95 protein-coding genes, 1 other RNA gene and 2 pseudogenes (1 of these 98 cut by a window edge) are annotated in these 115343 nt (G+C 67.4%); 62 read left to right on the top strand and 36 right to left on the bottom strand.

Annotated elements, in window-relative coordinates:
• Positions 1-2566: Fe/S-dependent 2-methylisocitrate dehydratase AcnD (gene acnD / locus A7W11_RS06640; RefSeq protein WP_066410230.1), on the bottom strand; the 2566-nt coding region annotated here is incomplete at its 3' end.
• A 115-nt stretch (positions 2567-2681) separates the two neighbouring features.
• On the bottom strand, positions 2682-3911 hold the full coding sequence (gene prpC / locus A7W11_RS06645; protein ID WP_066410231.1) for a bifunctional 2-methylcitrate synthase/citrate synthase: 1230 nt from the start codon (positions 3909-3911) through the stop codon (positions 2682-2684).
• Between the two features lie 232 nt (positions 3912-4143).
• Here prpC and A7W11_RS06650 point away from each other — a divergent pair, with 232 nt between their 5' ends.
• Positions 4144-5613 carry a short-chain fatty acyl-CoA regulator family protein gene (locus A7W11_RS06650; protein ID WP_066410232.1) on the top strand — a complete coding sequence of 490 codons (1470 nt, stop codon included), beginning with the start codon at positions 4144-4146 and terminating at the stop codon, positions 5611-5613.
• Positions 5614-5666: 53 nt separating this feature from the next.
• On the opposite strand, the gene prpB is transcribed toward A7W11_RS06650, so the two are convergent.
• Both prpB and A7W11_RS06660 read right to left on the bottom strand, forming a co-directional pair.
• Positions 5667-6560, bottom strand: coding sequence for a methylisocitrate lyase (prpB, locus tag A7W11_RS06655; protein ID WP_066410233.1), 894 nt, complete (start codon positions 6558-6560; stop codon positions 5667-5669).
• 265 nt (positions 6561-6825) lie between these two features.
• Positions 6826-7815, bottom strand: a complete 990-nt coding sequence (locus A7W11_RS06660) for a malate dehydrogenase (RefSeq protein ID WP_066410406.1) — start codon at positions 7813-7815, stop codon at positions 6826-6828.
• A gap of 256 nt (positions 7816-8071) precedes the next feature.
• Here A7W11_RS06660 and A7W11_RS06665 point away from each other — a divergent pair, with 256 nt between their 5' ends.
• The 7 genes from A7W11_RS06665 to gltA all read left to right on the top strand — a co-directional run bounded on the left by A7W11_RS06665 (position 8072) and on the right by gltA (position 13935).
• Complete coding sequence (locus tag A7W11_RS06665; RefSeq protein WP_066410234.1) at positions 8072-8860, top strand: GntR family transcriptional regulator; 789 nt, start codon at positions 8072-8074, stop codon at positions 8858-8860.
• 141 nt (positions 8861-9001) lie between these two features.
• Complete coding sequence (gene sdhC, locus A7W11_RS06670; RefSeq protein WP_066410235.1) at positions 9002-9415, top strand: succinate dehydrogenase, cytochrome b556 subunit; 414 nt, start codon at positions 9002-9004, stop codon at positions 9413-9415.
• Positions 9416-9796 (top strand): succinate dehydrogenase, hydrophobic membrane anchor protein, encoded by a 381-nt coding sequence (gene sdhD, locus A7W11_RS06675; protein WP_066410236.1) that lies wholly within the window; start codon positions 9416-9418, stop codon positions 9794-9796. It abuts the gene before it with no gap.
• A gap of 3 nt (positions 9797-9799) precedes the next feature.
• Entirely contained in the window at positions 9800-11578 is a 1779-nt protein-coding gene (gene sdhA / locus A7W11_RS06680; protein WP_066410237.1) for a succinate dehydrogenase flavoprotein subunit, read from the top strand.
• 20 nt (positions 11579-11598) lie between these two features.
• Positions 11599-12315: a succinate dehydrogenase iron-sulfur subunit gene (locus A7W11_RS06685; protein ID WP_066410238.1), complete on the top strand. Its 717-nt coding sequence runs from the start codon at positions 11599-11601 to the stop codon at positions 12313-12315.
• Between the two features lie 33 nt (positions 12316-12348).
• Complete coding sequence (locus A7W11_RS06690) at positions 12349-12609, top strand: FAD assembly factor SdhE (RefSeq protein WP_066410239.1); 261 nt, start codon at positions 12349-12351, stop codon at positions 12607-12609.
• Between the two features lie 21 nt (positions 12610-12630).
• Positions 12631-13935, top strand: a complete 1305-nt coding sequence (gene gltA, locus A7W11_RS06695) for a citrate synthase (RefSeq protein WP_066410240.1) — start codon at positions 12631-12633, stop codon at positions 13933-13935.
• A 200-nt stretch (positions 13936-14135) separates the two neighbouring features.
• Here gltA and A7W11_RS06700 read toward each other — a convergent pair whose 3' ends face one another.
• Positions 14136-16229 (bottom strand): TonB-dependent siderophore receptor, encoded by a 2094-nt coding sequence (locus tag A7W11_RS06700; RefSeq protein WP_066410241.1) that lies wholly within the window; start codon positions 16227-16229, stop codon positions 14136-14138.
• 105 nt (positions 16230-16334) lie between these two features.
• The gene (locus tag A7W11_RS06705) at positions 16335-17288 is read right to left on the bottom strand and encodes a helix-turn-helix transcriptional regulator (RefSeq protein WP_066410242.1); all 954 of its coding nucleotides are present in this window, start codon (positions 17286-17288) and stop codon (positions 16335-16337) included.
• A gap of 167 nt (positions 17289-17455) precedes the next feature.
• Here A7W11_RS06705 and A7W11_RS06710 point away from each other — a divergent pair, with 167 nt between their 5' ends.
• Positions 17456-18562 carry a hypothetical protein gene (locus A7W11_RS06710; RefSeq protein WP_066410243.1) on the top strand — a complete coding sequence of 369 codons (1107 nt, stop codon included), beginning with the start codon at positions 17456-17458 and terminating at the stop codon, positions 18560-18562.
• 81 nt (positions 18563-18643) lie between these two features.
• Here the strand turns inward: A7W11_RS06710 and A7W11_RS06715 are convergent, their stop codons facing one another.
• Positions 18644-19096 (bottom strand): DUF2214 family protein, encoded by a 453-nt coding sequence (locus tag A7W11_RS06715; protein WP_066410244.1) that lies wholly within the window; start codon positions 19094-19096, stop codon positions 18644-18646.
• A 140-nt stretch (positions 19097-19236) separates the two neighbouring features.
• Positions 19237-20139, bottom strand: a complete 903-nt coding sequence (locus tag A7W11_RS06720; protein ID WP_066410245.1) for a LysR family transcriptional regulator — start codon at positions 20137-20139, stop codon at positions 19237-19239.
• A 93-nt stretch (positions 20140-20232) separates the two neighbouring features.
• Between A7W11_RS06720 and A7W11_RS06725 the strand changes: the two genes are divergently transcribed.
• The 5 genes and pseudogenes from A7W11_RS06725 to A7W11_RS06735 all read left to right on the top strand — a co-directional run bounded on the left by A7W11_RS06725 (position 20233) and on the right by A7W11_RS06735 (position 23855).
• Positions 20233-21396 carry a DSD1 family PLP-dependent enzyme gene (locus A7W11_RS06725; protein WP_066410246.1) on the top strand — a complete coding sequence of 388 codons (1164 nt, stop codon included), beginning with the start codon at positions 20233-20235 and terminating at the stop codon, positions 21394-21396.
• A gap of 20 nt (positions 21397-21416) precedes the next feature.
• Entirely contained in the window at positions 21417-22403 is a 987-nt protein-coding gene (locus A7W11_RS06730) for an ornithine cyclodeaminase family protein (RefSeq protein ID WP_082887146.1), read from the top strand.
• 183 nt (positions 22404-22586) lie between these two features.
• Positions 22587-23216, top strand: coding sequence for a hypothetical protein (locus A7W11_RS27905; protein WP_156523018.1), 630 nt, complete (start codon positions 22587-22589; stop codon positions 23214-23216).
• Between the two features lie 12 nt (positions 23217-23228).
• Positions 23229-23525 (top strand): annotated as a pseudogene (locus A7W11_RS27910) (RNase A-like domain-containing protein); the annotation flags it as partial.
• Between the two features lie 9 nt (positions 23526-23534).
• Entirely contained in the window at positions 23535-23855 is a 321-nt protein-coding gene (locus tag A7W11_RS06735; protein ID WP_066410248.1) for a contact-dependent growth inhibition system immunity protein, read from the top strand.
• 152 nt (positions 23856-24007) lie between these two features.
• On the opposite strand, the gene yfcF is transcribed toward A7W11_RS06735, so the two are convergent.
• The gene (yfcF, locus tag A7W11_RS06740) at positions 24008-24643 is read right to left on the bottom strand and encodes a glutathione transferase (RefSeq protein WP_066410249.1); all 636 of its coding nucleotides are present in this window, start codon (positions 24641-24643) and stop codon (positions 24008-24010) included.
• A 303-nt stretch (positions 24644-24946) separates the two neighbouring features.
• Complete coding sequence (locus A7W11_RS06750; RefSeq protein WP_066410251.1) at positions 24947-27229, bottom strand: NADP-dependent malic enzyme; 2283 nt, start codon at positions 27227-27229, stop codon at positions 24947-24949.
• A gap of 241 nt (positions 27230-27470) precedes the next feature.
• On the opposite strand from A7W11_RS06750, the gene A7W11_RS06755 reads away from it, so the two are divergent.
• Both A7W11_RS06755 and A7W11_RS06760 read left to right on the top strand, forming a co-directional pair.
• Positions 27471-27749, top strand: coding sequence for a YlcI/YnfO family protein (locus A7W11_RS06755; RefSeq protein WP_066126486.1), 279 nt, complete (start codon positions 27471-27473; stop codon positions 27747-27749).
• Positions 27746-28057: a type II toxin-antitoxin system RelE/ParE family toxin gene (locus A7W11_RS06760; protein ID WP_066410252.1), complete on the top strand. Its 312-nt coding sequence runs from the start codon at positions 27746-27748 to the stop codon at positions 28055-28057. Before A7W11_RS06755 ends, A7W11_RS06760 begins: the two co-directional genes overlap by 4 nt.
• An 11-nt stretch (positions 28058-28068) precedes the next feature.
• Here A7W11_RS06760 and mdeB read toward each other — a convergent pair whose 3' ends face one another.
• Complete coding sequence (gene mdeB / locus A7W11_RS06765; protein WP_066410253.1) at positions 28069-30765, bottom strand: alpha-ketoglutarate dehydrogenase; 2697 nt, start codon at positions 30763-30765, stop codon at positions 28069-28071.
• 135 nt (positions 30766-30900) lie between these two features.
• Between mdeB and A7W11_RS06770 the strand changes: the two genes are divergently transcribed.
• From A7W11_RS06770 to A7W11_RS06820, 11 genes are all read left to right on the top strand, one after another.
• On the top strand, positions 30901-31371 hold the full coding sequence (locus tag A7W11_RS06770) for an Lrp/AsnC family transcriptional regulator (RefSeq protein ID WP_066410254.1): 471 nt from the start codon (positions 30901-30903) through the stop codon (positions 31369-31371).
• Between the two features lie 385 nt (positions 31372-31756).
• Positions 31757-34627 (top strand): 2-oxoglutarate dehydrogenase E1 component, encoded by a 2871-nt coding sequence (locus tag A7W11_RS06775; protein WP_066410255.1) that lies wholly within the window; start codon positions 31757-31759, stop codon positions 34625-34627.
• Positions 34628-34669: 42 nt separating this feature from the next.
• Positions 34670-35896 carry a 2-oxoglutarate dehydrogenase complex dihydrolipoyllysine-residue succinyltransferase gene (gene odhB / locus A7W11_RS06780; protein WP_066410256.1) on the top strand — a complete coding sequence of 409 codons (1227 nt, stop codon included), beginning with the start codon at positions 34670-34672 and terminating at the stop codon, positions 35894-35896.
• A 132-nt stretch (positions 35897-36028) separates the two neighbouring features.
• Positions 36029-37456: a dihydrolipoyl dehydrogenase gene (lpdA, locus tag A7W11_RS06785; RefSeq protein WP_066410257.1), complete on the top strand. Its 1428-nt coding sequence runs from the start codon at positions 36029-36031 to the stop codon at positions 37454-37456.
• Between the two features lie 521 nt (positions 37457-37977).
• Positions 37978-39072 carry a cell division protein ZapE gene (gene zapE / locus A7W11_RS06790; RefSeq protein ID WP_066410258.1) on the top strand — a complete coding sequence of 365 codons (1095 nt, stop codon included), beginning with the start codon at positions 37978-37980 and terminating at the stop codon, positions 39070-39072.
• A 150-nt stretch (positions 39073-39222) separates the two neighbouring features.
• Positions 39223-39504, top strand: coding sequence for a DUF3649 domain-containing protein (locus A7W11_RS06795; RefSeq protein WP_066410407.1), 282 nt, complete (start codon positions 39223-39225; stop codon positions 39502-39504).
• Between the two features lie 164 nt (positions 39505-39668).
• Entirely contained in the window at positions 39669-41300 is a 1632-nt protein-coding gene (locus tag A7W11_RS06800) for a PepSY-associated TM helix domain-containing protein (protein WP_066410408.1), read from the top strand.
• Between the two features lie 4 nt (positions 41301-41304).
• Entirely contained in the window at positions 41305-41631 is a 327-nt protein-coding gene (locus A7W11_RS06805; protein ID WP_066410259.1) for a DUF3325 domain-containing protein, read from the top strand.
• A gap of 66 nt (positions 41632-41697) precedes the next feature.
• Positions 41698-43029 (top strand): tryptophan--tRNA ligase, encoded by a 1332-nt coding sequence (locus A7W11_RS06810; protein WP_066410260.1) that lies wholly within the window; start codon positions 41698-41700, stop codon positions 43027-43029.
• 291 nt (positions 43030-43320) lie between these two features.
• A complete protein-coding gene (locus tag A7W11_RS06815) occupies positions 43321-43983 on the top strand; it encodes a transglutaminase-like cysteine peptidase (protein WP_082887129.1) in 663 nt (220 codons plus the stop codon).
• Positions 43984-44005: 22 nt separating this feature from the next.
• Entirely contained in the window at positions 44006-45967 is a 1962-nt protein-coding gene (locus tag A7W11_RS06820) for a bifunctional diguanylate cyclase/phosphodiesterase (RefSeq protein ID WP_066410262.1), read from the top strand.
• 128 nt (positions 45968-46095) lie between these two features.
• Here A7W11_RS06820 and tex read toward each other — a convergent pair whose 3' ends face one another.
• Entirely contained in the window at positions 46096-48474 is a 2379-nt protein-coding gene (tex, locus tag A7W11_RS06825) for an RNA-binding transcriptional accessory protein Tex (RefSeq protein WP_066410263.1), read from the bottom strand.
• A gap of 415 nt (positions 48475-48889) precedes the next feature.
• Here tex and A7W11_RS06830 point away from each other — a divergent pair, with 415 nt between their 5' ends.
• Complete coding sequence (locus A7W11_RS06830) at positions 48890-51019, top strand: ATP-dependent DNA helicase (protein WP_066410264.1); 2130 nt, start codon at positions 48890-48892, stop codon at positions 51017-51019.
• Between the two features lie 107 nt (positions 51020-51126).
• On the opposite strand, the gene A7W11_RS06835 is transcribed toward A7W11_RS06830, so the two are convergent.
• Entirely contained in the window at positions 51127-51918 is a 792-nt protein-coding gene (locus A7W11_RS06835; RefSeq protein WP_066410409.1) for an outer membrane protein assembly factor BamD, read from the bottom strand.
• Positions 51919-52025: 107 nt separating this feature from the next.
• Between A7W11_RS06835 and A7W11_RS06840 the strand changes: the two genes are divergently transcribed.
• The 11 genes from A7W11_RS06840 to A7W11_RS06890 all read left to right on the top strand — a co-directional run bounded on the left by A7W11_RS06840 (position 52026) and on the right by A7W11_RS06890 (position 63004).
• A complete protein-coding gene (locus A7W11_RS06840) occupies positions 52026-52988 on the top strand; it encodes an RluA family pseudouridine synthase (RefSeq protein ID WP_066410265.1) in 963 nt (320 codons plus the stop codon).
• Positions 52976-53752, top strand: coding sequence for a peptidoglycan editing factor PgeF (gene pgeF, locus A7W11_RS06845; RefSeq protein WP_066410266.1), 777 nt, complete (start codon positions 52976-52978; stop codon positions 53750-53752). The genes A7W11_RS06840 and pgeF overlap by 13 nt, the downstream gene beginning before the upstream one ends.
• Before the next feature lie 204 nt (positions 53753-53956).
• The gene (gene phaC / locus A7W11_RS06850; RefSeq protein ID WP_066410267.1) at positions 53957-55582 is read left to right on the top strand and encodes a class I poly(R)-hydroxyalkanoic acid synthase; all 1626 of its coding nucleotides are present in this window, start codon (positions 53957-53959) and stop codon (positions 55580-55582) included.
• Between the two features lie 66 nt (positions 55583-55648).
• Positions 55649-56386: an acetoacetyl-CoA reductase gene (gene phbB, locus A7W11_RS06855; protein ID WP_066410268.1), complete on the top strand. Its 738-nt coding sequence runs from the start codon at positions 55649-55651 to the stop codon at positions 56384-56386.
• Between the two features lie 116 nt (positions 56387-56502).
• Positions 56503-57066: a polyhydroxyalkanoate synthesis repressor PhaR gene (gene phaR, locus A7W11_RS06860; RefSeq protein ID WP_066410269.1), complete on the top strand. Its 564-nt coding sequence runs from the start codon at positions 56503-56505 to the stop codon at positions 57064-57066.
• 151 nt (positions 57067-57217) lie between these two features.
• Positions 57218-57754, top strand: coding sequence for an iron transporter (locus tag A7W11_RS06865; RefSeq protein ID WP_066410410.1), 537 nt, complete (start codon positions 57218-57220; stop codon positions 57752-57754).
• A complete protein-coding gene (locus tag A7W11_RS06870) occupies positions 57754-58077 on the top strand; it encodes a cupredoxin domain-containing protein (RefSeq protein WP_066410270.1) in 324 nt (107 codons plus the stop codon). The genes A7W11_RS06865 and A7W11_RS06870 overlap by 1 nt, the downstream gene beginning before the upstream one ends.
• A 24-nt stretch (positions 58078-58101) precedes the next feature.
• Positions 58102-58947, top strand: coding sequence for an FTR1 family iron permease (locus A7W11_RS06875; RefSeq protein ID WP_066410271.1), 846 nt, complete (start codon positions 58102-58104; stop codon positions 58945-58947).
• Between the two features lie 47 nt (positions 58948-58994).
• Positions 58995-60374: a 4Fe-4S binding protein gene (locus A7W11_RS06880; protein ID WP_066410272.1), complete on the top strand. Its 1380-nt coding sequence runs from the start codon at positions 58995-58997 to the stop codon at positions 60372-60374.
• A gap of 111 nt (positions 60375-60485) precedes the next feature.
• Positions 60486-61352 carry a PhzF family phenazine biosynthesis protein gene (locus tag A7W11_RS06885; RefSeq protein WP_066410273.1) on the top strand — a complete coding sequence of 289 codons (867 nt, stop codon included), beginning with the start codon at positions 60486-60488 and terminating at the stop codon, positions 61350-61352.
• A 104-nt stretch (positions 61353-61456) separates the two neighbouring features.
• Positions 61457-63004 carry a multicopper oxidase family protein gene (locus A7W11_RS06890; protein ID WP_066410274.1) on the top strand — a complete coding sequence of 516 codons (1548 nt, stop codon included), beginning with the start codon at positions 61457-61459 and terminating at the stop codon, positions 63002-63004.
• A gap of 164 nt (positions 63005-63168) precedes the next feature.
• Here A7W11_RS06890 and A7W11_RS06895 read toward each other — a convergent pair whose 3' ends face one another.
• The 5 genes from A7W11_RS06895 to cphA (A7W11_RS06910) form a co-directional block, all read right to left on the bottom strand.
• A complete protein-coding gene (locus A7W11_RS06895; protein ID WP_066410275.1) occupies positions 63169-63504 on the bottom strand; it encodes a BON domain-containing protein in 336 nt (111 codons plus the stop codon).
• 14 nt (positions 63505-63518) lie between these two features.
• Positions 63519-63680: a DUF1328 domain-containing protein gene (locus tag A7W11_RS27330; protein ID WP_082852992.1), complete on the bottom strand. Its 162-nt coding sequence runs from the start codon at positions 63678-63680 to the stop codon at positions 63519-63521.
• 47 nt (positions 63681-63727) lie between these two features.
• Positions 63728-63928, bottom strand: coding sequence for a CsbD family protein (locus tag A7W11_RS06900; RefSeq protein WP_066126222.1), 201 nt, complete (start codon positions 63926-63928; stop codon positions 63728-63730).
• Between the two features lie 339 nt (positions 63929-64267).
• The gene (gene cphA, locus A7W11_RS06905) at positions 64268-66868 is read right to left on the bottom strand and encodes a cyanophycin synthetase (RefSeq protein ID WP_066410276.1); all 2601 of its coding nucleotides are present in this window, start codon (positions 66866-66868) and stop codon (positions 64268-64270) included.
• An 85-nt stretch (positions 66869-66953) separates the two neighbouring features.
• Positions 66954-69572, bottom strand: a complete 2619-nt coding sequence (gene cphA / locus A7W11_RS06910) for a cyanophycin synthetase (RefSeq protein WP_066410277.1) — start codon at positions 69570-69572, stop codon at positions 66954-66956.
• A 276-nt stretch (positions 69573-69848) separates the two neighbouring features.
• On the opposite strand from cphA (A7W11_RS06910), the gene A7W11_RS06915 reads away from it, so the two are divergent.
• Both A7W11_RS06915 and A7W11_RS06920 read left to right on the top strand, forming a co-directional pair.
• Complete coding sequence (locus tag A7W11_RS06915) at positions 69849-72116, top strand: cyanophycin metabolism-associated ABC transporter (protein ID WP_066410278.1); 2268 nt, start codon at positions 69849-69851, stop codon at positions 72114-72116.
• Positions 72117-72128: 12 nt separating this feature from the next.
• Entirely contained in the window at positions 72129-72596 is a 468-nt protein-coding gene (locus tag A7W11_RS06920) for a cyanophycin metabolism-associated DUF1854 family protein (RefSeq protein ID WP_066410279.1), read from the top strand.
• 11 nt (positions 72597-72607) lie between these two features.
• On the opposite strand, the gene A7W11_RS06925 is transcribed toward A7W11_RS06920, so the two are convergent.
• From A7W11_RS06925 to A7W11_RS06935, 3 genes are all read right to left on the bottom strand, one after another.
• Positions 72608-72949 (bottom strand): type II toxin-antitoxin system HicB family antitoxin, encoded by a 342-nt coding sequence (locus tag A7W11_RS06925; RefSeq protein WP_162270250.1) that lies wholly within the window; start codon positions 72947-72949, stop codon positions 72608-72610.
• A 16-nt stretch (positions 72950-72965) separates the two neighbouring features.
• Positions 72966-73256 carry a hypothetical protein gene (locus A7W11_RS06930; RefSeq protein ID WP_066410280.1) on the bottom strand — a complete coding sequence of 97 codons (291 nt, stop codon included), beginning with the start codon at positions 73254-73256 and terminating at the stop codon, positions 72966-72968.
• Between the two features lie 183 nt (positions 73257-73439).
• Positions 73440-74573 (bottom strand): GNAT family N-acetyltransferase, encoded by a 1134-nt coding sequence (locus A7W11_RS06935; RefSeq protein ID WP_066410281.1) that lies wholly within the window; start codon positions 74571-74573, stop codon positions 73440-73442.
• Positions 74574-74710: 137 nt separating this feature from the next.
• Here A7W11_RS06935 and A7W11_RS06940 point away from each other — a divergent pair, with 137 nt between their 5' ends.
• The 3 genes and pseudogenes from A7W11_RS06940 to A7W11_RS06950 all read left to right on the top strand — a co-directional run bounded on the left by A7W11_RS06940 (position 74711) and on the right by A7W11_RS06950 (position 77431).
• A complete protein-coding gene (locus A7W11_RS06940) occupies positions 74711-75523 on the top strand; it encodes a ferritin-like domain-containing protein (protein ID WP_066410282.1) in 813 nt (270 codons plus the stop codon).
• Between the two features lie 308 nt (positions 75524-75831).
• Positions 75832-76154: pseudogene (locus tag A7W11_RS06945) on the top strand (type VI secretion system amidase immunity protein Tai4).
• A gap of 53 nt (positions 76155-76207) precedes the next feature.
• Complete coding sequence (locus A7W11_RS06950; protein WP_066410283.1) at positions 76208-77431, top strand: lytic murein transglycosylase; 1224 nt, start codon at positions 76208-76210, stop codon at positions 77429-77431.
• Between the two features lie 7 nt (positions 77432-77438).
• Here A7W11_RS06950 and A7W11_RS06955 read toward each other — a convergent pair whose 3' ends face one another.
• Positions 77439-78293 carry a universal stress protein gene (locus tag A7W11_RS06955; protein ID WP_066410284.1) on the bottom strand — a complete coding sequence of 285 codons (855 nt, stop codon included), beginning with the start codon at positions 78291-78293 and terminating at the stop codon, positions 77439-77441.
• A 174-nt stretch (positions 78294-78467) separates the two neighbouring features.
• On the bottom strand, positions 78468-79925 hold the full coding sequence (locus tag A7W11_RS06960) for a GGDEF domain-containing protein (RefSeq protein WP_082887131.1): 1458 nt from the start codon (positions 79923-79925) through the stop codon (positions 78468-78470).
• A gap of 424 nt (positions 79926-80349) precedes the next feature.
• Here A7W11_RS06960 and A7W11_RS06965 point away from each other — a divergent pair, with 424 nt between their 5' ends.
• The gene (locus A7W11_RS06965) at positions 80350-81189 is read left to right on the top strand and encodes an SAM-dependent methyltransferase (protein ID WP_066410285.1); all 840 of its coding nucleotides are present in this window, start codon (positions 80350-80352) and stop codon (positions 81187-81189) included.
• 120 nt (positions 81190-81309) lie between these two features.
• Here the strand turns inward: A7W11_RS06965 and A7W11_RS06970 are convergent, their stop codons facing one another.
• Entirely contained in the window at positions 81310-82362 is a 1053-nt protein-coding gene (locus A7W11_RS06970; protein ID WP_066410286.1) for an aldo/keto reductase, read from the bottom strand.
• Between the two features lie 410 nt (positions 82363-82772).
• Here A7W11_RS06970 and A7W11_RS06975 point away from each other — a divergent pair, with 410 nt between their 5' ends.
• A complete protein-coding gene (locus tag A7W11_RS06975) occupies positions 82773-83342 on the top strand; it encodes an SAM-dependent methyltransferase (RefSeq protein WP_218188577.1) in 570 nt (189 codons plus the stop codon).
• Between the two features lie 86 nt (positions 83343-83428).
• Positions 83429-84409, top strand: a complete 981-nt coding sequence (locus A7W11_RS06980) for an AraC family transcriptional regulator (protein WP_066410288.1) — start codon at positions 83429-83431, stop codon at positions 84407-84409.
• A 50-nt stretch (positions 84410-84459) separates the two neighbouring features.
• Here A7W11_RS06980 and A7W11_RS06985 read toward each other — a convergent pair whose 3' ends face one another.
• From A7W11_RS06985 to modB, 3 genes are read right to left on the bottom strand one after another with little or no spacing between them, the layout of a single operon-like run.
• A complete protein-coding gene (locus A7W11_RS06985; protein ID WP_066410289.1) occupies positions 84460-85236 on the bottom strand; it encodes a sulfate/molybdate ABC transporter ATP-binding protein in 777 nt (258 codons plus the stop codon).
• Positions 85233-85982 carry a molybdate ABC transporter substrate-binding protein gene (gene modA, locus A7W11_RS06990; RefSeq protein ID WP_066410290.1) on the bottom strand — a complete coding sequence of 250 codons (750 nt, stop codon included), beginning with the start codon at positions 85980-85982 and terminating at the stop codon, positions 85233-85235. The genes A7W11_RS06985 and modA overlap by 4 nt, the downstream gene beginning before the upstream one ends.
• 22 nt (positions 85983-86004) lie before the next feature.
• Positions 86005-86682 carry a molybdate ABC transporter permease subunit gene (gene modB / locus A7W11_RS06995; protein ID WP_156523020.1) on the bottom strand — a complete coding sequence of 226 codons (678 nt, stop codon included), beginning with the start codon at positions 86680-86682 and terminating at the stop codon, positions 86005-86007.
• 182 nt (positions 86683-86864) lie between these two features.
• On the opposite strand from modB, the gene A7W11_RS29035 reads away from it, so the two are divergent.
• Together A7W11_RS29035 and A7W11_RS07005 are read left to right on the top strand one after the other, a co-directional pair.
• The gene (locus tag A7W11_RS29035) at positions 86865-87254 is read left to right on the top strand and encodes a hypothetical protein (RefSeq protein WP_156523021.1); all 390 of its coding nucleotides are present in this window, start codon (positions 86865-86867) and stop codon (positions 87252-87254) included.
• 155 nt (positions 87255-87409) lie between these two features.
• Positions 87410-87922, top strand: coding sequence for a hypothetical protein (locus tag A7W11_RS07005; RefSeq protein WP_235816821.1), 513 nt, complete (start codon positions 87410-87412; stop codon positions 87920-87922).
• 30 nt (positions 87923-87952) lie between these two features.
• Here the strand turns inward: A7W11_RS07005 and A7W11_RS07010 are convergent, their stop codons facing one another.
• Entirely contained in the window at positions 87953-88312 is a 360-nt protein-coding gene (locus A7W11_RS07010; protein ID WP_066410293.1) for a winged helix-turn-helix domain-containing protein, read from the bottom strand.
• A gap of 293 nt (positions 88313-88605) precedes the next feature.
• Between A7W11_RS07010 and A7W11_RS07015 the strand changes: the two genes are divergently transcribed.
• Positions 88606-89670 carry an NAD(P)-dependent alcohol dehydrogenase gene (locus A7W11_RS07015; RefSeq protein ID WP_066410294.1) on the top strand — a complete coding sequence of 355 codons (1065 nt, stop codon included), beginning with the start codon at positions 88606-88608 and terminating at the stop codon, positions 89668-89670.
• Positions 89671-89725: 55 nt separating this feature from the next.
• On the opposite strand, the gene A7W11_RS07020 is transcribed toward A7W11_RS07015, so the two are convergent.
• Entirely contained in the window at positions 89726-90634 is a 909-nt protein-coding gene (locus A7W11_RS07020; protein WP_066410295.1) for a D-hexose-6-phosphate mutarotase, read from the bottom strand.
• 161 nt (positions 90635-90795) lie between these two features.
• On the opposite strand from A7W11_RS07020, the gene A7W11_RS07025 reads away from it, so the two are divergent.
• Positions 90796-91221, top strand: a complete 426-nt coding sequence (locus A7W11_RS07025; protein ID WP_066410296.1) for a DUF1810 domain-containing protein — start codon at positions 90796-90798, stop codon at positions 91219-91221.
• Positions 91222-91250: 29 nt separating this feature from the next.
• Here A7W11_RS07025 and soxR read toward each other — a convergent pair whose 3' ends face one another.
• Positions 91251-91727: a redox-sensitive transcriptional activator SoxR gene (gene soxR, locus A7W11_RS07030; protein ID WP_066410297.1), complete on the bottom strand. Its 477-nt coding sequence runs from the start codon at positions 91725-91727 to the stop codon at positions 91251-91253.
• Between the two features lie 250 nt (positions 91728-91977).
• Between soxR and A7W11_RS07035 the strand changes: the two genes are divergently transcribed.
• The 4 genes from A7W11_RS07035 to A7W11_RS07050 all read left to right on the top strand — a co-directional run bounded on the left by A7W11_RS07035 (position 91978) and on the right by A7W11_RS07050 (position 98958).
• Entirely contained in the window at positions 91978-93111 is a 1134-nt protein-coding gene (locus A7W11_RS07035; protein WP_066410298.1) for an efflux RND transporter periplasmic adaptor subunit, read from the top strand.
• Between the two features lie 11 nt (positions 93112-93122).
• Complete coding sequence (locus tag A7W11_RS07040) at positions 93123-96296, top strand: efflux RND transporter permease subunit (RefSeq protein ID WP_066410299.1); 3174 nt, start codon at positions 93123-93125, stop codon at positions 96294-96296.
• On the top strand, positions 96293-97855 hold the full coding sequence (locus A7W11_RS07045; RefSeq protein WP_082887134.1) for an efflux transporter outer membrane subunit: 1563 nt from the start codon (positions 96293-96295) through the stop codon (positions 97853-97855). Before A7W11_RS07040 ends, A7W11_RS07045 begins: the two co-directional genes overlap by 4 nt.
• Before the next feature lie 194 nt (positions 97856-98049).
• Entirely contained in the window at positions 98050-98958 is a 909-nt protein-coding gene (locus tag A7W11_RS07050; RefSeq protein WP_066410300.1) for a formate/nitrite transporter family protein, read from the top strand.
• A 127-nt stretch (positions 98959-99085) separates the two neighbouring features.
• On the opposite strand, the gene aceE is transcribed toward A7W11_RS07050, so the two are convergent.
• Positions 99086-101770 carry a pyruvate dehydrogenase (acetyl-transferring), homodimeric type gene (aceE, locus tag A7W11_RS07055; RefSeq protein WP_066410301.1) on the bottom strand — a complete coding sequence of 895 codons (2685 nt, stop codon included), beginning with the start codon at positions 101768-101770 and terminating at the stop codon, positions 99086-99088.
• Between the two features lie 460 nt (positions 101771-102230).
• Here aceE and A7W11_RS07060 point away from each other — a divergent pair, with 460 nt between their 5' ends.
• Positions 102231-102854, top strand: coding sequence for an FMN-dependent NADH-azoreductase (locus tag A7W11_RS07060; RefSeq protein WP_066410302.1), 624 nt, complete (start codon positions 102231-102233; stop codon positions 102852-102854).
• A gap of 99 nt (positions 102855-102953) precedes the next feature.
• Here the strand turns inward: A7W11_RS07060 and ssrA are convergent.
• From ssrA to ompA, 5 genes are all read right to left on the bottom strand, one after another.
• Positions 102954-103375, bottom strand: a transfer-messenger RNA (tmRNA) gene (ssrA, locus tag A7W11_RS07065).
• 182 nt (positions 103376-103557) lie between these two features.
• On the bottom strand, positions 103558-104751 hold the full coding sequence (locus A7W11_RS07070; protein WP_066410303.1) for an MFS transporter: 1194 nt from the start codon (positions 104749-104751) through the stop codon (positions 103558-103560).
• Positions 104752-104902: 151 nt separating this feature from the next.
• Entirely contained in the window at positions 104903-105604 is a 702-nt protein-coding gene (gene gph / locus A7W11_RS07075; RefSeq protein ID WP_066410304.1) for a phosphoglycolate phosphatase, read from the bottom strand.
• Positions 105605-105618: 14 nt separating this feature from the next.
• On the bottom strand, positions 105619-106338 hold the full coding sequence (gene ubiG / locus A7W11_RS07080; protein ID WP_066410305.1) for a bifunctional 2-polyprenyl-6-hydroxyphenol methylase/3-demethylubiquinol 3-O-methyltransferase UbiG: 720 nt from the start codon (positions 106336-106338) through the stop codon (positions 105619-105621).
• A 160-nt stretch (positions 106339-106498) separates the two neighbouring features.
• Positions 106499-107092 carry an outer membrane protein OmpA gene (ompA, locus tag A7W11_RS07085; RefSeq protein WP_066410306.1) on the bottom strand — a complete coding sequence of 198 codons (594 nt, stop codon included), beginning with the start codon at positions 107090-107092 and terminating at the stop codon, positions 106499-106501.
• Between the two features lie 404 nt (positions 107093-107496).
• On the opposite strand from ompA, the gene gyrA reads away from it, so the two are divergent.
• The 6 genes in view from gyrA to aroA are tightly spaced (at most 30 nt apart) and all read left to right on the top strand, a layout consistent with a single transcriptional unit that may run on beyond the window.
• Positions 107497-110169: a DNA gyrase subunit A gene (gene gyrA, locus A7W11_RS07090; RefSeq protein WP_066410307.1), complete on the top strand. Its 2673-nt coding sequence runs from the start codon at positions 107497-107499 to the stop codon at positions 110167-110169.
• A 6-nt stretch (positions 110170-110175) separates the two neighbouring features.
• The gene (gene serC / locus A7W11_RS07095) at positions 110176-111306 is read left to right on the top strand and encodes a 3-phosphoserine/phosphohydroxythreonine transaminase (protein WP_066410308.1); all 1131 of its coding nucleotides are present in this window, start codon (positions 110176-110178) and stop codon (positions 111304-111306) included.
• Positions 111299-112387 carry a prephenate dehydratase gene (gene pheA, locus A7W11_RS07100; protein ID WP_066410309.1) on the top strand — a complete coding sequence of 363 codons (1089 nt, stop codon included), beginning with the start codon at positions 111299-111301 and terminating at the stop codon, positions 112385-112387. The genes serC and pheA overlap by 8 nt, the downstream gene beginning before the upstream one ends.
• 25 nt (positions 112388-112412) lie before the next feature.
• A complete protein-coding gene (hisC, locus tag A7W11_RS07105; protein ID WP_066410310.1) occupies positions 112413-113537 on the top strand; it encodes a histidinol-phosphate transaminase in 1125 nt (374 codons plus the stop codon).
• Positions 113534-114406, top strand: a complete 873-nt coding sequence (locus tag A7W11_RS07110) for a prephenate dehydrogenase (protein WP_066410311.1) — start codon at positions 113534-113536, stop codon at positions 114404-114406. The genes hisC and A7W11_RS07110 overlap by 4 nt, the downstream gene beginning before the upstream one ends.
• A gap of 30 nt (positions 114407-114436) precedes the next feature.
• Positions 114437-115343, top strand: the 5' portion of a protein-coding gene (aroA, locus tag A7W11_RS07115; protein ID WP_066410312.1) for a 3-phosphoshikimate 1-carboxyvinyltransferase. 416 nt of this gene lie beyond the right edge of the window; only the first 907 of its 1323 coding nucleotides appear in the window; the start codon lies at positions 114437-114439; the stop codon falls past the right edge of the window.

The raw sequence follows: 115343 nt of genomic DNA on the forward strand, positions 1-115343 counted from the left end.
CCTGGGCAAAACGCTGCAGCACGCCGCCAGCCTCGTAGATCGAGACTTCCTCGGCCGTGTCCAGGCGACAGGTGACGGGCACGTGCACGTCCTGCCCGTCGCGGCGGTGGATGACCAGTTCCAGGGTGGCGCGCGGCACGCGTTCGCCGATCACGTCGAAGGTCTCGGTGCCGTCGATGGCCAGCGTCTTGCGGTCGGTGCCGGGCTGGAATTCCAGCGGCAGCACGCCCATGCCGATCAGGTTGGTGCGGTGGATGCGCTCGAAGCCCTCGGCCACGATGGCTTCCACGCCCGCCAGGCGCACGCCCTTGGCCGCCCAGTCGCGCGACGAGCCCTGGCCGTAGTCCGCGCCGGCGATGATGATGAGCGGCTGCTTGCGCTCCATGTAGGTCTCGATGGCTTCCCACATGCGCGTGACCTGGCCGTCGGGCTCCACGCGCGCCAGCGACCCCTGCCTGACCTGGCCGTCGACCACGGCCATTTCGTTGATCAGCTTGGGATTGGCGAAGGTGGCGCGCTGCGCGGTCAGGTGATCGCCGCGGTGCGTGGCGTACGAGTTGAAGTCTTCTTCCGGCAGGCCCATCTTCGCCAGATATTCGCCCGCGGCACTGTCGGCCATGATAGCGTTGGACGGCGACAGGTGGTCGGTGGTGATGTTGTCGCCCAGCACCGCCAGCGCACGCATGGCCGACAGCGTGCGCTCGCCCGCCAGCGCGCCTTCCCAGTAGGGCGGGCGGCGGATGTAGGTGCTCTGCTCGCGCCAGTCGTACAGCGGGCTGATCTTCGTGGTGTTCTCGGTGGCGAAGGTGAACATGGGCTCGTACACCTTGCGGAACTGCTCGGGCTTGACGCTGGCGGCCACCACCGCGTCGATCTCCGCGTCGCTGGGCCAGATGTCCTTCAGCGTGACGGGCTGGCCCGATGCGTCGGTGCCCAGCGCATCGCGTTCGATGTCCACGCGCACGGTGCCGGCGATGGCGTAGGCGATCACCAGCGGGGGCGAAGCCAGGAAGGCCTGCTTGGCGTAGGGATGGATGCGCCCGTCGAAGTTGCGGTTGCCCGACAGCACGGCGGTCGCGTACAGGTTGCGGTCGATGATCTCCTGCTGGATCACGGGATCGAGCGCGCCGCTCATGCCATTGCAGGTGGTGCAGGCGAAGGCCACGATGCCGAAGCCCAGCTTTTCCAGATCGGGCAGCAGGCCGGATTCTTCCAGGTACAGCTGCACGGCCTTGGATCCTGGGGCCAGCGAGGTCTTCACCCAGGGCTTGCGCGAGAGGCCCGCGCGGTTGGCGTTGCGCGCCAGCAGGGCGGCGGCGATGACGTTGCGCGGATTGCTGGTGTTGGTGCAACTGGTGATGGCGGCGATGATGACCGCGCCGTCGGGCATCTGGCCCGGGGTCTCTTCCCAGGGGCCGGCGATGCCGCGCTCGGCCAAATCGGTGGTCGCCACGCGTTTGTGCGGGTTGGACGGGCCGGCCATGTTGCGCACCACGGTGGACAGGTCGAAGCCCAGCATGCGCTCGTACTCGGCGTGCTTCAGGCTGTCGGCCCACAGGCCGGCCTGCTTCGCGTAGGTCTCGACCAGCTTGACCTGCTGGTCGTCGCGGCCGGTCAGGCGCAGGTAGTCGATGGTCTGGCCGTCGATGTAGAACATCGCGGCGGTGGCGCCGAATTCCGGCGTCATGTTCGAGATGGTGGCGCGGTCGCCGATGGTCAGGGCGCTGGCGCCTTCGCCCAGGAATTCGATGTAGGCGCCCACCACTTTCTCGCGGCGCAGGAATTCGGTCAGGGCCAGCACGATGTCCGTGCAGGTGATGCCGGGTTGCGGGCGCCCGGTGAGCTCGACGCCGACGATGTCCGGCAATCGCATCCACGAGGCGCGGCCCAGCATCACGTTCTCGGCCTCCAGGCCGCCCACGCCGACCGCTATCACGCCCAGCGCGTCCACGTGCGGCGTGTGGCTGTCGGTGCCCACACAGGTGTCCGGGAAGGCCACGCCGTCGCGCACCTGCACGACCGGCGACATCTTCTCCAGGTTGATCTGGTGCATGATGCCGTTGCCGGGCGGGATCACGTCGACGTTCCGGAAGGCCAGCTTGGTCCAGTTGATGAAGTGGAAGCGGTCTTCGTTGCGGCGGTCTTCCACGGCGCGGTTCTTCTCGAACGCGTCGCGGTCGAAACCCGGATATTCCACGGCCAGCGAGTGGTCGACGATCAACTGCGTGGGCACCACCGGGTTGATCTGCGCGGGATCGCCGCCGGCGTCCGCGATGGCGTCGCGCAGGCCGGCCAGGTCGACCAGCGCGGTCTGGCCCAGGATGTCGTGGCAGACCACGCGCGCCGGATACCAGGGGAAGTCCATGTCGCGGCGGCGTTCGATCAGTTGGCGCAACGAGTCGGTCAGCGTGGCGGGATCGCAGCGGCGCACCAGGTTCTCGGCCAGCACGCGCGAGGTGTAGGGCAGGGTGGCCCAGGCGCCGGCGTGGATGTCCTCGACGGCCTGGCGGGCATCGAAATAGTCCAGCTGCGTGCCGGGCAACGGTTTGCGGTAGTTCGTGTTCATGACGGGCGTGTCTCCGGGGCCGTCGGCGGGCCGGAATGCATGGGATGCGGGCGTATCGAAGTCACCCGCCGGCAATTCCTGCCGGCGGGTGCTTGCAATCCCCGGCCGCGCGGGATTACGGGCGCTTGCCGATGGGTACGTACTTCAGATCGTCCGGACCGGTGTAATTGGCCGTGGGGCGGATGATCTTGTTGTCGATGCGTTGCTCGATGATGTGGGCGGACCAGCCGGCCGTGCGCGCGATGACGAACAGCGGCGTGAACATCGCGGTGGGCACGCCCATCACGTGGTAGCTGACGGCCGAGAACCAGTCCAGGTTGGGGAACATCTTCTTGATGTCCCACATCACGGTTTCCAGGCGCTCGGCGATGTCGAACAGCTTGGTGCTGCCGGCCTGCTTGGACAGCTTGCGCGACACTTCCTTGATGACCTTGTTGCGCGGGTCCGAGATCGTGTAGACAGGGTGGCCGAAGCCGATGATGACCTCCTTGTTTTCCACCCGGCGGCGGATGTCGGCCTCGGCCTCGTCCGGCGTCTCGTAGCGGCTCTGCACTTCGAACGCCACTTCGTTGGCGCCGCCGTGCTTGGGGCCGCGCAGCGCGCCGATGCCGCCGGTGATGGCCGAATACATGTCCGAGCCCGTGCCAGCGATGACGCGGCTGGTGAACGTGGAGGCGTTGAATTCGTGCTCGGCGTACAGGATCAGCGAGGTGTGCATGGCGCGCACCCAGTCGTCCGACGGCTTCCTGCCGTGCAGCAGGTGCAGGAAGTGGCCGCCGATGCTGTCGTCGTCGGTCTGCACGTCGATGATGCGGCCGTTGTGGCTGTAGTGGTACCAGTACAGCAGGGCAGACCCCAGGTTGGCCATCAGGCGGTCGGCGATGTCGCGTGCGCCGGGCAGGTTGTGGTCGTCTTTCTCGGGCAGCACGCAGCCCAGCACCGAGACGGCGGTGCGCATCACGTCCATGGGGTGGCTGGCGGCGGGCAGGGCTTCCAGCGCGTTCTGCAACTGGGCGGGCAGGCCGCGCAGCGCGCGCAGCTTTTCCTTGTAGGCCTTCAGCTCGGCCTTGTTCGGCAGCTTGCCGTGCACCAGCAGGTGGGCGATTTCCTCGAATTCGGCCACGTCGGCGAAGTCCAGGATGTCGTAGCCGCGGTAGTGCAGGTCGTTGCCGGTGCGGCCGACGGTACACAGCGCGGTGTTGCCCGCGACCACGCCGGACAGCGCCACGGATTTCTTGGGCTTGAAGCCGGCGGGCGCCGCGTCCGTGGCGGCCGCAGCGGCCTCGGATTTCGCGGCGGGCTTTTCTGCTTGCTTGGCCGATGGCTTCTTGGGGGCGGTGCTCATGGTGGTGCAGTCTCCTTGGCGATGATCGGGACACGCGTTGCCCGCCTCGCGCCTGATCGCGGACGACAGGCCGCGGGCGCCGGCATGGGCGGCGAGGTGTCTTCGCAGTCTACGCAACGGTGTAGGGGCTGTCACCCGGAATGCGGTGAAGGTTGGTAAAGGCCGGGTTTTCAGTTTGCAAAGTTTGCGAATAATATGACCGCTTCCCTATGACACATGGCGGCGCCGGGCGATGCGCAAGATTTTCATGGGCGTCCGGCTGCGGCGCCTGCGCGAAGAGCGCAACCTGACGCAGGCGGCGCTGGCCAAGATGCTGGGCCTGTCGGCCAGCTACCTGAACCAGATCGAGCAGAACCAGCGGCCGCTGACCATGCGCGTGTTGCTGCTGATGAGCGAAGTGCTGGGCGTGGATGCCCGCTCGTTCTCCGATGACGAGCAGGCCCGCATGGTGGCCGCGCTGCGCGAAGTGGCCGACACCATGCCGGCCTCGTCGATGGGCGGGCGCGACGAAGCGCGCATCTCGCACGCCGAGATGCAGGAGATCGCGGCCAACATGCCGGCCGTGGGCCGTGCGCTGATCCAGCTGCACCGGCGTCACCGCGAGGCGCTGGAGCGCCTGGAGGCGGCGGCGGAAGTGTCGTATCCCGAGCAGGACAGCCGGTCGCCGCGCAGCGTCGGCATTGCCCTGCCGGCCCAGCCCTACGAAGAGGCGCGCGACTTCTTCTTCACGCATCACAATCACTTCGCCGAGCTCGATATCCGGGCGGAGCAAAGCCACGCCGCGTGGGGCCTGGACGGCGCCGCGCCGGCCGACCTGCCGGGCCTCCTGGCGCGGCGCCTGCACGAGCAGCATGGCGTCACCGTCGAGACGCCCGCCGAGCGCACCGCCTGGCAGCGCCGCTACGATGCCGCCGGCCGGACGCTGAGCCTGTCGCCGCAACTGGAACCCGGCCAGCGGGCCTTCCAGATGGCCGTGCAACTGGCCTTCCTGGAATTGCGTCCCACGCTGGACCGCATGGCCGACGCGCCGCGTTTCTCCGCCGAGGCCGTGCGCAAGCTGGTGCGCATCGGGCTGGCCAACCATTTCGCGGCGGCGCTGATCCTGCCGTACGGCCGGTTCCGCGACGCGGCGGAGACGCTGCGCTACGACATCGAACTGCTGGGGCAGCGCTTCGGCGTCAGCTTCGAGACCGTCTGCCACCGTCTGAGCACCATGCAGCGGCCACAGGACCGCGGCGTGCCGTTCTTCTTCATCCGGGTCGACCGGGCGGGCAACGTGTCGAAGCGGCAGTCGGCCGCGCAGTTCCATTTCTCGCGGGTGGGCGGAACCTGTCCGCTATGGGCCGTCTACGAGGCGTTCTCGCATCCGGGGCGCGTGCGCCGCCAATTGGCGCGCATGCCGGACGGACGGGTCTACCTGTGGGTCGCGCGTACCGTGTCGCGCCAGCCCGCGGGCTTCGGGCAGCCGGGCAAGCACTTTGCCGTGGCGCTGGGCTGCGACGTCGAGCACGCGCACCGGCTGGTGTATGCAAGGGGATTGGACCTGGGCGATCCCGACGTGCCCACGCCGATCGGCATGGGGTGCCGCGTGTGCGAACGACCCGCGTGTCCGCAGCGCGCGTTTCCGTACATCGGCCGGGAATTGGGAACCCGCGAGGACCAGACCGGCTTCGTGCCGTATCCGATGGCGGATCAGGAGTAGGGCCTGGCGCGGTCCGGCGCACGAGGCGTGGGCCGGACCGGTTTCAAGCGGTCTTACTTGGCCTTGCCCTGCTGGAACAGGTTGTCCAGCTGCGACTCGAACGCGTGGTAGCCGATGCGGTCGTACAGCTCGTCGCGCGTCTGCATCAGGTCGACCACGTTCTTCTGGTGGCCGTCGCGGCGGATGGCGGTATAGACCGCTTCGGCCGCCTTGTTCATGGCGCGGAAGGCCGACAGCGGATACAGCACGATGCCCACGCCCACGCTGCCCAGTTCCTCGACCGAGAACAGCGGCGTCTTGCCGAACTCGGTGATGTTGGCCAGCACGGGCACGTTCACTTCCTTCACGAAGCGCTCGTAGGTGGGCAGGTCGTAGGCGGCTTCGGCGAAGATCGCGTCGGCGCCAGCCTCGACGCATGCCAGGGCGCGCTCGATGGCGGCGTCCACCCCGTGCGAGGCGATGGCGTCGGTGCGGGCGATCAGGAAGAAATCGGAATCGGTGCGCGCGTCGGCGGCGGCCTTCACGCGGTCGGCCATCTCTTCGGTGGAGACGATCTCCTTGCCGGGACGATGGCCGCAGCGCTTGGCGCCGACCTGATCCTCGATGTGGCAGGCGGCCGCGCCGAACTTGATGAGGCTCTTGACGGTGCGGGCGATGTTGAACGCCGAGGGGCCGAAGCCGGTGTCGATGTCGACCATCAGGGGCAGGTCGCACACGTCGGTGATGCGGCGCACGTCGGTCAGCACGTCGTCCAGCGTGTTGATGCCCAGGTCGGGCAGGCCCAGCGAGCCCGCGGCCACGCCGCCGCCCGACAGGTAGATGGCGCGGTAGCCGGCGCGCTTGGCCAGCAGCGCGTGGTTGGCGTTGATGGCGCCGATGACCTGCAGGGGCTTTTCTTCGGCAAGCGCGCGGCGGAACAGGGCGCCGGGGGATTCGGGTCTGGACATGCGTGGGTCTCCGCTTGGTGCGCCGCGCGTCGCGGGGAGGGCGCGCGGTCGTCGTGGGCACGGGAAGCATTCCGGTGCCGGCAATAAAGCTGCCTCTTGCAGGGCCCGCGGGGGACGAAGGGGCAGGTTTATTGCCGCCGCGAGAGGCGGCTCGGGCGGTGCGGATCGGGGCATCCGCGCGGTGTGCCGGGACGAGCGCCCCGGTCCACCGGTTGCCGGGCGGGCCCGTGAGGCCTATGCCTTCGGGCCGCCGCGGCGGACTTGCTTACTTCAGCAGGTCCTTGATGCCGTCGCGCTCTTCGAGCAGCTCTTTCAGCGTGAAGTCCATGCGCTCGCGCGAGAAGGCGTCGATTTCCAGGCCCTCGACACGCTTGTACTCGCCGTTTTCGGTGGTGACCGGCACGCCGTAGACGATGCCTTCGGGGATGCCGTAGGAACCATCCGAGGGCACGCCCATGGTGACCCACTTGCCGTTGCTGCCCAGGACCCAGTCACGGACGTGGTCGATGGCGGCGTTGGCGGCCGAGGCGGCCGACGACAGGCCGCGCGCGTCGATGATGGCGGCGCCACGCTTGCCCACGGTGGGGATGAACGTGTCGCGGTTCCATTGCTGGTCGTTGATCAGCTTGTCCAGGTTTTCGCCGGCGATGGTGGCGAAACGGGTGTCCGGGTACATCGTGGGCGAGTGGTTGCCCCACACGATCAGCTTCTCGATGTCGCCGACGGCCTTGCCCGACTTGGCGGCCAGTTGCGACAGCGCGCGGTTGTGGTCCAGGCGCAGCATGGCGGTGAAGTTCTTGGCCGGCAGGTCCGGGGCCGACTTCATGGCGATGTAGGCGTTGGTGTTGGCCGGGTTGCCGACCACCAGCACCTTGACGTCGCGGCTGGCGACTTCGTTCAGGGCGCGGCCCTGGGCGGTGAAGATCTGGGCGTTGACGGTCAGCAGGTCCTTGCGCTCCATGCCGGGGCCGCGGGGGCGGGCGCCCACCAGCAGGGCCACGTCGGCGTCCTTGAACGCGGTGCGCGGATCGCTGTGCGCGGTGACTTCCTGCAGCAGCGGGAAGGCGCAGTCGTCCAGTTCCATGATGACGCCCTTGAGCGCCTTCTGGGCCTTCTCGTCGGGGATCTCGAGCAGTTGCAGGATGACCGGCTGGTCTTTGCCAAGCATCTCGCCGGAGGCGATGCGGAACAGCAGGGCGTAACCAATCTGGCCGGCGGCGCCGGTGACGGCGACTCGCATGGCGGGCTTAGACATGAACATATCTCCGGTAAGGGGGTAGGGCGAAAAATCGCGCCTATGAGTGTAATCCCTGGACCTGTCTGCGCGGGTCGCGCGTGGCCTCTGAATGGACGGCATCCTAGATCGGATTTACGTATGCGTCAATCTATCTTATATCTTATATAAGACATAAGACGTTGGACAGGGGTCCGCTGGCTGTGCGACAATGCGCTGTTTGTTCGGAAGCCAGGTATCCACCCGGCGGATGAACAGGAAATCCACTCGTATATCCATGGCAGACTCCCGGCCCCAACCTCTTTTGCGCGCCGCCAGACCGGCGGCCGAGGGCGCCGCATTCAGTCCGCTTTACCGCCAGATCAAGGCGCTGCTGGTGCAGAGCCTGGATCGCGGCGAATGGAAGCCCGGCGAGCTCATCCCCAGCGAAATCGATCTGGCGGCCCGTTTCCAGGTCAGCCAGGGCACGGTGCGCAAGGCGGTCGATGAACTGGCCGCCGAGCACCTGCTGCTGCGCCGCCAGGGCAAGGGCACCTTCGTCGCCACCCATCACGAAGCGCGCGTGCGCTACCGCTTCCTGCGCCTGGCTCCCGACGAACCCGTTGAAGCAGGCCGCGCGGACGCCCGCCGCGCGGAGAGCCGCGTGCTGGAATGCCGCCGCGTGCGCGCTCCGGCCGAGATCGCCCGCGCCCTGGACGTGCGCGCCGGCGAAACCGTGGTCACCATCCGCCGCCTGCTCTGCATGAACCAGTCGCCCATCCTGGTGGACGACATCTGGGTGCCGGGCGGCGCCTTCCGCGGCCTGACCTTCGAGTTGCTGACGGCCAACAAGGCGCCCCTGTATGGCCTGTTCGAATCCGAGTTCGGCGTGAGCATGGTCCGCGCCGATGAAAAGCTGCGCGCCGTGGCCGCCACCCCCGAAATCGCGGGACTGCTGCAGGTCCAGGCGGGCATGCCGCTGCTGCAGGTCGATCGCATCTCGTACACCTACGGGGATCGCCCCATGGAAGTGCGGCGGGGGTTGTATCTCACCGATCACTATCACTATCGCAATAGCCTTAATTGATGATTATTTTCCGCACCATTTGATACCAAGCCGATCTCTGGGCGAAAATAGCGGGGTTTGCCCTTGACGGGGCGGTCCTTCCCGACCACCACGTTCTTTCGCCGTCACGATTTCCCTAGTTCCGAAACATCGAGGCCGTCAATGTCCGACTCAGCTGCTAAGCCGCGTCCGCAGTTTCGCAATATCAGCGTTCCGCAAATCCTCAGCTACCGCCTGCCCCTGGCTGGCAAGCTGTCCATCCTGCACCGCGTCAGCGGCGCGCTGTTGTTCCTCTGTCTTCCGTTGGTCATCGTGCCGCTGTTCGCGGCCAGCGTGACCTCGGCCGAAAGCTTCGCGCAGGTTGCCCAGTACCTCGACAACGTATTGGTCAAGCTGATCGTGCTGGCGCTGGTGTGGGGCTACCTGCATCACTTCTGTGCCGGCATCCGCTACCTGGCCCTGGACCTGCATATCGGCATCGACAAGCAGTCGGCCAGGAAAAGCGCGGGCGTGGTCTTCGGCGTCAGCCTGGCCCTGACCGCGGTGTTCGCCCTCAAACTGTTCGGAGCGTTCTAAATGGCTGCCAACAATTACGGTCCCAAGCGCCTGGTCGTCGGCGCGCACTACGGCACCATGGACTTCATCGTCCAGCGCATCACCGCGGTCATCATGGCCGTGTACACGCTGGTGCTGATCGTCGGCGCGCTCGCCATGCCGGCCTTCACCTTCGAACACTGGCAGGCCCTGTTCACGTTCCACGTGTTCGCGCTGCCCGTCGGCCAGCTCCTGGCGACGCTCGCTTTCTTTGCGCTGGCCTATCACGCCTGGATCGGCGTGCGGGACATCTGGATGGACTATGTGCAGCCGGTCGGCGTGCGTCTGCTGCTGCAGGTGCTGACCCTTCTGTGGCTGATCGGTTCCGTCGTCTATTTCGCGCAAATCCTCTGGAGAATCTAAGCCGTGGTCGCTGTCACCAAATCCTTGCCGCGCCGCCAGTTTGATGTGGTGGTCGTGGGCGCCGGCGGAGCCGGCATGCGCTGTTCGTTGCAACTGGCCCAGGCCGGCCTGTCCGTCGCCGTCCTGTCCAAAGTGTTCCCCACCCGCTCGCACACCGTCGCGGCGCAGGGCGGCGTGAGCGCCTCGCTGGGCAACATGAGCGAAGACAACTGGTACTGGCACATGTACGACACCGTCAAGGGGTCGGACTGGCTGGGCGACCAGGACGCCATCGAATTCATGTGCCGCGAAGCCCCCAGCGCCGTGTACGAGATGGAACACTTCGGCATGCCGTTCGACCGCAATCCGGACGGCACCATCTACCAACGTCCGTTCGGTGGACACACCGCGAATTTCGGTGAAAAACCGGTGCAACGCGCCTGTGCCGCCGCCGACCGTACCGGCCACGCGCTGCTGCACACGCTCTACCAGCGCAACGTCTCGGCCCGCACCCAGTTCTTCGTCGAATGGATGGCGCTGGACCTGCTGCGCAACGAAGCCGGCGACGTCGTGGGCGTGACCGCCCTCGAAATGGAAACGGGCGAGATCTACATCCTCGAAGCCAAGACCACGGTGATGGCCACCGGCGGCGCGGGCCGTATCTGGGCCGCTTCCACCAACGCCTTCATCAACACCGGTGACGGCCTGGGCATGGCGGCGCGCGCCGGCATCCCGCTGCAGGACATGGAATTCTGGCAATTCCACCCGACCGGCGTGGCCGGCGCGGGCGTGCTGATCACCGAAGGCGTGCGCGGCGAAGGCGGCATCCTGCTGAACAAGGATGGCGAACGCTTCATGGAGCGCTACGCGCCCACGCTGAAGGATCTGGCGCCGCGCGACTTCGTGTCGCGCTCGATGGACCAGGAAATCAAGGAAGGCCGCGGCTGCGGTCCGGACGGCAGCTACGTCGTGCTCAAGCTCGACCACCTGGGCGCCGACGTGATCAACAAGCGCCTGCCGTCGATCCGCGAGATCGCCATCAAGTTCGGCAACGTCGATCCGATCAAGGAACCGATCCCCGTCGTTCCCACCATCCATTACCAGATGGGCGGCATTCCGGCCAACTATCATGGCCAGGTGCTCGAGAACATCAACGGCGAGAACAAGGTCGTCAACGGCCTGTACGCCATCGGCGAATGCGCCGCGGTGTCGGTGCACGGCGCCAACCGCCTGGGCACCAACTCGCTGCTGGACCTGATCGTGTTCGGCCGCGCCACCGGCAACCACATCGTGAGCTCGCACCCCGAGCGCGTGCGTTCGCACCAGCCGGTGCCCAAGGAGTCCCTCGACTTCTCGCTGAACCGCGTCAACGAACTGGAAAGCCGCGCCACGGGTGAAAAGACCCAGGACGTGGCCAACGCCATCCGCTTCTCGATGCAGCGCCACTGCGGCGTGTTCCGCACGCTGGAACTGCTGAACGAAGGCGTGGGCCAGATCGAAGAGCTGGCCGAGCAGGCCAAGCACATCTCCTTCAAGGACAAGTCGAAGGTGTTCAACACCGCCCGCGTCGAGGCGCTGGAACTGGCCAACATGACCGAAGTGGCCCGCGCCACCATCAAGTCGGCCGCCGCCCGCACCGAAAGCCGCGGCGCCCATGCGCTGGACGACCACCCGACTCGCGACGACGAGAACTGGCTCAAGCACACGCTGTGGTATTCGGAAGGCAGCCGCCTCGACTACAAGCCGGTGCAGATGAAGCCGATGACGGTCGAGTCCTTCCCGCCCAAGGCGCGTACCTTCTAAGACCGGATCCGAGCAAAACCATGAGCAACAAGCGTATCGTCAAGTTCGAAATCTACCGCTACGATCCTGACAAGGACGAGCGTCCGTACATGCAGAAGCTGGAAGTCGAACTCCAGCCCACCGACAAGATGCTGCTCGATGCGCTGGTGCGCATCAAGAACGACGTCGATGACAGCCTGGCCCTGCGCCGCTCGTGCCGTGAAGGCGTGTGCGGTTCCGACGCCATGAACATCAACGGCAAGAACGGCCTGGCCTGCACGACCAACCTGCGCGAGCTGAAGGAGCCCATCGTCCTGAAGCCGCTGCCCGGCCTGCCCGTGATCCGCGACCTGATCGTGGACATGACGCACTTCTTCAACCAGTACCACTCGATCCGTCCGTACCTCATCAACGACACGCCGCCGCCCGAACGCGAGCGCCTGCAGTCGCCCGAGGCCCGCGAAGAGCTCGACGGCCTGTACGAGTGCATCCTGTGCGCCTGCTGCTCGACGTCCTGCCCGTCGTTCTGGTGGAATCCGGACAAGTTCGTCGGTCCGGCCGGCCTGCTGCAAGCCTACCGCTTCATCGCCGACAGCCGCGACGAAGCCACCGGCTCGCGTCTGGACAACCTGGAAGACCCGTACCGCCTGTTCCGCTGCCACACCATCATGAACTGCGTCGACGTCTGTCCGAAGGGATTGAATCCGACGAAGGCCATCGGCAAGATCAAGGAACTGATGGTTCGCCGGACGGTCTAGTCCGAGGATGCTTTACAAGGTGAGGAAATTGAAATGAGCGGCCTGACCGAGTTGCAAAGGGCGCGCCTGCGTTGGCGGGCGCGTCGCGGTCTGCTTGAGAACGACCTCATCATTACGCGGTATCTGGATGCCTACGAGGACCAGCTTACCGATCAAGACGTAGCCGAGCTGACGCAGCTCTTCGAGATGGGCGACAACGACCTGCTCGACGTACTGCTGGCGCGCAAAGAACTCGAGGGCGTGTACGACACGCCCGCGTTGCGCGTCATCATTGGCCGGATGCGCGAGCTCTGATCCAACTTGAGGATATTTGTGATGAACCTGTCTGACAAAAAAGCCACCCTGTCCTTCTCGGACGGTAGCCCCTCCGTCGAGTTCCCCGTGTACAAGGGCACTGTCGGTCCCGATGTGGTCGACATCCGCAAGCTGTACGGCCAGACCGGCATGTTCACGTTCGACCCGGGCTTCATGTCGACCGCGGCGTGCGAATCGGGCATCACCTATATCGACGGCGACAAGGGCGAACTGCTGTACCGCGGCTTCCCGATCGAGCAACTGGCCGTCAACTGCGACTTCCTGGACATCTGCTACCTGATCCTGAACGGCGAACTGCCCAACGGCGAGCAGAAGAAGGACTTCGACACGCAGGTCACGCACCACACGCTGGTCAACGAGCAACTGCACTTCTTCCTGCGCGGCTTCCGCCGCGACGCGCACCCGATGGCCGTGCTGACTGGCCTGGTGGGCGCGCTGTCGGCCTTCTATCACGACTCGACCGACATCACGAACCCCGAGCACCGCCACATCTCGGCGATCCGCCTGATCGCCAAGATGCCGACCCTGGTCGCGATGGCGTACAAGTACTCGCAAGGCCAGCCGTTCATCTACCCGCGCAACGACCTGTCGTACACCGGCAACTTCCTGCGCATGATGTTCGCCACGCCGTGCGAAGACTACAAGGTCAACGAAGTGGTCGAGCGCGCGCTGGACCGCATCTTCGTGCTGCACGCCGACCACGAGCAGAACGCCTCCACCTCGACCGTGCGCCTGTGCGGTTCGTCGGGCACCAACCCGTTCGCCGCCATCTCGGCCGGCGTGGCGTGCCTGTGGGGCCCGGCTCACGGCGGCGCCAACGAAGCCTGCCTGCAGATGCTCGAAGAGCTGCAAGCCAACGGCGGCATCGACAAGGTCGGCGAGTTCATGGAGAAGGTCAAGGACAAGAACTCGGGCGTGCGCCTGATGGGCTTCGGCCACCGCGTCTACAAGAACTACGATCCGCGCGCCAAGCTGATGCAGGAAACCTGCAAGGAAGTGCTGGCCGCCCTGGGCCTGGAAAACGACCCGCTGTTCAAGCTGGCCATGGAACTGGAGCGCATCGCCCTGGAAGATCCGTACTTCGTGCAGCGCAAGCTGTACCCGAACGTCGACTTCTACTCGGGTATCGTGCAGCGCGCCATCGGCATCCCCACCTCGCTGTTCACGGCCATCTTCGCGCTGGCCCGCACGGTGGGCTGGATCGCCCAGTGGAACGAAATGCTGTCCGATCCCGACTACAAGATCGGCCGTCCGCGCCAGCTGTTCACCGGCCACGTCACCCGCGACGTGCCCACGCAGCGCTAAGACGCCGCGCTGCCGGAACGGGCTGCTTCAGTCCGGCCCGGCAGCAGCAAAGCCCCCGAATGCCGGACGCCTGTCCGATGTTCGGGGGCTTTTTCTTTCCGGGCGACCCCGCGGACATCAGAACAAAAATGCCCCTTCAGGCCTGGGCCGAAGGGGCATGCATTGCATTCGCGTGCCGCTTGGCGGGCGGCAGCGCGCGATCAGAACTTGTAGTTCATGCTCAGCGTCACCGTGCGTTCGGCGCCGTAATAGCAGAACTCCAGCGAGTTGCACGCGGCCACGTATTTCTTGTCCAGCAGGTTCTGCACGTTCAGGCGGGCGCTCAGGCCCTGCACGCCCAGGGCCTTGAAGTCGTAGCCCACCGCCAGGTCCAGCAGCGTGTACGACGGCAGCACGTGGGTATTGGCGCGGTCCGACACGATGCCGTTGGCGTAGCGCACGCCCAGCGCCGTGTTCAGCCCCTGCAGGGCGCCGGTGTGGTGATAGTTGGCCCACACGCTGGCCAGGTGCTTCGGCGCATACACCGCGCGATTGCCCTGGTTGCCGTCGTCGCTCTTGCTGTAGCGCACATCGTTGTACGTATAGCTGGCCAGCACGTTGAACTGCTTCGTCAGCCAGGTATTGGCTTCCAGTTCCACGCCCTCGGATTCGATCTCGCCCACGGCGCGGTACGGATCGGTGGGTTGCTCTTTGGTCGCCACGTTCTTCTGCTTGATGTTGAACACGGCGATGCCATAGGTGCTGCGGGTGCCTGGCGCCTGGTACTTCACGCCGGCCTCGACCTGCCTGCCTTCCATGGGCTCGAGCAGATTGCCCTGCACGTCCACGAAATTGGTCGGCGTGAAGGCCGTGGAATAGCTGACGTACGGCGCGAAGCCGCTGTCGAAGCGGTAGAGCAGGCCGGCGCGGCTGCTGAACTGCGAGTCGTTCAGCTTGCTGGTCACGCCGGTGTCCAGGTTCTTGCTGCGGATGTCGACCTTGTCGTAGCGGCCGCCCAGCGACAGGCGCCAGTTTTCCCACGCCATGATGTCCTGCGCGTAGAAGCCGGTCTGCTTCAGCTTGTGCGCCTCGCGCGTGGGCGGATACATGGCCGTGGCCGACGCGCCATACGACGGATCGAAGGCATCGATGGCGGGATAGGCGCCCGAGGGCCAACTGACGTCGTTCTCGCGCCACTGGTAGTCCATGCCGGTCAGCAGCGTGTGCGCGACCGGGCCGGTGTTCAGGCGCAGTTCGAACTGGTTGTCCACCGACAGGGCGTTGAGTTTCTCCTTGCTGCCCGAGAAATAGCGGTTCAGCGTGGTGGGCGAGGCCCAGCCATAGGCGTACACCTGGCTGAGTTCGACCTCGGACTCCAGGTACTGCAGGTTCTGCCGGAAGCTCAGGTTGTCGTTGAAGTGATGCTCCAGCCCGTAGCCCACCAGGTTCTGGTTGCGCTTGTACTTTTCCACATCGGGCTCGCCCTCGAAGAACGAACGCGAGAGCTTGCGGCCGTTGTACGGCACGACCGTGCCTTCGTACGGCAGGCCCGAGTGGTAGCCGCCTTCGGGATCGCGATGCAGATAGGCCATCACGTCCAGGGTGGTGTCGGGCGTGATCTTCCAGGTCAGCGAGGGCATCAGCGCGTAGCGCTCTTCCTTGACGTGATCGACCTGCGTGTCGGTGCGGCGAGCCTTGCCGGCCAGGCGGAAAGCCACGTCGCCGCTTTGCAGCGGCTGGTTGATGTCGAAGGCCGCATAGGCCTGGTGCTTGTCGCCGAATCCCAGTTCGATCTCGCGGCTGGCGTCGAAGTCCGCCTTGCGGGTCTGCAGCGCGACGATGCCGCCGGGCGACGACTGGCCATACAGCACCGAGGCCGGACCGCGGATCACTTCCACGCTGTCCAGGAACCAGGGGTCGACCACCAGCGAACTGTGCGAATTGGTGTCGCCCAGGATCTTCAGGCCGTTCAGATAGGTGTTGCCCAGGCTGCCGTCGGAGAAGCCGCGCAGCACGATGTAGTCGAAACGGTTGGAAGCGCCCACCTGGTTGCTGAACACGCCGGCGGTATAGGCCGTGGCGCGCTGCACGCTGGTGGCGCCTTGCGCCTGCATCTGCTCGCGGTCGATCACGGTGACGGCCTGCGGCGTTTCCACCACGGGCGTGAGGGACTTGGTCGCGCCTTGCTGGGCGGTCACCGTGACGGCTTGCAGTGTCTGCGTATCGGCGTTGCCGGTGGCCTGAGCCTGGGCCTGCGCCCAGGAGGTGGCGGCCAGCAGGGAGATCGCCAGGGATAGCTTGGTCTTGCGAAACATCGTCACGCTCTCTGATTGGGAAATAATCGGAATTATTCTTATTTGCGGTTCCGGCGAGCTATGCGGCCCGATCAGTTCCGTATGCGCGGCGTTCAGCGCGGCGGCTCAGCACAGGTCGCGAGGGGGCGAGCCGTAGCGCTTGCGAAAGGCGGTGGCGAAATTGGTGGCGTGGCGATAGCCGCACATGTGCGCGGCCTGCTGCACGGAATAGCCCTGCAGCAGATACTGGCGCGCCAGCGCCAGTCGGAGGTCACGCAGATAGTCGAAGACCGGCGCGCCGACCCACAGCCGGAACTTGCTGCGAAAGCTGCTGGGGCTCATGGCGGCCTGGGCCGCCAGTTGTTCCAGGGTGTAGTCTTGCTGGGGCGCCAGGTCCAGTTGCCGGCGTACGGCTTCGATCCGCTCCCGCTCGCCGGGCGACAGGGGCGCGGCGCGGGCGCCGCCGATTTCGCCTACGCCATGCGCCAGCAGTTGCAGGGCCAGTCCCTCGGTCAGCAGGCGCCGTTGCAGCGGGTTCATGCCAGGCAACTGCTGCAATTGCCGCAGCGATTGGGACAAGGTTGCGGGCAGGCGCCACAGGCGCGGCAGCCCGCCGTGCTGTTCCTGCCAGCCGGCCAGCAGGCCCGACAGCGAGTCGGGGGCGGCTGCGTCCTGCGTGTCCAGGGCCAGGGTGACGGTCTCCAATTGCTGCTGGTGCGCGTGCACGGCATGCAGCACGCTGTCCGGGCCCAGGTCGGCCGCCAGGGCGACGCCCGGCTGCAGGTCGTAGTGCCGGCCCGCGATATCCAGTGAAACCCGGCCCTGCAATACCACCAGCAGGAAGAACGAGGTGGCGCGCGTGGACAGCGACTCGTAGGGCTGCAGCACTTCCAGGCAGGAGTGCGTGAGGTTCAGCGCCGACGGGAACGTCACTTCATGCACGCTGCCGCGCAGCACCTCGCGGCTGCTGGCCGGGCACAATAAAGGAAAGTGGTAGTCGATGCCGAAACGATGGCCGAAACCCAGCAGGTCGCTGACGGACAATTGTCGCAACGGAGCGTGGGATGCCGGGTCGTGCATGAAAGGGGCCTGAAAAGAGAACCGAGACGCATTGTATTTTGTCGGCCTGTTTCACGATGCCGCGTCCGCGATTTTGGCAATAACGCGACACTCGGTGGATCGAAGTCTGTCCTGGTCCGCAAGGCTGGCGCGTTGCGCGAGCCTCGATCGGCGATATCATCGCCGGCATGATTCCGATCGCAGTTCCTTCCGCTGCCAGCATTCTTCTGCTGCTGTTGTCCTTCGTGCTGGGACTGTGGCTGATTTCCTGGCTGGTGCTGCTGGCATTCAGCAAGGGTTCGCGCCAGTGGCTGATGAAGAAACCCCGGCGCAACATCGGCATCCTGGTGGCGCTGGCCGTGCTGTCGGTGCCCGGCTATTCGTTCGAGTACATCCTGATCGCCAGCGGCCGCGAAAGCGCCCGGCGCGAGGCGGCGCTGCGCGTGACCTTGCCGCAGGCGCAGACGTTGGGCGGGGTGGAAATGCCGGCGGGCACGCGCCTGGAGCTGGACCGCGAAGGGCGGCTGGACACGTTCGTGCTGGCCGAGTTCGATGCGCCGGTATCGGCCTACGGTGTGCAGGCCACGCGCATCCGGCGCACGCTGTCCTCCGACTACGACGAGCAGTTCAACGAGATCAACCGTTATCCCGGCAGCGTGACGGTCTGGGGCCAGGGTGCGCAGGACGTGTCCGGCTGGCAATGCGATGCCTCGAAGAAGCTCGATTTCGACGCCCAGGACAAGGGCGCGCGCATCGGCTTCGACAAGTGCCTGCTGGCCGGCGGCAACCGCGTGGGCGACATCGTGTTGCCGGCGGGCGCGGAATTGCACGCTCGCACGGACGCCGCCTACGGCGATACGCAGACAGAGCCCGTGCGCTGGTCGGTCAGTGTGGACGGTCCCGAACCCCTGGCGGTGCAGGGACTGCTGCTGGGCCATCCCGCCTTGCACCTGGACGCCCAGCGGCGCCTGGTGCGCGTGGCGTACGGCGTGCTGGCCTGCCCGACGCGCCTGGGCCCGATGCACTATCCGGCGGAAACCGAGGTGCAGATGCTGCGCTATCCCTTGAGCCGCCGGATGCCGGGCGCCTGGGTCTTCACCCCGTATCTCGGCATGAGTGCTCCGCGCGACGACGGCCCGGCCGTGCGGGCGGGCTCGTCGGTGCTGCAGCGCCTGGACGGCACGGTGCTGGACGTCGTGGCCAACGAGAAGCTCATGATCGAGCTGTATCCCAGGCTGGAAGTGGACGGCGTGGTGACGCCCGGGCCGGTCAACTGCCCGCAAGCGGCCAGGTAGCGAGCCCGGCGTGGGGGCCGCGCGCGTCGGCGTCGGCCAGCAGTTCGTGCTCGGTCATGCGTGTCGCCGTGTGGACAGTGCCTACAGGCCCGCGCCGCGCGCCATCATCACCGCGCACAGCGGCAGCAGCACGAACAGGTGCGATTCGATCATCACCCAGCGGCGTGCGCCGAGTATGTCGCCGCGCGCCGGCACGAAGGCCGGATCCTCTTGCGCGTGCTTGCGCCAGCGCAGGAAGCGCCGCGTGGGCGGGATCGAACAGAGGCCGATCACCACGAACAGGCCCATCTTGGCGTGGAACCACGGATTGGGCGTGTAGAAGGCAATGCCTTTCGCGCCCAGCGTCAGGCGCAGCAGGCCGGTGACCAGCACGGCGACGGCGGAGACGGCGTACAGGCGGTCGTACCGCACCAGGCGCGACACGGTGTCCGGGGACATGCCGGGCCGCAGCAGCACCGCTTCGGCGGTCAGCAGCACCACCAGCACGAACAGGGCAAGGAAGTGAAACCAGGCGAGCAGGGCGTCCAGCAACATGAGAGCTCCAAGCGTATTAGGCGGCCAGCGCGGCACGCCGGGGATTTGTACCACGAGAGGGTATCGACAGCGCAGGCCAGATGGCGCCGATGCACGACGGCACAGCTGCGTGCCTCAAGCGGCATCCGCGTCTGGCCAGCCTATAGCCAGGGCGCGCCGTCGCCCATCTCGTGCAGCAGCTTCAGGAACTGCTCGGTGCGCGCCGAACGCGCCTTGCGCGACGCCACCAGGGCGACGATGTCGGCGTCGGGCAGGCGCCAGCCCGGCAGCAGCGCCACCAGCCGGCCCTGCCGCAGCAGGTCGGCCACGTCCCACTGCGAGCGCACCAGCACGCCCATGCCCGCCTGCGCCCATTGGCGTGCAGTGCTGCCGTCGTTGCACGCCAGCGCGGGCTCGATGCGCAGCGCCGCCGTGCCGCCCTCGTCGTGATGGAAGCGCCAGAGCGTGACGTCCTCGTCGTTCTCGCGCAGGGCGATGCAGTCGTGCTGGCGCAGGTCGTCCGGGTGCCTCGGCGTGCCGCGCCGCTTCAGATAGGACGGCGCGGCGCACAGGATTCGCCGGTTGCGCGCCAGGCGGTGCATGACGAGCGCCGAATCGCGCAGTTCGCCGATGTGGATCATTACGTCCCAGGTGTCGGCGGCCAGGCTGGCTGGCCGGTCCGACAGCAGCAGGGTGGCGGTGATTTCCGGGTGCTGCTTGCGAAAGCGCGCGATGACCGGCGCCACGTGATGCTGCCCGAAGCCCAACGGCGCCACCACTTTCAGGTGGCCCGAGACCTGGCCGCGCCGGCTGGCCAGCATGTCGGCCAGTCCACCGATGTCGCCACAGATGCGGCGCGCGTGCTCGGCCAGCAGCTCGCCTTCGTCGGTCAGCGCCATGCGGCGGCCGGAGCGGTCGATCAGGCCGATGCCCAGGCGTTTTTCGAGGCCGCTGAGCCGCTGGGTGACGGCTGAGGGAGTGACGTCCAGCTTGCGCGCTGCGTCGGCCAAGGTAGAAGCCATTGCCAGGACCAGGAAGAAGCCCAGGTCGTCGCTGTTCAGCATGGTTAGCCTGATCTTAATAAAGGGTGTAGTTTCAATTAAACACCAGGCGGATCGCACCGGGGCATACTCGGTCAGTTGAACTGGAGATAGACCATGACCACCCCCAAGGCGCCCGGCGGCGCCACCCTGGATACCCTGGACACGCCCTGCCTGGTGCTGGACGAGCCGCGCATGACCGCCAACATCGACCGCCTGAAGGCGCGCATGGCGCGGCTGGGCGTGACGCTGCGGCCGCACTTGAAGACGCCGAAGTCCATCGAGGTGGCGCTGCGCGTGATGGCGTCGCCGCAGGGCCCGGCCACCGTTTCCACGCTGCAGGAAGCCGAGCAGTTCGCGGACGCGGGCGTGCGCGACATCCTGTATGCCGTGGGCATCTCGGCCTCCAAGCTGGACCGCGTGCTGGCGCTGCGTGCGCGCGGCACGGACCTGACGGTGGTGGTCGACAGCCTGGCCGGCGCGCAGGCCGTGGCCGAGCGCTCGCGTGCCGAGGGCACGGCCATTCCCGCGCTGATCGAGATCGACTGCGACGGCCACCGCGCCGGCGTGCGTCCCGACCAGACGGAGGCATTGCAGGCCATCGGCCGCGCGCTGCACGAAGGCGGCGCCGAGCTGCGCGGCGTGATGACGCACGCGGGCGAGTCGTACAACGCGGCCGACGTGGACGGCATCCGCGCCATGGCCGAGCAGGAACGCCGCGCCGCCGTGGATGCGGCCGAGACGCTGCGCGCCGCTGGCCTGCCGTGTCCGGTGGTCAGCGTGGGCTCGACGCCCACGGCCATGTATGCCGAGAACCTGGACGGCGTGACGGAAGTGCGCGCGGGCGTGTTCGTGTTCTTCGATCTGGTGATGGCGGGGCTGAACGTGTGCGCGCAGCAGGACGTGGCGCTGTCGGTGCTGACCACCGTGATCGGCCATCAGGCCGAGAAGGGCTGGATCCTGGTGGACGCCGGCTGGATGGCCATGTCGCGCGACCGCGGCACTTCGAAGCAGGCGGTGGACCAGTACTACGGCGTGGTCTGCGACCTGGCCGGCCAGCCGCTGGGCGACCTGGTGCTGAAAGAGACCAACCAGGAGCAGGGCATCATCACGCTGCGTCCGGGCAGCAAGGCGGCGCTGACCGACCTGCCGCTGGGCACGCGCCTGCGCATCCTGCCCAACCACGCCTGCGCCACCGGCGCGCAGCACGACGCCTATCAGGTGGTGCGCGGCGACTCGCCCGAGGTCGTGGCCACCTGGACGCGGTTCCGCGGCTGGTAAGCGAAGAGACTGCCATGACGATGCACAAGCAAGACACGTTGCTGATCCTGGACATGCACGCGGTGGACACGCTGCTGGGCATGGACGAGGTGTCCGAGGCCGTGACCGAGGCCTTCGTGCTGCACAGCCGCGCGCAGGGCCGGGTGTTTCCGGTGATCCGCGAGCCGCTGCATATGGGTGGCGTATTCGGCATCAAGGCGGGCGACGTGGCCAGCCAGGACCTGCTGGGCTACAAGGCCGCCGGCTTCTGGCCCGGCAACCGGCAGCAGGGCGGCGAGCCGCACCAGGCCACGGTGATGCTGTTCGATCCCGCGACGGGCCGGCCGTACTGCCTGCTGGATGGCAACGCCATCACCACGCTGCGCACCGGAGCTGCCGGCGGCCTGGGCCTGGCCCGGCTGGCGCGGCAGGACAGCGCCTCGCTGGCCCTGTTCGGCGCGGGCGTGCAGGCGGCGATCCAGCTGCGCTTTGCGCTGCGCACGCTGCCGCATCTGAAGCGCGTGCGCTACATGACCTTCGACGGCAAGCCGGACGCGGCGTTCGAGCGGCGCTTCGACGGGCAGGTCGATTTGCGGCATGCCGTCGATGGCGATGCCGCGGTGGCCGAAAGCGACGTGGTGATCACCGCCACGCCGGGGGCCAAGGTGTTGTTCCGCGCCGAGTCGGTGCGGCCGGGCACGCACGTCACTGCGGTCGGTTCGGATACCAAGGGCAAGCGTGAGCTGCCCGAAGGACTGCTGCCGCGTGCGCGCGTGTACGTGGATGATGCCGCGCAATCGCGCCAGATCGGCGAGCTGCAATGGGCGCCGGACACGGCGTGCGTCGAGATCGGCGCGGTGCTGGATGGCGCGCAAGCCGGGCGTTCGGAAGACCCCGCGGAGATCACCGTGTTCGACATGACCGGCATCGCGCTGCAGGATTTGACGGTGGCGCGGATGCTTTATCGGCGGGCGTCGCAGGAAGGCGTGGGCGTCGTCATCCCCTGGCCCTGGCGGTCGGTGGGATGAGACTGGGGCGCCGGTTCTGCTTGGAGCCGGATGTCCTCGATCCGGTTTCCGTCAGTGACGGAAGGGTCGTGATCGTATTCCGGCGCTGCAGTGCGATTTTTCCAGGCCTTGCGGTCGGTGGCAGGCGTAACCGGCCATGCGTCTCGGACATTAGTTTCGAGTATTTGGCATAAACGATGGCGCTTGGGTACACAGAGCCGCAATCGTGCATTTTATTACTTAAATAGCCAATCCGATACGTTTGCTGCTGTTTTATTAATGACGTTTGGTGTTATTTTCTGCGACGATCCTGGTGGATTTAAAGGAGCGTTGGTCGAAGAGGATGGCTTAACTATTGTCTTGACGCCGCCGCAATTGGCGATGGTTCTTTCCAATGGCACTTTCGAGGAGCCGACTTTCTCAAATCGTGCCTGGGGATCGGCTGGAGCCATTTTCGGGACGTTGGAAGTGCTTGGCGGTGGAGCGTTGCTCCTGATGCCCGAGCCCACTACGCTGACCAAATTCGGCGGGGGCTTGTTGACTGCTCATGGTACCGACACTTTTCAGGCCGGGGTTCGCCAAGCGTGGACCGGACTCGAAACAAATACGCTGACGAACGATGGCGCTACCGCGCTTGCGGAACTTCTCGGTGTGGATCGAGCCACAGCTGAACGTATCGGACGCGGCGTCGACCTGGTGGTCCCATTGGCCGTTGCTAGCGGCTTGGCGGCGGCAAGGATTGCGACAATACGAGCCGGCAGGATCAGCTTGGCCACACATGAAGCCTATGGAGGCCATACGATCGCACGTCACGTCGGACTTACTGAAGAATAACTCAGGGTTCGGCTTCGCGAGCAACGCCGTTTGCCTGCGGCGTCCAGCTTCGACTCGTTGGCAGATGCAGAAAGGGCCGTGGCATTGGGCTTGAGAGCCAAGCGTTCTGAGATTGCTAAATGGGCCAGGACTGCGACTCCTGGTAAACCACAGCCGTTTGTATGGGATGCGCCGGGCCGTATAGGCATGGGGGTCGTTCGAGAGACGGGAGAATATATACCTATGTCAAAGGTTCGTATCGTTCTGGTGAAAAAATCCATTGATGGCAAGATTTATTATGTTTTGTCGGCATTCCCGGCTATTTTTTGACGCCTGTCCATGAACAATGCCGAATACAAGCTCTTGAATACTTTGATAAACGGCTATTTTCACCCAGACTGGGATGCTGACTATGATACAGAGGCCGAAGTCGTCGACCAATACATTCGGACCACCTGGCGAGATGATGTCGAACGGTCAATCGAGCAGATCGATCGGTATCTGAGCGACCACCCGGCAGGTCTGCTTGCGGCCTTCAATGCAGACTTCGCTCCGATGTTCATCATTGGCCAGAACGACGCCGAAGCCAGAGCGTTCCTGCTCGACGTGCGTGATCAATTCCGCGCCCACATCGACCTCGCACCGCTGCGTCCCGTGTGATTTCGTTTTCTGTTTACTGATGCGGCCTGCCGGGGGCGGCACGCTGCATCAGTACGTATCCTGGGCCGCTCAAAAGGGAGCTTGATCTGCTCGGGCGGTTGGAAGCGGACGGCGAGGCACGCCAGTTTGGACGCAGCGATTGCCTAGGCTAATCAGAGCGCCGGCCGCTTCATCCCCACCCATTCCTGCACGGACGGACGCTGCCATTGGCGATTGGCGTATTCGACCAGCCGCTGCGGCACCGTGTCGCCATTGAGCACCAGACGGTTCAGCATCAACGCCAGATCCGCGTCGGCGATGCTCCACTTCCCAAACAGGTTCGGCTGGCCGTGCGCCAGCAGCGATTCCGCGGCGGCGAACAGCTTCTGCGCGGCGGCCAATGCGGCGCTGGACAGCGGTTTCTTCTCGGGACGATAGAACACGACCACGGTGGTGCGTTCCTCGCGGATCGGCATCAGGTCGCTGCGCAGCCATGCCTGCACCTGGCGGGCGCGGGCCTTCTGCTGTGCGTCCGCGGGGTACACGGGGGTGGCGCCGGGGAAGACGTCTTCCAGGTATTCGGTGATGGCCGAGGACTCGGACAGCGAGAAGCCGCCATGCAGCAGGGTGGGCACGCGGCGCGTGAGCGAGGTGTCCGCATAGTCGGGGTGCAGGTTCTCCTGCTTGCCCAGATCGAGAGTTACGAGATCGAAGGGCAGCGCTTTCTCTTTCAGAGCCACGAAGGCCGACATGGCGTAGGGGCTGGCGTATTGCGCGTCGACGTAGAGCCGTAGTTTGGCGTCCTGCAAAGCATTCTCCTGGTGCTTGGGCCCGTTGGGTGTGGGCAGCGGCTACTTTACCGGAGCGCGAGGTCCGTGGCGCGGCGTGGCGCAACGATGCGCAAGAATAGGCAAGTGCGCGAGCGTCTTGCCGTCATCCCAGCCCGGATCAAGGGCGAGACGCCCGCGCCGGCACGATCCTGCGGCACAAAAAAAGACGGCCCGAGGAACGGATTCCCGGCAGCCGGACGTGGGTCCGAGTGCCGGGGGCCGTTCATCGAGGCCGTCTTGCTCGCCAGGCAGTCCGCGGCCAAGCCGCGGACCATCTCGCCATCATCCCTGCGCGCTTTCCTGTTGCGCGTCGACCACCGCCAGGGCGGTCATGTTGACGATGCGGCGCACGGTGGCGCTGGTGGTGAGGATGTGCACCGGGCGGGCGGCGCCCAGCAGGATCGGGCCCATGGCCACGCCGTTGCTGCCCGTCATCTTCAGCATGTTGTACGTGATGTTGCCGGTGTCCAGGTTCGGCATGACCAGCAGGTTGGCCGGGCCGTTCAGCGTGCTGTCCGGGTAGGCCAGCTTGCGGATCTTCTCGGACAGGGCGGCATCGGCGTGCATTTCGCCGTCGACTTCCAGGGCCGGCACGCGCTTCTGCACGATGTCGCGGGCTTCGGCCATCTTGCGCGACGACGCCGTGGGGCGGCTGCCGAAGTTGGAGTGCGACAGCAGCGCCACCTTCGGGATCACGCCGAAACGCACCATCTCCTCGGCGGCCTGGATGGTGATGTTGGCGATTTCCTCGGCCGACGGGTTTTCGTTGACGTGCGTGTCGGCCACGAACAGGGTCTGCTCGGGCAGCATCAGCACGTTCAGCGCGGCGTACGTCTGGCCTTCCTTGCGGCCGATGACCTGGTCGATATAGGAGAGCTGGTTGTCGTACTTGCTGGCCACGCCGCACAGCAGCGCGTCGGCATCGCCACGGCGCAGCAGCATGGCGGCGATCAGCGTGTTGTGCTTGCGGATCATCGCCTTGGCGATTTCCGGCGTGACGCCCTCGCGGCCGCGCAGTTGGTAGTAGCCGTTCCAGGTTTCGTTGAAGCGGCTGTCGTCCTCGGGATCCACGATCTCGATGTCGCGGCCGGCCACCAGGCGCAGGCCGAACTTCTTGATGCGCATCTCGATGACGGACGGACGACCCACCAGGATGGGCTGAGCCAGGCGCTCGTCGACCACGGTTTGCACGGCGCGCAGCACGCGCTCGTCTTCGCCGTCGGCGTAGATGACGCGCTTGGGCGCCTGCTTGGCCTGGGCGAACAGCGGGCGCATCAGTTGGCCCGAGTGGTAGACGAAGCCCATCAGCTTCTGGCGGTAGGCCTCGATGTCCTCGATGGGACGCAGGGCCACGCCCGAGTCGGCGGCGGCCTGGGCTACGGCCGGGGCGATCTGCACGATCAGGCGCGGATCGAAGGGTTTCGGAATGATGTATTCCGGACCGAAGCTCAGTTCCTGGCCGGCGTAGGCGCGGGCCACTTCGTCGTTCTGCTCGGCTTCGGCCAGCTCGGCGATGGCCTTGACGCAAGCCAGCTTCATCTCTTCGGTGATGCGCGTGGCGCCGGCATCCATGGCGCCGCGGAAGATGAAGGGGAAGCACAGCACGTTGTTGACCTGGTTCGGGTAGTCCGAACGGCCGGTGGCGATGATGCAGTCGGGGCGGGCCGCGCGGGCCTCTTCCGGACGGATCTCGGGATCGGGGTTGGCCAGGGCCAGGATCAGGGGCTGGCGCGCCATGGTCTTGACCATGTCGCCGGTCAGCACGCCGGCGGTGGAGCAACCCAGGAACACGTCGGCGCCATTGACCACGTCGGCCAGCGTGCGCGCGTCGGTGCGCTGCGCATAGCGCTTCTTGTTGGGCTCCATGTTCTCGTCGCGGCCTTCCCAGATGACGCCACGGGAGTCGGTCACGTAGATGTTCTCGCGCTTGACGCCCAGGTGCACCAGCAGGTCCAGGCACGCGATGGCGGCGGCGCCGGCGCCCGAGCACGCCAGCTTGATTTCGCCGATGTTCTTGTTGACGACCTTCAGGCCGTTCAGGATGGCGGCGGACGAGATGATGGCGGTGCCGTGCTGGTCGTCATGGAAGACGGGGATCTTCATGCGCTCGCGCAGCTTCTTCTCGATGTAGAAGCACTCGGGCGCCTTGATGTCTTCCAGGTTGACGCCGCCCAGCGTGGGTTCCAGCGCCGCGATGATGTCGACCAGCTTGTCGGGGTCGTTCTCGGCCAGTTCGATGTCGAACACGTCGATGCCGGCGAACTTCTTGAACAGGCAACCCTTGCCTTCCATGACCGGCTTGGCGGCCAGCGGGCCGATGTTGCCCAGGCCCAGCACGGCCGTGCCGTTGGTGATCACGCCGACCAGATTGCCGCGCGAGGTGTACTTCGACGCGGCATCGGTGCCCTCGGCGTGGATCGCCATGCACGCGTGGGCCACGCCGGGCGAGTAGGCCAGCGACAGGTCGTCCTGGTTGGCCAGCGGCTTGGTGGGCGTGACGGAGATTTTGCCGGGAGTCGGATAGGCGTGGTAATCCAGCGCCAGCTTGGTGAAGTTATCGTCCATGGGGTGCAGGGGAGGGTGACGGAGAAAGTCGGGCGCGCGAACGCGCGAGGGTTCAGCAGGCAGGCGGCGCGCGGAACGCGTCGCGACAACATATGAGGAAGACGTATTTCAACAGAAAGCGGGGCATTGTGCTTGCTGCACCGCAGCGAGACATTCCAGTCCCTGCTTTCCCGCAGGAGTATGCAAAGCTACGCACTTCAGTCAATAATGCATAGCAAATGCAATGCATGGAGCCATGCCGATGAAAACCGCGACGATCCCACCCCTGCGCGTTGAACCCGCTTTACGGGATGCCGCGCAGGACGTGCTGAGGCCGGACGAAAGCCTGTCGAGTTTCGTGGAGTCATCCGTGCGCGAGGCCGTTGAGCGCCGCCAGGCCCAAACCGAATTCCTGGCCCGTGCGCTGGCCTCGCGGGACAGTGCTCGCGCTTCTGGCGACTATGTTTCCGCAGAGGATGTGGTGGATGGGCTGCGCAGACGGCTGGCGGATGCGCGCTCAGGCAAACGGCGCCGGGCGTGAGCTATCGAGTTCGATTCACGCGTCATGCCGAGCGCGATCTGCAACGTCTCTACGATTTCATCATCGATCGCGATTCATCGGATGGGGCCGTGGCTGATCGAGCCTTGGCCGCCATCGAGGACAGTCTGCAGATCCTCCGTATTTCTCCTTTTACCTGCCGCAGAACCACGGGAGGCTCTCCTTTCCTGAGAGAGCTGATCATCCCGTTTGGCAACATGGGCTACCTGGCATTGTTCGAGATCGAGTCGCCTGAGATCGTGACGGTTCTGGCCGTGCGTCATCAGCGAGAAGACGACTATTACCGATAGCCGCGTGTGTGCTACCCCTCCCAGGGCGGCACCCCGCGCGGCGCCACGTTCAGCAGCCGGTCGCGCACGATCGTGCGCGCCGCCGCGTGGCGCGGGTCCTGGTCGGCCAGCAGGTCCAGCGCCTGCAGCACCATCCAGTCGGCGCCCACCTCGAAGAAATCCCGCAGCCTGGCCCGCGTGTCGCTGCGGCCGAAGCCATCGGTGCCCAGCACGCGGCATGGCGCATCGATCCAGGCGCGAATCTGTTCGGGCACGGCGCGCACGTAGTCGCTGGCGGCCACCACGGGCAGGGCCGAATCGCCCAGGCATTGCGTGATCCAGGCCGGTTCCGCGCCGTCCGAGCCCAGCAACCGCGCGCGGTCCGCATAGCGCGCGTCGCGCGCCAGTTCGGAATAGCTGGTGACGCTCCAGACCTCGGCGGCGATCTCGTGGTCGGCCGCCAGCCGCGCGGCCGCCTTCAGGGCTTCGCCGACCATCGGCCCCGCCGCCAGCAGCCGCAGTTGCGCGGCGCCCGCGGGCGCATGCACGCGATGCATGCCGCGCACGATGCCTTGCCGCGCCGCCTCGTCGGGCAGGTCGGGCTGGGGCAGGTTCTCGTTGGTGACGGTCAGGTAATAGAACTCGTCGCGCTGTTCGTGCAGCATGCGCTGCATGCCGTGCTCGACCAGCACCGCCACTTCATAGGCGAAGGCGGGATCGTAGGCGCGGCAGTTCGGCACGGTGGCCGCGGCCAGGTGGCTGGCGCCGTCCTGGTGCTGCAGGCCTTCGCCGCCCAGCGTGGTGCGGCCCGACGTGGCGCCGATCAGGAAGCCGCGCGTGCGCTGGTCGGCCGCGGCCCAGATCAGGTCGCCGATGCGCTGGAAACCGAACATCGAGTAGTAGATGTAGAACGGCAGCATGGGCAGGCCGTTGACCGAATAGCTGGTGCCCGCCGCCGTCCAGGACGAGATGGCGCCGGCCTCGGTGATGCCTTCCTCCAGGATCTGCCCGTCGCGCGCCTCGCGGTAATACAGCACCGAGCCGATGTCCTCGGGCTCGTACAACTGGCCCTGCGCCGAATAGATGCCGATCTGGCGGAACAGGTTGGCCATGCCGAAGGTGCGCGCCTCGTCGGCCACGATGGGCACGATGCGCGGGCCGACCTGGGCGTCCTTCAGCAGCGCGGTCAGCATGCGCACCAGCGCCATGGTGGACGACATTTCCTTGCCGCCCGCGGCCAGCGCGAACTGCGCCCATTGCGCGGCGGGCGGCGCGGCCAGGGCGATGGCGGGGGCGGTGCGGCGCGGCACGTGGCCGCCCAGGGCCGCGCGGCGCGCCTGCAGGTGGCGCATTTCGGCGCTGTCGGCGGCCGGACGATAGAACTTCAACGCCACGCAGTCGGCATCCGAGAGGGGCAGCGCGAAGCGGTCGCGGAAGGCCAGCAGCGCCTCGTCGTCCAGTTTCTTCTGCTGGTGCGTGGTCATCTTGCCCTGGCCGGCCGACCCCATGCCGAAGCCCTTCTTGGTCTGCGCCAGGATGACGGTGGGTTGGCCGCGATGCCGCACCGCGCGGTGGTAGGCCGCGTGGATCTTGGCCATGTCGTGGCCGCCGCGGCGCAGCCGGTCGATGGCCTCGTCCGACCAGTCGGCCACCAGCGCCGCCAGCTCGGGATCGTTGCCGAAGAAGTGTTCGCGGTTGTAGGCGCCGTCGTTGGCGGCGAAGGTCTGGAACTGGCCATCGACCGTCCGCGAGAAGGCGCGGGCCAGCGCGCCGTTGGCGTCGCGGCGCAGCAGAGTGTCCCAGTCGCTGCCCCACACCAGCTTGATCACGTTCCAGCCGGCCCCGGCGTACAGGGTTTCCAGTTCGTCGATGATGCGGCCGTTGCCGCGCACCGGGCCGTCCAGGCGCTGCAGGTTGCAATTGACGACGAAGATCAGGTTGTCCAGCCGTTCGCGCGCGGCCAGCGTCAGCGCGGCGATGGATTCGGGCTCGTCCATCTCGCCGTCGCCGAAGATGCCCCACACCTTGCGGTCGGAAGGCGCGGCCAGCGAGCGGTGCTCCAGGTAGCGCATGAAGCGCGCCTGGTAGATGGCGTTGATCGGCCCCAGGCCCATCGAGCCGGTGGGAAACTGCCAGAAATCGGGCATCAGCCAGGGATGCGGATACGACGACAGCCCGCGCAATCCGCCCGCCTGCGCGGTGATCTCCTGGCGGAACAGCGCCAGTTCGGATTCGTCCAGGAAGCCTTCGAGAAAGGCGCGGGCATATACGCCCGGCGCCGAGTGCGGCTGCATGTAGACCAGGTCGCCGCCTTGCGCGTCGTTGCGCGCGCGGAAGAAGTGGTTGAAGCCGACCTCGAACAGGTCGGCCGCCGAGGCGTAGCTGGCGATGTGGCCGCCCAGCTCGCCGTGCGCCTGGTTGGCGCGCACCACCATGGCCAGCGCGTTCCAGCGGTTGATGGAGGCGATGCGTTCTTCCAGCGCCAGGTTGCCGGGGAAGGGCGGCTCTTCGTCGACCGCAATGGTATTCAGGTAGGCCGTGCGGGTCAGGCCCGGGGGGCGCACGCCCAGTTGCGTGGCATGGGCCAGCAGGTGTTCCAGCACGTACGCCGCGCGCGCCGGGCCGTCTGCCTCGACCAGCGATTGCAGGGCCTCGCGCCATTCCGCCGTCTCGGCGGGATCGCGGTCGGAGGCGGGCAGGTCAGCCGGATGGAAGGGGGCGTCGCGCATGGGTTGTCTCGCTGTTGTCATGGATCTTGTCCTTCCATCCTATCGCCGTTGCCGGCGCATGAGTGATCGAAACCGCGTGCAGAACGCCCATGAAACGGTGCAAAATTCTGCAAAAGACAGAGTGAGGAGCACAACATGCCGAAAGCGTCGCTGGATGCCATCGATTGCCGCATCCTGGAGCAGTTGCAGACCGACTCCAGCCTGACCAACGTCGAACTGGCGCGCCGCGTGAACCTGTCGCCATCGCCCTGCCTGGCGCGGGTGAAGGCGCTGGAGGCCGCTGGCGTGATCCGCGGCTACGTGGCGCTGGCCGACCCGTTGCAACTGGGACTGAGCCTGAACGTGTTCATCCAGGTCAGCCTGGAGAAGCAGATCGAATCCGAGCTGGAGCGCTTCCAGAATGCCATGGCCGAATGCCCCGAGGTGATGGAGTGCTACCTGATGACGGGCGACGCCGACTACCTGTTGCGGGTGGTGGTGCCCGACATGCCGGGGCTGGAGCAGTTCGTGGTCAGCCGGCTGTCGCGCATCTCCGGCGTCAAGAATATCCGCTCGGGCTTTGCCCTGAAACAGGTCAAATACCAGACGGCCTTGCCGCTGGGCTGAAACCCGACTGAAAAAACACCGTTATACGGGGTGTGGTTTTGCAGGAGAGCGGGCGCGCGTACAGCGGATCCCTTATTAGTGCGCTGCAGCAACAAATCCGGCATAAAAATTTTGCAACATCCGATAGGGGCAGTTAGCCGCGTGTAGCCAGCGACATCGCAGCCGTTGCGGCCAAGCTCGCGCCGCCCGCATTTTGTGCAAAGCGCGGTCATCGGTCTGTCGCACGACTTGCCCACACTCATGGCGCTATACTGCCCAGTACGGCTTTCGAGGCTTGTCTGTCATCTGCCTTCTGCCCCTGCTATCCGCCAACCGGGAAGCCCGAGTCGCGGAAGGTTTTCCTGCATCGTATCGAGTGAAGCACTCGTCTAGGTGAAGCGTCATTATGTCTACGGAATCAGAGTCCCTTTCCACCTCCTATCTATTCGGGGGTAATGCCCCGTACGTCGAAGAGCTTTACGAAGCCTATCTCGACAATCCCGGTTCGGTTCCGGACAACTGGCGCGAATACTTCGACCAGCTGCAGCATTCCCCCGCGACCGACGGCCAGGACACCACGCGTGACCAGGCCCATGCCCCCATCGTCCAGTCGTTCGCCGAGCGCGCCCGCGCCAATGCCTTCGTGCATCGGTCGGCCGAGCCCGACCTGTCCGTGGCCAGCAAGCAGGTGTCGGTGCAGACCCTCATCGGTTCGTACCGTTCGCTGGGTTCGCGCTGGGCCGACCTCGACCCGCTCAAGCGCCAGGAGCGCCCGGCGATCCCCGAGCTGGATCCCGCGTTCTACGGCCTGACCGAGTCCGACCTCGACCAGACCTACTCGGCCACCAACACGTACTTCACGACCGCCAGCACCATGACGCTGCGCGACATCCTGAAGGCCCTGCGTGACACGTACTGCCGCTCGATCGGCGCCGAGTACACCCACATCTCCGATCCCGCCGCCAAGCGCTGGATCCAGGAGCGCCTGGAAAGCACGCTGGGCGCGCCGTCGTTCAACAACGACCAGAAGCGCCACATCCTGCAGCAACTGACCGAAGCCGAAGGCCTCGAGCGCTTCCTGCACACCAAGTACGTCGGCCAGAAGCGCTTCTCGCTCGAAGGCGGCGAAAGCTTCATCGCCTCGATGGACGAAACGATCCATCACGCCAGCGAGAACGGCGTCCAGGAAGTCATCGTGGGCATGGCCCACCGCGGCCGCCTGAACCTGCTGGTCAACATCATGGGCAAGATGCCCGGCGACCTGTTCGCCGAGTTCGAAGGCAAGCACGCCGAAGGCCTGACCGACGGCGACGTGAAGTACCACAACGGTTTCTCCAGCGACATCTCGGGCCGTGGCGGTCCGGTGCACCTGTCGCTGGCGTTCAACCCGTCCCACCTCGAAATCGTCAATCCCGTGGTCGAAGGCAGCGTGCGTGCTCGCCAGGAACGCCGCGGCGACCACGAAGGCCGCCAAGTGCTGCCGGTGCTGGTGCACGGCGACGCGGCCTTCGCCGGCCAGGGCGTGGTGATGGAAACCCTGAACCTGGCCCAGACCCGCGGCTACGGCACGGGCGGCACGCTGCACATCGTCATCAACAACCAGATCGGCTTCACCACCTCGGATCCGCGCGACTCGCGTTCGACGCTGTATTGCACCGACGTGGTCAAGATGATCGAAGCCCCGGTGTTCCACGTCAACGGCGACGATCCCGAAGCCGTCGTGTACGCCACCAAGCTGGCGCTGGACTACCGCATGAAGTTCCGCCACGACGTCGTGATCGACATCGTGTGCTTCCGCAAGCTGGGCCACAACGAACAGGACACCCCGTCGCTGACGCAGCCGCTGATGTACAAGCGCATCGGCCACCACGGCGGCACGCGCAAGCTGTACGCCGACAAGCTGGGCACGCAGGGCGTGCTGGGTGAAGGCGAAGCCGATCAGCTGGTGAAGGACTACCGCCAGCTGATGGAAGACGGCCACCGTACCATCGAGCCGGTGCTGACCGACTACAAGAGCAAGTACGCCATCGACTGGTCGCCCTTCCTGGGCGCCAAGTGGACCGACCAGGCCGACACCGCCGTGCCGCTGGCCGAGCTCAAGCGCATCGGCGAGCGCATCACCACCGTGCCGGAAGGCTTCACGGTGCACCCGCTGGTCAACAAGCTGCTGAACGACCGCCGCACCATGGCCAAGGGCGACATGAACCTCGACTGGGGCATGGGCGAGCACCTGGCCTTCGCCTCGCTGGTGGCGTCCGGCTACGCCATCCGCATCACCGGCCAGGATTCTGGCCGCGGCACGTTCACGCACCGCCACGCCGTGCTGCACGACCAGAACCGCGAGCGTTGGAACGACGGCACGTACATCCCGCTGCAGAACGTCTCCGAGGGCCAGGCGCCCTTCACGGTGATCGACTCGGTGCTGTCCGAAGAGGCCGTGCTGGCCTTCGAATACGGCTACTCCAGCGCCGAACCGAACACGCTGACCATCTGGGAAGCCCAGTTCGGCGACTTCGTCAACGGCGCCCAGGTCGTGATCGACCAGTTCATCAGCGCCGGTGAAGCCAAGTGGGGCCGCCAGTCGGGCCTGACCCTGATGCTGCCGCACGGCTACGAAGGCCAAGGCCCCGAGCACTCGTCGGCCCGCATCGAGCGCTTCCTGCAACTGTGCGCCGACAACAACATGCAGGTGGTCCAGCCCACGTCGGCCTCGCAGATCTTCCACCTGCTGCGCCGCCAGATGATCCGCGCCTTCCGCAAGCCGCTGGTGATCCTCACGCCCAAGTCGCTGCTGCGCAACAAGGATGCCGGTTCGCCGCTGTCCGACCTGGCCGGCGGCCGTTTCCAGCCGATCATCGGCGAGGTCGACGAGTCGATCAAGGCCGCTTCGGTCAAGCGCGTGCTGGTGTGCTCGGGCAAGGTCTACTACGACCTGGTCAACGCCCGCAAGGAGCGCGAAGCCAGCAACGTGGCCATCGTCCGCGTCGAGCAGCTCTATCCTTTCGCGCACAAGTCCTTCGAGGCCGAACTGCGCAAGTACCCGAAGGCCACCGAAGTGGTCTGGGTGCAGGACGAGCCGCAGAACCAGGGCCCGTGGTTCTACGTGCAGCACCATCTGTACGAGAACATGGACGAAGGCCAGAAGCTGGGCTACGCGGGCCGCGCGGCCTCGGCCTCGCCGGCCGTCGGCTACCTGGCCAAGCACCAGGAGCAGCAGAAGGCGCTGATCGAACAGGCTTTCGCTCCCCGCTTCAAGGGCTTCATGCTGACCAAGTAAGCAGCACGTACAGAACACACTCAATAAACGGAATTCATCATCATGGCTATCACTGACGTCGTCGTTCCCCAACTGTCCGAGTCCGTCTCGGAAGCCACCCTGCTGACCTGGAAGAAGCAGCCCGGTTCCGCGGTCGAAGCCGACGAGATCCTGATCGAAGTCGAGACCGACAAGGTCGTGCTGGAAGTGCCCGCCCCGGCGTCGGGCGTGCTGTCCGAAATCGTCAAGGGCGACGGCAGCACCGTCACCTCGGGCGAGCTGATCGCCCGCATCGACACGGCCGCCAAGGCCGCCGCTGCCCCGGCCACGGCGCCCGCCGCCGAGCCGGCTGCCGCCGCTCCCGCCGCCGCCGCACCGGCCGCTGCTGCCGCGCCGGCCAGCACGTCGGCCGCTGGCGTGGCCTCGCCCGCCGCCGCCAAGATCCTGGCCGAGAAGGGCGTGGACGCCTCGAACGTGCAAGGCTCGGGCCGTGACGGCCGCGTCACCAAGGGCGACGCCCTGAACGCCGGCGCCGCGCCGGCCAAGCCCGCCGCCGCCCCGGCCGCGCCCCCGACGCTGTCGCTGGACGGCCGTCCGGAACAGCGCGTGCCGATGAGCCGCCTGCGCGCCCGCATCGCCGAGCGCCTGCTGCAGTCGCAATCGGAAAACGCCATCCTGACCACGTTCAACGAGGTCAACATGCAGGCCGTCATCGACCTGCGCAACAAGTACAAGGAGAAGTTCGAGAAGGAGCACGGCGTCAAGCTGGGCTTCATGTCGTTCTTCGTGAAGGCCGCCGTGGCCGCCCTGAAGAAGTACCCCGTGCTGAACGCCTCGGTCGACGGCAAGGACATCATCTATCACGGCTACTTCGACATCGGTATCGCCGTCGGCTCGCCGCGCGGCCTGGTCGTGCCGATCCTGCGCAACGCCGACCAGCTGTCGATCGCCGAGATCGAGAAGACCATCGGTGATTTCGGCAAGCGCGCTGGCGAAGGCAAGCTGGGCATCGAGGAAATGACCGGCGGCACGTTCTCGATCTCCAACGGCGGCGTGTTCGGCTCGATGCTCTCGACCCCGATCATCAACCCGCCGCAAGCGGCCATCCTGGGCATCCATGCCACCAAGGAGCGCCCGGTCGTCGAAAACGGCCAGATCGTGATCCGTCCGATCAACTACCTGGCCATGTCCTACGACCACCGCATCATCGACGGCCGCGAAGCCGTGCTGGGCCTGGTCGCCATGAAGGAAGCGCTGGAAGATCCGCAGCGCCTGCTGCTGGACCTGTAATCCAGTAGAAAGGCCGGGCGGGGCGTGCAACGCGCGCCAGCGTCCGGCCCGGTTCCGGCCGCGGCCTGCCGCGCAGCGGCCCGGTCGCCTACGCGGCCACGGACCTCTCCCCCAATTCATCGCGAGAACATCATGTCCAAACAATTCGACGTCGTCGTCATCGGTGCCGGCCCCGGCGGTTACATCGCCGCCATCCGTGCCGCCCAACTCGGCATGTCCGTGGCGTGCATCGACGCCTGGCAGAACGGCGAAGGCGGCGCGGCCCCTGGCGGCACGTGCACCAACGTCGGCTGCATCCCGTCCAAGGCGCTGCTGCAGTCGTCCGAGCACTTCGAACAGGTCAACCACCACTTCGCCGAGCACGGCATCGAAGCCAAGGGCGTGACCCTGAAGCTCGACACGCTGCTGGGCCGCAAGAACAAGGTCGTCAAGCAGAACAATGACGGCATCCTGTACCTGTTCAAGAAGAACAAGATCACCTTCATCCATGGCAAGGGCGCGTTCGCCGGCCAGGTCGAGGGCGGCTGGGCCCTCAAGGTCACCGGCACCTCGGAAGAAGACCTGGTCGCCAAGCACGTGGTCGTGGCCACCGGCTCGTCGCCGCGTGAACTGCCCGGCGTGCCGTTCGACGAAAAGACCGTTCTGTCCAACGACGGCGCCCTGAACATCGCCGCCGTGCCCAAGAAGCTGGGCGTGATCGGCGCCGGCGTGATCGGCCTGGAAATGGGCAGCGTGTGGCGCCGCCTGGGTGCGGAAGTCACCATCCTGGAAGCGATGCCCGAGTTCCTGGCCGCTGCCGACCAGCAAGTCGCCAAGGAAGCCGCCAAGGCCTTCGCCAAGCAGGGCCTGGACATCCAGACCGGCGTGAAGATCGGCGAGATCAAGGCGACGGCCAAGTCGGTCACCGTGCCGTACACCGACAACAAGGGCGCCGAGCAGAAGCTGGTGGTGGACAAGCTGATCGTCTCGATCGGCCGCGTTCCCTACACCGGCGGCCTGAACGCCGACGCCGTCGGCCTGAAGCTGGACGAGCGCGGCTTCATCGCCGTGGACGGCGACTGCAAGACCAACCTGCCCAACGTGTGGGCGGTGGGTGACGTGGTGCGCGGCCCGATGCTGGCGCACAAGGCCGAGGAAGAGGGCGTTGCCGTGGCCGAGCGTATCGCCGGCCAGCACGGCCACGTCAACTTCGACACCGTGCCGTGGGTCATCTACACCTCGCCGGAAATCGCCTGGGTCGGCAAGACCGAGCAGCAGTTGAAGGCCGAGGGCCGCGAGTACAAGGCCGGTTCGTTCCCCTTCATGGCCAACGGCCGCGCGCGCGCGCTGGGCGACACCACTGGCTTCGCCAAGGTGATCGCCGATGCCAAGACCGATGAAGTCCTGGGCGTGCACATCATCGGCCCGATGGCGTCCGAGCTGATCTCCGAAGCGGTCACGATCATGGAATTCCGTGGCGCCGCGGAAGACATCGCTCGTATCTGCCATGCTCACCCGACGCTGTCGGAAGCCGTCAAGGAAGCCGCCCTGGCGGTGGACAAGCGCACCTTGAACTTCTAAGTCCTTGGTGTGGGTCGGCGCGAGGGGATTGGTGTTCTTTAGCCACCCTCGCCGGCCACAGGGGCCGAGCCGGCCAAGTCGCTCGGCTCGGGCGCGCCAGCAGGCGCCCTCGGTCCCGCTGCGCGGGACTGCCCTCCCTCCAATTGGCCGTCTCGGCCCCTGTGGCCGGCGAGGGTTCCCAGTATCTTCCATTGCCCATCTGGCTTCTGGCGAACAGGTTTGAACCGCCTGACAATGCGAGGATGTGCAACGCCGTGGCCAAGCTCAACGGCAGCGGCATGCCAGCGCCCTGTGCATGCCATTGACGTGAGTCCTGTGAGAGCCGGGCGCGCGTGGGCCGGCCAATTGGAGGAGGGGCAGTCCCGCGCAGCGGGACCGAGGGCGCCTGCTGGCGCGCCCGAGCCCGACGACTTGGCCGGCCCACGCGCGCCCGGCTCTCGCAGGACGCCTTCAAGCGACAACCCGGCAACCGACGCCCTCCATCGACATCGACAGGACGCCCTCCAGAGACTCAAGCACCAATGAACGTCCAGCAATACTACGAAAAATCCCTGTCCGAACGCGGCTACAAGCCCGACGAGGCGCAGCAGCGCGCCATCGACCGCCTGCAGCGTTACTACGACGACTGGGTGCGCTTCAAGTCCATGCGCTCGAACGCGCTGAAGAAGCTGCTGAGCCGTCCCGAAGTGCCGCGCGGCGTGTATCTGTGGGGCGGCGTGGGGCGGGGCAAGAGTTTCCTGATGGACGCGTTCTACGCCACCGTGCCGGTGGTGCGCAAGACGCGCCTGCATTTCCATGAATTCATGCGCGGGGTGCACCGCGAACTCGACGAGGTCAAGGGGATGCAGGACCCCCTGGACGAAGTCGCGCGCCGCGTCGCCCGCCGCTATCGCCTGATCTGCTTCGACGAGTTCCACGTGTCGGACGTGGCGGACGCCATGATCCTGTACCGCCTGTTGCTCAAGCTGTTCGAGCACGGCACCTCGTTCATCATGACGTCGAACTACGAGCCGTCCACGCTGTATCCGGACGGCCTGCACCGCGACCGCATCCTGCCGGCCATCAAGCTGATCCAGGACCGCATGGACGTGATGAACGTCGATGCCGGCATCGACTACCGCCGCCGCACGCTGGAACAGGTGCAGTGCTATCACTCGCCGCTGGACGAGCATGCGCGCCAGGCCCTGGAAGAAGCCTTCCACAAGCTGTCCGATACGCCGCCCGAGGCCGATCCCGTGCTGCACATCGAGCACCGCGAGATCCGCGCGCAGAAGCTGGCCGGTTCGGTGGTTTGGTTCGACTTCAACACGCTGTGCGCCGGACCGCGTTCGCAGAACGACTACCTGGAGCTGGCCAACCGCTTCCATGCGGTGGTGCTGTCCGACGTGCCCCGCATGGGGCCGCGGCAGGCGTCCGAGGCGCGCCGCTTTACCTGGCTGATCGACGTCTTCTATGACCACAAGGTCAAGCTCATCATGTCGGCCGAATGCCCGCCCGAAGAGATCTACACCGAGGGCGCGCTGGCCAACGAGTTCCATCGCACGGTGTCGCGCATCCTCGAGATGCAGTCGCGCGAATACCTCGAGGCCGAGCGGCGCAAGACGGTGCAACTGTAGGAAGCAGGCCACGCGCGCCGCCATGTTGGTGGCGCGTTTGCGTGAAAAACGCCTCGGCGGGTGGGTCTTTCTAATTAAGAATGATTATAATTCGTGCGTTTTGTCCGCCGTACGCCGAATCCGTCCGTGAAACCCGATCCTTCCGCCAGTCTGCTGCGTTACCGCTTCGCCGTCGCTTCACGCGCCCTTGCCGCCATCGGAGGCGGGTATGCGCTGGCATCCGCCGCCGCGGCGTGCTTTGCCGTATGGTTGCCCATGTCCCGGGTGGACGCGGTCCTGACGGCGCAGATGCTGGCCTTCCTGGCCTACGCCTGCGCGGTGATCTGGGTCTTCGCCACGCATAGCGCCTGGCGCGCCTGGGCGGGCATCGTGCTGCCGGCCGCGGTCTTCGCGGGGCTGTGGTGGCTGGCCCGCGTGCCGGGGGCGGCATGAGCGCGCCCGACCACGACAAGGGCGAAGATCAAGGCGCGCGCCCCGTGAAGCCCGAGCAACCGCATCCAAGTCCCGCCGCGAACGCGGCCGCCAAGTCCGCGAAGCCGGGGGGGGCCGCGGACGGCAAGCCGCGTCCCGCGCAGGCCGAGGGCCTGCGTCAGGCGATGTCCTGGCTGCATACCTGGTCGGGCCTGATCTTCGGCTGGGTGCTGTTCGCGATGTTCCTGACGGGCACGCTGGCGTTCTTCCGGCCCGAGATCACCCGCTGGATGCAACCCGAGGTCTCGGTGCAGGCGGTGCCCACCGCGCAATCCGTCGCGGTGGCCGAACGCTTCCTGCGCGAGCACGCGCCCAACGCCACGCGCTGGTTCATCACGCCGTCCAGTCCGCGCGAGCCGGCCATTCTTCTCACTTACCAGATTCCGAAGCCGCCGCCCGGCCAGCGCGCGTTCAAGCGGGCGGTGCTGGATCCGGCAACGGGCCAGGAGCTCAAGCTGCGCGACACGCGCGGCGGCGAGTTCTTCTACCGGTTCCATTTCGAACTGGAAATGGGCTATCCGTGGGGGCGCTGGCTGGCCAGCATCGCGGGCATGTTCATGCTGGTCGCCATCATCAGCGGCATCATCACGCACAAGAAGATCTTCGCCGATTTCTTCACTTTCCGGCCGGGCAAGGGCGGGCAGCGCGCGTGGATGGACGGCCACAACGTGCTGTCGGTGCTGGGACTGCCGTTCCACCTGTTGATCACGTTCAGCGGCGTGGTGCTGTTCGCGACCATGCTGCTGCCGGCGGGCATCCTGGCCACCTACGACAACGAGCGCCAGTTCTTCGACGAAGCCTTTCCTGCCTTCGCCGTGAAGCCCGCGACCGGCAAACCGGCCGAGCTGCTGCCGCTGGGGCCGCTGGTGGCCCAGGCGCAGGCGGACTGGCAGGGCGGCCGGGTGGGGCGCGTGGTGGTCAGCCAGCCGGGCGATGCCGCCGCCACGGTCAGTGTGGGCCGCGCCACCTCCGAACGCGTGTCCTATGGCCGCCTGGCGCCGACCATCACCTACAGCGGGGTGGATGGCAGCCTGATCAGCCGCAACGACGCCCAGAGCGGCGCCGCCATCACGGCCGGCACCATCATCGGCCTGCACCTGGGGTTGTATGCCGAACCGCTGCTGCGCTGGTTCTACTTCCTGGTCAGCATGGCGGGGACCGCCATGGTCGGCTCGGGCCTGGTCCTGTGGATCGCCAAGCGGCGCCAGAAGCTCAAGCCGGGCGCGCCCGACACGATCTCCCTGCGTGTGGTCGACGCGTTGAATGCCGGCACCATCGCCGGCCTGGGCGTGGCGTGCGCCACGTACTTCTGGGCCAACCGCCTGTTGCCCTCGGACCTGCCCAACCACGGCAAATGGGAGTCGCGTGCGTTCTTCATCGCATGGGGCGTCTGCTTCCTGTATGCCTTCGTGCGCGGACGCGGCAAGTGGCGCGAGCTGCTGTGGCTGGCGGCCGCGATGTTGATGGCCGTGCCCGTGATCAACGCGCTGACCACCTCCCGCCACCTGGGCGTGTCGTTGCCGGCGGGCGACTGGGTAATGGCCGGGTTCGACCTGACCACGCTGGCTTGCGGCGGCCTGCTGGCCTGGATCGCACACCGCGCGGGCCGCAAGCGTCCCGTCCCCGCGGCGCGCGCGGCCGCCAAGCCACGCGCCGCCACGCCCGCGGTCGCCCCTGCCGCGCGCAGCGCCGAGCCGGTTTCTTCCAATCGCAAGCAGGCCGAGCCTGCCGCGAACCCTGCCTACGAATCGAGGTGATCGCATGAACGCCGCCGCCTTCTGCCTGGCCTACGCCGGATTCTCCGCCCTGTGCCTGGCCATGGACCGCCACTACGAGGACGTGTTCGACCGCGAGATCCCGCGCCAGCATCGTCTGCTGCTGCGCCTGCTGGGCTGGCTGGGCCTGGCCCTGTCGTTGGGCGCCTCGGCGGCGGCCTGGGGCTGGAGCTACGGCACCGTCGAATGGGTCGGCATCCTCAGCCTGGCGGGCCTGTTGCTGATCTGGTTCCTGACCTACTGGCCGCGCGCGGCGCTGGCCACCGGCGGCGCCTGCGCACTGGCTGCGCCGGTGCTGGCCTGGGCGGCCTGAGGCCCGTTTCGCGGCAGTCACGCGGAGTACACTGCGGCTTCTATTCACTCGTCCAGCGCCGCAGTCATGAATACCCGCGTCCTCACCGGCATCACCACTACCGGTACTCCTCACCTGGGCAATTACGCCGGCGCCATCCGCCCGGCCATCCAGGCCAGCACCCAACCCGGCGTCGACGCGTTCTTCTTCCTGGCTGATTACCACGCGCTGATCAAGTGCGACGATCCGGCGCGCGTGGCGCGCTCCCGGCTGGAGCTGGCGGCCACGTGGCTGGCGGCGGGCCTGGATCCCGAGCGCGTCACGTTCTACCGCCAGTCCGATGTGCCCGAGATTCCCGAACTGTGCTGGCTGCTGACCTGCGTCACGCCCAAGGGCCTGATGAACCGCGCGCACGCGTACAAGGCGTCGGTGGACCAGAATGCCGCCAAGGGCGTCGAGCCCGACGACGGCGTCACCATGGGCCTGTTCTCGTATCCCATCCTGATGGCCGCGGACATCGTGATGTTCAACGCGCACAAGGTGCCGGTGGGCCGCGACCAGGTGCAGCACCTGGAGATGGCGCGCGACATCGCGCAGCGCTTCAATCATCTGTACGGCAGCGATTTCTTCGTGTTGCCCGAGGTCGTCATCGAGGAAGAGGTGGCCACGCTGCCCGGCCTGGACGGCCGCAAGATGTCCAAGAGCTACAACAACACCATCCCGCTGTTCGAGGGCGGCGCGGCGGCCCTGCGTGCGGCGGTGATGCGCATCGTGACCGATTCGCGCCAGCCCGGCGAGCCCAAGGACGCCGAAGGCTCGCACCTGTACACCCTGTACCGCGCCTTCGCCACCCCCGAGGAAAGCGCCGCGTTCCGCGCGCAGCTCGAAGGCGGCATGGGCTGGGGCGAGGCCAAGACGGCCCTGTACGAGCGCCTGGAGGGCATCCTGGCGCCCATGCGCGAGCGCTACGACGCGCTGATGGCCCATCCCGAACGCATCGAGGAAATCCTGCTGCACGGCGCTGGCCGCGCCCGCGCGATGGCCGGTCCGGCGTTGCAGGTGCTGCGCGAGGCGGTGGGCCTGCGCAACCTGGGGGCGCAAGCGGTCGACAGGAAAGGCGCGAAGACCAAGGCTGCCAAGGGGGCGCGCTTCGTCAGTTTTCGCGATGCCGACGGCAGCTTCCGCTTCCGCCTGCTGGCCGCCGATGGCGAGGAACTGCTGACCTCGCAGGCCTATGCCGATCCCAAGCTGGCCGGCGCCGCCATGAAGCGCCTGCCGGCCGAGGGGCAACTGCGCGCCACGGGCGAGGCCTCGCATGCGGTCCAACTGGATGGCGAGGACGTGGCCGCCAGCCCCGAGGGCGCGTCCGCCGGCGCGATCGACCGCACCCGCGACGCCTTGGCCGAACTGGCGCAGTAAGCATTTCGCTGGGCAATCCGGGCGCCACGCCCGGATTGCGCTGCCCGTCAATGGGCTTTTGTGCTCAAAAATTAAGCACAGACATTTTGTTTCGACAGACAAGTCTTGTGGTAATTTTCGAGACCGTTGGAGGCGGTTTTGGTCGCCAGGCCATTCCCAGGCAAAAGCGTTCCCGTTGAAGGGGCGGAAAAGCCTGGAAGGACGGCCCGGGGATAGGCGTGCCCGTGGCGTAGCGCTCTGCCTGAGCGCCGCCGGGGCTGGCGCCGCGCCACCTTCTCTCGAGCGAGCATCATGTCCATACCCATACGTCTGGCTCGTCAGGCCGGCTGGGCGGTCTTGCTGTGCCTGGCCTGCTGGAGCAGCGCGGCGGGCGCGCTGGAACTGAATCCTGATCGGTTGCGCCACGCGGCCGAAACCCGCTATGGCCCGCAGGCACTGCAGGCCGTGGCGGCTTGGCTGCTGCAATTGCACAACGATGCGGCGTTGCCGGAGCGCGACAAACTCGAACGCGTCAACGACTTCTGGAACCGCAGCATCCTGCCCGCCCAGACCATTGCGCGGCCCGCGATGGACTGGGCCACCCCCCTGGAAATCCTGGCCAGAGGGCAGGGCGCCTATGCCGATTACGCCGTCGGCAAGTATTTCTCGTTGGCGGTGCTGGGCGTGCCCGTCGACCGCCTGCGCTTTATTTATGTCGAGGCGCGGCCGTTAGAGGGGCATCCGGTGCCGCACATGGTGCTCGGATACTACGCCACCCCCAGCGCCGAGCCGCTGGTGCTGGACAACCTCGCGGCGGCGGTGCTGCCCGCCACGCAACGTCCAGACCTGATCCCGGTTTTCAGCTTCAGCGCGGGCGGCGTCTACCTGGACGAGCGCCGCGCCGCGCCTGCCGACCGGGTCGGACGCTGGCGCGCGCTGTTGGCGCGCATGCGGCGTGAAGGTCTGGAACCCTGATTGGAGTGTGTAGGAATTGCCCATGTCGATTCTTCGGCGACTGCTGTTGAGTGTTTCCCTGGTAATTGTCGCCATTCTTGTAGGCGTACTGGCCCTGAGTATCTCGTCCGCCCGTGAGTACCTGTCGGGCCAGTTGCAGATGCAGGGCCGCGATGCGGCCGTTTCCCTGGCCCTGGCGCTGTCCCAGCCGGGCAGCGCCGATCCCGCGGTCCAGTCTCTGCTGGTGACGTCGCTGTTCGACGGCGGCAACTTCAAGGAAGTCAGTTTCGAGGATGCCCAGGGCAAGCCGCTGGTGCAGCGCCGCGAGGAACATGCCGATCCGACCGTGCCGGCCTGGTTCCGCCGCCTGGTCCCGATGCAGGCGCGCGCCGCCAGCCATCCCGTGAACAACGGCTGGCGCCAGATCGGCACCGTGACGTTGGTGGCGGACGACGCCTATGCCTGGGAAACCTTGTGGCAAAGCTGCCTGCGCATGGCGGCGCTGGTGCTGGCCGCCGGCGTGTTGTGGGGCCTGTTCGCCTGGTCGCTGGCGCGCTGGCTGCACCGCCGTCTGCTGCCCGAACTGGGCGATCACGTCCGTGCGCTGGGACGCGGCCAATGGAATCGTGCACCGGCGGTCTCGCGGGTCGCCGAACTGGCCGCGGTGGCCGATGCGGTGAACGAGGCACGCGAGCAGTTGCGCTCCACCGCCGAGGCGCAGGCGGCTCGCACCGAATCCATGCGGGCAGAACTGGACCGCGACGTGGTCACGGGCGCGGCCAGCCGCAAGGCATTCATGCAGGACCTGGACCAGGCGCTGGCCGAGACCGCCGAGGACGCCGAGGCGCGCCAGCGCTATCCCATGGGCCACGTGCTGGTGTTCCGCCAGCGCGACCTGGCCGGCATCAACCGCCACATGCACCGCGCGTTGGCCGATCAGTGGCTGCGCATGGTGTACGAGCGCATACAGAGCGTGGTGTCGGCGCGGCGCCAGCCCGGTGCGGTGCTCGGCCGCCTGAACGGCTCGGACTTCGCGCTGCTGTTCCCGAATTCCACTACGCCCGTGGCCACGCTGCTGGCCGAACGCCTGCGCGCGGAATTGCGTCACCTGCGCATTCCCGTGGGCGAGGGGGCGCTGTGCCGCTGGGCGCTGGCGTTGACGAACTACATGCCGGGCGCGCAGGCCGGCGAGGTGCTGGCACGGCTCGATCATGCATTGATGCAGGCCGAGAACTCGGGCGACGATCAGCCCCAGTTCGCCCCCGAGGATGCGCCGCAGGGGCTGGCCGTGGGAGAGACCGCCTGGAAGGAGGCCATCCAGAACGGCGTGCGGCTCAGCCTGTATTCGCTGTCGGTCGAGCCATTGATGGATCTGCATGGGCGGGTGGTGCGCCACGAGGCGCAACTGACGCTGCTGGCCAACGGCTCGCAGGAGCCGATCCCCGCCCAATTGTTCATTCCCGCCGCCGTGCGCCTGAATCTGTCGGCCGATTGCGACCTGCAGGCAGTGCGCCTGGGACTGGAGTGGCTGGCGGACAATGCCGGCGATCTGGTGGTGCGCCTGTCCCTGCCTTCGCTGAAGCAGTCCGGCTTCCTGACGCAGTTGCAGAGGCAACTGTCCGAATCCCCGGCCCTGGCGTGTCGCCTGTACGTTGAAATCGACGCGCATGGCCTGGTCGAGCAATACGCCTCGGTCGAAGACCTGTGCCGCCTGGCGGCCCGCATGGGCACGCGCGTGGGCCTGCGCCGCCTGGCGCAACAGTTCAGCGCGTTGACCCGGCTGCACGGCCTGCCGCTGGCCTATCTGAAGCTGGGGGGCAGTTTCGTTGCCGGGCTGACCAAGAGCCCCGGCAGCCAGGCGCTGGCCGCCACGGTGATCGACCTGGCGCATCAGCGCGATATCGACGTATGCGCCGAGGACGTGCCCGACGTGGCGACCCGGCAGGTGCTGGAAAGCCTGGGCATCACGCAGATGCGCGGGGCGGGCGTGATGGCCGAGGCCTGAGGGCAGGGCCATCGGTGTTGGCCTTGCATGAGGAATGGGGAACGCTCCCCCCGCTGCCTTGGAGCGGCCTGGCGTTAAAAAAAGCGGCGGCCATCATGGCCGCCGTTTCGCATCTCGCGCCTGCCGTATCAGCGCTTGAGCTTGGCGAACGCCTCCGCCATGGCGTTGTTCGCCGGCGCGGCGGCGCCGCGGCCGCCGCCATCCTGGCCCGGACGGCGTGCGCCGCGATCGCCGCCGCGCGGGGCCGGGGCGCTTGCGCCGCTGCCCCGGCGCGCGGGCTCCGCTGCGTCGTTCAGGCGCATCGTCAGCGCGACGCGCTTGCGCGCCGCGTCGACTTCCAGCACCTTCACCTGCACGGTCTGGCCCACGCGCACGACGTCGCGCGGATCCTTGACGAACTTCTCGGCCAGGGCCGAGATGTGCACCAGGCCGTCCTGGTGCACGCCGATGTCGACGAAGGCGCCGAAGTTGGCCACGTTGGTGACCACACCTTCCAGCACCATGCCGGGATACAGGTCGTTGAGCGTCTCGACGCCTTCCTTGAACTGGGCGGTCTTGAATTCCGGACGCGGATCGCGGCCGGGCTTCTCCAGTTCGCTGAAGATGTCGCGCACGGTGGGCAGGCCGAAGCGCTCGTCGGTGAAGTCGGCGGGCGATACGCCCTTGAGCGCTTCACGCTGGCCGATGATCTGCTTCACGTCGGCCTTGATGCGCGCCACGATGCGCTCGACCACCGGATAGGCCTCGGGGTGCACTGACGAGGCGTCCAGCGGGTTGTCGCCATTGGGAATGCGCAGGAACCCGGCGGCCTGCTCGAAGGCCTTGTCGCCGAAGCGCGGCACGTCCATCAGCTTCTTGCGGGTGGCAAACGCGCCGTTGGCGTCGCGCCAGGCCACGATGTTCTTGGCCAGCGTCGTATTCAGGCCCGACACGCGCGACAGCAGGGCGGCCGATGCGGTGTTCACGTCCACGCCCACGGCGTTCACGCAGTCCTCGACCACGGCATCCAGCGAACGGGCCAGCTCGCGCTGGTTCAGGTCGTGCTGGTACTGGCCCACGCCGATGGCCTTGGGATCGATCTTGACCAGCTCGGCCAAGGGGTCTTGCAGGCGGCGGGCGATGGACACGGCGCCGCGCAGCGTGACGTCCAGGTCGGGGAATTCCAGCGCGGCGGTTTCCGAGGCCGAATACACCGAGGCGCCGGCTTCGGACACCACCACGCGGGTCAGCGACAGATCGGGGAAACGCGCCATCATGTCGGCCACCAGCTTTTCGCTTTCGCGCGAGGCCGTGCCGTTGCCGATGGCGACCAGTTCGACCTTGTGGCGCGCGGCCAGCGCGGCCAGCGTGTTGATGGTGCCTTCGCGGTCGCGGCGCGGCTCGAAGGGGTACACGGTGGTGGTGTCGACCACCTTGCCGGTGCGGTCGATCACCGCGATCTTGCAGCCCGTGCGGATGCCGGGGTCCAGGCCCAGCACGGCCTTGGGGCCGGCCGGCGCGGCCAGCAGCAGATCCTTCAGGTTGGCGGCGAAGACGCGGATGGCCTCGGCTTCGGCGCTGTCGCGCAGGCGGCCGAACAGCTCGCTTTCGAAGGCCGTCAGCAGCTTCACGCGCCAGGTCCAGCGGCACACCTCGCCCAGCCAGCGGGCGCGGGGTGAGGCGTCCAGTGCGAACAGCCCCGTGCCCAACTTGAGGAACGTTGCCACGCGCGCCACGCAAGGGTGCGGCGTCAGCGCTTCCTGTTCGGCTTCCAGGCCCACGCGCAGCTCCAGCACGCCTTGCTGGCGGCCGCGCAGCAGCGCCAGGATGCGGTGCGAGGGCAGGGTGCGCAGCGGCTCGTTGAAGTCGAACCAGTCGCGGAAGTTGGCGCCTTCGGCTTCCTTGCCGTCGGCCACCTTGGAGTACAGCACACCGGTGGCCCACAGGTGCTCGCGCATGTCGGCCAGCAGGTCGGCGTTTTCGGCGTAGCGCTCGGCCAGGATGTCGCGCGCGCCGTCCAGCGCGGCCTTGGCATCGTTGATCGAGGCCTCGGGATTCAGGTATTGCGCGGCCAGCGCGGCGGGATCGCAGGAGGGATCGGCCAGGATGGCGTCGGCCAGCGGCTCCAGGCCGGCTTCGCGGGCGATCTGCGCGCGCGTGCGGCGCTTGGGCTTGTAGGGCGCGTACAGGTCTTCCAGGCGCTGCTTGGTGTCGGCCGAGGCGATCTCGTTCTGCAGCTCGGGCGTCAGCTTGCCCTGTTGGCTGATCGATTCGAAGATCGCGATACGGCGCGTTTCCAGTTCACGCAGGTAACCCAGGCGCACTTCCAGGTCGCGCAGGACGGTGTCGTCCAGGGCGCCGGTGGCTTCCTTGCGGTAACGCGCGATGAACGGCACCGTGGCGCCGCCATCCAGCAGCTCGACGGCGGCGGCCACCTGCGTGGCGCGCACCTGCAGTTCGGTGGCCAGTTGGGCGATGATCCGGGCGGTGTCGGGCACGGCGCTCGTGGAGGCGGAGGGTTGAGTCATCTTCGCTATGGCTGAAATACGAACAAGCGCCGGATTTTGCCATAAGCGACCCACGCCTCCGCGCGGGCGGGCTCCGCCAGGACAAGTGTGTCCTTTGGTTTCCAGGCGGAATGCCGGGGCCGCGAACCGCCGCAGGTCCCGTGTGCGCGGACTTTTGCCGGATGGCGGAAGTTGCTGGCCCTGGCGTGACGAAACCGTCGCACGCCGCGCAGTCCGCCAATCGTGGTCGGGCATCCGCAGGCGCCGACCCGGAAACCGCAGCGGACAGCGGACGCGGCCCGGGGCGGCTCGCCGGGTCCTGACAGCATCCTTTCCGGGCCCGCGGTCCGCCCGCGGCAGCGTAGCGGAAACGTCCCTGCCGAAGACTGCCGCAGGCGGCCCCGGGTATCATGTAGGTCATCTTCCCGCCCCCGCCATGCTGCATCCGGACATCACCGAATTCTTCGCCCCCGACGGCCCCCTGGCCCAAGCCTTGCCCGGCTATCTGCGCCGGCAATCCCAAGTCGATCTGGCCCAGGCCATCGAGCGCACCATGGCCCAGCGCGGCACGCTGGTGGCCGAGGCCGGCACGGGTATCGGCAAGACCTGGGCCTATCTGGTGCCGGCCTTCGCGCGCGGCGGCAAGGTGCTGGTGTCCACCGGCACCCGCACGCTGCAGGACCAGTTGTATGCCCGCGACCTGCCGCGCGTGCGCGCCGCGCTGGCGCTGCCCGTGACGGCCGCGTTGCTCAAGGGGCGCGGCAACTACGTGTGCCACTATCACCTTGACCGCCTGCAGGGCGACGAGCGCGCGTTGAAGAATCGCGCCGAGATCACCCAACTGCGCCAGATCCAGGTCTTCGCCAATATCTCCAAGACCGGCGACCGGGCCGACCTGGCCCAGATTCCCGAAGACGCCGACATCTGGCAACGCGTCACCTCCACCCGCGAAAACTGCCTGGGACAGGACTGTCCGCGCATCCGCGACTGCTTCGTCGTCAAGGCGCGGCGCCAGGCGCAAGAGGCCGACGTGGTGGTGGTGAACCATGCGCTGTTCATGGCGGACATGGTGCTGCGCGAAGAGGGCGTGACGGATCTGCTGCCGGAAGTGGACACGGTCATCTTCGACGAGGCGCACCAGTTGCCGGACACGGCCACGCGGTTCCTCGGCAACAGCGTGTCCACGCATCAATTGCTGGATTTTGGCCGCACCATGGAGGCCGCTGGCCTGGCCTATGCGCGCGAGGCCGCGAAATGGGGCGACGTCTCGCGCGACGTCGAGACCGCCGCCCGCGAACTGCGCCTGGCCTGTGCCTCGCTCGAGCGCGTGCCGGGCCGCAAGGCCACGTTCGAGGCCATGCCCGAACCCGAGGTGTTCGACGCCGCGCTGGCCGTGCTGCGCAAGAAGCTGGAAGCCGCCACCCGGGCATTGGCCGGCGTGGCGGAAAAGCATCCCGACCTGATGGCGGCCGCCCGTGGCGGCGCCGATCTGGTCACCCGCCTGGCACGCTGGGCCTCGCCGGGACGTCCGGGCGCGGCCGAAACGGTACTGGATCCGGGCTGGGGCTCGGATGCCAACGGCCCCGAGGCCCAGGCCGTGGCCGAGGCTGCCGAGCCGGCCGTGGCCGCCGCGCGCGAGGCCGCCCAGGCCGTGTTGCGGGAAGCCGCCGCCGAAGCGTCCTGGACGGGCCCCGCGGTGCGCTGGGTCGAGCAGGGCCAGCATCACGTGCGCCTGCATGCCGCACCGCTGTCGGTGGCGCAGGCCTTTTCCCGCCACCGCAAGCCGGGCCAGGCGTGGATCCTGACGTCGGCCACGCTGTCCGTGCATGGCGATTTCAACCATTTCACCAGCCAGCTTGGCCTGGACGACGCGGAAACCGGCCGGTGGGAATCGCCGTTCGACTACGCCACCCAGGGCCTGCTGTACGTGCCTCAGGGCATGCCCGAGCCGCAGTCGCCGCGTTTCATCGAGCGCTTCGTCGAAACCCTGATGCCGCTGCTGGAAGCCAGTCCGGGCGGCGCGCTGGTGCTGTGCACCACGCTGCGCGCCGTCGAGCGGGTCGCCGAGGGCCTGAAGGACGCCTGCGAGGACGCCGGCCACGATTGGCCCATCCTGCGCCAGGGCGAAGCCACGCGCCGCGACCTGCTGGAGCGCTTCGTCAAGCTGAAGCATCCCGTGCTGGTCGGCAGCGCCAGTTTCTGGGAAGGCATCGACCTGCCCGGCGACGTGCTGACGCTGGTGGCCATCGACAAGCTGCCGTTCGCCCCGCCCGACGATCCCGTGATCGAGGCCCGCCTGCGCGCCTGCCGGGCCCGCGGCGGCAATCCGTTCGAACAGTACCAATTGCCCGAGGCCGCCATCGCGCTCAAGCAGGGCGCGGGCCGGCTGATCCGCACCGAAAGCGATTGGGGCGTATTGGTGGTGGGCGATGCCCGCCTGGTCGAGAAACCGTACGGCAAGCGGCTGTGGCGCGGCCTGCCGCCGTTCGCGCGTACGCGCGACATGGACGCGGCCCTGGCGTTCTACGCGCGCCGCTCGTCGGGCGCGTCCAGGGAGCAGGATTGACAGGCCCTCGTCCGGACCCTGAAAAGAGAACGGCCCGCTTGCAGCGGGCCGTCTTCATCTGCGTCGCGTGGACATGACGCGGGCGGATGGCCGCCCGCCCCGGCGGATCAACGCGAGAAGGGGTTCCACCAGCTCTTTTCCGCGGCCAGGCCCTCGGTCTCGAACTTGCTGTTGGGGTAGTTCTTGCTCAGCACGCGGCTGGCGTCCGCTTCCAGGTCTTTCATGCCCAGCTTGCCGTAGGACTGCTGCAGGATGTACAGCGCTTCCTCGGCGGCCGGCACGCCTTCGAAATCGGTGATGACCGTCTGGGCGCGGTTGGCGGCGGCCAGGTAGGCGCCGCGCTCGTAGTAGTAGCGCGCGACGTAGACTTCGTTCATGGCGATGGCATTGACCAGCCAGGTCATGCGCTGCTGCGCGTCGGCCGCGTAGCGGCTGTTGGGATAGCGCTTGAGCAGTTCGGCGAAGGCGTCGTAGGACGCGCGCAGGCCCTTGGGATCGCGCTCGGCGGGATCCTGGCCGGTGAGGTTGGTCATGAAGGCGCTGGCGGGCGTGAAGTTGATCAGGCCCTTCAGGTACAGCATGTAGTCGGTACCGGGATGGTTCGGATACAGCTGCTGGAAACGGTCGATGGCGGCCAGGCCCTGCTCGTTCTCGCCGTCCTTCCAGTTGACGTAGGCCAGTTCGATCAGGGCCTGCTGGGCATGCACGCTGAAGGGATAACGGCTTTCGATGGAGGTCAGGCGGGTACGGGCGTTGTCCCAGTTGCCGGCGGAGACTTCTTCCTTGGCGTCGGCGTAGAGCTGTTCGGCGCTCCAGCCCGCGGTGGGGTCGTAGTCGCTCTTCGAGCCGCCGCAACCGGCGATCAGCAAGAGGGCCGATAGCGCGATCGCCGCGCGCAGGGCCGGCCCGCGTCGGAAGCCGGAAGACGAGGGAGCTGCGGTGCGGTGAATCACGAGGCGAATTTCCTAAGTGGTAGCATGGCAGGCCGATTATATGATTTGTCTCCATGTCCGACACAGCTGTCTCCACAGACCCGCTTTCCGACGATGAACCGTTCGTGATCGCGCTGCCGCTGCGGACCCACGCCGACCGGCTGGACAAGGTGCTGGCGGGCCTGCTGCCCGGCCATTCGCGCAGCCGCCTGCAGGGCTGGATCGAGGCCGGCCACGTGCACGTCAACGGCGAGCCGGCCAAGGTGCGCCAGATCGTCGGCCCGGGCGACCGCCTGGCCGTCTGGGAACAGCCCGCCCCCGAAGACCTGGCCTTCTCGCCCGAACCCATCGATTTCGCCGTGGTGGCCGACAGCGCCGACTGGATCGTGGTCGACAAGCCCGCCGGGCTGGTCACTCATCCCGGCGCCGGCAACTGGCGCGGCACGCTGCTCAACGGTCTGTTGCACCGCTATCCCGAACTGACGCGGGTGGCGCGCGCCGGCATCGTGCACCGGCTGGACAAGGACACGTCCGGCCTGATGGTCGTGGCGCGCACCGAACTGGCGCAGACCCATCTGGTGCGCCAGTTGCAGGCCCGCACCGTGGGCCGCGAATACCTGGCGCTGGCGCAGGGCTGGCTGCGCGCCGAGGGCAGCGTCGATCGCCCCATCGGCCGCGACGCGCGGGTGCCGGTGCGCATGAGCGTCGAGCGCCCCGTGGCACCCAAGCCCGCCGTCACGCATTACCGCGCCGACCGCCAGGGCGTCACCGCCGACGACAAGCCCGTCACGCAAGTGATCTGCCGGCTCGAAACCGGCCGCACCCACCAGATCCGCGTACATCTGGCCAGCCTGGGCCACCCCCTGCTGGCCGATGCGCTGTATGGCGGCAATGCCCTGGCCGGCGCGCCGCGCCAGATGCTGCACGCGCGCGCATTGCGTTTCGACGATCCCGGCGGCGCCGGCCTGGTCGAATTCCAGTCGGCGCTGCCCGCCGACATGATTGCCGTACAGGATGCGATCCAATGGAATACGTGATCGGTGAGCTGCCCGTGGTGGGCGGCCAGCGCTGGCAAGGGGTGCGGTATTTCTGCACCACGCGCGGCGGCGGCGTGGGCACGGCGCCGCACGACACGCTCAACCTGGGCCTGCGCGCGGGCGACCGCCCCGGAGTCGTGGACGAGAACCGCAGGCGCGTGCGCGCCGTCGTGCCGTCCGAACCGCTGTGGCTGCGCCAGGTGCACAGCGCCGACGTGGTCGACGCCGATACCGACGTGCGCCACGAACCCGCCGCCGACGCCAGCGTCACCACCCGGCCCGGCCGGGTGCTGGTGGCGATGGCGGCCGATTGCCTGCCGGTGGTCATGGCCGACGACCAGGGCGCCGTGCTCGGTGTGGCGCATGCGGGCTGGCGCGGTCTGGCCGGCGGCGTGCTGGAGAACACGCTGGCCGCCATGCGCGCCAAGGCGCCCGACGCCCGTGGCTGGCGCGCCTGGGTCGGCCCCGGCATCGGCCCGTCGGCGTTCGAGGTCGGCGAGGACGTCGTGCGGGCCTTCTCCGATGGCGACGCCGAAGCCGCGGCCTTCTTCGTGCCGCGTCCCGAGGCGCCGGGCAAGTGGCTGGCCGACCTGCCGGGACTGGCGCGCCTGAAGCTGGTGCGCGCCGGCGTGGCCGAACCCGAGCTCAGCGGCCTGTGCACCGTCACCGATCCGCGTTTCTTCTCGTACCGGCGCGACAAGGAAACCGGGCGCATGGCGGCGCTGGCCTGGCTGGCGCCACGCGGCACGCGCGAAGGCGAATAGGCCGCCGGCCGAGCGCTTCGGCCTGATGTTGTCGTGAACACGGTCCACACGGGCTGCATGCGCAGGCCGCGTCGATGCCACGCATACTGCGCTGCAGCATGAATCCGCGCGCCATTCCCCGTATCCTTGTTGTATTCCCGCATTGACAGTGTTTGGTGTGCCATGCACCATCGTTTGGCGCAGTTCCGATAACAAGGTGTCGCAGTGACCGCTCATCTTTCCGCTACATGGCCCGTTCCGGTGAGCGTGGCGCCGGATGCCCTGGCCGAGATCCAAGCCGACTTCTCGCGTGACTGGCTGCGCTTGTGCGAAGACGCCAAGCGTGGCGCGCTGGCGGCGCCGTCCGACCGCCGCTTTGCCGGCGCGGCCTGGATGGCCAATGCCCAGCACACGCTCATCGCGCATGCCTACCTGCTGTCCGCGCGCGCCATGACCCGCATGGTCGACGCCGCCCAGGTCAGCGAGCCGGTGCGCGAGCGGCTGCGCTTTTCCATCATGCAGTGGGTCGACGCGCTGTCGCCCGCCAACTTCCTTGCCTTCAATCCCGACGCGCAGCAATCGATCGTCGAGACGGCCGGCAAGGCGCTCACCGCCGGCATGTCGAACCTGCTGAACGACCTGCAGCGCGGCCGCATCAGCCAGACCGACGAGACCCAGTTCGAGATCGGCGTGAACGTGGCCGCCACGCCGGGCCAGGTCGTGTACGAGAACCGGCTGATGCAGCTGATCCAGTACGCGCCCGCCACCGGCACGGTCTACCAGCGTCCGCTGGTCGTGGTGCCGCCGAACATCAACAAGTACTACATCCTCGACCTGCAGCCCGGGAACTCCTTCGTGCGCTACGCGGTCGAGCAGGGCCACACGGTATTCATCGTGTCGTGGCGCAATCCGGTGCCGGCCGACAACGACGGCGTCGACACCGCCACCTGGGACGATTACCTCGAAGAGGCCGTGCTGCAGGCGCTGGCCGTGGCCGCGGACATCACCGGCCAGCCGCAGGTCAATGCGCTGGGCTTCTGCGTGGGCGGCACCATGCTGGCGTCGGCGCTGGCGCTGGCGCACGCGCGCGGCGAGCATCCGGCCGCCTCGCTCACGCTGCTGACCTCGCTGCTCGATTTCCACGACACCGGCGTGCTCAAGGTCTTCGTCGACGAAGGCCATGCGCTGCTGCGCGACCATCAACTGGGCCGCGGCGGGCTGATGCCCGCGCGCGACCTGGCCACCACGTTCTCGTTCCTGCGGCCCAACGAGCTGGTCTGGAACTACGTGGTGGGCAACTACCTGAAGGGGCAGACGCCGCCCGCGTTCGACCTGCTGTTCTGGAACGCCGACAGCACGAACCTGCCGGGGCCGTTCTTCGCGTGGTACTTCCGCAATATGTACCTCGAGAACAACCTCAAGGTGGCGGGACGCACGCAGGCCCGTGGGGTGCCGCTGGATCTGACGCGGCTCGATCTGCCGGCGTATCTGTTCGGATCGCGCGAAGACCACATCGTGCCCTGGGCATCGGCGTATGCGTCCACGCAACTGCTGCGTGGCCGCAGGCGCTTCGTGCTGGGGGCGTCGGGACACATCGCCGGCGTGGTCAATCCGCCGGCCCGCAAGAAGCGCAGTTACTGGGTGGGCGCCGACGATGCGGCCCTGCCGGGCGATCCGAACGCCTGGCTGGCCGATGCGGTCGAGCATCCCGGCAGTTGGTGGACCGACTGGGCGCAATGGCTGGGCATGCAAGCCGGCCCGCAGGTGCGCGCCCGCAGCAAACTGGGTAACGCCCGGCACAGGCCGATCGAGCCGGCGCCGGGCAGGTACGTGAAAGTCAGAGCCGTCTGATTGTCCGCCGCGGTGGCGAACCAGGTATCGGCGTAGAAACGTGTGGGGCACAACGGAGGATTTCCCATGAGCGGCAAGATTGCATACGTGACTGGCGGGATGGGCGGCATCGGGACGGCGATCTGCCAGCGCCTGGCCAAGGACGGTTTCACGGTCGTGGCGGGCTGCGGTCCCAGCCGCAATTACCAGCAATGGCTGGACGAGCAGGCGGCGCAGGGCTACACGTTCCATGCCTCGGTCGGCAACGTGGCCGACTGGGACTCCACCAAGGAAGCCTTCGAGCGCGTCGTGCAGCAGCACGGCCCCGTGGAAGTGCTGGTGAACAACGCCGGCATCACGCGCGATGGCCTGTTCCGCAAGATGTCCGTGGACGACTGGCGCACCGTCATCGACACCAACCTCAACAGCCTGTTCAACGTCACCAAGCAGGTGCTGGACGGTATGGTCGACCGCCAGTGGGGCCGCATCATCAACATCAGCTCGGTCAACGGCCAGAAGGGCCAGTTCGGGCAGACGAACTACTCCACCGCCAAGGCCGGCATCCACGGCTTCACCATGGCGCTGGCGCAGGAAGTGGCCAGCAAGGGCGTCACCGTCAACACCATTTCGCCGGGCTACATCGGCACCGACATGGTCCGCGCCATCCGCCCCGACGTGCTGGAGAAGATCGTCGCCACGATTCCGGTGCGCCGCCTGGGCACGCCCGAGGAAATCGCCTCGATGACGTCCTGGCTGGCTTCCGACGAATCCGGCTTCGCCACCGGCGCCGACTTTTCGCTCAACGGCGGCCTGCACATGGGTTGAGCGCGGCCGCCGCCACTTCGATCACGCCCGCGGGCGCCGTTCGAGGAGGGCGGTTGCCCGGCGGTACACTGACAACCAACGCGATTAGAAGAGATCACCCGATCTCGGGGACAGTCATGACGCAAGCACAGAACGGCGCCGCATTGCGCCTGATCAAGAAGTATCCGAACCGCCGCCTGTACGACACGCAGACCAGCACGTACATCACGTTGGCAGACGTGAAGCAACTGGTGCTTGCGAACGAGGAGTTCCAGGTCATCGACGCCAAGAGCAGCGAAGACCTGACGCGCAGCATCCTGCTTCAGATCATCCTGGAAGAGGAAAGCGGCGGCATGCCGATGTTCTCGTCGACCATGCTGTCGCAGATCATCCGCTTCTACGGCCATGCCATGCAGGGCATCATGGGGTCGTACCTGGAGAAGAACATCCAGGCCTTCATGGACATCCAGCAGCGCATGGCCGAGCAGTCCAAGGGCCTGTACGGCAGCCAGTTCGGCCCCGAGGCCTGGGCGCAGTTCATGAACGTGCAGACCCCGATGCTGCAGAACATGATGAACAACTACATCGACCAGAGCAAGAACCTGTTCGTGCAGATGCAGGACCAGATGCAGGACCAGACCCGTGCGATGTTCTCCACTTTTCCGTTTCCTCCGGGCGGCACGCCGGGCGGGCGCAAGTAGGCAGGCCGGGGGGCGGCATGCGTCCCCCACGTCATGGCGGCATGACGATTCAGTGAAACGTCAGTTCAACGCGCTACCATTATTGAAAATGGTTCTTGTTTAAAAATTGCGCGACGCGCTCCGGGGCGCGTTGGAACTGAAGGAAGTATTGATGATCAAGCACGCCGTGGCCCTGGCTCTGGGCCTGGGCCTTTCGGTTGTCGCCCAGGCGGCTGAATATCCCATCGGCAAGCCGGTCCAGAAGGGCGGTATGGAAATCGGCGCGGTCTACCTGCAGCCGATCGAAATGGACCCGCCGGGCATGATGCGCGCCGCCAAGGAGTCGGACGTCCACCTCGAGGCCGACATCCACGCCACCGCCGACAACAAGAGCGGTTTCCCCGAAGGCGAGTGGGTGCCGTACCTGACGGTCAAGTTCGAGATCCAGAAGGCCGGCAGCGCCAACGTCATCAAGGGCACGTTCATGCCCATGGTGGCCAACGACGGGCCGCACTACGGCGACAACGTCAAGCTCGAAGGTCCGGGCAAGTACCACCTGAAGTACACGATCCTGCCGCCGGGCGCCGATGGGATGAGCCATTTCGGCCGCCATACCGACAAGGAAACCGGCGTCGCGGCATTCCCCGCCGCGTTCGACCTGGAATACGACTTCGTCTACGCCGGCACCGGCAAGAAGGGCGGCTACTGATGCGTTGGCTGCTGGCCGCCGCGCTGCTCGCCTGGTCGGCGGTCGCCGCCGCCGACCTGCCGACCTTCACACTGACGTTCAAGCCCGATGGCACGTTCGAGCCCGAGCGCCTCGAAGTGCCGGCGGGCCGTTTCAAGATCGAACTCATCAACGAAAGCAACGAGCCCGTCGAGTTCGAGAGTCTTCCGCTGCGCAAGGAAAAAGTGCTGGGCCCCGGGGTCAAGTCCTTCGTGGTGATCACCATCTCGCGTCCCGGCGAGTATCCCTTCTTCGACGATTTCCATCAGCAGGTGCGCGGCACGCTGGTGGTCAAGCCCGAGTAGCGGCAACACAGGGCTGTACGGAATATGGAACAGGTTCTCTTCATCGTATGGCGCGAAAGCGTCGAGGCATTGCTCGTGGTGGGCATCCTCTATTCGTGGCTGCGGGCCTCGCCCGAAGGCCGCCGCGGCATGCCCTATCTCTGGGGCGGCGTGGCCGCCGGCCTGGGATTGGCCCTGGCCCTGGCGCTGGTGCTGCTGGGCGTGTCGTCCTGGCTCAGCGACGAGGGGCAGGAATGGTTCATGAGCGGCATGTCGCTGGTGGCGTGCGCGCTGGTGGTGCAGATGGTCGTGTGGATGAAACGACATGGCCGCACGCTGAAAGGCGAGCTGGAAGGCGGCGCGCGCCAGTCCGTGGCGCAGGACAACTGGTGGGGCCTGCTGGTGCTGGTGATGATCGCCGTGGCGCGCGAAGGCAGCGAGACGGTCGTGTTCCTGTACGGCACGGTGTCGGCGGCGCAGGGCGAGTCGCCCTGGATGCTGGCGCTGGCCGGCGTGGCCGGCCTGGGCATTGCCTTCCTGACGTTCTGGCTGCTGCAACTGGGCGGCAAGCTCATCACGTGGCGGCGTTTCTTCAAGCTGACCGAGATCCTGCTGCTGCTGCTGGCCGGCGCGCTCTTGATCGGCGGGCTGGACCGCCTGATTTCGCTGGGCGTGGTGCCGGCTATCGTCGATCCGATCTGGGACAGTTCCTGGTTGCTGGACGACAGCAGCGGCATCGGCAAGGTCCTGGCCGACTTCGCGGGTTATCGCGCCTATCCCGCGCTGGTCTCCATACTGGCCTGGCTGGCCTACTGGGCAGTGGTATGGGCGCTGTTGCGCCGCGCCAACCGTCAGGCGGCCGTTGCACCGGCCCGCCCGGCGGTGCAATAAACTTCACGGCTTGAACGCGCGCCCCCGGGCGCGCAAGGTTTGAATACATGGCTGCCGCACTCGGACGGGCAACCGTCCGCATCGCCGATTTTCTCCGTGACCATGCCCCGTTGCTGCGCAAGCTGCAATGGGGCATTGTCGCCATCTACGCCTTCCTGTTGATCGTGCCGCCGATGTTGCCGCTGCCGGACAATGCGGCGTCGGTCTTCAACAATCTGACGGTGGTCGCGCAGTTCGCCTTCTGGGGCGTCTGGTGGCCGTTCGTGCTGGTGTCCATGCCCATCCTGGGCCGCGCCTGGTGCGGCTGGCTCTGTCCCGAGGGCATGCTGACCGAGTGGGCCAGCGAGCGCGGGCAGGGCCATGCCATCCCGAAGTGGATGCGTTGGGGCGGCTGGCCCTTCATGGCTTTCGTCATCACCACCGTCTATGGCCAACTGGTCAGTGTCTACCAGTATCCGCTGGCGGTACTGGCGGTGCTGGGCGGCTCGACCGTGGCCGCGATGATCGTCGGCTGGCGCTATGGCCGCAGCAAGCGCGTCTGGTGCAAGTACCTGTGCCCGGTCAACGGCGTGTTCACGTTGCTGGCCAAGCTGGCGCCCTGGCATTTCAAGGTGAACGAAGAGGCATGGCGCCATCCGGTCATCCGCATCGAGCCCGTGAACTGCGCGCCGCTGGTGCCGTTGCGCCACATGAAGGGCGCGGGCGATTGCCACGTCTGTGGACGCTGCAGCGGTTATCGCGGCGCCATTGCACTGACGCCGCGCTCGCCCGAGGAAGAGATCGTGCAGGTGGCCGACGGCGATCCGTGGCAGACCGTGCTGATCTGTTTCGGCATGATGGGCGTGGCCATGGGCGCGTTCCTCTGGAGCGCCAGCCCCTGGTACGTCACCTTGAAGCAGGCCGTGGCCACCTGGCTGGTCGAGCGCGACATCCTGTGGCCGCTGATGGACAACGCGCCCTGGTACATCCTCACGCACTATCCCGAAGCCAACGACAGCTTCTCGTGGCTGGACGGCAGCGCCATCCTGGCGTTCTGCGTGGGCGCCGCGGCCGTGATCGGCGGCGCGTCGTTCCTGTCATTGTGGCTGGCCGACCGGCTGGCCCCGCTGAAGGATTCGGCCACCCGCTTCGGCGGCGTGCACAAGCTGGCGCAGGCGCTGATTCCGTCGGCCGGCATCGGCGTGTTCCTGGGCCTGTCGGCCACCACGATCACGCTGCTGCAGCATGAAGGCATGGGCACGCACTGGGTCGCGCCCGTGCGGTTCACGCTGCTGGCGCTGGCGGTGCTGTGGTCGCTGCGGCTGGGCTGGCGCGTGCTGGCGCGGCGTCCGGCAAGTCTTGCGCGCCGGGCGGCTGCCTGGGGGGCCTTCGCTGCCGGGATCGCGCCGTTCTGCTGGGCCTGGGTGCTGTTCTTCGCGCTCTGGTGATCCTGTCCGGGCCCGCCTGGCGGTCGGTTCGACCGACACAGATGAGCCCGCCCAGACCAGAACAGAGATGCGCTAAGGTGGCGGGCATTCGTCCCGCTCCGGAGCCATCGCATGCCGTCCTATACCTATCATCTGGTCAACGTGTTCGCCGAAAGCACTTTCGGCGGCAACCCCCTGTGCGTGTTCGAGGATGCGCGCGGCATGGATGACGCGTTGATGCAAAGCCTGGCACTGCAGTTCAACCTGTCCGAAACCACGTTCATGCTGCCGTGCGACGCGGCCCATGCGCGCGTGCGGATCTTCACGCCGGGCTACGAGATGCGCTTTGCCGGCCATCCCACGCTGGGCACGGCGCACGTGGTCAGCCAGGTGCAGAACGCCGGCGACGCCCTGACGCTGGAAGTGAAGGCCGGGCTGGTGCCCGTGGTGGCGCAAGGCAATCTCTGGACCCTGACCGCCCCCACCGACGGCGCGCCGCGTACCGCGCGCGTGTCCGCATCGGCGGCCGACGTGGCGGCTTTGCTGGGCCTGTCGGCGGACGATCTGCTGGATGAACCGATGCGCGTGGACACGGGCAACGACCAGATGCTGGTGCCGCTGAAGAGTTTCGACGCCGTGCGCCGCGCCATGCCGGATGCCGGGCGCGCCGACTGGCCGACCAACAGCCTGGGACGCCGCACGGCTTATGTGTTCGCTTTCGGCGACCAGGCCGCCGATGGGCGCCAGACCGTGCTGGCGCGGCATTTCTTCGTCAAGCCGGGCGGTGGCGTGGTCGAGGATCCGGCCACGGGATCGGCCTGCGCCAATCTGGGGGGCTGGCTGCTGAGCCATGACCACAAGCTGCCGGCGAGGCTGGTGGTCAGCCAGGGCGAACAGGTGGGACGGCCCAGCACGCTGTACCTGGACGTGACCGAGGACGGCAAGATCAAGGTCGGCGGCCGGGTGATTCCGTTGGGGCGGGGCGAGGTGACGGTGTGAACGCCAGGGCTTTGCTCGGACGGTGAGCCCGCCTCCGTTGTTGCTTGACCTTCCCACCATGGCAAGCCTTATCGTCGCGCCCATCGATTCAACCGGAGAGGGCGATGCATCGGCGAACATTCCTCGCGGCTCCCCTGGCGGCCCTGTTCACGCAGCGCGTACAGGCGCAGGGCATGGACAGGCATCAGGGGCAAGGCATGCAGCACGGCGGCCATGGCGGCATGAACCACGGCATGCCCATGGACACCGGCGCGATGCCGGCCGACGGCGCGCCGCGCAAGGTCGTCGACCTGCCGCAAGGCCAGCCGCTGCGCGAATTGCCCCGCCTGGCCAACGCCTCATCCGAACCGGGCGTCTTCAAAGCCACGCTGACCGCCGCGCCCGCCATGGCGCATTTCGCGCCCGACCTGCCCACCCCGGTGCTGGCCTACAACGGCGCCAGTCCCGGTCCGCTGATCGAGGCCTACGAAGGCGACCGCATCGACATCACTTTCGCCAACCGCATTCCCGGCCAGGACAGCACCATCCATTGGCACGGCATGCCGGTGCCGTCCGACCAGGACGGCAACCCCATGGATGCCGTGGCGTCAGGAGGGGATCGTGCCTATCGCTTCACGCTGCCTGCGGATAGCGCGGCCTCGTACTGGTATCACCCGCATCCGCATGGCCGCACGGCCGAGCAGGTCTATCGCGGCCTGGCCGGCGTGTTCCTGGTGCGCTCGCGCAAGGATCCGATTCCCGCCGAGTACGGCGATACGGTGCTGATGTTCACCGACCTGCGCCTGGCCGAGGACGGCGCGCATGCGCCGCCGACCGACGCCGATGCGATGAACGGCCGCATCGGCGACCACGTGCTGGTCAACGGCCAGAAGCAGCCGGTGATGGAGGCGGTGGCCGGCACGCGCCGCCGGCTGCGCCTGTTCAACGCCACCAATGCCCGCTACCTGCGCCTGGTCTTCGAGGGGGCCGCGATGACGCGGGTGGGCAGTGACGGCGGCTTGCTGGAAAAGCCGGTCGACGCTACCGAACTGCTGCTGGCGCCCGCCGAGCGCGCCGAGATCGTGGTGACCTTCCCGCATGCCGGCCAGGCCGCGTTGCGCACACTGGAATACGACTCGGGCTGGATGGGGCCGGACCGTCCGCAATCGGCCGGCCTGACCTTGCTGGACGTGCAGGTGGCCGCTGCCCTGGTCGCGCCGAAGGTGCCGCCGCTGCCGGCCACGCTGCGCGCCATCGCGCGGCTGGGCCAGCCGGTGGAGCGACGCCGCTTCGTCTTCACCGAGACCATGTCGCACGGGCCGCAGGGCATGGCGATGCACTTCCTGATCAACGGCGCCGCGTTCGACATGAAGCGCGTGGACGTGACGATGCGGGCGGGGCAGGTGGAGCAATGGGAGATCGAGAACCAGGCCGACATGGATCATCCTTTCCATGTGCATGGCGTGCAGTTCCAGGTCACGGCGCGCCGCCGCGGCAACGGCGCATTCCAGCCCGAACCCTGGCTCGCGTGGAAGGACACGGTCAACGTGCCGCCCGGCGAGACGGTGCGCATCCTGCTGCGGCAGGACGCGCCGGGTCTGCGCATGTATCACTGCCACATCCTCGAACACGAGGACCAGGGCATGATGGGGATCGTGGAGGTCAAGCCGTAACGGCATGGGCCGCGAGTCCGGCGGCTGGAGGAGGGCGATCCGTCCTTCAGGCGGGCGGGGACGCGCCCTATGGAAAACGCCCCTGATCAAGCCCTTTGATGCCGGACTGACGTCCGGATATCGAAGGCCCGTTCAGGGGCGTCGCTGGAGACGACGTGCAGGCCTTACTTGGCCTTGCTCGGGTCCACCTTGATGTCGTTCTTGACCTGCTTGACGCCGTCTACACCGCGGGTCACGTCAGCCGCATGGTTGACCTGCTCGCTGGTGGCGACGCTGCCCGTCAGGGTGACGACACCGTCATTGGTTTCCACGGCGATGTCCAGGGCGCTCAATGCCTTGTCCGCCACGAACGCCGCGCGCACCTTGGTGCTGATCGTGGCGTCCGTCACGTATTCGCCAACGGATTGCTTGTCGCCTTTGCCCTCCGCCGCGAGGGCCGGCGCGGTTACCGCCACGCCGGCGCCGATCACGGCCGCGGCCATCCATTTACGGGTGATCATGCCTGATACCTCCGTTATCGTCGGAACGCGCCGCCCAGGATGGACAGCAGGGCCAGGACCAGGAACACGAAGAACAGGATCTTGGCGATGCCCGCCGCGCCAGCGGCGATGCCGCCGAAACCCAGGACCGCCGCGATGATGGCGATGACGAAGAAGACTACCGCGTAATACAGCATGGTGTTTCTCCTCTAGAGACGAGATGCGGGAAGCGCAATGCGCCGGATCAGGGGTTGCGGTCGAAGAACTCGCGCACTTCGCGCTGGGCGTCTTCGCGCGTCTTGCCGTAACGTTCCTGGACCAGGCCGGCGAGCCGTTCGGCGTTGCCTTCGGTGCGGGTAAGTTCGTCGTCGGTCAGGTCACCCCAGGCCGCCTTGGCCTTGCCCTTGAGCTGCTTCCATTTGCCAGCAACGATGTCGTTGTTCATGTCGTCCTCTCCTAGCAATTTGCGGCGGGTTTCCGATGGCCTTCGGAGCTTGCCGCCAAGGATATGAAAGCTGATCAGCTATTCGTGGGAACCACTACACCAGTCGCCCCCACAGGGTGTCAAACAGGCGGTGTGGGTAAATGTAAACGCGCCGAGGGCCCGTTTTACGGGGCCTTTCGGGCAGGCGAGGGCCGAGCCTACAGGGCCGTATAGGAGACCGATGGGAGGATGCCGGGACGGCGCTCGAGGGGAAGGAGAACGGTCACCCAGGCGTCTGTTACACCTGGGTGACCATTTGACCGGCTTTGAGGGGAGTACGTAACCGAGGCTATCGCTGGGCTATTGCGCCCGGGCCACGGAAACGGCGGCATTGCGCTCGGCCACGCGCTGCGCGATGTGAGCCAGGGCCTCTTCGACCTGGTCGACCAGGACCAGGCACAGGTCGCCGGGCGCCAGGCGTTCCAGCGCGGTGTCGATGGCCAGGAATTCGCCGCGGATCTCGTCGATCCTGCTGGCGCGGCGGGCATGGGCCAGGCCCTCGCGCAGCAGCGCCAGCACTTCGCCGTCCTCGCGGCCGCGCTGGCACTGGTCTTCGTACAGCACCATGTCGTCGAAGGCGTCGCCCAGGATCTCGGTCTGGCGGCGCAGGTCTTCGTCGCGGCGGTCGCCCGCGCCGCTGATCACGACGCTGCGGCGGCGGGCGGGCAGGGCGTCCACGGCCTTGACCAGCGCCAGGATGGCGTCGGGATTGTGGCCGTAGTCGGCGATCAGCGTGGCGCCGCCGTAGTCGAACAGGTTGAAGCGGCCAGGGGCGGTGGCGGCGTCGTTGACGAAGCCGGCCAGGCCCGAGCGGATGGTTTCCCAGGGCAGGTCCAGCGCCCAGGCGGCCGCAACGGCAGCCATGGCGTTGTCGACCTGGAAGACGATGTCGCCGCCGCGGGTCAGCGGAATGGCCGACAGCGGCAGTTCGACGCGCATCTCGCCCTGTTGGGCCACGATGGCGTCGTTCTGGCGGACCACCACGCGCTGGCCCTGGGCGCGGTGCGTGGCGATGACGGGATGGTCGGGATCGGCGGAGAAGAAGGTGACCGAGCCCGGGCAGGCGCTGGCCATCTCGGCGACGATGGGATCGGCGGCGTTCAGCACGGCCATGCCGCCAGGACGCACGTATTGCACGATCACGCGCTTGACCACGGCCAGGTCTTCCACCGTGCTGATGTAGCCCAGGCCCAGGTGGTCGCCCTGGCCGATGTTGGTGACGATGGCCACGTCGCAGCGGTCGAAGGCCAGGCCTTCGCGCAGGATGCCGCCGCGCGCGGTCTCGAACACGGCCGCGTCCACGCCGGGGTGCAGCAGGATGCGGCGCGCGCTGCGCGGGCCGCTGCAGTCGCCGGTGTCGATGCGGTGCGACTGCACGTACACGCCGTCGGAGTTGGTCATGCCCACGCGGTTGCCAGCGCACGACAGCAGGTGCGCGGTCAGGCGCACCGTGGTGGTCTTGCCGTTGGTGCCGGCCACGGCCACCACCGGAATGCGGCCGTCCTGGCCGTCGGCGAAGATCTGGCCGACGATGGCCTCGCCCACCGGGCGGCCCTTGCCGAACGAGGGATTCAGGTGCATGCGCAGCCCGGGCGCGGCGTTCACTTCCACCACGCCGCCGTGCTGGTCTTCCAGTGGCAGGTGCACGGTTTCGGCGACCACGTCCACGCCACAGATGTCCAGGCCGATCATGCGGGCGGCCGTGACGGCGCGCGCGGCCAGGTCGGGATGCACCTCGTCGGTCACGTCGGTGGCGCTGCCGCCGGTGCTGAGGTTGGCGTTGTTGCGCAGCACGACCAGCGTGCCGGCGGGCGGCACGGTGTCGGCGCCGTAGCCTTGCTTGGCCAGCGTGGCCAGGGCGATGTCGTCGAAGCGGATGCGGGTGAGCGAGGTGGCGTGGCCGTCGCCGCGCAGCGGGTCGGCGTTGACCTGTTCGACCAGTTGGCGGATGGAATGCACGCCGTCGCCCGTGACCTTCGGCGGATCGCGCCGCGCGGCCGCGACCAGTTGGCTGCCCACCACCAGCAGGCGGAAGTCGTGGCCGGGAATGTAGCGCTCGACGATGACCTCGGAACTGATCTCGCTGGCGGCCTCGTAGGCCTGGAAGACGCGTTCGCGCGTGTCGATGTTCACGGCCACGCCGCGGCCCTGGCTGCCGTCGCGCGGCTTGACCACGACCGGGCCGCCCAGCTCCTGCGCGGCTTCCCAGGCGCCTTCGGCCGAGTCGGCCACGCGCCCGTTGGGCACCGGCACGCCGGCGGCGTCCAGCAGCATCTTGGTCAGGTCCTTGTCCTGCGCGATGGACTCGGCGATGGCGCTGGTGTTGTCCGTCTCGGCGGCCTGGATGCGGCGCTGGCGGCTGCCCCAGCCGAACTGCACCAGGCTGCCCTGCGTCAGGCGGTGATACGGGATGCCGCGCGCCACGGCGGCCGCCACGATGGCGCCCGTGCTGGGGCCCAGGCGGATGTCTTCGTCCAGTTCGCGCAGCTTGTGCAGCGCGTCGGCCAGGTCGAAAGGCTGGTCGTCGACGGCGGCCTGCAACAATTGCTGCGCCAGGTCCAGCGCCAGCTTGCCCACGGATTCCTCGCTGTACTCGACCGCGATCTGGAAGACGCCGGGCTCGATGGTGGCCTGCGTGCGGCCGAAGGTGACCGGGCAGCCCGCATGGGCCTGCAGGCTGACGGCGACCGCCTGCAGCACGTGGGCCATCGACAGGGCGCCCTGGTGGCCTTCGGGGCGCAGCAGGCCGATCAGCGGAAAACGGGCGCGCAGCCGCGCGTCGAAATCCGGCGTGTCGTCGATGGAGCACTCGGTGTCGCTGCAGGCCACGATGGCTTCGATGGCCGTATTGCGGCTCCAGAGATTGGGGCCGCGCAGGGCGCGGATGCGGGAGACTTCCATGGCGGATTTTTCCTTTTCTTGACGGAAAAAGGTACTGAAAACATGGGCCGTCCCCACGCCTGCGGGACGGCCGTATCTAAGGCGATCAGGCGGGCCGCTGGATCCAGCGCCGCACCATCTCGGTCACCGGGCCCGCGTTGGCCTCATCGGACTGCAGCAACACGAACTCGCCGGGCCGGGCCTGGTCCAGCACCGCGCCGATCGCGGCGGCGTGGTCGGGCTCGTCGGTCACCTGCTTCGCGCGGCCGCCTTGCAGGGCGCCCTGGCGCAGCAGCGCGCGGGCCTGGCCGGCGGGCCGCTTGGTCGAGACGGTGGCGTCGTCATACAGCACGATGCTGTCGAAAGCCTGGCCCAGCAGCGCGCCCTGCTCCAGCAGGGCATCGTCCCGGCGGTCCGCGCCCGCGCCGTACACCGCCGTGCGGTGCGCGCCGCCGAAATGGCCGATGGCCTCGACCAGGGCGCGCAGGGCGGGCGCGTTGTGCGCGCCGTCGACCACCACGGTGACGCCGTCGCGTTCGAATAAGGTGAAGCGCCAGGGCGCGTCGTTCTGGTCCACGCCGAAGGTCTCGACGCCGGCGCGGATGACTTCCAACGGGATGTTCAGCGCCCAGGCCGCGGCGACCGCCGCCAGCACGTTCTCGACTTGGAAACCGACATGTCCGCCGCAGGTCAGCGGCACCGCGGCGATGCTGGCCACGACCTGTTCCTCGCGGCCACGCGCCAGCACGATCTGGCCCTCGCGCACCATGACGGCGCGCTTGCCCAGCGCCAGGTGCGAGGCCAGCGTCGGCAGCGCGGGGGTCTGCCCGAAGTACACGACCTCGCCGTCGCACAGGGCGGCCATTTCGACCACGCGGGGATCGCGCGCGTTGAGCACGGCGGCGCCGCCGGGCAGCACGACGTCGACCTGCGTGCGGAACACGCCGTACAGGCGGTCGGCGTCGTTGATGTCGAAGTCGCCCAGGTGGTCGCCTTCGTCGATGTTGGTGACCACGCCGACCTGGCAGCGGTCGTAGGCCAGGCCCTGGCCCAGGATGACGCCGCTGTCGTTCTCGATGACGGCGGCATCCAGCGAGCGGTTCATCAGCAGGCGGCGGCTGGCGGCCCAGTTGGCGCGGTCGCCGGACTGCACCTGGCGGCGGTCGATGTACAGGCCCTCGCTGCAGGCCAGGCCGGTCTGGCGGCCGGAGATCTGCAGCAGGCGGGCGATCAGGCGCGACACCACGGTCTTGCCGTTGGTGCCGGTGACGCCCACCAGCGGAATGCGGCCATCGTCATCGGCGGGGAAGAGGTGATCGACGATGGCGCGGCCCACGGGCTGCGGATTGCCGTCGGCGGGCTTGAGGTGCATCAGCAGGCCGGGGCCGGCGTTCACTTCCACGACGGCGCCGCGCTGCGCGTCCAACGGGCGCGAGATATCCTCGGCCACCAGGTCGACGCCGGCGATGTCCAGGCCCACGGCGCGCGCGGCCAGCACCACGGCGGCGGCGGTGTCGGGGTGGACGCGGTCGGTCACGTCGAACGCCACGTTGCCGCTGCGCTGGATGAGCACGCGGCGACCGGCGGTGGGCACGGTCTGGGCCGTCATGCCCTGGCGGGCGATCTCCAGGCGAGCCGCGGAATCCAGGCGCACCGGATTCAACGGGCAGGTCTCGGCCCGGCCGCGGCGCGGATCGGTGTTGATCTGGATGTCGATCAGGTCTTCGATGGTCGACTTGCCGTCGCCCGTGACCCAGGCCGGTTCGCCCGCGGCGGCGGCCACCATGCGGCCGCCCACCACCAGCAGGCGGTGCTCGTTGCCCAGCACGAAGCGCTCGACCATGACGCCGCTGCCTTCCTCGACGGCGACGGCATAGGCCGATTCGACTTCCTGGCGCGTCATCAGGTTGGTGAACACGCCCCGGCCGTGGTTGCCGTCGTACGGCTTGACCACCACGGGCAGGCCGACGTCCTCGGCGGCGCGCCAGGCGTCCTCGATGCTTTCGACCAGGCGGCCTTCGGGCACGGGCACGCCACAGGTCTCCAGCAGCGACTTGGTCAGGTCCTTGTCGCGCGAGATGCCTTCGGCGATGGCGCTGGTGCGGTCGGTCTCGGCGGTCCAGATGCGGCGCTGGCGCGCGCCATAGCCCAGTTGCACCAGATTGCCGTCGAACAGGCGGATGAAGGGGATGTCGCGGTCGTCGGCGGCATCCACGATGCAGGCCGTGCTGGGACCCAGGCACAGCGAGTCGACCATGCCGCGCAGCCGGGACACGGCGCTGTCCACGTCGAACGGGCGGTCCTCGATGGCGGCCATGACCAGGTCGCGGGCTTCCTGCAGCGCAGAGCGGGTGACGTCTTCCTGCCAGGCGCGCACCACGACCTTGTAGACGCCGCGCGTGGAGGTCTCGCGCGCCTTGCCGAAGCCGCCGGGCAGGCCGGCCAGGTTCTGCAGTTCCAGCGTGACGTGTTCCAGGATGTGGCCGGGCCAGGTGCCTTCCTTCAACCGCATCAGGAATCCGCCCCGCACGCCCGGGCTGCAACGATGCTCGATCAGCGTCGGCAGCCACGTCGACAGGCGTTCGTAGAATCCGGGGATAAGATTGGAGGGGAAGTCTTCCAGTTCGCCGATGTCCACCCAGGCTTCCAGGACAGGGCGATAGGTCCAGATGTTCGGGCCGCGCAGCGCCACGACATCAAGGAATTCAATGTCTCGTTTCTTCATGGATATACAGAGAAAGAGCACAGGCCGGCATGACGAGCACACCCCCGGAATAATTATGGGTTGTCGGGGAGACGTCGTAAGGAATGGGGCCGGTGCGTCGCTGGACGATTTTCCTATCGCGAAAGTGAGGCGTATCGGGCGCTACTATACGCCGCCTTTTTGGCCGTATACACTCGCGCCCTCGTGTCAGTCCCCTGACCTGTTGTTACCAGGGGACAGACTAACCCACGGTGGGGCAGGGACGGTTCTCCTGCCTGCGACCCGCCGGAGCAAGCCATGAGCAATGCCCACCTTTCCACCGGCCCGTCCGGCCCGGCCGACGTCCCCCTGGAAGCGGGCGAAACCTTGTTGGCGCGTCTGGATACCGATCTGGACGAGCGCCTGCGCTATCAGCCGGGCGCCGTGCTGCTCACCGATCGCCGGCTGCTGGCGCGCGCGCCGGGCCAGGCTGCCTGGCAGGGCTGGCGCCACGGTCCCGGCTTGAAGCTGCAACTGCACGACCACGCGGGCGCGGCCTGCCTGGAGCTGGACGACGGCCAGACGCGGGTCGGCGCATGGCGCTTCACGCTCGGCCGCTCGCCCGCCGCGCTGCGCCTGCTGACGCAGTTCGAACAGCGCCAGGCGCGCGCCGCCGGCCTGTCCAGCGAGCCCGCCGAGCCGCTGCGCATCTGTGCCGACTGCCAGGCGCCGATTCCGCCCGATAGCGACGAATGCCCGGCCTGCGCCGAGGAAGAGACCCCCAGGCCGGTCTCCACCTGGGCGCTGCTGCGCCTGTGGCGCTTCGCGCAGCCCTACCGCGGCAGCCTGCTGGCCGGTTTCGTGCTGACGCTGCTGTCCACGGCCGCCACGCTGGTGCCGCCGTACCTGACCATGCCGCTGATGGACGACGTGCTGATCCCGTTCCAGAACGGCCAGGAGATCGACTACGGCATCGTGCAGTGGTATCTGCTGGGCCTGCTGGCCTCTGCGCTGGCGGCGTGGGGACTGGGGTGGGCGCGCACCTACATCCTGGCCTGGGTCAGCGAACGCATCGGCGCGGACATGCGCATCGCCACGTATGCGCACCTGCAGCACCTGTCGCTGGAATATTTCGGCGGCAAGCGCACCGGCGACCTGATGTCGCGCATCGGCAGCGAGACCGACCGCATCTGCGTGTTCCTGTCGCTGCACCTGCTGGACTTCGCCACCGACGTGCTGATGATCGTGATGACCGCGGTCATCCTGTTCTCGATCAATCCGCCGCTGGCCTTGGCCACGCTGCTGCCGCTGCCGTTCATCATGTGGCTGATCCACCTGGTGCGCGACCGCCTGCGGCATGGCTTCGAGAAGGTCGACCGCGTGTGGGGCGAGATCACCAACGTGCTGGCCGACACCATTCCGGGCATCCGCGTGGTGAAGGCCTTCGCCCAGGAGCGCCGCGAGGTGCAGCGCTTTCGCGAAGCCAATCTGCGCAACCTGGACGTCAACGACCGCGTCAACAAGGTCTGGGCGCTGTTCTCGCCGTCCGTCACGCTGCTGACCGAGATCGGCCTGCTGGTGATCTGGGTGTTCGGCATCTGGCTGGTGGCCGAGCATGAGGTCACGGTGGGCGTGCTGGCGGCGTTCCTGGCGTACATCGGACGCTTCTACACCCGGCTCGATTCCATGAGCCGCATCGTGTCCTTCACGCAGAAGGCGGCCGCCGGCGCCAAGCGCATCTTCGACATCCTGGATCACGTCTCCAGCGTGCCCGAACCGCAGTCTCCGGTGAGTCTGCCGCGGGTCCAGGGCCGCATCGAGCTGCGCGAAGTGGGGTTCCGCTACGGCAACCGCTCGGTGATGCGCGGCATGAGCCTGTCCATCGCGCCGGGCGAGATGATCGGCCTGGTCGGGCACAGCGGCTCGGGCAAGAGCACGCTGATCAACCTGATCTGCCGTTTCTACGACGTGGCCGAAGGCGCCGTGCTGGTCGACGGGGTGGACATCCGCGCGCTGCGCGTGGCCGACTACCGCAAGCACATCGGCCTGGTGCTGCAAGAGCCGTTCCTGTTCTTCGGCACCATCGCCGAGAACATCGCCTACGGCAAGCCGGACGCCACGCACGACGAGATCGTGGCCGCCGCCCGCGCGGCGCATGCGCATGAATTCATCCTGCGCCTGCCGCATGGCTACGATTCGCTGGTGGGCGAGCGCGGTCAGGCACTGTCGGGCGGCGAGCGCCAGCGCATTTCCATCGCGCGCGCGCTGCTGATCGATCCGCGCATCCTCATCCTGGACGAGGCCACCTCGTCGGTGGACACCACGACCGAGAAAGAAATCCAGAAGGCCCTGGACAACCTGGTGCGCGGCCGCACCACCATCGCCATCGCGCACCGCCTGAGCACGTTGCGCCGCGCCGACCGGCTGGTGGTGATGGACCGGGGCAAGGTCGTGGAAGAGGGCACGCACGAAACGCTGATGGCGCGTGAAGGCGCCTATTACGAGCTTTACCGCGCGCAGATGCGGCAGGCGGAGCTTGCCGACTCGCCGTCCGGGCCGGGCGATGGCGAATCCGACCAGGACTGACGGGACATCACGATGAGCACCGATTTTTCCTTGCAGCGCAACGCCCACGGCCGGCTGGTCTACACGGGCGCGGATGGCGTCGGCCACGAGGGCGTCGTGCCCGTGCGCGCGTTCCCAATTTCCCGCCCTGGCCAGGGCCTGTCATTGGTGGCCACCGATGGCCGCGAACTGGCCTGGATCGAACGCGTGGAAGACCTGCCGCCCGCGCAGCGCGAGCTGGTCGAGGCCGAGCTGGCCGGCCGGGAATTCATGCCGGAGATCCGCCGCATCGTGGCCGTTTCCACGTACGCCACGCCGTCGACCTGGCAGGTCGAGACCGACCGAGGGGCCACGTCTTTCGTGCTGCGCGGCGAGGAAGACATCCGGCGCCTGGCCGGGCAGACCCTGCTGATCTCGGACAGCCACGGCATCCATTACCTGATCCGCGATGCCGCGGGACTGGATCGGGCGAGCCGGCAGTTGCTGGACCGGTTCCTGTAAGGCAAGACGCTTCAACGCGCCACGGCTTTTTCCACGACGGTGTTCAGCCAGTCGTTGATGCTGACGTCGGCCAGTTGCGCGTGGATCGCGATCTTGTGGCGAAGCTCGTCCGACTTGGGACGGAACGTCATCTTGCCTTTCCAGGTGCGTTCGGGCTCGGTGCCGGTGTCCTTGCAATAGGCGAGATAGTCGTCCACGACGGTATGAAAGCTGGCTTCCAGCGCCCGGCCATCCTGCCCCGCGAAGGACAGCACGGCCTTGGTGCCCAGCACCGTGCCGTACAGCATGTGGTCATCGGGATCGTATTCGACCTTGCCGACGAAGCCTTTGTATTCGATCGCGTTACGGGTCATGGCGGGTTCCTGTGAGTCAGTGGCATCGGCAGCCGTGGTCGGTGGGCACATGCCCGGCCAGGGACAGGTGCGTTTTCAGGTCACGCGTGGCGGCCTTGTCCATCACGGGTTTCGGATGCGGCCGGTGAGACATCCAGATGAACCCGCCGCCGAAATCGCTGCGCATGCCGCTCTTGGTGGGCGACACCCGCGATCCCAGTGCGCGCAGCAACGTTTCGGCGTCGTGCCAATGCACATTGGGCGAGGGAGAGGGAGGCATGCGGAAGATGTCGCATAGCGTCTTGCACAGGGTTCCGTTCAGCGGCATGTCGATTCCTGAATCAAATGGTGGCACAATTTGCCACCAAATACAAGCATAGGGCGGCGGTTTGCGGCCCGCGCGCCACATGGCCCGGGCTTGCCGGATGATACGGTCACAAAGAGTGGCGTCGAGCGGCAGAGGGACGGAAACGTCCTGGCAAGCGGTGCGCCGATCAGACGCGGGGGGAGCCTATTCCTGCCGCTTGAACGGCGCATGCGCCGCCAGTTCGCCGGCGTATGCCTGCACCGCAGTGGTCTCATGGTCCAGGAAGTCCTGGATCGCCTCGGCGAAGCGCCGGTCGGCCACCCAGTGCGCCGACCAGGTCGGCGTGGGCAGCAGGCCGCGCGCCATCTTGTGCTCGCCTTGCGCGCCGCCTTCGAAACGCCGCAGGCCGTGCACGATGCAGTATTCGATGGCCTGCAGGTAGCAGGTCTCGAAATGCAGGCCGGGCACGAATTCCGAACTGCCCCAGTAGCGTCCGTACAGCGTATCGCCGCCGCGCAGGTTGAGTGCCGCGGCCACCGGTTGTTCGCCGCGCATGGCCAGCACCAGCACCATCGACTCGGGCAGTTCGGCGTGCACGCGCGTGAAGAAGGCCTCGTTCAGGTAAGGCGGATTGCCATGCTCGTAATACGTCTGGCAATAACAGCGGTAAAAAAAATCGAGCGACGCGGCGTCGATCTGCGCGCCCGTCATCCAGCGATACGTGATGCCGGCCTGCGCGACCTTCTTGCGGTCCTGCCGGATCTTCTTGCGCTTGTCGTGGCTCATCGCGGCCAGGAACTGGTCCATGCCGGCGTAGCCGGGATTGGTCCAGTGGAATTGCACGCCCTCGCGGATCATGTAGCCCGCCTCGCGCAGCGCGTCCAGGTCTTGCGGGTGCGGAAACAGCAGGTGCAGCGACGACACCTTCAAGCCTTGCGCCAGTTCGATCAACCCTTGCGCCAGCAGCATGCGGTCGGTGTCGTCGGCCGCCAGCAGGCGCGCGCCCGCGACCGGTGTGAACGGAATCGCCGACAGCAGCTTGGGGTAGTAGCGCAGGCCGTGCCGCTCGAAGGCGTCGGCCCAGGAGAAGTCGAACACATATTCGCCGCGCGAGTGCATCTTGAGGTACAGCGGCACGGCGCCCGCCAGGCGGTCGTCGCGTTTCAACACCAGGAAATACGGCGTCCAGCCCGTGTCGGGCGCGGCGCAGCCGCTGTCGTGCAGGGCGGACAGGAACTCGTGGCGGACGAAGGGCTGGTCGCCGGCCAGGGCATTCCATTGGCCGGGGTCCAGCGCGGCAAGCGAGGTCTCGATGCTCAGGCGGGCGGAAGATGGCATGGCGCAATGATAAAGTCGCCGGGCGTTCGCAACCATTGCCTTTCCATGAATCCTGTCTTGCATCCGGCGCCCGGCGCGCCGACGTCCGCTTCCGTCCTGGCCTGCGCGCGGGCCCCGCACCGCGTCCGGAGGCGCTCATGAGCGTCACCCTGCGCCATGCCGCGCTGCATGCCCTGGCGGCGGCGGATTGGCAGGACAAGCTGGCCGCGGTGGACGCCATCACCGACGACCTGCCGGTGGGCGCCGAGGCGGTCCTGGATGAACCCCCCGGCCTGCCTGGCCGGCCGCAGCGGCCCGAACTGGTGGCGCGCGCCCACTCCCGCCAGCGGTCGGTGCGTTCGCCGCTGGGGCGTGCGATCCTGCTGCATTCGCTGGCGCACATCGAGTTCAACGCCATCAACCTGGCCCTGGACGCGGTCTGGCGCTATGCCGGGCAGCCCGAGGATTACTACCGCGACTGGCTGCGCGTGGCGCGCGAAGAGGCCTATCACTTCTCGCTGCTGAACCGGCACCTGGCTACGCTGGACCATGCCTACGGCGACTTCCCCGCCCACAACGGCCTGTGGGAAATGGCCGAGAAGACACGCGGCGACCTGCTGGCCCGGCTGGCGCTGGTGCCGCGCACGCTGGAGGCGCGCGGGCTCGACGCCTCGCCGCTGGTGCGCGCCAAGCTGGCGGACGCGGGCGACGAGGCCGGCGCGGCCATTCTGGACATCATCCTGCGCGACGAGATCGGCCACGTGGCGGTGGGCAACCGGTGGTTTCGCCATGGCTGCGAGGCGCGCGGCCTGGATCCCGTCGCGTGCTATGCCGACCTGGCGCGGCAGTACGGCGCGCCGGCCCTGCGCGGACCGTTCAATCTGCCGGCGCGGCGCGCGGCGGGGTTCGACGAGGACGAGATCGCCGCGCTGCTGCGTGCCGATACCGGTTCCGCGCCAGACGCCTCGTAGCGTTTCGTAAAGCGAGGTTGCGTTCGCGGCTTCGCGGCGACGCTATAGTGCCCAGCGCGTGTCGCCGTGTGGGACGCGACCCTCGAACGGGAAGAGGTTCCGCCTGTGGCGGCGTGGTTTTCCGCCGCGCGCGGCGCTGTCCTGTCCCACCACGATCAAGGATGAAATTGGATCTACGCATCAGCTCATGCCGTGTCGTCATGCTGGCCGCGGCGCTCATGTTCTGCACCGCGGCGGCCGCGAAGGATACGGCTCCTCGTTCCGGGCCGGAAGCGGGCGGGCGGACTTATTTTCAGAACTACAAGGACATGGTCCTGGCCGAATGCGTGTCCACCGCCTACCAGTCGGACCCCAAAGTCGTCATGGATGCCGGCAGTAGCGCCTGGGCGCTGCGCGACTGGACCTCGTTCGATTGGGAAGAACACCCTTATCCCGAAGTGACCGAATTGGTAGAGCGCACGCTGGCGCGCGATTACACGAATCCATTGCCGAGTCGGAAGTCAAAGGCCTGCGCTTCGACATGCTCAAGTGCCTGGATCTCTACCATGGCAAGGAGCTGGACGCCTTGGCCAGGCGTGTCGTGCTGAAGCCGTCGCACACCTACCGCCAGGACTATCCTCCCACCCGATAACCCGCTGCCTGGCCAGTTGTTCGCCCGGCCAGGCGCACGTATAGAATGCCCCGATGATCTCTCGCCGCCTATTGCCCCTGCTGGCCCTGCTGGCCGCCCCCGTCCTCAACGCCCAGCCCGCGCCCGCCGCGCCCACGGCCGATCCCGCCGCCTATCGTGCGTGCCTGGTCGAGATCCGCCCCGATGCGATCAAGCGCGGCGTGCAAGGCTCGGTCTACGACACCCAGACCGCCGCGCTCGAACCCGACGCCACCGTGCTGCCGCTACTGGACGCGCAACCCGAGTTCAAGACGCCCATCTGGGACTACATGGCCAGCCTGGTCGACCAGGAACGCATCGATGACGGCATGGCCGCCATGGAAACCTGGAAGGCCGATCTGGCGCGCGCCCAGAAGCAGTATGGCGTGGACGTCGCCACCATCGCCGCCGTCTGGGGCGTGGAAAGCAATTTCGGCCAGAACCTGGGCGGCCGCCCGCTGCTCACCTCCTTGTCGACGCTGTCGTGCTTCGGCCGGCGCCAGGCCTATTTCCGCGGCGAATTCTTCTCGACATTGCGCATCCTGCAGGACGAGCACGTCGCCCCCGATCGCCTGAAAGGCTCGTGGGCCGGCGCCTTCGGCCAGACGCAGTTCATGCCGTCCACCTATCTGCGCCTGGCCGTGGACTTCGACGGCGACGGCCGCCGCGACCTGGTCGACAGCGTGCCCGACGCGCTGGGCTCGACCGCCAACTTCCTGAAGCAGGCCGGCTGGCAGCCTGGCCTGGACTGGGGCTTCGAGGTGAAGCTGCCCGAGAACATGGACACGTCCAACGCCGGGCGCAAGAACAAGAAGCCCATGTCGGCCTGGGCCGCGCAGGGCGTGCGCCGCGCCGACGGCAGCGCATTGCCGGGCGCAGACACCGCCGTGGGCCTGTTGCTGCCGGCCGGGTCCAAGGGGCCTGCCTTCCTGGTCACCCGCAACTTCGACGCGATCTATTCGTACAACGCCGCCGAGAGCTATGCGCTGGCCATCGCGCACTTGTCCGACCGGCTGCGCGGCGGCATGCCGTTCGTGACGGCCTGGCCGACCGACGATCCCGGCATTTCGCGCGCGGAACGCCGCCAGGTGCAGGAGATGCTGCTGGCGCGCGGCTACGATATCGGCAAGCCCGACGGCGTCATCGGCGCCAAGACCCGCGAAGCCCTGCAGGCGGTGCAGCGCGAGCTGGGCCTGACGCCCGATGGCCGGGCGGGCCGCAAGACGCTGAACGCGCTGCGGGCCAAGCCGGCATCCTGAACAGGCCCTAGCGCAGGATCAACAGCGGCAGGCGCACCTGTCCCAGGATCGCCGTGGTGGTGCTGCCCAGCATCAGGTGGCGGATGCGCGAATGGCCGTAGGCCCCCATCGCGATCAGGTCCACGGCATGGTCCCCGGCGTAGGCCGTCAACGCCTGGACCGGATCGCCCGGCACGTGCGCGGTGCGGGCGTCGAAGCCCGTGTTCGCCAGTTCCGCCCGGGCCTCGCTCAATGCCGCCTGCGCCTGCGCCGCGTCGCCACCCGCCATCACCACGTGCGCGCTCAGGCCGGCCAGCAGGGGACTGCGGCTGACCATCTCGACGGTCTTGCGCGCCGTGGCGCTTCCGTCATAAGCCACCATGAAACTGGCCGGTTCCCGGAACACCGCGCCGGCTACCAGGATGGGACGGTGCAGCGCGCGCACGGCCGATTCCAGCCGGTGGTCGGGGAACAGCCGGGACGGCTTGACCGGCTTCTCGTGATGGCCCAGCACGAACAGCCGAGCGTCGGGCTCGGACTCGATCAGCGTGTCGATCAGGTCGCCCCGGTACTGCCGGGCATCCAGCCGCGCCAGGCCCGCCGCGCGGGCCCGTTCCAGCGCCAGTTCCAGCAACTGCTTGCCGTGTTCCTGCTCGACGGCCGCGCGTTTCTCGTCCAGTTCGGACAGTTCACGCAGCAGGGCTTCCTGCGCCCCCAGCCAGAGGCTGCCGCTGAGATCGGACAGGCCTGCCTGTTCGGAGTGGGGTTCCTGGACGTGAAGGAATTCCAGATCGGTGTCCATTCTGCGTGTCGCCCAGATGGCGTAGTCGCAGATGCCTTGCGCACGCGTAATGCCGTCGAGGCAGGCGATGACCTGTTTCATGGCGGTCTCCTTCGGTGGGCCGCGGGCCGCGGCCGATCCGGGGCCGCCGCGCTGGCGTCCGGCGGCGTGCGCCCGGGGGTTCTGGGCCTCTCCGCTTCCACTATCCCGCGCGGCACGCGAAAGTTCAAGGATCGGATGTGCTGCACCGCATCCAACGCGGCGCCGCGCGGGGAGTCAGACGCGCAGCAGCGAGAGATCCTCGTCGTCGACCACGCGGTTGCGGCCGGCCTTCTTGGCACGATGCAGCGCGGCATCGGCGCGCACCAGCAGGCGGCCCAGCGCGGTGTCGTTCAGGTCGGGAATCCAGGTGATGCCCACCGTGATCGTGGCGGACAGGCGGCTGCCGTCGTCCAGCACGATCTCCATGCTCTCCACGGCCGCGCGCAGCCGTTCGCCCACGCCCAGGCATTCCTGGCGCGAAATGCCGAACAGCAGCAGGCCGAATTCCTCGTCGCCCAGCCGTCCGAAGGTGTCTTCTTCGCGCACCACCGCGCGCACCTGGCGCGCGAAGGCCTGCAGGATGCGGTCGCCGGCCCAATAACCGTACTGGTCGTCGACCTGACGGAAGCCATCCACGCACAGCATCAGCGCGGCGGCGCTGCAGCGCGAGGGCGCGCGGCCCTGCCAGATCTGCGTGCCGCGCTTGATGAAGGCGGCGCGGGTCAGCGCGCCGCTGAGCGAATCGTGGTGCGCCGCGTATTCCAGCTCGGCCAGCAGCCGGTTGCGCGCAGCGTTGATGCTGGCCACGGTCAGGGGCGCCAGCGCCAGCAGCGTGATGCCCAGGCGGATGGAGGTGGTGGCATGGATGAACGAGGCCATGACCTCGCCCGTCATGTCGCGCGAGCTGTAGAGCTGCGCCCAGATCACCGAGCCCATCGTCAGCAGCGACACCGCGAACATCTTGTAGGTCAGCGCGCACCACAGCAGGGCAGGGATGGGGAAGAAAATGGCGCCGGGGCCGCCGATGGCCATCGCGGCCATCAGGGAAGCCGCCAGCGCCAGCGCCGGCAGGCCGCGGCCCAACAGGGCGCTGACGTCGGCCGAGCGGCGCAGCAGCGCCACGCGCCGCAGGCCCGGCCAGGTCAGCAGCACCGGCAGCATGATGATGTAGTTCGCCAGCTCGCCGATGAACCAGTACGTCAGTCCGGTCAGCGTGTCCTGGGCATAGACCGCGGTGGTGATGCCGGCGCCGGTCAGGGAGGCCGCAGCCGCGGCGGCCGCGCAGATGCCGAACAGGTGCATGACCGAGCTGGGCCGTTGCAGGCGCTGCTCGTCCGGCTCCAGGCGCGAGAACAGCGTCCAGCCCGTGAAGACCCCGGCAATATTGGCCAGCGTCAGCCACAGCGTCATGGACAGCGCCCCGCCGGTGGCCAGGTCGGCCAGGATGTAGCCGGCGGCGGCGCCCAGCCAGCCGGCCGGCCCGGCCATGCGCGGCCAGCGGATCATCATGCCCAGCATGACGGCGTTGGCGGGCCACAGCGCGGCCAACAGTCCCGGCGGCCGGCTCCAGATGCCGACCAGGCAGCACAGGAACAGGATGGTCGCGGCAAGCAGGGCGCAGCAGACCGCCTGGGCGAGCCGGGCGGATGGCGTGGCGGGCACCTGGGCTTGCGCCGGGGCCGATTCGTACATGTTCTTGCTTTCCTGGCGTGTGCTGCGTTCGTAGGCGGCCTGGGGGCCGCAGCGCTGCCCCGACCGGCTCGCCCGGCCTCGGATCGGAGATCGGCAAGGCGGCGTGGGCCCGGACAGGGCGGCGGCAAGCGTGCTGCGAATACTGACGCCGCCGTATGGAAATCTCGGTGGCGCAGGGCCATCGAGGATGCGAATGTCGCGCAGTTGCGACAGCCGCACCGATTCGATGGACCGCTATTCTAGCCACGCCGATGCCGGTCCGCCCCATTTAAATGGGGGGCGTTTCGCTCGATCATCGGCCGATCGGGGCGAAGCCGATGGATTTTGCATCGCACAAGCGTATGCTGACGGGAACCTTTAAGGGTTGAGCGCGTTCCATCCTCCAGCCGCCTGGCTTTTCTCCCCTACGAAAAGGAAGACTTCCATGCCTGTGACGACCTCCCTCCTTTCCTCCCCGTCCTGGCGCCGCGCGGCGCCGCTGGCCCCCATGATGGCCGCCGCGCTGGCCGCCGCGCTGGCCTGGCTGCCCGCCGCCGCCAGCGCCCAGGCGACCTACGAGCCCTCGGTGGGGCAGGCCGGCAAGGACGTGGTGTGGGTGCCGACCTCGCAGGCGCTGGTCGAGCGCATGCTGGACATCGCCAAGGTGCAGAAGACGGACTATCTGATCGATCTCGGTTCGGGGGATGGCCGTACGGTCATCACGGCCGCCAAGCGCGGCCTCACCGCGCACGGCATCGAATACAACCCCGACATGACGGAAGTGGCGCGCCGCGCCGCCGCCAAGGAAGGCGTGGCCGAACGGGCCTCATTCGCCACGGGCGACCTGTTCGAGGCCGACCTGAGCCGCGCGCAGGTCATCACCATGTTCCTGCTGCCGTCCATCAACGAACGCCTGCGTCCGGTCCTGCTCGACCTGAAGCCGGGCACGCGCGTGGTGTCCAACACTTTCCGCATGGGCGATTGGCAGCCCGACGAGACGGCCACCATCGAGCAGGATTGCCAGAACTGGTGCACGGCGCTGCTGTGGGTCGTGCCCGCCAAGGTCGAGGGCTTGTGGAAGCTGGGCGACCGCCAACTGACGCTGTCGCAGCAGTACCAGATGCTCAGCGGCACGCTGGGCCAGACCCCCATCACCGATGCGCGCATGAAGGGCAACGAGATCTCGTTCAACGTCGACGGCGTACGCTATACCGGCACGGTGGACGGCAAGCGCATGAGCGGCAAGGGCGGCTCGCAAGGCAACTGGACGGCCACCCGCACCTGACCGTTCGGAACCGCTAAAAAGGCCGGGACCGCATCGACGCGGTTCCGGCCTTTCCTGTTGCACGATGGCTTCGACCGAAGCAGGCCGCATGGGCCTGGGCTTCGACCGGCCCGCCTGGCCTCAGCGCGGCCCGGCCGACTGCGCCAGTTGGCCCAGCCGCACGCCGCCCTGGCGTTCCAGCATCCAGCCCGGATATTCCGGCGGCAGGGCGCTGATCTCGTCCAGGCGAGCCAGTTCCTCGGCGCCCAGCGTGATGCCCGTGGCGGCGATGTTGTCGTCCAGTTGCTCGATGCGCTTGGCGCCCACGATCACGCTGGTGACCACCGGGCGGTGCAGCAGCCACGCCAGCGCGATCTGCGCCACCGACACGCCGTGCGCATCGGCGATGGCGCGCATCACGTCGATGCAGTCGTAGGCGCGCTCGGTGTTTACCGGCGGGAAGTCGAAGGCGGCGCGGCGGTTGCCGGCCTCGGCCGCCTTGCCGCGCCAGTATTTCCCGCTGAGCAGGCCCCCGGCCAGCGGGCTCCATACCATCAGGCCCACCCCCTCGCTTTGCAGCATGGGCGCCAGTTCGCGTTCGAGGTCGCGGCCGGCGATCGTGTAGTAGGCCTGCAGGGATTCGAAGCGGGCCAGGCCCAGGCGCTGCGAGATGCCCAGCGCCTTCATGATCTGCCAGGCGGCCCAGTTCGACACGCCGATGTAGCGCACGTGGCCGTGGCTGACCAGGTTATCCAGCGCGTACAGCGTTTCCTCGATGGGCGTGGCCGGGTCGACGCCGTGCACCTGGTACAGGTCGATGTGGTCCAGTTGCAGGCGCTTCAGGCTGGCCTTCACGCCGTCCATGATGTGATAGCGGGACAGGCCGCGCGAGTTCGTGCCTTTCGTGCCCGTTTCTCCGAACACCTTGGTGGCGACCACGACGTCCTCGCGCGCTACCTTCAGGTTCTTCAGCGCCTGTCCGGTGATGATCTCGGACTGGCCCTGCGAGTACACGTCGGCGGTGTCGATGAAATTGATGCCCGCTTCCAGCGAACGGCCGACCAGCGCGTCGGCCTCGTTCTGCTGCAGGTCGCCGATCTTGTTCCACATCTCGCCGTTGCCGCCGAACGTCATGGTGCCCAGGCACAGTTCGGAGACGAACAGGCCGGTGCTGCCGAATTTCTTGTATCGCATGAGGGGACTCCTGGGAGGGTAGGCCTGCCGCGGCGCGTGGGGCGCGGGCAGGCCGGGATCTGGGGGAATGCCGCGGAAATCGCGTGCCGGAAGTATGCGCCCGGGCCTGGCCGCGCTGCTGCCCGATCGTGCTCCATTGCTGCCTGATTCTCCGGGGGCGCAAGAGAGGGCGGTGAGCTGCCCACGGCGCTTGCACGATCAGGCATAAGTTCCGGACGATCAGGCAACTTTCTGTGCGTTCCCGCTTCCATAATCGTTCAGTTTTCATTCAGAAAAAGGGCGGCGGCCGAGTTATGCACGGACCGTACCGCTGGGGAAAACGCCGCGTTCCACAGGGACGCCCGCGCGCCGGAGAAGCCGCAAGACCGCCATCGAACCGAGCTGCATCCATGTCCACTCAGGAGTCCAGCATGAGGACCACGCGTTCCCTGTTCACCGCCCTGGCCGCTTCGGCCGCCCTGCTGTCCGTTTCCGCCCCGCTGCATGCCCAGGCCCAGGCCCCGGCCGCCCCCGCGCGCGCGCCGGACGTCATCTTCGTTCCCACTCCGCAAGAGGTCGTCGACGCGATGCTCAAGGCGGCCAAGGTCGGCCCCGACGACGTGCTGTACGACCTGGGATCGGGCAACGGCATCATCCCCGTGACCGCCGCGCGCGAGTTCGGCACCCGGGGCGTGGGTTTCGACATCGATCCCCAGCGCATCTCCGAGGCCAATGCCAACGCCAGGCAGAACAAGGTCACCGACAAGGTCAAGTTCGTGCAGGCCGACCTGTTCGAGCAGGATCTGTCCGAGGCTACCGTCATCAGCCTCTATCTGCTACCGTCGCTGAACCTGAAGCTGCGTCCCAAGCTGCTGGCCCTGAAGCCGGGCACCCGTATCGTGTCGCATGCCTTCGACATGGGTGACTGGCAGCCCGACCAGACCATCAACGTCAATGGCCGCACGGTCTACTTCTGGACCGTACCGGAACGCAAGTCGTAACGTAATACGGCTTGGGAGGGGCGGCAGGCTCTGTGTAAGCTAACCACGGCATCATCGGCGCCTGCCCCGCCCGCCGCCTTTCCCTAATGTCCGATTCTTCACGCTTCAACGACGTTCCCGATGCCCCCGAGTCGGCATCCCTGGCCGAACTGCCTCCCGCCTTCGATGCGGGCCAGGAGCGCGCCCGCCTGGAGCTGGTCAGCCTGCTGCGCCGCCTGACGGGCGACCAGGAGGGCAGCGTGGCCACCGCCATCGAGGGCCTGGCCATCAACCGGGTGATGAACCCGCGCGGCCCCCAGCACGTCATCCAGCGCACGGCGCTGGCCATCATCGCGCAGGGCTCCAAGCGCCTGCTGGTGGGCGACGAGGTCTACGAATACGATCCCATGCATTACATGGTGTCGTCGGTCGACCTGCCCGTGGTCGCCAAGATCACCGCGGCCAGTTCCACCGAACCCTACCTGGGCATGCGGCTGGAATTCAGCGCCGAGGACATCCGCGACCTGCTGCGCGAGGGGGCGTTGCCGCCTGTCAGCCAGTCGGGCGCCACGCGCGGGCTGTACGTGCAGCGCATTGGCAACACCTTGCTGGATGCCGTGTTGCGCCTGCTGCGCCTGCTGGAGTCGCCCGACGACATCCGCGTGCTGGCGCCGATGATCAAGCGCGAGATCCTGTACCGCCTGCTGTCCAACGGGCAGGGTGCGCAGCTGCGCCAGATCGCCTTGCACGACAGCCAGACGCAGCGCATCGCCGACGCCATCCGCCTGCTGCGCGAGCGCTACCGCCAGCCGCTGCGCGTGGAAGACCTGGCGCGCGAGGTGCACATGAGCGTCTCGTCGTTCCACCACCATTTCAAGGCCGTCACGGCCATGAGCCCGCTGCAATACCAGAAACAGCTGCGCCTGCAGGAAGCCCGCCGCATCATGTTCATGGGCGGGGTGGACGTGTCGCTGGCGGCCAACCTGGTGGGCTACGAAAGCGCCTCGCAGTTCAGCCGCGAATACAGCCGCCTGTTCGGCGCGTCGCCCATGCGCGACCGCCGGCGCCTGCTCGAAGACGCGCGCTGACGCGCACCTGTCCCTGGTCGGATTCCCGCCGAAAACCTGCGCCGGCGACGTCAGGTGCGGCCGCCGAGCAGTCCGCGCACCTTGCGGCGCACCGCGGTGTCCTCACTGGATTGCACGCCCAGCCGGTGCGCCAGTTCGCGGCTTTCGCCGCCACGCACGTCGATCTCCCGTATGACCTGGCCGTTCTCGTAGACGAAGGCGACGTCGGCCAGTTCCAGCACGTCGTCCGCGTCGTGCGAGATCATCAGCGCCGGGATATTCCATTGCCGGCGCACTTCACCGAGTTCGCGTCGCAACGATGCCCGCAGCATGGGGTTCAGGGCCGCGAAGGGCTCGTCCAGCAGCAGTACCCTGGGTTCGCAGGCCAGCGCGCGGGCCAGGGCCACGCGTTGCTGCTGGCCGCCCGATAGCCTGACCGGCCGGCTGTCGGCCATCCCGGCCAGGCCGAAGCGTTCCAGCAGGTCCTGTACGCGCGCCGCGTCTTCCGGGGACAGGCGCCGCTTGCGCCATGACGTCAGGCCGAAGGCCACGTTCTGGCGTACGGTCAGGTGCGGGAACAGCGCGTAATGCTGGAACAGATAACCGACCCGGCGCTCGCGCGGGGGCAGGTCGATGCCGCGCGCCGCGTCGAACAGCGTGCGGCCGTCCAGCTTCACGTGGCCGGCGCGGGGCGTAAGCAGGCCGGCGATGGCCTGCAGCGTCAGCGACTTGCCGGCGCCCGACGGGCCGTACAGGGCCGCGAAAGGCGCATCGGTGGCGAACCGCACCCGCAGGTCGAAGCGCCGCCCGTCGTCCTGCAGATGCAGTTCCAGGTCTACGTCGATCACGGCTTGCCGAAACCGTAGCGTGCCAGCACTTCGCGGGCCTGCGGGGTGGCCAGGAAGTCGGCGTACTGCCTGGCCAGGTCCTTGTGCGCGCTGTCGGCGCCCACGGCCACCGGGTAGCTCACGGGCGTGTGGCCCTCAGCGGTCAGCACGATCCTGACCTTGTCCTTCATCAAGGCGGCGTCGGTGCGGTACACGAAGCCGGCGTCCACTTCGCCGCGGGCCACGTAGTCCAGCACCTGGCGCACGCTGTCGGCCGGCACGAGTTTGGGTTCCAGCGGGGTCCACAGTTTGGCGCTTTCCAGCACCTGCCGGGTGTAGCGGCCCACCGGCACGCTGGCGACCTTGCCGATGGCGATGCGCTTGACCGCGGGGGTGTTCAGGTCCTGCACCGTCTTGATCGGCGCGCCGTCCTGCGCCGGGGTGACCAGCACCACGCTGTTGGTGGCGAAGTCGCGGCGCGTCTGCGCATCCACCAGTTTCTGCGCCACGGCCTTGTCCATCGTGGCCTGGTCGGCGCTGGCGAACACGTCGACCTGGGCGCCGCCGGCCATCTGCTGCAGCAGCGTGCCCGAGGCGGCATAGTTGGCGCGCACGGTCGTGCCCGGCGCCTTGGCCGAGAACAGCTTGTTGATCTCGTTGAAGGCGTCGGTCAGGCTGGCGGCGGCCGAGACGGTCAGTTCCGCGGCGTGGGCCGACAGGGGCAGGGCGAGGGCGAGCAACAGGCTTGCGATACGGGTGCGGCGCATGGGGCGGAGTCCTTGGTTGGGATCAGCGTACGGAAAGATAGCGATTGGAGGCCACCAGGATGGCGACCGACAGCAGCGAGGTGACGGTCACCAGCAGCAGGGCCAGATCGTCCTGGCCGGCCTGCACGGCGTCGTAGATGGCCATGGACAGCGTCTGGGTGCGGCCGGGAATCGAGCCCGCCACCATCAGCGAGGCGCCGAACTCGCCCATCGCGCGGGCGAAGGCCAGCAGTGTGCCGGCCAGGATGCCGGGCCAGGCCAGCGGCAGGGTGACGCGGACGAACACCGACCACGGGGACTGGCGCAGCGTGCTGGCCGCCGCCTCCAGAGTGCGGTCGATGTGGGCGAATGCCGAACTGGCGGATTTCAGCACCAGCGGCAGCGCCACCACCGCCGAGGCCACCACGGCCCCATGCCAGCTGAAGATGATGGTGTAGTCGAGGTGCTCGCGCAGCCAGGCGCCCAGCGGACTGCGCCGGCCGGCGGCCACCAGGATGGCATAGCCGATGACAGTGGGCGGCAGCACCAGCGGCAACATGCAGATGGCCTCGAGCACGCCGCTGCCCGGAAACGGCCGGCGCGCGAACAGCCAGCCGAGGGCGACGCCGATGACCAGGGCCACGACCGTGGCCAGCGCGGCGACCTTCAGGGAAAGGATCAGCGGAAACCACTCGAAGGCGGCCAGCGTGGGTAGCGTCATATCCACAAGAATACAACGAAAAACAGGATTGTAAAGATTGGCGACGGCAATGCGGCCCCTTTGCCGTTTCAGCAAACTGCCCAGCACGCCGCTGCGGTGGATGAGCCACATGCAGCATTTCAGATGCACCTATTTGTCACCTTGCGACTGTGGCTGCCCGATACCGCGTGCAATAATGAATCATGTCGAAACCGCGCAAATCCGCTGCAGCCAGTACGCGTCAGATCGCCAAAACGTCGATCAGCCCTGCCGTGCGCGGAACGTATGCGGCGCCCAAGACGCTAGTGGGATCGTTCGAGGCAACTGCGCGCGTGTCGGAACCTCCGGCAAGTAAGGCGCCAGCCAAAAAATCCGCCTCCAAAAAGATTGCCGCTAAGAAGGCGCCTGCCAAAAAGACCATGGCAAAGGTGGCTGCCAAAAAAGCGCCAGCAAAGAAGTCGCTTGCCGCGTCGGCAGCGGGCTCGGCTCAATCGGCCAAGCGTTATGCGCTGAGCCGCCAAAAGACTTTGGACGTGTTGCGCAAGGCGGGGGTACTGACCGCCTCCGGTCATCTGACCAAAGTATTCCAGTGACGCCGGGCCATCTACTGCTGGCCTACCACGGGTGTGACGCGACAACACGCGACGATCTGGTGTCGGGGCGTCTGCGAGCCTTGGACCATAGTCAGAATGAATATGATTGGTTAGGGCCTGGAACCTATTTTTTCGAAGGCGATCCGCAGCGTGCGATGAACTTCGCCGCTGAATCGGCGGCGCATCCCGACAGGCTCTACACCAAACGGCCGATCGTCACACCGGCGGTGGTTGGCGCGGTGATCTGCGTGTCCGGATGTCTGGACATGACGACCCAGACAGGTCTGGACGAGTTTTCCGAAGTGCTTGAGCAACTCAAGGCCGTAGGCGCGCCATTGGCCAGGAATGACGACAACAATCCTTTGCTGCGCAGATTGAACAATCAAGTCTTCACGGCATTGCATGCGTTTCGTCAGGCGCAAAGCATGCAGGCCTATCAAATGGTGCGTGGCGCGTTCCTGCAAGGCGAGCCGCTAGGCGATGCGTATTCCGGGTTCAGTCGCGATGGTCACATCCAATTGGCCGTGCGCGATGCCGGCATCGTCGTCAGCTGGTTCCTGCCGCAGGAGGATCGTCTGATGACCGCCGACGAATACGAGGCTGCGCAGGCTCTGCGCGCCGCGGCGCCCGTCGGCTCTGCGCGCAAGCCCAGGCGTCGCGCGCCGTAACTCGGAAGTCGATGCGCTGGTGCGCCTGGCTCAAGGCGCCAGCATGCTCGTCAGCGTGGCGATCTCGTCGGCCGCCGCGGCCTGCGCGCGCGCCTCGATCGCGCGATAGCAGCGGATCAGCTCCAGCCCCGTGGGCGTGACCACCGTGCCGCCGCCGCGGGCGCCACCCACCGCGCTTTCCACCGCCGGGCGCCGCAGCGAGCGGTTCAGTTCGTCGATCAGCAGCCAGGCGCGCCGGTACGACATGCCCAGCTGTTGCGCCGCCGCCGTGATGGAGCCGGCCTCGATGATGGCTTCGAGCAGCGCGATCTTGCCCGGCCCCACGGCGATGTCCGCATCGCGGTAGACACGCATGCGGAACTGGACGCGGGGAGGCTCGGAGCGGGACATGGCACGGAGGAAATCGGGGCGAAGCCCATTGTGTCACCGTTCCGGGGCGTGCGCCCGGGCGGTGGGTGTCACGGCCGTTTGGCGCGCCACCATGAGGAAGCTTCCTTTCCGGCCGGCGCGTCATTCGCCGGGATTCCGGAATTCACTTGTCGGGCATGGCCAACTGTCCGGCAGCCTGCCTGTCGTAAGCTTGCGCCGTCCTCCTACCGGGCATCACCCGGCAGCCAGCCGAGGCGCGAGCCGCCATCCGCGGCCAGCGCCTTCGTTCCATTCGTATCAGAGAGTCCCCCATCATGCAGACCAAAGCCTACGCTGCGCAATCGTCGTCCACGCCGCTGGCGCCGTTCTCCATCGAACGCCGCACGCCCGGTCCTCAGGACGTCGCCATCGAGATTCTGTTCTGTGGCGTCTGCCACTCCGACCTGCACACCGCCCGCGGTGAATGGGCCGGCGTCATGTTCCCCAGCGTGCCCGGCCACGAAATCATCGGCCGCGTCACGGCCGTGGGCAGCGAGGTCACCAGGTTCAAGGAAGGCGCCATCGTCGGCGTGGGCTGCATCATCGACAGCTGCCGCCATTGCGGCTCCTGCAGGCTGGGCCTGGAACAATACTGCGACGGCGAGTATGGCTTCACCGGCACGTACAACGGCGTCATGAAGGGCAATGGCACCGAGAACACCTACGGCGGCTACTCCGAAGCCATCACGGTCGACCAGTCGTTCGTGCTGAGCGTCAACCATGCCGAGAAAGACCTGGCCGCCGCGGCGCCGCTGCTGTGCGCCGGCATCACCACGTGGTCGCCGCTGCGCCGCTGGGGCGCGGGTCCCGGCAAGCGCGTCGGCGTGGTCGGCATCGGCGGCCTGGGCCACATGGGCGTGAAGCTGGCGCATGCGCTGGGTGCGCACGTCGTGGCCTTCACCACCTCGGCCAGCAAGGCCGACGCCGCCCGTGCGCTGGGCGCCGACGAGGTCGTGGTGTCCACCGACGACGACGCCATGGCCGCGCAGGCCAACAGCCTGGACTTCATCCTGAACACCGTGGCGGCCTCGCACGACCTGGACCGTTTCCTGGCGCTGCTCAAGCTGGATGGCACCATGGCCCTGGTCGGCGTGCCGGCCGAGCCGCACCCGTCGCCTTCGGCCTTCTCGTTCATCGGCAAGCGCCGCAGCCTGGCCGGCTCGCTGATCGGCGGCATCGCCGAAACGCAGGAAATGCTGGACTTCTGCGCCGAGCACGGCATCACCTCCGACGTCGAGATGATCGCCATGCAGGACATCGAAGGCGCCTACGAACGCATGTTGAAGGGCGACGTGAAATACCGTTTCGTCATCGACATGCAGACGCTGCGCGCCAACTGATCGCGCGTGAAACCCTGGCCCGGCAGGGCCGGGGCGATGCGCCATCCGGGCCGGTTCAATCCCCGGTGTCGGCCTGGATCGCCAACGCCACCGTCTCGGTGGCGCCCGCTTCCACGGTCAGCACGTCGTCCATGATGCGCGCCGTCTCGATGCACAGCATGCGCTGCCAGGCATCGCTGGCAAAGTCGGACAGCCGCGCCGACTTCTCGACCCACGGATTCCACACCACCGCCGAGCGCGAGTTCGATGCCGCCAGGCGCAGGGTACGTCCCCAGTCGGGGTCGTGCACCTCGATGGGCCGATCCACTTCCTGGTAGATGCGGTCGGTCTCTTCCTCGATGGCGATCTCGCCCTGCTGGCGCAGCGGCGTCCAGCCGCGCGCCGTGTCCAGATAGGGCTTGTCCTGCAGGCCGTCGATGCGGACGCGGCGGCTGTCGGACACCGCCAGGTACGTGTGCAGGGCCAGGCTGACCGTAAACGGCGCCGAGCCCGTGTTGGTGATCGAGAAGCCCAGCTCCAGCGACTTGCCGAAGCGCGCCGTCAGCGCCAGCCGGGCCGAATGGCGCCACGGGCCCAGGCCGTCTTCCAGGTCCAGCACGAACATCAGCTCGGCCCAGTCCTTGCCCGTCTCGGGTTCGGCCAGTTGCCAGTCCAGCCCGCGCACCAGGCCGTGCGAGGGGGCGTCGTCCGGCGCGTTCACGCTGTCGCGCACCGATTGCGGATTGCGCGCGTAGACGCCGAACCAGGGCCAGCATACGGGCACGCCGCCGCGTACCGAGGCGCCGGCGCGGAACGACGCCTGTTCCGACAGCCACACCAGCGGCTTGCCGCCGGTGGGTGTGTAGCTCAGCAGTTGCGCACCCTGCGGCGCCATCAGTGCCGAACCGTGCGGCGTCTCGATGCGCAGGCAATCCAGTTCGCCCAGGCGTTCGGGGAAGATGCGTACGGGGGCAGGCGTGGTCATGGCGGTCGGTCTCCTGTGAAGTCCCGGACAGTGTAAGACCGGGCAGGGCGCCTGCGGCGTAGCGCTATGTTGCAAGCGGTTCCCAGCCGGGACGTGACGCGGCGGGGCAAGGGGCCCTACACTTGCCTGACCCGGCCTGGCCGGCCTTGCGCGAGACGCCCATGAGCGAAGATCCCTTCAATCTGCAACGCTTCGTCGATGCCCAGGACGAGGTCTATTCCCAGGCGCTGGCCGAACTGGCCCGCGGCCGCAAGGCCAGTCACTGGATGTGGTTCGTCTTTCCGCAGTTGCGCGGGCTGGGCCGCAGCGACACCGCGCAGTTCTACGGCATCGGTTCGCGCGACGAGGCCTCGGCCTATCTGCGGCATCCCCTGCTGGGCGCGCGCCTGCGCGAATGCGTGCACACGCTGCTGGCCTTGGGCACCGCCGACCCGCGCGCCATCTTCGGCTCCCCCGACGACATGAAACTGCGCTCGTGCCTGACGCTGTTCGCGGCCATCGTGCCCGGCGACGCGGGTGTCGAGGCGGCGCTGTCGCGGTTCTATCCGGAAGGCCCGGACGCGCAGACGCTGCGCCTGCTGGACTAGGGCCTGTCAACCCTGGCGGTAGCCTCGCCTCAGTCGTCCGGATACACATCCCCCATCCACACGCGCGCGCCCGCGCCGTTGCGCGCCGCCCGGTCGTTCGGATTGCTCAGCTTGCAGCTTTTCAACGACAGGCAGCCGCAGCCGATGCAGTGGTTCAGATCCATGTCCAGCCTTTGCAGTTCCGCGATGCGCTGCTTCACGCGCGCGCGCCAGTCGCGCGACATGCGGTCCCAGTCCGCCTTGGAGGGCGCCCTGTTCACGCCCAGGCCGTTCAGTTGTTCGGCGATCTCTTCCAGCGTGTAGCCGATGCGTTGCGAAAACACGATGAAGGCGATGCGGCGCAGGCTGGCGCGCGGAAAATGGCGCCGGCTGCTGCCCTGGCGCACCGACTGGATCAGGCCCAGCGATTCGTAATAGCGCAGCGCCGACGCCGCCACGCCGCTGCGCGCGGCGACCTCGCCGATGGACAACAGCGAGGCTTCATTCATCTCGGGTTTGGTGGACATAGGCCTCCAGCAGGGTCTTTGTTGACTTGAAGTTAACTTTAACTTTTACCATGCGCCCACTTCATCACGGTACCCCCCGTCGGGGTGGCGGGCGCTCAGGCAGGAAAGCCAGGATCACGGACATGGCCTAGTCGGATAGGCATATCTTGGATCTTGGCCCCAGGCATGCGGCGCACCACCATGGCGGCACCTCAACCTCCGCATGCACACCTTTCCTATGCACGGCCCTCACGCCTTCAGATTCCGCCCCATGTCCGCCCGCTTGTCGGCGGGCGCCCTCATCCTGATGCTGGCCGCGTGCCAGCAACCCGCCTCCGAAGGCGCGCCGCCCGTGCCCGAGGTCGGCGTGGCGGTCATCCAGCCGCGCACCGTCCAACTGAAGGACGAGTTCAATGGCCGCCTGGAAGCCGTCGATGCCGTCGAACTTCGTCCACGCGTCAGCGGCTACCTCGAGCGAGTAGCCTTCAAGGAAGGCGACTTCGTGAAACCGGGCGACGTGCTGTTCGTCATCGATCCGCGCCCCTATCGCATCGCGCTGGACCGCGCCATTGCCCAGCAACAGCAGGCTCGCGCGGCCGCGCAACTGGCGCGCGTGCAATTGAACCGCGTGCAGACGCTGATGAAGGCGCGCGCCACCTCGCAGGAAGAGCTGGACAACGTCCAGGCCTCGCAATTGCAGGCGCAGGCCTCGCTGCGCGCCGCCGACGCCGCGGTGGACGACGCCAGGCTGAACCTGGGCTATACCGAAGTGCGCGCCCCCATTTCGGGCCGCATCGGCCGCGCCTTGCTGACCCCGGGCAACCTGGCGCGCGCCGACCAGTCGTTGCTGACCACCGTGGTGTCTCAAGACCCGGTCTACGTGTACTTCGATTGCGACGAGCAGAGCTTCCTGCGCTACACCGCGCAGCGCGCCCAGGGCAAGGGGCGCGCGATCGCGCAGGCGCCGGTGGGCATCGCGCTGGCCAACGACCAGGGCTTCCCGCACACGGGTACGGTGGATTTCCTGGACAACCGCCTGGATCCGGCCACCGGCACCATCCGCGCCCGCGCGCGGCTGGCCAATCCCGACCAGGCTTTCGTGCCCGGCCTGTATGCGCGCGTGCAGTTGAACAGCGCCGCCGCGCAATCCGCGCTGCTGGTCGACGACAAGGCCGTGCTGACCGACCAGAGCCAGAAGTACGTCTACGTGATCGGCCCTGAGAACAAGGCGCTGCGCCGCGACGTGACGGTGGGCCGCGCCGTGGACGGCCAGCGCATCGTCGAGACCGGACTTTCGCCCGGAGACCGGGTCGTGGTCGAGGGCTTCCAGAAGATCTTCTACCCCGGCGCGCCGGTCAAGCCGGTGGCGCTGGCCGCCGCTGGCGCAGCCGGCAACAAGCCGTAAGGCAGGACGCCATGGATTTCTCCAAGTTCTTCATCGACCGGCCGATCTTCGCGGTCGTGCTGTCGATCATCCTCTTCGCGGTCGGCCTGATCGCCATTCCCGTGCTGCCCGCGGGCGAATATCCCGAGGTCGTGCCGCCCAGCGTGGTCGTGCGCGCCACGTATCCGGGCGCCAATCCCAAGGAGATCGCCGAGTCCGTCGCCGCGCCGCTCGAAGAGGTCATCAACGGCGTCGAGGGCATCATGTACATGAAGTCCGTGTCCAGCTCGGACGGCACGCTGCAGGTGGCCGTCACCTTCCTGCCCGGCGTCGATCCGGACACGGCGGCGGTGCGTGTGCAGAACCGCGTCAGCCAGTCGCTGTCGCGCCTGCCCGACGAGGTGCGCCAGTTCGGCGTGACCACGCAGAAGCAGTCGCCCACGCCGCTGATGTACCTGACGCTGTACTCGCCGGACAACAGCCGCGATTCGCTGTACATGCGCAACTATCTGCTGCTGCACGTCAAGGACGAGCTGTCGCGCATTCCCGGCGTGGGCGACGTCGGCCTGTATGGCTCCGGCGACTACGCCATGCGGCTGTGGCTCGACCCCAACCGCCTGGCCTCGCGCGGCCTGGCGGCCAGCGACGTGCTGGCCGCCGTGCGCGAGCAGAACGTGCAGGTGTCCGCGGGCCAACTGGGCGCCGAGCCCAGCCCCAAGGCGGGCGACTTCCTGACCCCCATCAACGTGCGCGGCCGCCTGAAGAGCACCGAGGAGTTCGGCAACATCGTGCTGCGCGCGGGGGCGGACGGGCAGGTGGTGAAGCTCGCCGACGTGGCGCGCATCGAACTGGGGGCGGGCGACTACACCCTGCGAGCCTACCGCGACGACAGGAACTCGGCTTCCGTGGGCGTGTTCCTGTCGCCCGGCGCCAATTCCCTGGCCGTGGCCGAGGTCGTCTACGCCAAGCTGGATGAGCTGTCGCAACGCTTTCCCTCGGGCCTGAAGTACGAGGCCACCTGGGATCCCACGGTCTTCGTGCGCGATTCCATCGCGGCCGTGCAGCACACGCTGATCGAGGCGGTGGTGCTTGTCGTATTCGTGGTGATCCTGTTCCTGCAGACCTGGCGCGCGTCCATCATTCCGCTGGTGGCCGTGCCGGTGTCGGTGGTGGGCACGTTCGCGTTCCTGCTGCTGCTGGGATATTCCATCAATACGCTGACGCTGTTCGGGCTGGTGCTGGCCATCGGCATCGTGGTGGACGACGCCATCGTGGTGGTCGAGAACGTCGAGCGCAACATCGAGCGCGGCCTCGCCCCGCGCGATGCCGCGCACCAGGCCATGAAGGAAGTCTCCGGCCCCATCATCGCCATCATGCTGGTGCTGTGCGCGGTGTTCGTGCCCATGGCCTTCATGAGCGGCGTCACCGGCCAGTTCTACAAGCAGTTCGCCGTCACCATCGCCATCTCCACGGTGATCTCCACCATCAACTCGCTGACGCTGTCGCCCGCGCTGGCCGCCAAGCTGCTGCGGCCGCACGGCGCGCCGCGCGATGGCCTGTCGCGCGCCATCGACGCGATGCTGGGCTGGCTGTTCCGTCCGTTCAACCGGTTCTTCCAGCGCAGTTCGGATGGCTATCACGGCGTGGTGGGCCGTTCGCTGAAACGCCGCGGCCTGGTGTTCGCCGTGTATGCGGTGCTGCTGGCGGGCACGGCGTATCTGTTCAACACCGTGCCGTCCGGCTTCATTCCCACGCAGGACAAACTGTACCTGTTCGCGGGCGCCAAACTGCCCGAAGGCGCGTCGCTGGCGCGCACCACCGAGGTGATGCAGCAGATGACCCGGATGGCCCTGGACACCGAGGGCGTGCAGACGGTCGCGGGCTTCGCCGGGCTGAATGCCTTGCAGCAGACCAACACGCCCAACATCACCAACAGCTACGTCATCCTCAAGCCGTTCGGCGAGCGCACCCGCAGCGCGGCCGAGATCAACGCCGAGCTCAGCGCCAAGTTCTCCACCATCAAGGGCGGCTTCGCCTACGCGCTGATGCCGCCGCCCATCCAGGGCCTGGGCAACGGCTCGGGCTATTCGCTGTACCTGGAAGACCGGGGCGGACTGGGCTACGGCGCCTTGCAGAAGGCCACCGAGGCCTTCATGGCGGCGGTGGCGCAGACGCCGGGCATGGGGTATCCGGTCAGTTCCTACCAGGCCAACATTCCCCAGCTGGAAGTGAACGTGGACCGCATCAAGGCCAAGGCGCAGGGCGTGTCGCTGACCGACCTGTTCCAGACGCTGCAGGTGTACCTGGGGTCGAGCTACGTCAACGACTTCAACCTGTTCGGACGCGTCTACCGCGTGATGGCGCAGGCGGACGCGGACCATCGCCAGGCCGTGGCCGACATCGGCAACCTGCGTGTGCGCAACGCCGCGGGCGAGATGGTGCCGGTAGGCTCCATGGTCACCGTGACGCCCACCTTCGGGCCGGACCCGGTGATGCGCTACAACGGCTATCCCGCCGCCGACCTGATCGGCGAGTCCGACCCGCGCGTGCTGTCCTCGGGCCAGACCCTGGCCAAGCTGGAAGCGATCGCCAAACAGGTGCTGCCGCCCGGCATCGTGCTGGAGTGGAGCGATCTGAGCTATCAGCAGGTCACGCAGAGCAATGCCGCCCTCGTGGTGTTCCCGCTGGCGCTGATGCTGGTGTTCCTGGTGCTGGCCGCGCTGTACGAAAGCTGGACCCTGCCGCTGGCCGTGATCCTGATCGTGCCGGTCTGCATGTGCGCCGCGCTGTTCGGCGTGTGGCTGGCCGGCGGCGACAACAACGTGTTCGTGCAGGTGGGGCTGGTGGTGCTGATGGGCCTGGCGTGCAAGAACGCCATCCTGATCGTGGAGTTCGCGCGCGAACTGGAGATCCAGGGCAAGGGCACCGTCGAGGCCGCCTTGCAGGCTTGCCGCCTGCGGCTGCGGCCCATCGTCATGACCTCGGTGGCGTTCATCGCGGGTTCGGTGCCCCTGCTGATCGGCAGCGGGGCGGGCGCCGAGGTGCGCGCCGCCACCGGCGTCACCGTGTTCGGCGGCATGCTGGGGGTGACGCTGTTCGGCCTGTTCCTCACGCCGGTCTTCTACGTCGCCATCCGCAAGCTGGCGGGCACCCGGCTGCAAGGGCATCACGATGCGCATCCCGCGCTGGAAGGAGAACATCAATGAACGCGCGCCTTGTCCGCTATCCGCTTGCGCTGGCCGCCGCGCTGGTCCTGTCCGCCTGCGCGGTGGGCCCCGATTACGAACGCCCCGTCTCGCCGTTGCCCGATCGATATGCTCGGGGGGATGCGCAACGCTTGCCGGGCACGGCGGCACAGGATGGGGCCGATGCCGCCTTCTGGCAGGGTTTCGGCGATCCGGTGCTCGGCCAGTTGGTCGGGCAGGCCTATGCCGCCAACCATGACCTGCGTATCGCCATCGCGCGTTACGACTCGGCCAATGCGCTGCTGTCGAACGCGAAGCTGGACCGCTATCCCACCGTCACCGCCAGCGGCCAGATCGGCCACCAGTTGATGAGCCGCGACGAGGCCTTCGGCGCGCCGCGCGACCAGCGCAGTTCGCCCACGTCCAGCCTCGCGGCCAATGCGTCGTGGGAACTGGACCTGTTCGGCCGCGTGCGCCGCGGCGTCGAGGCCCAGCGTGCCGAGACCGCCGCCAGCGCGGCGGACGTGCGCGCGGTGCGGGTAGCCATCGCGGGCGACGTGGCGCAGAGCTACATGCAATTGCGCGGCGCGCAACGGCGGCTGCAACTGGCGCGCGACAACGCGCGGACGCAGCAGGAGACCTTGTCGCTGGTGCAGGCGCGCGTGGACGCCGGGCGCGGTTCCGACCTGGATGCCGTCCGCGCCCGCGCGCAGTACGAGTCCACGGCCTCGCGCATCGCCGCGTACGAAGCCGTCATCGGTGTCAACCAGCATCGCCTGGCGGTGTTGACGGGGCAATCGCCCGAGGCGCTGATCGCGCGCCTGGACGAGCCTATGGCGCTGCCGGCGCTGGCGCCCGCCATCGATCCCGGCACGCCGGGCGACCTGCTGCGCCGCCGTCCGGACGTCGCCGCGGCAGAGGCCCGCCTGCACGCCGCCACCGCGCGCATCGGCGTGGCCACGGCGGGCCTGTTTCCGCGCTTTTCGCTGATGGGGCTGATCGGCAGCAGCACGGGCAGCTACGACTTCTTCCGGGACGGCAGCGACCGCAACCTGATCGCGCTGGGGATCGACTGGTCCTTCCTGGACGTGGGCCGGGTGCGCGCCCGCATCGCCGCCAGCGACGCCGATGCCGCGGGGCTGCTGGCGCAGTATCAACAGACCGTGCTGCGCGCGGCCGAAGATACCGAGAACGCCTTGCTGACCTTGTCGCGCACGCAGGTCGAGGCGGGGCACCTGCGCCGGGCGGCCGACGACAGCACCCGCGCGAGCGATCTGGCGCGCTCGCGGTTCCAGGCGGGCGCCATCGGGTTCTTCGAGGTGCTGGACATCGAGCGCAGCCGCCTGCAGGCACAGGACGCCGCGGCCGAGGCGGATACCCGGCAGGCCACCGCGGCGGTGTCCTTGTACCGGGCGTTGGCGGGAGGATGGCTGCCCGATGCGGGCCGTCAGGCGGTGGCGTCCACGAATGCGTTGGCGGGCGCGGTGCCGGCCGGCGCGCAGGCTGTCGATGTGATGTCCACCGATGCCTCGGCGGTGTCGTCGGCGGCTGCCGGTGCCGCCTCGACGTACTCCCGCTGACGCCACGCCACACGCTTGCTTACGGATCTCGCCAATTCCGGCGGGATTCGTAGCGCCGCTTACGTCTGCTTGCCTCGTGCCGGGGTGGACCCCCTGTCCATCCTCGATCGGCTGACATAAGGTTGAATGCGCCCGCCATCGTGCGGGCGTCGAACCCCGGTCTTGACCGAATCAGCGGCCCACGGAGGCGCATCATGTCCGACACCCAACACGCCGACCAGAAGAAAGAATCCGCCGACGAGCTGACCGAGAGGCTGCCGTCCAAGGCCGCCGCGGTTCACGAGATCATCCGCAAGGAAGGCGAGAAAGAGATGCGGCGCGACTTCTTCGCGCTGTTCTGGTCGGCCATCGCGGGCGGCCTGATCATGAGCACCTCCATGCTGGGCCGCGGCGTGCTGCAGGCCTACGTGCCCGACGTGCCGTGGGCCGTGCTGGTCGAGGCGGCCGGCTACACGCTGGGCTTCATCTTCGTCATCACGGCGGGGCAGCAGCTGTTCACCGAGAACACGGTCACGCCGGTGCTGCCCTTCATGTCGCAGCCCACCTGGGCCAAGCTGATGCAGTTGCTGCGCCTGTGGGGCACGGTGCTGCTGGGCAATTTCATCGGCGGGCTGATCGCGGCCTCGGTCTTCGCCTATCTGCCGATGTTCTCGCCCGAGGTGAACAAAGCGTTCGTCGAGATGGGGCACCATCTGCTGGAAGCGCCCAATGGGCAGACCTTCGCCACCGCCGTACTGGCAGGCTGGCTGATCGCGCTGCTGGTCTGGATGATCCATGCGGTGGAAAGCGGGCGCATCCTGCTGATCTTCCTGATCACCTATCTGATGGGGATCTCGGACGTGTCGCACGTGGTGGTCGGCATGATCGAGGTGACCTACCTGGTGCTGCTGGGCGAGGCCACCATCGGGGATTCGCTGCTGAACTTCGTGTTGCCCACGCTGATCGGCAACATCATCGGCGGCACCTTCATCTTCGCCCTGATCAGCCATGCGCAGGTGCGCGCGGATGCGAACCTCGACGTGCAGAAGAAGGAGGATGAAGAGAGCCGTCTCGAGGCGAAGCTGAAGGCCAAGGAAGAGGGCCGCGACCCGCCGCAGCGCTGAATCCGCCCGCGCCAGCCCGGCACGCTGCGTCCGGGCGGCATCACCCCGTGCCAGCGGGGCGGGCGGGGTGCATGCCGAACGGGCAGCATGCGGTGCCTCACAGGTTAGATGCGGCCGCCCGCTTGCCTCAGCGGCTCGGATCCGCCTTGTCCGCCGCCACCCCATACCGCTGCATCGCCTCCGTCACGACCTGGCGCGGCAGCACGCCGTCATCCGCCAGCGCCTTGAGCGCCGCCACCGCGATGAAATGCCGGTCCACTTCGAAGAAGCTGCGCAGCGACTCCCGCGTGTCCGAGCGGCCAAAGCCATCCGTGCCCAGCGCCACCATGCGGCGGCCCTCTACGAAGGGCCGGATCTGGTCGGCCACGATCTTCATGTAGTCCGTCGCCACGACCAGCGGACCCTCTCGTCCCGCCAGGCATTGCTGTACATAGGGCACGCGCGGCGCCGCTTCCGGATGCAGCAGGTTCCAGCGCTCGGCCGCCATGCCGTCGCGGCGAAGTTCGGTCAGGCTCGTCGCGCTCCAGATGTCGCAGGCGATGGCGTAGTCGTTCGCCAGCAACTGCGCCGCCTGGATCACTTCGTTGAGAATGGCGCCGCTGCCCGCCAGTTGCACGCGCGCGGCGGGTTCGCCTTCAGGCGCCATCGTGCGCAGCGCATACCAGCCACGCAGAATGCCGTCCCGCGCGCCATCGGGCAGCGCCGGGTGGGCATAGTTTTCGTTCAACAGCGTGATGTAGTAGAAGACGTCCTCCTGTTCCACGTACATGCGGCGAATCCCGTCGTGGATGATCACGGCCAGCTCGTAGGCATAGGTCGGGTCGTAGGAGACGCAGCACGGAATCACGGACGACAGCACGTGGCTGTGCCCATCGTCGTGCTGCAGGCCTTCGCCCATCAGCGTCGTGCGGCCCGAGGTCGCGCCCAGCAGGAAACCTCGGGCACGCGCGTCGCCGGCCGCCCAGGCCAGGTCCCCCACCCGCTGGAAGCCGAACATCGAGTAGTAGATGTAGAAAGGCAGGGCCGTGACGCCGTGGTTGCTGTAGGCCGTGGACGCCGCGATCCAGGCCGACATGGCGCCGGATTCGTTCAGGCCTTCCTGCATGATCTGCCCGTCGCGCGTCTCGCGGTAATAGCTCAGCTGGCCGGCATCCTGTGGCGTATACAACTGGCCGACGTGCGAATAGATGCCGACCTGCCGGAACATGCCTTCCATGCCGAAGGTGCGCGATTCGTCGGGCACGATGGGCACCACGTTGCGGCCCAGCGATTCATCCTTCAGCAGGGCGCCCAGCATGCGCACGAACGCCATTGTCGTCGAGTAGGCGCGCGTGCCGGAGTCCTGCAACTGCGCATCGAACAGGGACAGCGCGGGCAACGTCAGCGGCTCGCAGGCGGCATGGCGCGACGGGATGTACCCGCCCAGCGCCGCGCGGCGTCCATGCAGGTAGCGCGCTTCGTCGCTGTCCGCCGCGGGCTTCAGATAGGGGATGTCGTCCAGTTGCTCATCACTGACGGGCAGTTCGAAGCGGTCGCGGAAGGCGCGCACGGCATCGGCGTTCAGTTTCTTCAACTGGTGGTTCACGTTCTGGCCTTCGCCCGCTTCGCCCATGCCGAAGCCCTTGACCGTCTTGGCCAGGATCACCGTTGGCTGCCCCGTATGGCGCACGGCGGCGGCATAGGCGTTGTACACCTTCACGGGATCATGGCCGCCACGCGTCAGCGCCCAGATGTCCGCATCGCTCATGTCGGCCACCAGGTCGAGCAACGGCGGATACTTGCCGAAGAAGTGCTCGCGGACATACGCGCCGTCTTGCGACTTGAACGCCTGGTACTCGCCATCGACGCATTCCATCATGCGCTGCTGCAGCAGGCCGGTGGTGTCGCGCGCCAGCAGGTCGTCCCAGCCGCCGCCCCAGATCACCTTGATGACGTTCCATCCCGCGGCGCGGTACAGGCCCTCGAACTCCTGGATGATCTTGGCGTTGCCGCGCACGGGGCCATCGAGCCGCTGCAGATTGCAATTGACGACCACGATCAGGTTGTCCAGCCGCTCGCGCCCGGCCATGGCCACCGCCGCCAGGGATTCGGGCTGGTCCATCTCGCCGTCGCCCAGGAAGGCCCAGACCTTGCGGCCTTGTTGCGGCGTCAGTTGCCGGTCTTCCAGGTAGCGCATGAAGCGCGCCTGATAGGCCGCGGTAATGGGACCCAGTCCCATCGATACCGTCGGGAACTGCCAGAAGTCCGGCATCAGGCGCGGATGCGGATACGACGACACGCCATCGCGTCCCGCCTCGCGCCGGAAGTTGTCCAACTGCGCCTCGCTGATGCGGCCTTCCACGAAGGCGCGCGCATAGATGCCCGGCGAGGCATGACCCTGCAGATAGACGAGGTCGCCGGCGAAATGATCGGTGCGCCCGCGGAAGAAATGGTTGAACCCCACCTCGTACAGCACGGCCGCGGAGGCGTAGGTGGCGATGTGTCCACCCACGTTCGAGTGCTTGCCGGCGCGCAGCACCATGGCCATCGCGTTCCAGCGCACCATGGCGGCCAGCCGGCGTTCGATCTGGAGATCGGCGGGATAGGCCGATTCGTCGTGGACGCTGATCGTGTTGACGTAAGGCGTGGTGATCGCGCCGCGGAAATCGCCATGCACCTGGGCATCGGCGCTGTGCAGGCGATCCAGCAGGTAGTGCGCGCGGTGGCGTCCATGCACACCGGTCACGGCGCTCAGCGCTTCGATCCATTCCTGTGTCTCCTGGGGATCCACGTCCAGGGGCAGTGCGTCCAGCAGCATTTCGGGGGCATTCATGTCTGTCTCCATGAGGGGGCGGGATCGCAATGCACCTTCGGTCCGACTCACGGACAGCCATGGTCATGCATGAGTTGCATATGCAATCGATAGCGGATTGTGAGCGCTTTGCGGTACGATTGCAAATGCAACTCATCGTCTGAAGCGCAAAGCATGCCCATGAAACCGCCGGATCCGTGGTTTTCGTTCGCGCGGTGCCATCGCGCGTTCGATACGCTGGACGGCCGTCGCCTGTCCGAGGCGGACCGGCCTGCCCAGGCGTGGCTCGGCGGGCCGGGCGCACGCTGCGCAAGACAATGTGGGCGGTCTACGAGGCCGCCGCCGCCGAATCGTTCCTGGCCCCGTTCGCGCCCCAGGACATTGCGCGTTTCTCAACGGCTCCGGACGCCGCCGCGGCCCGGGCCGGGCGGCCAGGGTGGCCGCATTCCCCTTCGCACTCTCTTTTCCGGAACCTTGCATCATGCGTTTGCTGAATATCGTGTCTTCCCCGCGCGGCGACCGATCCGCGTCGATCGCGGTCGCCAATGCCTTCATCGAGGCGTATGCCCAGGCCTGTCCGTCGCTGGTGGTCGATACGCTGAACGTGTGGGAAGAAGACCTGCCCGAGTTCGACCACGCGGGCATCGGCGCGAAGTACAAGGGCGTCGCCAACGCGCCCATGGACGACCATGAGGCTTCTGTCTGGCAGCGCATCCAGTCGCTGGCGGCCCGTTTCCAGTGGGCGGACCGCATCGTCATCGGTGTGCCGATGTGGAATTTCGGTTATCCGTACAAGCTGAAGCAGTTGATCGACCTGGTCTGCCAGCGCAATATGCTGTTCACCTTCGACGGCAAGGCATATGGCCCGATGCTGCATGCTTCGCGCGCGCTGGTCATCCATGTGCGCGGCCAGAGCATCGATGCGGGGGCGAGCGACGATAATCCGGGTTTTGCGCACCAGGCCGATTATCTGGATTTCTGGCTGAAGTTCATCGGGGTGCGGGACGTCACGCGTTTGACGGTGGAGCACACCTGGGACGACCAGGGGCCCGCCGCCATCGAACGGGCCAAGGCGCAGGCGTTCGGCGTGGCGGCATATTTCTGACCCCTGGCGGCCGCCATCGGCATGGCCAAAAAAAATCCCCAGGAGGCGAACCTCTTGGGGATTTTCTGTTATCCGGCGGGCGATGCCGGATAAATATACTGGTGGAGCCGGCGGGAATTGAACCCGCGTCCGCAAGCCCTCTGCAGTCAGTTCTACATGCGTAGTCGGCCTATTTCGTTTTAACCCTGGACTTAGCCAACCGACAGGCCGGACCAGAGCGATTCACGTAATTTAAACCTACGCCGTGTGACCCCAGCGCAAGCCGATTCCTTGTGAATAACACTGCTGCGGTTCAGGAAGAAACTGCTTCGGGGGATATAGGCCCTAGACAGAAATCCTTAGGAAGGTTGCCCTTCCTCCGCCCGACCCAAGGACAGATCGGTGCAGCGGCTCACCGCTTAAGCGGCGAGAGCGAAACGCTCGTCGTTGGCGTTTGATTGTTTCCAGTGGTTTTACGAGCGTACTGGTGCTCGGCATGCCCTGAACTGTTTCGCGACCCACGTCGAATCCGGATCGGCCCCAGGACTGATGATTGTACGCTCTTATGCGGGAAGATGCTGGACTTGAAGCCTTTTGGCGACAGGAGCGCGACCGCCGGGCGCAATTGCCCCGGACGCGCGCGGGCCGAGCTGCCGCGTGAGGGATGCGGCGGACGGCCCCGCTTGTTGCCATGCTTCCCGCCGCGATGCAGGCGGCAAACCCCTCAGCATTGCTGGCCCACCGGCTCGGCGGCCGTCACCGGCGCCGCCTGGGCGCGCCGCGTCATGGCCATCAGGCCCAGCGCCAGCAGCATCCCCACCGCCAGCACGCCGGCGGCCGCTCCGCCCAGGGCGGCCAGGCCGTGGTGGTCGATGACGTAGCCGCCGACCACCGCACCCAGCCCGATTCCGGCATTGGCGCCCGAAATGTTCAGCGAGGCGGCAAAGGCCGGCGCCTGGGGCGCGGCCTTCATCAGCCGCACGTGGCAGACGATGAACAGCGCTGCCTGGGCGACGCCCCACGCCGCCAGCGCCACGGCCAGCAGCACCGGCGCGCGCATCACCAGGGTGACGAAGGCCAGGCCGCCGGCCATGATGGTGCCGAACAGCAGGGTGGCGCCCAGCGGGCTGCGGTCCACCAGCCGGCCGCCCAGCCAGTTGCCGATGATGCCGATGCCGCCGAAGGCCATCATGGTCCAGCCCACCACCTGGCCGTTGAAACCCGCCAGCCGCTCCAGCATGTCGGCCAGGTAGGTGTAGGCCGTGAACATGCCCGTGAACACCAGCAACGACAGCAGCACGTGCCCCACCACCAGCGGATTGCGCAGGATGCGCACCTGCTCGCGCAACCGCACGGTATGGCCGTGGCGCTGGATGCGCGGGAACGTCAGCAGCAGCATGACCGCCTTGGCGAAGGCCACCGCGGCCAGGATGCCGAACGCGGCGCGCCAGCCCAGGGCGTCGGAGATCAGCACGCCGATGGGGATGCCGAACACGGTGGCCGCCACGATGCCGAACGCCACCAGGGAGATGGCGCGGCCGGCGCGCTCCGGCCCCACGATCTCCACGGCGGTGGCGCTGGCCAGCGACCAGAAGACGGGCAGGGCCAGCGCCGGGACCAGGCGCGCGACAGCCATGGTGCCGATGTCGGGCGCCAGGGCCGCCAGGGTGTTGGACAGGCCGAACAGCACCAGCACGCCGACGAACAGGCGCTTGCGCTCGATGTTGGTCATCAATGCCGTCAGCAGCGGGCCGGTGGCCGCGACCGTGAAGGCGAACAGCGACACCAGCAGGCCGGCCTGCGACACCGTGACGTCGAGGTCGCGCGCCATGGGCGGCAAGAGGCCGATGATCAGGAACTCGGTAGTCAGGATGGTGAAACCCGACGCGGACAACAGCAGTATGGGAAGCAAAGGCATGGGCAAACGGGCACGCGGCCTTGTGGGCCGCGCACCGGAGCAGAAATGGAAAAGGGGGAGCGAGCGGTTCGTGCCGGTGGGCGCGGTTACCGCAGGATGTTCGGTACTGTAGGGGAGAATGGGCGGTCGGATAAAGGCCACCCGGCCGGCTTTACTGTTCGGTCTGGTCGGATAATGCGTGGCGCACGTCCGAGGGCAGCAGGGCGCGGATGGCCGGCCACAGCGCTTCGACGCTGTCGGCGCAGGCTTCCGCCTGCCAGACCGTGGCGTCGCCGTCGACGCCGATGTAGCCGTAGGCCGCCGCCACGGCGGGCATGCCCGCGGCGTGCGCGGCCTGCACGTCGCGCAGGTCGTCGCCGACATAGACGCAGCGTTCGGGCGAGAAGCCGGCCTGCGAAGCCGCCAGCAGCAGCGGCGCCGGATGGGGCTTGGGGTGTTCGGCGGTGTCGCCGCACACGGTGGCGGCGCTTTGCTCGGCCAGGCCCAGGTATTCGATGATGGGCACGGCCAGCCGGGTCGCCTTATTGGTGACAATGCCCCAGGACAGGCCGTGCCGTTGCAGGCGCGCCAGCAGTTCGGCGATACCCGGGAACAGCGTGCTGTGCACTGTGGAGCCCGCTGCGTAGTCTTCCAGGAACTGCATGCGCACGGCTTCGTAGCCCGGGTCTTCCGGTTTGAGGCCGAGCGCCGCGCGCAGCAGGCCGCGGGCGCCGTGCGACGCCACCGGACGCAGGGTCTCGTAGGGCAGGGGATCGAGGCCTTGCCGGGTGCGCTGCCGGTTGGCCGCGGCGGCCAGGTCGGGAGCGGTATCGGCCAGCGTGCCGTCGAAGTCGAACAGGACCAATGCCGTCATGGGAGACTCGTCGTTCATTTGCGCGTGGCCATCAGGTAATTCACCGACGTATCGGCCGACAGCGAATAGATCTTGGTGATCGGGTTGTATTCCATGCCGCGCATGCCCACCGTTTCCAGCCCGGCCTGGCGCACCGACGAGGCGAGCTCGCTGGGCTTGATGAAGCTTTCGTAGCTGTGGGTGCCGCGCGGCAGCAGGCGCAGCACGTATTCGGCGCCGATGATGGCGAACAGGAACGACTTGGGGTTGCGGTTCAGCGTGGAGAAGAACACCCAGCCGCCCGGCTTGGCCAGCGCGGCGCAGGCCTGCACGATGGACGCCGGGTTGGGGACATGTTCCAGCATTTCCATGCAGGTGACCACGTCGTACTGGCCGGGCTGTTCGGCGGCCAGGTCTTCGACCGGCACCTTGCGGTATTCCACCGGCACGCCCGATTCCAGGCCATGAAGACGCGCCACCTTCAGCGACTTGTCGGCCAGGTCGATGCCCGTGACCTGGGCGCCGGCGCGCGCCATGCTTTCGGACAGGATGCCGCCGCCGCAACCCACGTCCAGCACGCGCTTGCCCGCCAAGCTGCCGGCCAGCTCCTGGATCCATTCCAGGCGCAGCGGGTTGATGGCGTGCAGCGGCTTGAATTCGCTTTCCGGATCCCACCAGCGCGAGGCCAGGGCGCTGAACTTGTCCAGTTCGGCCTGGTCGGCGTTGACGGGGCGGGCAGAGGTATCTGGGGTCATGGAGCGGCCGTTGGCGAAGGCAGGAGAGGTCCGTGCCGAGTGCCGGGCCCCGGGACCTGAAAGCCAGGCGGCGGTTGCCCGGCAGCGGCCCGGCGGCAAAAAAAAGGGCCACGCTGTGCGTGGCCCTTTATTGTACCGGCTGTGACGCCGGTCGAAATGCTTAGCGGCGGGTACCGACGATTTCGATTTCCACGCGGCGGTTCTTCGCGCGGCCTTCGCGGGTCGAGTTCGAAGCAACGGGTTGCTTCTCGCCCTTGCCTTCCGTGTAGATACGGTTGGCGTCGATGCCCTTGCTGACCAGGTACGACTTGACCGAAGCGGCACGACGCTCGGACAGCTTCTGGTTGTAGGCGTCCGAACCGATCGAGTCGGTGTGGCCAACGGCGATCAGGGTTTCCAGGTTGATGGTGTTCACCTGGGAAGCCACTTGGTCCAGCAGCTGGCGGCCTTCCGGCTTCAGCGTCGACTTGTCGAAGTCGAAGAACGTGTCGGCGTTGAAGACGACCTTCGAGGCGGTCGGCTGGGGAGCCGGAGCGCGCGGCGTAGCGGCCTGGGCGACAGGCACGCCGTCACAACCGGGGATGCCGGTGGCCGGGGTCCAGAAGGCATCGCGCCAGCACAGTTCGTTGGTGCCGTTCTTCCACACCGTGCCGAAAGCATTGCGCCAGTTGTCGACGGTTTGGGCGGAAGCCGCACCAGAGGCCGTGACGGCGGCGAAGGCAAGAGCCAGAGCGAATTTGGAGGGTTTGTTCATGTTTCTCCTCGTTGAGCTTGAAGCTGGATAGATGACTCGCAGCGACCCCCGCCGCATATCAGGAAAACGGGGCCAGTATAACAATGCCTGGACAGTGTTCAAGCACTGCTGCTGGGTCTCCTGCGTGCTGGAAACAATCTTAAGGCATTTGCCCGCCTTTGGCTGCCTTGGTCCAGTCCATTCCCCTGCGATAGCGGCTTTTCTATGCTCCGCAGGATATTCATGTTGGTTTTTGGCAACAAGGTTGTAATGTCAAAATGTTGCGGTCGGCAGGGGCCTTGCGACGGGGCGCCAAAGCCGGGTCCGGCGGGGGGTGACCGCTGGATGATAAAATTTCCCGTTTGCCCGGGCCCGGGTTCGTCCGGCCGGGGCCCATCCCCTTACACGATTCTGTCGCCACCAATATGGATTCCTTTGCCAAGGAGACGCTTCCGGTATCGCTGGAAGAAGAGATGCGCCGCAGCTACCTCGATTACGCGATGAGCGTGATCGTCGGTCGCGCGCTGCCCGATGTGCGCGATGGCTTGAAGCCCGTGCACCGGCGCGTGCTGTACGCCATGCACGAACTGAACAACGACTGGAATCGCGCCTACAAGAAGTCGGCGCGTATCGTCGGTGACGTGATCGGTAAGTACCACCCGCACGGCGACCAGTCCGTCTACGACACCACCGTCCGCATGGCGCAGGATTTCTCCATGCGCTACATGTTGGTCGACGGCCAGGGCAACTTCGGTTCCATCGACGGCGACAACGCCGCGGCGATGCGTTACACCGAAATCCGCCTGGCCAAGATCGCCCACGAATTGTTGGCCGACATCGACCAGGAAACCGTCGATTTCGGCCCCAACTACGACGGCAGCGAGCAAGAGCCGCTGCTGCTGCCCTCGCGCCTGCCCAACCTGCTGGTCAACGGCAGCTCGGGCATCGCCGTGGGCATGGCCACCAACATTCCGCCGCACAACCTGACCGAAGTGGTCGACGGCTGCCTGTACTGCCTGCGCAATCCGGAGTGCACCATCGATGAGCTCATGGAGCTCATCCCCGCGCCCGACTTCCCCACTGGCGGCATCATCTACGGCATGAGCGGCGTGCGCGAAGGCTACCGCACCGGACGCGGCCGTGTCGTGATGCGCGCGAAGGTCCACTTCGAGGACATGGAGAAGGGCAATCGCCAGGCCATCGTGGTCGACGCCATTCCCTACCAGGTCAACAAGAAGACCCTGCAGGAGCGCATCGCCGAACTGGTCAACGAAAAGAAGATCGAGGGCATCTCCGACATCCGCGACGAGTCGGACAAGGACGGCATGCGCCTGGTCATCGAGTTGAAGCGCGGTGAAGTGCCCGAGGTCGTGCTCAACAACCTCTACAAGAACACGCAGCTGCAGGACACGTTCGGCATGAACCTGGTGGCGCTGGTCGACGGCCAGCCCCGCCTGCTGAACCTGAAGCAGCTCATCAGCTACTTCCTGCAGCATCGCCGCGAAGTGGTCACGCGCCGCACGGTGTTCCAGTTGCGCAAGGCGCGCGAGCGCGGCCACGTGTTGGAAGGCCTGGCCGTGGCGCTGGCCAACATCGACGATTTCATCGCCATCATCAAGGCCGCGCCGACCCCACCGGTGGCGCGCCAGGAACTGATGGCGCGCACCTGGGATTCCTCGCTGGTGCGCGAGATGCTGGCGCGCGCCGACGACGGCAATACGCCGGGCGGCCGCGCGGCCTATCGTCCGGACGACCTGGCTGCCGAGTTCGGCCTGCAGAACGACGGCCTGTACCGTCTGTCCGATACCCAGGCGCAGGAAATCCTGAACATGCGCCTGCAGCGCCTGACCGGCCTGGAGCAGGACAAGATCGTCGGCGAGTACCGCGAAGTGATGGACAACATCGCCGATCTGCTGGACATCCTGTCGCGTCCCGAGCGCATCACCACGATCATCGGCGACGAACTGCAGGCCATCAAGGCCGAGTTCGCCACCAGCGCGAAGGACGTGCGCCGCGCCGAGATCGAAGTCAATGCCTACGACATCGACACCGAGGACCTGATCACCCCGATGGACATGGTGGTCACCATGTCGCACAGCGGCTACATCAAGAGCCAGCCGCTTTCCGAGTACCGCTCGCAGAAGCGCGGCGGACGCGGCAAGCAGGCCACGGCGATGAAGGAAAACGACTGGATCGACCAGTTGTTCATCGCCAACACGCACGACTACCTGCTGTGCTTCTCCAACCGCGGCCGCGTCTACTGGCTGAAGGTCTGGGAAGTGCCGCAGGGCACGCGCGGCTCGCGCGGCCGCCCCATCGTCAACATGTTCCCGCTGGCCGAAGGCGAGAAGATCACGGTGGTGCTGCCCGTCAAGGAATTCAGCGAAGACCACTACGTCTTCATGGCGACGTCGCGAGGCACGGTCAAGAAGACCCCGCTGTCCGATTTCTCCAACCCCCGCAAGGCCGGCATCATCGCGGTCGATCTCGATGACGGCGACTTCCTGATCGGCGCCGACCTGACCGACGGCAAGCACGACGTCATGCTGTTCTCCGATGCCGGCAAGGCCGTGCGTTTCGACGAGAACGACGTGCGCCCGATGGGCCGCAACGCCCGCGGCGTGCGCGGCATGCAGCTCGAGGAAACGCAAACCGTCATCTCGCTGCTGGTGGCGGAAGACGAAACGCAAAGCGTGCTGACCGCCACCGAGAACGGCTACGGCAAGCGCACCTCCATCGTCGAATACACCCGCCACGGCCGCGGCACCAAGGGCATGATCGCCATCCAGACCTCGTCGCGCAACGGCCGCGTCGTGGGCGCCGTGCTGGTGCGCCCGTCCGACGAGATCATGCTGATCACCACGGGCGGCGTGCTGGTGCGCACCCGCGTGTCCGAAATCCGCGAAATGGGCCGCGCCACGCAAGGCGTCACCCTGATCAGCGTGGATGACGGCAGCAGCCTGTCGGGCGTGCGCCGCGTGGTCGAAAGCGACGCCGACGAAATCGAAGGCGAAGGCGACGAAGGCATCGACGACGACAACGGCGCGCAATCGCAGGGCGACGCCGGGGACACCTCTTCCACCGGATCTACGGAGTAACGCAGCATGACGCGTCCCTGGAATTTTTCGGCGGGCCCGTCGGCCCTGCCCGAGTCGGTGCTGCGGCAAGCCGCGGCGGAAATGCTCGACTGGCGCGGCAGCGGCATGTCGGTCATGGAAATGAGCCATCGCGGCAAGCACTTCGTGCAGATCTGCGACGAGGCCGAGAACGACCTGCGCGACCTGCTGGGCCTGCCCGCCGACTACGCCATCATGTTCATGCAGGGCGGCGGCCTGGGCGAGAACGCCATCGTCCCGATGAACCTGATGGGCCGCCGCGCGTCCCCGTCGGCCGATTTCGTGCTCACCGGCCACTGGTCGGTGCGTTCGCATAAAGAAGCCGGCCGCTACGGCGACGCGCAGGTCGCGGCCACCAGCGGCGCGGCCACCGAGATCGACGGCGCGCAGCAGGGCGCCTTCACCTGGTCGCCGTCCGCCGAGACCTGGAACGTCCGCAAGGATGCCGCCTACCTGCACCTGTGCAGCAACGAGACCATCGGCGGCGTCGAGACCGTCGACTGGCCCGACATGGCCGCGCTGGGCGCGCCCGACGTGCCGCTGGTGGTCGATGCCTCGTCGCATTTCCTGTCGCGCAAGCTCGACATCGAGCGTGCCGGCCTGCTGTTCGCGGGCGCGCAGAAGAACGTCGGCCCGGCCGGCGCCACCGTCGTCATCGCGCGGCGCGACCTGCTGGGCCACGCACTGCCGATCTGCCCCTCCGCATTCGACTACGCCAACGTGGCCGCCGAGCACTCGCGCTACAACACGCCGCCGGCCTATGCCATCTATGTGGCGGGCCTGGTGTTCAAGTGGATCAAGGCGCAGGGCGGCGTCGATGGCATCGAGGCCGCCAACGCGGCCAAGGCCGAGCTGCTGTACGGCTATCTGGACAGCTCCTCGTTCTACCGCAATCCGGTGCATGCGCCGGTGCGCTCGCGCATGAACGTGCCGTTCGTGCTGCGCGACGACTCGCTGAACGACGCCTTCCTGAAGGGCGCCGATGCCGCGGGTCTCACGCAGTTGAAGGGCCACAAGAGCGTGGGCGGCATGCGCGCCTCCATCTACAACGCCATGCCGCTGGCGGGCGTGCAGGCCCTGGTCGAATACTTGAAGGAATTCGAGCGCACCCATGGATGACGCCTCGCTAGCCGCCGCGCTGCGCCCGCTGCGCGAGCGTATCGATTCCATCGATGCGCAGATCCTGGCCCTGCTGTGCGAACGGGCCCGCACGGCCCAGGCCGTGGGCGATGCCAAGCATGCCGTGCAGGCCGACGGCGCGGCGCTGCGTCCCGAGCGCGAAGCCGCCGTCATCCGCGCGTTGCAGCAGAACAATCCCGGGCCGTTCCCCAACGCCGGGGTGGCCGCGGTCTGGACCGAGATCATGTCCGCCTGCCGCGGCCTGGAGCGCGGCATGACCGTCGCCTACCTGGGCCCGCAGGGCTCGTTCTCCGAGCAGGCGGCGCTGGACCATTTCGGCCATTCCGTGCAGCGCCTGCCGTGCGCCTCGTTCGACGAGGTCTTCCGCGCCGTCGAGGCCGGGCAGGCCGACGTGGGCATGGTGCCGGTCGAGAACTCCACCGAAGGCGCGGTCAACCGCAGCCTGGACCTGCTGCTGGGGTCGCCCCTGCAGATCCTGGGCGAGCGCTCGCTGGTCATCCGCCACTGCCTGATGACGCAAAGCGGCGGCATGGACGGCATCAAGGCCATCTCGGCGCATCCGCAGGCACTGGCGCAGTGCCAGAACTGGCTGACGCGCAACTATCCCGAACTGGAGCGCGTGGCCGCGGCCAGCAACTCCGAGGCTGCTCGCGTGGCCGCGCAGGATCCCACCGTCGCCGCCATCGCCGGTGAAGTGGCCGCGCCGGCCTGGGGCCTGACGGTCGTCGCCTCGGGCATCCAGGACGACGCGCAGAACCGCACGCGCTTCCTGGCCATCGGCACGCTCAAGCCTGGCCCCAGCGGCCGCGACAAGACCAGCCTGATCCTGGCCGTGCCCAACCGCGCGGGCGCCGTGTACGAGATGCTGTCGCCCCTGGCCGCCAGCGGCGTGTCCATGACGCGCTTCGAGTCGCGGCCGGCCCGCACCGGGCAATGGGAGTACTACTTCTACATCGACCTGCTGGGCCACCGCGATGATGCGAACGTGGCGCAGGCCCTGGCGGCGCTGCAGGCGCAGGTTGCATTCTTCAAGCTGCTGGGATCCTACCCGGCCCAATAGGTTACGCACCGTCAGGCTACGCACCATGAGCAACGACAAGACTTTCGCCGCGCCCGCCCACATCAACGCGATCGCGCCGTACCAGGCCGGCAAGCCCATCGACGAACTCGCCCGCGAGTTCGGCCTGGACCCGGCCGGCATCGTCAAGCTGGCCTCCAACGAGAACCCGCTGGGCATGCCCGCCTCGGCGCGCGCCGCCATCGCCGCCGCCGCCGAGGCGCTGGCCCGCTATCCGGATCCGAACGGCTTCGACCTGAAGTCCGCGCTGTCCAAGCGCTACGGCGTGCCGATGGACTGGATCACGCTGGGTAACGGCTCGAACGACATCCTCGAAATCGCGGCGCTGGCGCTGCTGTCGCCGGGCACGTCGGCGGTCTACGCGCAGCATGCCTTCGTCGTCTACAAACTGGCCACGCAGGCCCGCGGCGCCCGCCATATCATGGTGCCGGCGCGCGACTACGGCCATGACCTGGACGCCATGTTCGCGGCCATCGCCGACGACACGCGCCTGCTGTTCATCGCCAACCCCAACAATCCCACCGGCACCTTCATCGGCGGCCCGCAACTGCAGGCCTTCCTTGCACGCGTGCGCGACGCCCACGGCGACCGCGTCACGGTGGTGCTGGACGAGGCCTACAACGAGTACCTCGATCCCGAACTGCGCTTCGACAGCACCGAACTGGTTCGCCAGTTCCCCAACCTGATCGTGTCGCGCACGTTCTCCAAGGCCTATGGCCTGGCCGGCCTGCGCGTGGGCTTCGCGCTGTCGCAGCCGCGCCTGACCGACCTGCTGAATCGCGTGCGCCAGCCGTTCAACGTGAACACGCTGGCCCAGGCGGCCGCCATCGCGGCGCTGGGCGACGCGGCCTATCTGGAGCAGGCCTACGCCGGCAACAAGGCGGGCAAGGCGCAACTGTGCGCGGCCTTCGACAAGCTGGGCCTGCACTACGTGCCCAGCTACGGCAACTTCGTGCTGGTGCACGTGGGCGACGCGCCCCGCATCAACCTCGAACTGCTCAAGCGCGGCGTGATCGTGCGTCCGGTGGCAGGCGACGGCCTGCCCGAGTGGCTGCGCGTCACCATCGGCCTGCCCGGCGAGAACACGCGTTTCATCGAGGCCCTCGAGCAGATCCTGTCGGCAGGCAAATGAGCAACGCCGCACCCGTACTGGCCATCGTCGGCGTCGGCCTGATCGGCGGTTCGTTCGCCGCCGCGCTGCGCCAGGCGGGCAGGGTGGGGCAGGTGCTGGGCGTGGGGCGCAATGCGCAATCGCTGCAGCGCGCCGTCGAGCTGGGCCTGATCGACGAGGCCGTCGATGCCGAGACGGCCGCGCGGCGCGCCGACCTGGTCATGCTGGCCACGCCGGTGGGCAGCCTGGGCGCCGTGCTGGCGCGCATGCGGCCGCACCTGCGGCCCGGCATCGTGCTGACCGATGGCGGCAGCACCAAGGCCGAGGTCGTCGAGGCCGCCCGTGCCGCACTGGGCGATCGCATTGCGTGCTTCGTGCCGGGCCATCCCATCGCGGGCGCCGAGCGCACCGGTCCCGAGGCCGCCGACGCCACGCTGTACCGCGACCGCACCGTGGTGCTGACGCCGCTGCCCGAGAATTCTCCTGAATCCGTCGCGCTCGTGCGCGATGCCTGGCAGGCCTGTGGCGCCGAGGTCATCGACATGGATGCCGACACGCACGACCGCGTGCTGGCGTCCGTCAGCCACATGCCGCACCTGCTGTCCGCCGTCTACATGGCGCAGGTGGCGTCCGCCGAGGATGCCGGACGGCGCCTGGGACTGGCCGGCAGCGGTTTCCGCGATTTCACCCGCATCGCCGCGGGATCGCCCGAGATGTGGCGCGACATTTTCCTGTCCAACAAGCCGGCGCTGCTGGCGGAACTGGCTGCCGTGCGCGGCGTGCTGGACCAGACCGAACAGGCGCTGCGCGACGGCGATGGCCCGGCATTGCTGGCCATGCTAGATCACGCCGCGCAGGCGCGCCGCAACTGGCGCCGCGACCCGCAATGAGCGCGGGCAGCGACACCCAAGGACCCGACCATGAATGAAGCCGACCATCTCGACCTGCCTCATGCCGCGCAGGCGCGCGGCGAGGTGGCCCTGCCAGGGTCCAAGAGCATATCCAACCGCGTGCTGCTGCTGGCGGCGCTGGCCGAGGGCGTGACCGACATCACCGGCCTGCTCGATTCCGACGACACGCGCGTCATGCTGGCCGCGCTGCGCCAGTTGGGCGTGCAGGTCGACGACCACGGCGAGGGCCATGTCACGGTGGGCGGCGCCATGCGCTTTCCCACGCGCCAGGCCGACCTGTTCCTGGGCAACGCGGGCACCGCCTTCCGTCCGCTGACCGCCGCGCTGGCGCTGACGGGCGGCGATTACCGCCTGTCGGGCGTGCCGCGCATGCACGAGCGGCCCATCGGCGACCTGGTCGACGCGCTGCGCGGCCTGGGCGCCGACGTCGATTACCTGGGCCAGGCAGGCTATCCGCCGCTGCACATCAAGGCGGGCGCGCCGCGCGCCGATGCCCCGGTGCGGGTGCAGGGCAATGTCTCCAGCCAGTTCCTGACTGCGCTGCTGCTGGCCTCGCCGCTGCTGGCGCGCGCCACGGGCAAGGACGTCGTCATCGAGGTCGTCGGCGAGCTCATCTCCAAGCCTTACATCGAGATCACGCTGAATCTGATGTCGCGCTACGGCGTGGCCGTGCGGCGCGACGGCTGGCAGCGCTTCACGGTGGCGGCCGACGCGGCCTATCGCAGCCCGGGCCGCATCGCGGTCGAGGGCGACGCGTCCACCGCCTCGTATTTCCTGGCGCTGGGCGCCATTGGCGGCGGTCCGCTGCGCGTCACCGGCGTGGATGCCGGCAGCATCCAGGGCGACGTCGCTTTCACCGAGACATTGCGCGCCATGGGCGCTACGATCGAATCCGGCGATGGCTGGCTGCAGGCCA

The organism is Bordetella ansorpii (assembly GCF_900078315.1).
In the GTDB taxonomy this organism is placed as follows: domain Bacteria; phylum Pseudomonadota; class Gammaproteobacteria; order Burkholderiales; family Burkholderiaceae_B; genus Bordetella; species Bordetella ansorpii.

What these genes read in the sequence shown, in the direction of transcription:
- prpC (WP_066410231.1), bottom strand. Translation starts at nt 3,911, where the DNA reads ATGAGCACCGCCCCCAAGAAGCCATCGGCCAAGCAAGCAGAAAAGCCC.
- A7W11_RS06650 (WP_066410232.1), top strand. Translation starts at nt 4,144, where the DNA reads ATGCGCAAGATTTTCATGGGCGTCCGGCTGCGGCGCCTGCGCGAAGAG.
- prpB (WP_066410233.1), bottom strand. Translation starts at nt 6,560, where the DNA reads ATGTCCAGACCCGAATCCCCCGGCGCCCTGTTCCGCCGCGCGCTTGCC.
- A7W11_RS06660 (WP_066410406.1), bottom strand. Translation starts at nt 7,815, where the DNA reads ATGTCTAAGCCCGCCATGCGAGTCGCCGTCACCGGCGCCGCCGGCCAG.
- A7W11_RS06665 (WP_066410234.1), top strand. Translation starts at nt 8,072, where the DNA reads ATGGCAGACTCCCGGCCCCAACCTCTTTTGCGCGCCGCCAGACCGGCG.
- sdhC (WP_066410235.1), top strand. Translation starts at nt 9,002, where the DNA reads ATGTCCGACTCAGCTGCTAAGCCGCGTCCGCAGTTTCGCAATATCAGC.
- sdhD (WP_066410236.1), top strand. Translation starts at nt 9,416, where the DNA reads ATGGCTGCCAACAATTACGGTCCCAAGCGCCTGGTCGTCGGCGCGCAC.
- A7W11_RS06685 (WP_066410238.1), top strand. Translation starts at nt 11,599, where the DNA reads ATGAGCAACAAGCGTATCGTCAAGTTCGAAATCTACCGCTACGATCCT.
- A7W11_RS06690 (WP_066410239.1), top strand. Translation starts at nt 12,349, where the DNA reads ATGAGCGGCCTGACCGAGTTGCAAAGGGCGCGCCTGCGTTGGCGGGCG.
- gltA (WP_066410240.1), top strand. Translation starts at nt 12,631, where the DNA reads ATGAACCTGTCTGACAAAAAAGCCACCCTGTCCTTCTCGGACGGTAGC.
- A7W11_RS06700 (WP_066410241.1), bottom strand. Translation starts at nt 16,229, where the DNA reads ATGTTTCGCAAGACCAAGCTATCCCTGGCGATCTCCCTGCTGGCCGCC.
- A7W11_RS06705 (WP_066410242.1), bottom strand. Translation starts at nt 17,288, where the DNA reads ATGCACGACCCGGCATCCCACGCTCCGTTGCGACAATTGTCCGTCAGC.
- A7W11_RS06710 (WP_066410243.1), top strand. Translation starts at nt 17,456, where the DNA reads ATGATTCCGATCGCAGTTCCTTCCGCTGCCAGCATTCTTCTGCTGCTG.
- A7W11_RS06715 (WP_066410244.1), bottom strand. Translation starts at nt 19,096, where the DNA reads ATGTTGCTGGACGCCCTGCTCGCCTGGTTTCACTTCCTTGCCCTGTTC.
- A7W11_RS06720 (WP_066410245.1), bottom strand. Translation starts at nt 20,139, where the DNA reads ATGCTGAACAGCGACGACCTGGGCTTCTTCCTGGTCCTGGCAATGGCT.
- A7W11_RS06725 (WP_066410246.1), top strand. Translation starts at nt 20,233, where the DNA reads ATGACCACCCCCAAGGCGCCCGGCGGCGCCACCCTGGATACCCTGGAC.
- A7W11_RS06730 (WP_082887146.1), top strand. Translation starts at nt 21,417, where the DNA reads ATGCACAAGCAAGACACGTTGCTGATCCTGGACATGCACGCGGTGGAC.
- A7W11_RS06735 (WP_066410248.1), top strand. Translation starts at nt 23,535, where the DNA reads ATGAACAATGCCGAATACAAGCTCTTGAATACTTTGATAAACGGCTAT.
- A7W11_RS06750 (WP_066410251.1), bottom strand. Translation starts at nt 27,229, where the DNA reads ATGGACGATAACTTCACCAAGCTGGCGCTGGATTACCACGCCTATCCG.
- A7W11_RS06755 (WP_066126486.1), top strand. Translation starts at nt 27,471, where the DNA reads ATGAAAACCGCGACGATCCCACCCCTGCGCGTTGAACCCGCTTTACGG.
- mdeB (WP_066410253.1), bottom strand. Translation starts at nt 30,765, where the DNA reads ATGCGCGACGCCCCCTTCCATCCGGCTGACCTGCCCGCCTCCGACCGC.
- A7W11_RS06770 (WP_066410254.1), top strand. Translation starts at nt 30,901, where the DNA reads ATGCCGAAAGCGTCGCTGGATGCCATCGATTGCCGCATCCTGGAGCAG.
- A7W11_RS06775 (WP_066410255.1), top strand. Translation starts at nt 31,757, where the DNA reads ATGTCTACGGAATCAGAGTCCCTTTCCACCTCCTATCTATTCGGGGGT.
- odhB (WP_066410256.1), top strand. Translation starts at nt 34,670, where the DNA reads ATGGCTATCACTGACGTCGTCGTTCCCCAACTGTCCGAGTCCGTCTCG.
- lpdA (WP_066410257.1), top strand. Translation starts at nt 36,029, where the DNA reads ATGTCCAAACAATTCGACGTCGTCGTCATCGGTGCCGGCCCCGGCGGT.
- zapE (WP_066410258.1), top strand. Translation starts at nt 37,978, where the DNA reads ATGAACGTCCAGCAATACTACGAAAAATCCCTGTCCGAACGCGGCTAC.
- A7W11_RS06800 (WP_066410408.1), top strand. Translation starts at nt 39,669, where the DNA reads ATGTCCTGGCTGCATACCTGGTCGGGCCTGATCTTCGGCTGGGTGCTG.
- A7W11_RS06805 (WP_066410259.1), top strand. Translation starts at nt 41,305, where the DNA reads ATGAACGCCGCCGCCTTCTGCCTGGCCTACGCCGGATTCTCCGCCCTG.
- A7W11_RS06810 (WP_066410260.1), top strand. Translation starts at nt 41,698, where the DNA reads ATGAATACCCGCGTCCTCACCGGCATCACCACTACCGGTACTCCTCAC.
- A7W11_RS06815 (WP_082887129.1), top strand. Translation starts at nt 43,321, where the DNA reads ATGTCCATACCCATACGTCTGGCTCGTCAGGCCGGCTGGGCGGTCTTG.
- A7W11_RS06820 (WP_066410262.1), top strand. Translation starts at nt 44,006, where the DNA reads ATGTCGATTCTTCGGCGACTGCTGTTGAGTGTTTCCCTGGTAATTGTC.
- tex (WP_066410263.1), bottom strand. Translation starts at nt 48,474, where the DNA reads ATGACTCAACCCTCCGCCTCCACGAGCGCCGTGCCCGACACCGCCCGG.
- A7W11_RS06830 (WP_066410264.1), top strand. Translation starts at nt 48,890, where the DNA reads ATGCTGCATCCGGACATCACCGAATTCTTCGCCCCCGACGGCCCCCTG.
- A7W11_RS06840 (WP_066410265.1), top strand. Translation starts at nt 52,026, where the DNA reads ATGTCCGACACAGCTGTCTCCACAGACCCGCTTTCCGACGATGAACCG.
- pgeF (WP_066410266.1), top strand. Translation starts at nt 52,976, where the DNA reads ATGGAATACGTGATCGGTGAGCTGCCCGTGGTGGGCGGCCAGCGCTGG.
- phbB (WP_066410268.1), top strand. Translation starts at nt 55,649, where the DNA reads ATGAGCGGCAAGATTGCATACGTGACTGGCGGGATGGGCGGCATCGGG.
- phaR (WP_066410269.1), top strand. Translation starts at nt 56,503, where the DNA reads ATGACGCAAGCACAGAACGGCGCCGCATTGCGCCTGATCAAGAAGTAT.
- A7W11_RS06865 (WP_066410410.1), top strand. Translation starts at nt 57,218, where the DNA reads ATGATCAAGCACGCCGTGGCCCTGGCTCTGGGCCTGGGCCTTTCGGTT.
- A7W11_RS06870 (WP_066410270.1), top strand. Translation starts at nt 57,754, where the DNA reads ATGCGTTGGCTGCTGGCCGCCGCGCTGCTCGCCTGGTCGGCGGTCGCC.
- A7W11_RS06875 (WP_066410271.1), top strand. Translation starts at nt 58,102, where the DNA reads ATGGAACAGGTTCTCTTCATCGTATGGCGCGAAAGCGTCGAGGCATTG.
- A7W11_RS06880 (WP_066410272.1), top strand. Translation starts at nt 58,995, where the DNA reads ATGGCTGCCGCACTCGGACGGGCAACCGTCCGCATCGCCGATTTTCTC.
- A7W11_RS06885 (WP_066410273.1), top strand. Translation starts at nt 60,486, where the DNA reads ATGCCGTCCTATACCTATCATCTGGTCAACGTGTTCGCCGAAAGCACT.
- A7W11_RS06890 (WP_066410274.1), top strand. Translation starts at nt 61,457, where the DNA reads ATGCATCGGCGAACATTCCTCGCGGCTCCCCTGGCGGCCCTGTTCACG.
- A7W11_RS06895 (WP_066410275.1), bottom strand. Translation starts at nt 63,504, where the DNA reads ATGATCACCCGTAAATGGATGGCCGCGGCCGTGATCGGCGCCGGCGTG.
- A7W11_RS27330 (WP_082852992.1), bottom strand. Translation starts at nt 63,680, where the DNA reads ATGCTGTATTACGCGGTAGTCTTCTTCGTCATCGCCATCATCGCGGCG.
- A7W11_RS06900 (WP_066126222.1), bottom strand. Translation starts at nt 63,928, where the DNA reads ATGAACAACGACATCGTTGCTGGCAAATGGAAGCAGCTCAAGGGCAAG.
- cphA (WP_066410276.1), bottom strand. Translation starts at nt 66,868, where the DNA reads ATGGAAGTCTCCCGCATCCGCGCCCTGCGCGGCCCCAATCTCTGGAGC.
- cphA (WP_066410277.1), bottom strand. Translation starts at nt 69,572, where the DNA reads ATGAAGAAACGAGACATTGAATTCCTTGATGTCGTGGCGCTGCGCGGC.
- A7W11_RS06915 (WP_066410278.1), top strand. Translation starts at nt 69,849, where the DNA reads ATGAGCAATGCCCACCTTTCCACCGGCCCGTCCGGCCCGGCCGACGTC.
- A7W11_RS06920 (WP_066410279.1), top strand. Translation starts at nt 72,129, where the DNA reads ATGAGCACCGATTTTTCCTTGCAGCGCAACGCCCACGGCCGGCTGGTC.
- A7W11_RS06925 (WP_162270250.1), bottom strand. Translation starts at nt 72,949, where the DNA reads ATGACCCGTAACGCGATCGAATACAAAGGCTTCGTCGGCAAGGTCGAA.
- A7W11_RS06930 (WP_066410280.1), bottom strand. Translation starts at nt 73,256, where the DNA reads ATGCCGCTGAACGGAACCCTGTGCAAGACGCTATGCGACATCTTCCGC.
- A7W11_RS06935 (WP_066410281.1), bottom strand. Translation starts at nt 74,573, where the DNA reads ATGCCATCTTCCGCCCGCCTGAGCATCGAGACCTCGCTTGCCGCGCTG.
- A7W11_RS06940 (WP_066410282.1), top strand. Translation starts at nt 74,711, where the DNA reads ATGAGCGTCACCCTGCGCCATGCCGCGCTGCATGCCCTGGCGGCGGCG.
- A7W11_RS06950 (WP_066410283.1), top strand. Translation starts at nt 76,208, where the DNA reads ATGATCTCTCGCCGCCTATTGCCCCTGCTGGCCCTGCTGGCCGCCCCC.
- A7W11_RS06955 (WP_066410284.1), bottom strand. Translation starts at nt 78,293, where the DNA reads ATGAAACAGGTCATCGCCTGCCTCGACGGCATTACGCGTGCGCAAGGC.
- A7W11_RS06960 (WP_082887131.1), bottom strand. Translation starts at nt 79,925, where the DNA reads ATGTACGAATCGGCCCCGGCGCAAGCCCAGGTGCCCGCCACGCCATCC.
- A7W11_RS06965 (WP_066410285.1), top strand. Translation starts at nt 80,350, where the DNA reads ATGCCTGTGACGACCTCCCTCCTTTCCTCCCCGTCCTGGCGCCGCGCG.
- A7W11_RS06970 (WP_066410286.1), bottom strand. Translation starts at nt 82,362, where the DNA reads ATGCGATACAAGAAATTCGGCAGCACCGGCCTGTTCGTCTCCGAACTG.
- A7W11_RS06975 (WP_218188577.1), top strand. Translation starts at nt 82,773, where the DNA reads ATGAGGACCACGCGTTCCCTGTTCACCGCCCTGGCCGCTTCGGCCGCC.
- A7W11_RS06980 (WP_066410288.1), top strand. Translation starts at nt 83,429, where the DNA reads ATGTCCGATTCTTCACGCTTCAACGACGTTCCCGATGCCCCCGAGTCG.
- modA (WP_066410290.1), bottom strand. Translation starts at nt 85,982, where the DNA reads ATGCGCCGCACCCGTATCGCAAGCCTGTTGCTCGCCCTCGCCCTGCCC.
- modB (WP_156523020.1), bottom strand. Translation starts at nt 86,682, where the DNA reads ATGACGCTACCCACGCTGGCCGCCTTCGAGTGGTTTCCGCTGATCCTT.
- A7W11_RS29035 (WP_156523021.1), top strand. Translation starts at nt 86,865, where the DNA reads ATGTCGAAACCGCGCAAATCCGCTGCAGCCAGTACGCGTCAGATCGCC.
- A7W11_RS07005 (WP_235816821.1), top strand. Translation starts at nt 87,410, where the DNA reads ATGAACTTCGCCGCTGAATCGGCGGCGCATCCCGACAGGCTCTACACC.
- A7W11_RS07010 (WP_066410293.1), bottom strand. Translation starts at nt 88,312, where the DNA reads ATGTCCCGCTCCGAGCCTCCCCGCGTCCAGTTCCGCATGCGTGTCTAC.
- A7W11_RS07015 (WP_066410294.1), top strand. Translation starts at nt 88,606, where the DNA reads ATGCAGACCAAAGCCTACGCTGCGCAATCGTCGTCCACGCCGCTGGCG.
- A7W11_RS07020 (WP_066410295.1), bottom strand. Translation starts at nt 90,634, where the DNA reads ATGACCACGCCTGCCCCCGTACGCATCTTCCCCGAACGCCTGGGCGAA.
- A7W11_RS07025 (WP_066410296.1), top strand. Translation starts at nt 90,796, where the DNA reads ATGAGCGAAGATCCCTTCAATCTGCAACGCTTCGTCGATGCCCAGGAC.
- soxR (WP_066410297.1), bottom strand. Translation starts at nt 91,727, where the DNA reads ATGTCCACCAAACCCGAGATGAATGAAGCCTCGCTGTTGTCCATCGGC.
- A7W11_RS07035 (WP_066410298.1), top strand. Translation starts at nt 91,978, where the DNA reads ATGTCCGCCCGCTTGTCGGCGGGCGCCCTCATCCTGATGCTGGCCGCG.
- A7W11_RS07040 (WP_066410299.1), top strand. Translation starts at nt 93,123, where the DNA reads ATGGATTTCTCCAAGTTCTTCATCGACCGGCCGATCTTCGCGGTCGTG.
- A7W11_RS07045 (WP_082887134.1), top strand. Translation starts at nt 96,293, where the DNA reads ATGAACGCGCGCCTTGTCCGCTATCCGCTTGCGCTGGCCGCCGCGCTG.
- A7W11_RS07050 (WP_066410300.1), top strand. Translation starts at nt 98,050, where the DNA reads ATGTCCGACACCCAACACGCCGACCAGAAGAAAGAATCCGCCGACGAG.
- aceE (WP_066410301.1), bottom strand. Translation starts at nt 101,770, where the DNA reads ATGAATGCCCCCGAAATGCTGCTGGACGCACTGCCCCTGGACGTGGAT.
- A7W11_RS07060 (WP_066410302.1), top strand. Translation starts at nt 102,231, where the DNA reads ATGCGTTTGCTGAATATCGTGTCTTCCCCGCGCGGCGACCGATCCGCG.
- A7W11_RS07070 (WP_066410303.1), bottom strand. Translation starts at nt 104,751, where the DNA reads ATGCCTTTGCTTCCCATACTGCTGTTGTCCGCGTCGGGTTTCACCATC.
- gph (WP_066410304.1), bottom strand. Translation starts at nt 105,604, where the DNA reads ATGACGGCATTGGTCCTGTTCGACTTCGACGGCACGCTGGCCGATACC.
- ubiG (WP_066410305.1), bottom strand. Translation starts at nt 106,338, where the DNA reads ATGACCCCAGATACCTCTGCCCGCCCCGTCAACGCCGACCAGGCCGAA.
- ompA (WP_066410306.1), bottom strand. Translation starts at nt 107,092, where the DNA reads ATGAACAAACCCTCCAAATTCGCTCTGGCTCTTGCCTTCGCCGCCGTC.
- gyrA (WP_066410307.1), top strand. Translation starts at nt 107,497, where the DNA reads ATGGATTCCTTTGCCAAGGAGACGCTTCCGGTATCGCTGGAAGAAGAG.
- serC (WP_066410308.1), top strand. Translation starts at nt 110,176, where the DNA reads ATGACGCGTCCCTGGAATTTTTCGGCGGGCCCGTCGGCCCTGCCCGAG.
- pheA (WP_066410309.1), top strand. Translation starts at nt 111,299, where the DNA reads ATGGATGACGCCTCGCTAGCCGCCGCGCTGCGCCCGCTGCGCGAGCGT.
- hisC (WP_066410310.1), top strand. Translation starts at nt 112,413, where the DNA reads ATGAGCAACGACAAGACTTTCGCCGCGCCCGCCCACATCAACGCGATC.
- A7W11_RS07110 (WP_066410311.1), top strand. Translation starts at nt 113,534, where the DNA reads ATGAGCAACGCCGCACCCGTACTGGCCATCGTCGGCGTCGGCCTGATC.